The following is a 115,343-nucleotide window of genomic DNA, read 5'->3' as shown; positions in this document are numbered from 1 at the left end:
CGCATTTTAGTGACTATCAGTTTTTGGTGTATCACAGCCAACAGCCGACGGGACAAGTTGCGGAACACATTAAGTGGCATGGCTTTAATCGTGAGGGCTTTAAGCAACATCTTGCCAGCTGCGGTGGTGTTATCGGCAATGCGGGCTTTGAGCTTGCCAGCGAAGCATTAACCTTAGGTAAAAAGTTGTTAGTGAAACCACTGATTGGCCAGTTTGAGCAATTATCGAATGTGGCGGCGCTGCAACTCTTGGCGGCCGCAGACAGCATGATGAGTCTCGATGTGAGCGTCGTGAAGCGCTGGCTGAAAACCGCATCACCTAATCCGATTGCCTATCCTCAGGTTGGGGATGCGCTGGTTAAATGGATTGATGGCGGCGATTGGCACGATAGTCAGCCGCTATGTAAAGAGCTGTGGAGCCAAGTTACGCTGCCTGATACCTGGCGTTAAATCAGCTCATAAGCTGTGGTGAAAAGCTATTTAGGCACTAGCTGGGTTAATGGGGTTAGCGTATAATTTCGGCACTTTTGCTGTTAGCCCCTTTCAGCACGTCTATTTTGGCCTAGCTTGGCCGTTAATTATGTTGTTATAAATGAGCCTGAAAAAGTTTACTCAGTACAAGTTACTGTTTTTAATGTTGTTATCGCTTTGTGTCTTACTCCCTTTTATTCCTGATCAGGCTTACCACATTCCCGGCCCAGATATCGCGAAGCAAAACTTCCATGTGATTGAGTTTAACGATCAAGGTCAGCCCCATGACGAAAAGCAATGGCAAGGTTTAGAGGCGCGCATATCCCAGCCAGAGCCTGCTCAAATCCCTGAACTATTGATTTTTGTCCACGGCTGGCACCACAGTGCAGAGCCTAAAGATGAAAACTTTATCGCCTTCGAGCAGTTTTATCAGCAGATGGCGGTGTCCGATACGCAGCGCAACTTATTGGGTTTGTATATTGGCTGGCGCGGCGATAAATACGATCCCTTCTGGATCGATGGCTCAGATGATGCGAAAAGCTGGATTGAACCCTTAGATTTTCCCACCATTTTACAGCGTAAACGGGTTGCTAAACGCATAGGTCAGCTGGGTTTATCTCAACTGCTTGATAAGCTCGATGGCTTAGTGACAGAGCATAAACTGCTGCGTTATACCGTAATTGGTCATAGTCTTGGCGGAGCGGTTGTTTTGCATGCCAGCAAAGACCGCATCAAGGCTGCTATCGATCATCAGCAGGATAATCCCAATTTATTCTTACTGTTAAATCCTGCCGTGCCCGCGAAGGAGTACCAGCCACTCGATACCTTGGTGAGCTTAGATAGGCAAAAACCAAGTATGGTGGTATTGCAGTCGAAGGGCGATTTCGCGGTGAAAGAAGCTTTCAATTACATCAAGGATGGCGAGCGCGCCGTTGGTAATTCTTGGGCTATTACCCACGATATCGACAAATGCTCAGGTGGTAATTGCACTACGCCAATGAAGATGCCGTCGGCCTTGATGGCGCACGATCAAATCCCTGGCTGTATGATGACCTTGCCCCATTCTGGTTGGAAAATTCGTGCTCGTCTGCAGGCCCGTCGTACCGTGCAAACCTGTCCCGATGCCAATATGCAGGCCGTGTGGGTGCTGGCGGTGTCGGATGAAATCGTCTCAGGACACAATGGTATTCTTACACCGGATCATGCCAAAGCCTTGTCTGAAGTGATGAGTATGATTGATTTGTATCGAAATCAATTACCTAAACATGCGGTAGAAAGTCCCGCCAACCAAGATCTCGGCACCTTAGCGCCAGAGTCAGAAGCTGCAATATCCTCGGAAGGTGAAGCGCCTGTGCCACAAGAGCCGGTGATGATTGTCGAGCCCTTACCTGAAGAACAAGGTTCACCGACGCCTGAGGTCAATGCACCATTGCAGGAGCCAAACGTATCACAGGAACAAGCTAAGTCTGCCGTTACTGAGGCACCGCCCGCGCCAATCAAAGCGCCAGAACTAGAAGCAAAACCTGAGGCTAAGCCAAATGACGGCGCAGAGCCTCAACCTAAGGTTGAGACTGAAGGTATAAAGTGATTGAGTGCTAAATAGCTTGACCTTGTTTTGGAAGTGCTTTTAATGTGTGCTCCAAACAATGCGAAAGCGCCACTTTTAAAAAAGTGGTTAATGAGTAAATTTATTTTACTCATTAAAATCAAAAACAAATATTTCGACATTCATCGTCAAGTCTTGCGATGGCGTGCTAAGTTCGGTAGGTTATCTTGCAAACTGAAATCAATTTTGGCTTAATATTTATTTAGAGTTATTGGTTTGAGTAAATAAGTATTAGGTATATTAACGTTATTTACAACTTAAGTACTGTCAGGGTTAGTGGTTATTAATCAAAAAATAATTAGTGATAAAGCATTATTTTAATTCATTAAACAATGGAGTGTATATGAAGTGTTCAATTTTATCCGCCTTGGTTATTTTTGCGGTATCAAACTATGGTTTTGCAAAAAGTCTTAATGTGTATGGGGATGTGCAAGTTACAGATATACAACCACCGAGTAGTTTTATTTGGGAGCGTGAAAATAAAAAATCACCTTTATATCCAATAGAACTCGCTCGATCTGGCATTGTTGGTTGTGCTGTCATGTCTTTTGATATTTCAGAATCGGGTAAGGCCGAAAATATCGAAGTCGTTAAATCAGTTCCTCAAAAATCACTGGGCAAATACTCAAGTCAGATATTAAAAAAATGGAACTGGGTCCCCACTTCCGCTACGAACGTAATGACTTCTGAAAAAAGAACCATAAGGTTAGATTTTTGTATAGGTGATGAGTCGACGGAACAATCTCAAAATGCCTGTAAGCAACAAACGCAATTAGTATGTGGCTAACGTCAACTTAACCATTTCAAGCTGCAAGCAAAGCCAAATCGCTTACTGCGGATTTTTGGTTTGCCACCTGCGCCAAGTAAAAGTGATTAGCGCCGCGAGTATTAGGCTGACAATGGCCCATGTGGGGTATTTGTGCTGGTGGTAAAATGCCAGCATAGGAGCAATTTCATCGCGGATTAACACTGGGCCTAACCCAAAAAGTGCCACCCAAATGCTGGTGGCTAGGGCATTACCTATTACAAATTGCTTTAGCGGCATTTTAGCGAGACCGCAGCCGATAAACATAAATTGTTTTAATCCCTCAACAAAACGACTCAGCACTAAAGCGGCAATGCCATATTGGCCAATAACGCCATGGATTTTGTCTTCCAATTGCGGTTTTATCCAGCCCTTCTTAAGCAACACATCACCAAAGCGCCAGCCGATAAAATATCCCAAGCTGTTACCGCAGAGTGCAGCGCAAGCTGCGACGATCATCACCAATGGCAGTGACATTTGCCCTGCAGCAGCTAATAAGGATTGCCCAGGCGCTGGAATGCCAAAACCCTCGACAGCAATCGCGATAAATAGCAGCACATAGCCGTATTGCTGCAGCCAAGGGGTGAGTTCGGTGATGATATGTTGTAGCGCTTCTGGCATGGATGAAAGTGATCAAATCAGTGTGACGATTGGCCCATCATACTCGCCAACTTCTCTGGCTGGATAGATTTATGAGCAAAGTTTCATGCCAGTTTTAGTTAGTGGCGGTGAATAGGCGTAAGGCAGGGGTTCAGTTTTTACCTGTGTCCCGTCCTAAGATAGGTTGACAGTTTTTAGGCCAGCTCCAGTAGCTGGCCTTTTCTATTGTGCACCTGATTAGGGTTGCCATATTCAAACTCAGATGCGGTCTCATATCGTTGTATATTGCTATCGATTCTCTAACAAGTATCTTCAGCTCCGCAAATGTCCTACATCGGTGCAGTAAAAACTCCTGCTTCAGTATGCCATTCACTCTTTCTGCTAATGCATTTTGGTAGCAATCATAACCATCCGTCATTGACGGCTGGATTTGGCTCGCCTGAAGCGCATTCTGATAAACTGCTGAGCAGTATTGTAAGCCTCTGTCTGAGTGATGCACCGCGTTGCCGATATAGCGCTTATCTTTGATGGCCATTTTTAACGCTTTCACCACACTCTCGGCTTTCATGTCTTTACTCACGTGATGACCGACTATCTTACGAGAACTGGCATCGGTGACCAGTGACAGGTAGTGCACACCTTGGTCTGACTCAAGATAGGTGATATCGCTGACCAGTACATGCCCTGCATCATGCAGTCCTTCCTCTTTCAGCAGATTAGGATGCTTCTTCATCCAGTGTTTGCTGAACGTGGTTTTTGTGTAGCTTTTCTTCGGTTTAACCAGTAAACCTTCACTTCTCAAATAGGTAAAGAACCCATCTCGCCCGAGTTTAATATCGTGCTCAACCAGCTTGGATTTTATCAACGTGTAGAGCTTACGGGCCCCTAACCTTGGCATATATTTACGCCAGTACTGGACCCAGTCTTGGATGACCGATAGCTCAGCTCTACGACTTTCCATTCGAGCAACTGCCTGGTAGATACCTTGCCTCGACATACCCGCAGCACGACATGCAGCTGCGAGGTTTATTTCTCCGTTGCCTTTTGCTTGCCAGACGTACCGGATAAGTACTTTTTTCTGAGGCCAGCTCCATATTCATTGTCCATGATATCAACCATGCCATTGAGGATTTGGTTACGCAGTTTCTCTTCTGCTAACTCACGTTCAAGGCGCTTAATAGTTTCGGCAGGGGTTTCTTTTGACTTAGGCATAAGGGGATGCTGAAAAGGTTTCGACCAATCGAGTCTACCATGTTTTCTAAGCCAAACGAGTACAGTTGAACGGCCTTGAATACCAAAACGGGCTTGGGCTTGTTTGTACGTCATTTCGCCTTTTTCAACACGCTCTACAACGCCTAATTTAAAGGCTAAGGTGTAATCTCGTTGTGTGCGCTTACGGCTTGAGTTAATTGATGTTGTCATAAAGAAGTCCTCTTTATGTCAACGTATTTCAGGACGGGACACTGGAATATAAAAAGGCCGAACTCAGTTCGGCCTTAATATCGGTGCTACCGTCGCGACGAAAAAGCGACTATGCGAATGCCGCTTGTAGCTGTGGAACGACTTGTTTTTTACGGCTTAATACGCCGTCTAACCAGACTTTGCCATCGACGGTATCTTTACCGTAGGCGCGTTGGGTCAGGTCGCTATCGTCAGACACGATTAACAGCTCTGAGCCTTCTTTCATAATGTCAGTCAGCAGTAACAATACGCTGTGGCGATTGCCTTCCACTTTCAGTGCTTTGATATCGGCTTCTAACTCGGCCTTGATATCGTCAAATACTGACAGGTCGATCACTTCTAACTGGCCGATACCGACCAAGTTACCGTTCATGTTGAAGTCTTTAAAGTCGCGCATTACTAAGTCACGTGCAGGTGTGCCTTGCACGGCTGATTTCACTTTGAACATTTCCATGCCCAGTTCTTTGAAATCTTCAACGCCAGCGATCTCAGCTAATGCTTCAACGCAGCGAATGTCTGCAGTGGTGCAAGTCGGTGATTTGAAAATCACGGTATCGCTCAAAATGGCGCACATCATGATGCCAGCGATATTTTTAGGGATAGCGACTTGGTAAAAGTCGAACATCATCTTGATCACTGTGTTGCTGCAACCTACTGGGCGGATCCAGCATTCTAACGGGGTATCTGTGGTCAGATCGCCTAGCTTGTGGTGATCGACAATCCCGACGATAGTCGCTTGGGCGATATCATCCGGTGCTTGAGTCAGTTCTGAATGGTCAACGATATACACTTGCTCGCCAGCGTAGCTGGTTTTGTATTCCGGTGCTTCGAAGCCGAAACGTTCCAAAATAAAAGCAGTTTCGGGTGACAATTCACCTAAACGTGCGGCAATGGCTTCTTCACCGATTTGGTTTTTTAAATAGGCTAACGCGATAGCACCGCAGATTGAATCTGAATCGGGGATCTTGTGACCGACAACGTAAATAGGCATTTCAGGGACTCTCCTTTAAATTTGTGGCAATTTTAGCAATATTTGGCTCGGATCGGAAATAGCCAAAGCGCATATCACTGCGCGCTTAAGACGCTATAACGCTAAAAATCCCGAGCCTAGGCTAGGCGAAGATGGCTTAAGGGTTAGATCTTTACTTTTATCACGACTTTACGCACTGCTGTGGCGATATCGCCCGTGCCAGGCATATGCATGTCACCGGGAAAAAATAGCGCAAACATACCCGCTTTGAGTTGCACATAAGAGGCATTGGCTTTGTTTGTCTCGTAATCAAACTCGGCGTAATCGTGTTTGTCAAAATAGGGCTTTGAGGGTGTTTGGCCCGCTAGTGGCAAATAACCAAACTCTTCTTCACCGCTGAACACATATTGCACATCGATATATTTTTGATGCACTTCAAAGGGTTCTGTCGATTTATGCTTAGTGTGATAGTCGTTGACTATCACAAAAATGTTGTCGCCATCGAGGGGATAATTGCCCACGGGCAGCTGACTAAAGTCTGTGGTGGCAAGATGTTCTAATGCTGTGGCAAGCCGAGGGCTTAGGGATTGATAAATATGGCGGTTTGCTAAGGTATCGACGATCATCGGTTACTCTACATGGCGGATGTGAATGAGTGAATTGTAAAGATTATAATCAGATCACTGCCGTTAGGACATAAGCTTTAGACATAAAAAACAGGCCGTAGCATGGCCTGTTTTTATATCAAGTGTCACTTTGTTCGCTAAGACGCGCTTAGTAAGTGTATTTAGCTTCTAAGAAGTAATAGCCACCATTAAAACCAAACGGGGTGTTGGTTAATGGGTAGACGAAGATGCCTCCGAAGTTATTGTCATCAGGGCGTTTTTCTGGATACACATCAAACAGGTTTTGTACCCCAGCGGTGAAACTTAGCGCATCGGTTGCCGCGTATCTCACCGACAGATCCATCACCCATTGATCGCTGTAATTCACATCGCCCGTTGAATAGCCGACAGTGTAATCACCAAAGTAGCTGAGGCGAATATTGGTCTTAAAGTCGCCTAGCTCATGGGTCAAGCCCAAATTACCCGTGTTATGCGGTGTCGCCGAGGTCATGCGAGTTTGTTCAATGCTATCGAATAGTTTAGGGCCGAGTCCGTCTAAAATCTCTGGGAAATTAATATCTTGGATTTCAGTCTTATTGTAGGCATAGGCTAAGTTAGCCCGTAAATCACCCCAAGAGCCGATATCAAAATCTTGGCTCACTACAAGGTCTACGCCACGGGTGCGGGTATCGACGGCGTTGATAAAGAAGCGCGCCGATTCTGCATTGGTGCCCGCTAACGCGGCCGCTACGGCGGGTGAATCATTAGGCGTCACTGAGCTCGACAGAATAATGCGATCATCGATGGAGATTTGATAGGCATCTAATGTCAGTGCTAAGCCTGTGTCATTGGTGTACACCAATCCTAAACTGAATGACTGGGATAGTTCTGGATCTAACTCATTAATACCCAGTGCTTTGGTCACTGGCGATAGGGTGTTAAAAGTGCCTGACTCAATAGGCACCAGCTGACCAGTCACAGGATCGGGATTAAACAGCGTCGAGATATTGCTGAAGTACAGTTGTTGTACGCTCGGCGCTCTAAAGCCAGTGTTGATGGTACCGCGCAGGGCTAAGTTATCGGTGAAGTCGTAACGACCCGCTAATTTCCAACTGGTGTTGCCACCAAAGTCAGAATAGTTTTCATAACGCAGCGCCGCCGCCCAGTAAAACTCATTGGTTAACTGGTTCTCGAGTTCCATATAAACGCCAGTGTTATCACGGGTTTCATCCACTTGCGACTCAGGGGTAAAACCGGTGAAACCTTGGCTGCCTGCAGCGCGGTTGTCGTAACCCCCATTGATGTATGAACCCGTTTCGCCAGCTTCAATTTGATAGCCGTTTTGGCGCCACGACACACCCGTCGCAAACAGGATTTCAGAGTCATTGGCAAAGGCAAAGTAGCGCGAAGCATCAATATTAAGATTGGTTTCACGGGTCGTGAGTGTGCCCGCGTCAAACTCGTTTGGGCTATCTGGGCCTAAAGAGGCGTTTAAGGTATTAACAATATTGTAGTTAAATGAGTTTTCGCCATGGCCAGCCGAAGTATCGATATTCCACTCGCCTAAGCTGAATTCATACCCCAGCACTAAGGAAGCATCGATAATTTTAGGATTGATTTGCGGCAAGAAACCGTCTGGATAGATTTCGGTTAAGTTACGGGCGTCGAGTGCACGGCGGTAAAAGGCGCCTGACTTAGTTTCACGTTGGCTGATGCCACCAAACGCATAGAGCTTGCCATCTTTTGTGATGGGCTGGGCAGCGTTGATGAATAGACCTAAGTTGTCATATTCGGCATCGCCGACCTGGTGACTCTTTCGGTTGAATGTGGCTTCGCGGGGATCGGCTGAGCCATCGGGTAATTTTTCATACTGTTGACGAGGGTCCAATCCGGCGCGGTTAGTGCTGTCTTTATGATGGGCCTCTAGGGAGACATTCACAAAGCCATCGTCACTTAAACTGATGCCGTGGTTTACACCCACACGCCATTGCTCGCCATCACCTATGTAGGTTTGTCCTGCTTGAGCCGAGATGCTACCGCCTTGGTCGCTGTCCTTAAGCACCACGTTAATGACGCCGGCAATCGCATCCGAGCCGTATTGTGCCGAGGCACCATCACGCAAAATTTCGATGCGCTTAATCGCCGTCATAGGGATAGCGTTTAAGTCGACGTTAGATGAACCTTTACCCACAGTACCACTTAAATGCACGAGCGCTGAGCCGTGACGACGTTTGCCGTTCACTAGTACTAAGGTGTGGTCGGGCGACAGGCCGCGCAAACTCGCGGGGCGCACCGCATCTGAACCGTCAGTCACTGAGGAGAATGGGAAGCTGTAGCTTGGAGCGGCAAATTGCAGTGCTTTAGCGGTTTCAGTCATGCCGGTCGATTCGAGCTGCTCGGCGGTGATAATGTCTACAGGGGCAACACTGTCAGTTGCCGTGCGCAGGGCTATGCGTGAACCTATGATCTCGATTTTCTCGAAGCCAGGCTGTTGTTCTTCGGCTTGAACAGCTGGAATGGCCAGTGTGGATGACACTGCCAATGCGATAATCCCTAGACGCATAAAAACCTCTCAATGATGTTTGTAACCCGATACTCGAATTTAGGAGTGCAGATTAAAGATAACGTAACAATTCAATGTGGAGAAGGTTATCACTGTAACAATTGTTACATCTAGACATAAATGTGCTAACTCAGAGCCGAGTGTTCTAGTTAATGTTTAAAATGCAGTTGAATATATGGATGAAACCTTGTTATCGGCAGATGTGCTTTGGGTGTTTTGAAGACTTAACTCGCTCGCTATATATTTATGGCGAGCGAGTTAAGTCGATGATATGAATTGTTTATTGACGTGCGCCATCGTGGTTTAATGCGTTATTTCGCTTTGATGGCATTTGTTTGAAGGAACACAGATTTGTCAGCGTTACGATTTCTCGCGGGAGCAACGGCATTTAATACCTTGGCAGAACAAGGTCTTAAATCTGAACATTTTACCCAGCTACTTGCCGCCTCTGGTGGACCCAAATGGCTTGGTATCGCTGGGTTAGATAAGTATCTGTTTTCTGAGTTTTTCAAAGTCAGACAAACGCCGCTTTATACACTCGGCGCGTCTTCAGGGGCGTGGCGTTTAGCGTGTTTGGCGCAGCAAGATCCCCTCGCAGCCTATGGCCGCTTAGAGGATTTTTATATTGGTCAGCGTTACGACAGCATGCCAACCCCGCAGGAAGTCAGTGCACAAGTTAAAGGCGTAGTGCAGGGGATTTTAGGCGCCAGTGGTGCTAGTGAGATCGTCAATAACGCTCATATCCACAGTCATTTAGTGGTGTGCCGCGGCAAACATTTAAATCGTTTAACGGCAAAGCTGCCACTCGCTGCCGGACTGGCGATGACGGCGGCGACCAACTTATTGAGCCGCCGAAGTTTAGGCTGGCATTTTGAACGTGTGGTCTTTAGTCAACAAGTTGTAGCATCCCCCTTTTTGCAGCTCAATGATTTACCCAGTCAGCAGGCCGAATTAACCGAGGCCAATGTCGATGCTGTGATGTTAGCAACGGGATCGATTCCGTTATTGCTAGCCCCAGTGCCGCAAATTGAGGGCGTTGCCGATGGGCAATATTACGATGGTGGCATTACCGACTATCACTTCGATTTGCCTTTATCCCACGCAACTGGCTTGACGCTATATCCGCATTTTTATCCAACGATCAGCCCAGGATGGTTCGATAAATCCTTGAAGTGGCGTCAAGGTCGAGCCAATTATCACAATGCACTCGTGTTGGCGCCAACGGCCGAATTTGTGGCTTCATTACCCTTTGGTAAAATCCCTGACCGCGAAGATTTTAAACAACTGGATACGGCGCAGCGGATGCAATATTGGCGAACAGCGGTTGCCTTGAGTGAACGTCTGGCCGAGGAGTTTGCCGAGGTTGTTGCTAAGGGAAATGTGCTGGAGCGACTAGAGCGCTTTTAGTTTTAAGTGAGGTGGCCCAGAAAACGGGGTTTAAAATCTCTGGTTTGAAATGACGGGTTTGAAATGCCCTGATTTAGCCTAGTTGGGTCGCCAATTTATTTTTTGCACTCAACGGCTTCAGGAAGGAAATTATTCCACCTGCTACACTCTAAGGTAATAAGGAATACGAATGTATTGATGTTCGTTTCCTTCTATTTGAGGGGCTGGAGGTTGCTATGCAAACACGAGAAATGGCGTTACTCATGCGCGATGCCTTGTTGCTGCCACAGGGACGGGTAGAGGTTCGTGTGGTCGACCCCGGTCATCTGCGCATGGTGGCCGATGTCTTTAAAGGAAAGTATGCGCTCGCCTTTGCCACCATCAGACCCCGCGGCAGTCCGCCCTGTTATCCCACCGCCACCCAGTGCGACATTATCGATTTTAATCAGCTAGAAGACGATTCACTCAGCATAGTGCTCGAAGGGCGCCAGCGCGTCAGCATCCTCTCGGCGGCGCAGGCAAAAGATAAGCTGTGGATGGCGCGTACTTTACCCTGCCGTAACTGGCAAGAAGAGCCGATTAAAGGTGAATTTGAGCTAATAAGCGCCGCATTAGAGCAATTTTATGAGGTGAATCCCGATCTGTTTGAGCTCTATTCCCAAGTGCATTTAGAAGATGCTGCATGGGTAAGCCAGCGCTGGCTCGAGGTTTTGCCCATGTATAATAAAGACAAACTCGTGTTAGTGAATCAGCCCGATTGCCACAAAACCTTGGACTTCGTGCTGCAACTTATCAAGTCCCATGTGGACTGAAAAACCACAAAAAGGCTAGAATAGCGGCTTTCTATAGCCGCTTTTTTTGTGATATGACAGCATCTGCCCGCGCCGCCCAACCTTCTTACATAGTGCTCCCTGTGAATGTCACAGATATACCCACAGTGTTTGCCTTTCTCGTGCAGCATTTTGCCCGCATAGGTGAAGATGTGTGGCGTCAGCGGATCCTCGATGGAAAAGTGCATTGGCGCGACGGCAGTTTGATCGCCTTGGACACCGAATATCGTCCTGCAGCACGGGTGTATTACTACCGTGAAGTGCCGGTCGAAGCGAAAATTCCCTTTGAAGAACAGATCCTATTCCAAGATGACAATGTCATTTTGGCCTATAAGCCACACTTTTTACCTGTGACCCCAAGCGGTAATTATGTGAACGAATGTCTGGTACATAGACTGAGATTACGCACCGGCATAGACACTATCGCGCCTGCTCATAGGCTTGATCGTGAAACCGCAGGGGTGATCTTGATGACAGTCGCGCCAGAAACCCGCTCCCTTTATCATCAATTATTTATCGACGATGCTATTCGTAAAGACTATCAAGCGATTGCCAAGCTGACACCTGATATTATTGAACAATATCAACAGGGAAGCTTAACGTTACCCCTGCATTGGACGGTGAAAAACCGCATGCAGCCGAGCGACCCGAGTTTTACCATGAAAATCGTTGAAGGCGAGGCGAATACCCATTCTGAAATCAGCCTAGTGGCCATAAAAGGCGATCTTGGTTTGTTCCACCTGAGCCCGATTACCGGCAAAACCCACCAATTGCGGGTGCATATGCAAAGCTTAGGTATGCCATTGTTAAACGACAGATTTTATCCAAGCTTATTACCCAAAGGGCCGGATAAGTTTGCGACGCCTCTTAAGTTGATGGCGCAGCGTTTACGTTTCATTGACCCTGTGAGTGGGATCCATCACGACGTGCAATGTGAGGGTTTTTAATTAAAGCTCAATATCATTTCTTTTTTGATGTTTATATTTATCTTTTTATTAACAAAATTGCGAATGATAAATGTATAACTAACAAGTGTATAAATATGTTAAACCCGTCGTTGATAACTAACTATCTGTAAAGTATTGGTTTATAAATTATCATTTATAATGCATTAGATTTAACCACAATAAGATTTAACTTCTGTTTATAATACTTAACTGATTATTAATTTAGCCCTAAATTAGCTGTTATTTATAATTTTTGGTCTAGAGTATTAGTTTATTACATGGATGTTGTTCTTGAACTGTCTTTTAACTCTCTTAGACAAGATCGCAATCTATGTAGGATATTGATATGAAAGAAGTCATTCTTAGTAATTTGAGTGTCGATTTACCCCATGATTATTTTGTCTGGATTGGTCGCTATCAAAATGCTGATTGGCACCCTTGGTTTGAGCAATTTAACTCAGTAGAAGCTTTGATTGGTAATGGGCGAATCCCAGAGATAATTGTCTTATCAGTACAATCAGAAGAGCAAGACAAGTGGCTTATGATGCTGAGGCAACATGAACTTACTGCATTGAGCTTAATATTGGTCTCCCGCGAAAGTCCATTGTCATCTTTTCTCGGAAATGGAATCTGGCGAGAAGATTATAAAGAGCAATATCAGTCGTATAAGCTAAAAAAACAGCAAATAAAACTCAATTTTCAAGATGATATTGTACATAAATTATTATGTTATTTGTGGTGTCATCATGACGCGATTCTTGAACCTCATTCTGTGCCAGCACGACGCTATTTATATGATTATCCTTTATTAAACGCTTGGGGTGTGAGTCCTGAGGAGAGTTTCGCTTGGTTGAGTGATTTACAAAAAAATAATTGGATTGAGAAATCTACACTATCAAATCGTTTACGATTTTGCCCGAGTTGCCATTCGGGGCATTTAAATTACATTGATGTTTGCCCGCAATGCCACAGTATTGATACTGAGCAGCAAAGTTGCTTGCATTGTTTTAATTGCGGACATGTAGGTGATCAAGCATTGTTCCGAAAACTCAATACCTTGAGTTGCCCGAATTGTTTGCAGAACCTACGACACATAGGTGTTGATTATGATAGACCAATAGAAAATCATCACTGTAATTCATGCCACACTTTATTTGTCGATGCTGTGGTTGAGGCCGAGTGTTTGCATTGTAAGGTAAGTAGTAAGCTTGATTCTTTACATGTACGCAATGTGTACAGTTACAAATTGACGCCCCATGGACGCGGTTTAGTGCGCCAAGGAAGAGCGCAATCGCTTTTCAGTTTAGCGCCGGGTGAACAGATGGTCAGTGAGCAGTTCTATTGGTTACTTGATTGGCAGAACAAACTGGCAAAACGTCATCATCAGACACATTCCATTTTGTCGGTGCAAATGCTTAATGTGGCTGAGTTTTTAAGTGCAGAGGGTGAGGCTAAAGGTTTTGCTCAACTGGACGCACTACAAGAGCGTTTACGCAGTGTGATCCGGGTGACTGATGCATGCAGTAATTACACTCAAGATGGGCTGTTAATGCTATTGCCTATGACAGAAATCAAGCAGTTAAAGAGTATTTATAACAAGCTTTTTGATTTGAAAGAGCTGCAATCCTCCTCGAAAATCGAATTAAGCGTTAAGGCAATTAGCCTACCAGCCAATATTGGTGACAATGTTGGTGAGTGGCTTACCGATCAACTCCTACAAGTTAAGCCAATGTGATGATGAGTGAATTCAATACCATCACTTATATGTTGCTGGATATCTGGCATCAACTTGCACAGCACTTAACGTTCTTTGTGTGGTTGGTGCCGTTGATATTGTTATATGAAGTCCCCTTAATGCTACTCGTAGTGACAGGCATTTTACGTTTCTTTTATACCAGCTTTATGCAGGTGCCTAAGCAGTCGCTGTTTAGACCTAAAGTGTCCTGTGTGATTACCTGTTATGCCGAAGGTGAGGCGGTGAAGTCAACGATTGATTCTTTTATCGAGCAAGTTTATGACGGTGAGATAGAGATCATTGCTGTGGTTGATGGGGCTGTCCAAAATGGATTGACTTACCGTGTTGCAATGGCCGCGGCTAAGGCGTGCCAAACTTATAATCGCACTGTAATTGTGCTGCCTAAGTGGCAGCGGGGTGGACGAGTCTCGACATTAAATGCGGGATTGGCGACGGCGACGGGTGAGATAGTGATCAATGCCGATGCTGATACTTCCTTTGATAACGATATGGTGTCGCAGATAGTGCCACATTTTGAAGACCCGAATGTGCCCGCTGTGGGTGGAGCATTGCGAGTGAGGAATGTGAGTGAATCCATATTTACTCGGATGCAAGCTATTGAATACTTGATCTCAATGCAAGGTGGTAAAACAGGGTTAGGGCAGTGGAATTTGCTGAACAATATTTCTGGTGCTTTTGGCGCTTTCAGACGGACCTTTTTAATCCAAATTGGTGGCTGGGACACTCACACTGCAGAAGATCTTGATTTAACCATAAGAATAAAACAGTACTTTAAACGACATCCTGATTGGCGGATCCCTTTTGCTACACTGGCTATTGGTCATACGGACGCACCTGCGGATCTAAAAACCTTAGTCTGCCAAAGGCTACGCTGGGATGGCGATTTATTGTTTTTATATTTTCGTAAACACTGGCCAGCATTTACACCCAAGCTATTGGGTAGCGGTACTTTTGTATTTACCTTGCTCTACGGTTTTTTACAGAACGTATTAATGCCCTTTGTGATCGTTTTTTATGGGATTGGTATTGTTGTTAGTTTCCCATGGCAGTTTATTTTGTCTATTGCATTAACGATTTATGGCTTCTATTTGGTCATTTTAGCTTTCTTTTATTCAATGGTTCTACTGGCGATATCTGAGCGAATTCCTCAAGATTTACGCTTAGCTGTTTGGCTACCGCTATATCCTTTTTATGCATTGTTTATGCGAATGGTGTGTCTGTTTGCCTTGTTAAACGAAATGGTGCGACGTTCACATGAAGAAAGTTCAATGGCGCCTTGGTGGGTGTTAAAACGCGGGAGAAAGTTTTAATGAAAGTGAGTTATCAAGCCAGTGACAAGGCGCTAAATCCGACTGAAGATAAGGGTATTGGAGTGCGCTATGCTGCCGCTAAGCGTGGTGGATTCAAGGGGCGTTGGTATTTATTGTTATTGTTAGTCATTGCGCCAGTTGCCATTGTCGGTTGGATATTGTTGCGCCCACATTTATTTGTGTTGGCGAGTGGCATAGTGACGACTGAGCCATTAGAAGTGCGGGCTCCGAGTACTGGTGACGTCAGCACTATTAGGGTTAAGCCTGGTGATACGTTGAATGTCGGAACGCCAATCCTCTCAATCTCAGATCCGCAACTGAATGCCCAAATAAGTGAGTTAGAACGGCAGTTGGCACAACTTAATATTGAGGACCTAAGCTTAAACTCAGTGATTTTGAAGCAATTACAGACACGTATCGATGTTGCCAATGAGGGGGTTACTAGACAGGATATTTTGCTGAAAAGTTATGAGAATTTTCAGCGAAAGGGAGTTGTACCAACGTCTGATATGGCGACAGTACTACAAGCCCATACAGCATCCAAAATGGCATTGGAGCAAGCTAAGGTCGATTTAATGCAGGCCAAGCAAAAGCAGCTCGTGGAGTTGAGTGCTGGTGTGGTCACGCAGTCCCGTCGCAGTATTGAGTTGCAACTAGTTCGGCTTAAGGCGCAGCAATCACAATTACAAATTAAGGCACTAACGGCAACTCGGGTCGTGGATATTCTGGTGCAATCTGGAGAGCATATTGTTGAAGATCGTCCATTAGCTTTGCTTGCAGGACGAGATAATCCAGTCGTTTTAGCATTTCTCGAGCCTAAATATTTGAATTACACAACAATTGGCCAGCAAGCGACAATTACTTTAGCAAATGGTGACCGTTTTAGAGCGAGCATTTCCGAACCAACTGAGTTAGTTGGGCGTTTACCTAAACAGCTTTCTGGACCATTTGATGGAGAAAAGCCTGTGCTGCAGATTACTTTAAAACCTGAAATGGCTTTACCTGTTGCTATTGAAGGGGTACCTGTTGAAGTCAGTTTCGATTATGTTTGGTAGCGTTAGCTTAATGCGCTAAATGCCTGCTGTGTACAGGTTTTGATACTGATTGCTAATAGGGTATAAAGCTCACCGCTGGTCTAATTGGTTTTTGTGTGGTTATGATAAGTGCAATCTAAATTATCAAGACTGCGTTTTATCAGCCCGTTAGGATTGTAAAATGACCAAATCTGCGATGATCTCTATCTTACTTTGCGCTGCGGTATTAGTGGCAGCCATGTTTGTTGGCGACTGGACGAAACAACCTTATTTGAAGGATATTGCCGCTGAGATCCGTAAGGGGGCTGCGGTGATTGAACCGAAGAAACCGAGTTCGTCTGCTGCATCGGTCGTTGAGGCTGATGATGTGGACCAAGACTCGAAGGTGATTTGGGATCAAATGGTACATGAGAAACCAGCAGGTAAGCCGCAGCCAGAGGCGTTGATTTTCAATCAAGTACAGCCGAAGAAAGTCGACACCGATGAAGCATTATCTAAAAATCTTCCGCCGCTGGATTCGGGTTCTGGTGCCACTCAACCTGAAACGGTTAAACATCATAAACCTGTTTAAGCTGTTATTCCTGTTTGGGTGGTTCGAACAAAGTTTCGCTCATATCACCATGTAAAACCGCAATTTTTGTTGGCGCACCATCATCCGCAAGTTCCAAAATCCCAATACCGCTTTTATTCACTAAACGTTTGCTCGGTGCACCATTCGGTCTTCTGCCGCGCAGCGACATGCGTTTTCGTTTTGTCAGTAAGTTAAGCGGTGAAAAGTGGCCGTAAAGCCAGCCATTGAGTTTATCGAAAATCGGTAACAGCTTCTCGGGGAAGTGATTTTTAATGCCGCTGCAGGTGATCTGGTAGATGTTAGGGCTGCTGCGCCTAAAGCGAATACTGATGTCGTAACTAAAGGAGTAATGCACATCGCCGGAGAGGATCACAAATTCCTCTGGGGTTTTACGGTGCATAAAAATACTCAGTAGCGCGTTGGCTGCACCGGGGTGGGCCATCCAGTTTTCGGCGTCCACCAACAAAGAAGCGCCCATCAGCGTGGCAGTGCGCTGTATCGCCTCAATCAGTTTGACCCCAAACATAGGTGCAGGCGAGACGATAATGACCTTAGACTGGCCGAGCAATTCTTGCTGCAAATCCATTAACGCCTCCCAATCCATCAAGCCGGATGGTTTTGCGAGATTGGATTCGCTGCGCCAGCGGCGAGTGCGGGTGTCGAGCACCACAAGTTTGGGTGAGGTCGCTAAGGTGTAATGCCACTGCTCAAATTTGAGTAATTCTTCGATGAGCAGATCCTGACTTTCACTCTGTGGCTGTGCAAAAAAGGCATCGAGCAGCGGGCGGATCTCATCGGTAAATTTATCGGGTGCATTGCCAAGTCCTTGGAACAAGGTATAGCCAATTAGTGCATTACCAATAATGCGTTTTGAAAATGCATGCTCGTAGGCTGCGAGTTCCCATTTAGCGGTCAGGTTCCAGTCGTCGGTAACATCGTGATCATCAAACATCATATAAACGGGAATGTGCGCCATAAAGCGCCTCACCTGCGTCAGCCCAGCTTTAAAGCCGAGCAAGTGTTGCCACTCATTTTGCCAGCGGGCGCTATTGGCGGGTGTTAAGCCATCGACATCCTTGGGTATATTGACTAATTCCCACAGTTCGGGCGACCAAGTGAGTAAATACAAGGCGATGATTTCATTCAGACTGACGAGATGATTCTCAGCGATGGAGGAAGTGAAAATCGGGTGATTGCGATACCAACGCCATAGCGCGGTTTTGGCTGGATATTGAGTATGCGGCAGCAGATTTTTATGGCGCTGATATAAATCGGCGGGCTGATAATGCAGCGCTTCACTACTGGCTATGTTCGCCCCTTCAAATTGCTCATGCTGAAGGCCAAGCAAGTCGATGACTTGTCCTATGGCGTTTAACATGGGGCCTGCCACATCATCGATATAAACTTGATCGCCACTCATCACGATAAGAGCGGGGCGATCGTCCGCTACACCCGTGTCGATTCTCTTGGCTAAATAGGTATCTGCGGCGACGAGCGCATCGTCACTGTGGTGATGCGGATTGCGGCAAGAACCATGAAATACTTGGGTTAATTCTGGGATAAAACGCACACTTGGCGATGAGGCATCGCCATAGTTCAGCTGACTGATGTTGGCAAAAATATCCCCATGTTGGGCGGCGGATACTTGGTAATTTGTGACTCGATTCGGCGTGAGTAACTCTGGTCGCGACAGCATGATCAGATATTGATGGGCGTGCTGCCCGAGTGGCACATAGTGCACATCGGCATCCTGCAACGGAACCTCATGTTCACCTAGGCGCAACGTAAGATCAGTTAATGGCTCACGACTCACAAACCACAAGGTAAAATGTGTGGCATCGCAGTGGCGCAGCATAGGGCCTGCCAATATCAGAGGAAGTGTCGGACTCAAATTCAGCCTATTGGTGCTCAGGTTAATCTCAAGTGAGTTAACCCTAAGTAAGTTTGGTTTAAAAGAGTAAACAAGTGCGTTGAATATGAAAAGCTTTTAGAATTGTCAGTCATACACATGAGTTGAAACTGAATGGGGCAATATGGCTAAGATCATGGTAACTGGCGCGACTGGGCTACTCGGCCGAGCTGTTGTAAAACAGCTTGAATTAACGGGACATGAGGTTGTGGCCACAGGTTTTAGCCGCGCAAGTGAGCGAGTGCATAAACTCGATCTGACAGCCCCTTTGGCTGTCGAGGCATTTATCGCCCGCGAGCAACCGCAAGTCATAGTGCACTGCGCCGCCGAGCGTCGCCCCGATGTGTCGGAGCAAAATCCGCAGGCGGCATTGGCACTTAACTTAACCGCCAGCCAAGCCCTCGCTATGGCAGCTAAGGCCAATAATGCTTGGCTTATCTATATCTCCACCGACTATGTGTTCGATGGCACTCAGCCTAAGTACGCCGAAGATGCTGCCACTCATCCTGTTAATTTTTATGGTGAATCTAAGCTAAAGGGCGAAGAAATAGTGCTTAACACGAGTGCTGATTTTGCCGTGCTACGCTTGCCAATCCTTTACGGCCAAGTAGAGAAGCTGAGTGAATCTGCTGTGCTAGTGCTGGTTAACCAATTGATTGATCGTCGGGCTCAGGGTGTCGATCATTGGGCCGTGCGAAGTCCAACCTCGACCGCCGATATTGCCCAAGCCATAGACAAGATGATTGCACAGCATATTGAAGCGCCTATCGTGCAGGGGATTTATCACTTTAGCGCCGCAGAGACTATGACTAAGTATCAGATGCTACTGACTCTTGGGGATATTCTCCAACTCAGTACGGCGCACTTAACGCCTGAGTCGACACCGACGGATAATGCCAAACGGCCAAGGGACTGTAGCTTGAGTTGTGCACGTTTAGCGACGCTCGGTATTCGCTCCGACATTGATTTCGCCACGGGTGCTCGCCAAGCATTAACGCAATCGAGTGGCGCACTGGCCGCACTCGGACTCACACTGTAGGAATGGCTATGGCTAAGATCTTAGGGACCAGTCTACAGGCCGCCGACCAAGTCGCATTACTGCGAACCTTAGGTTTGCTGCTGCAAATTGGCTTAACCATGTTTGCCGCCGACACCTTTGGTCTTAGCCTGCAAATGGAGCCGTTAGTGCATGTGTTAGTGCTGGAGGTGTTATACCTGTCACTCACATTGGCGCTACGTAAACCCTTGTTTGCCAAGGAGCGTGGCCTCTTTATCGCGCTCAGTTTAGACACACTGTTTTGGATCTCTTGGCTGCACTTTTCCGGCGGCGCGACTAATGCGTTTATCTCGTTATTACTGCTGCCGATTGCACTTGCGGCTGTGACTTTGCCAATCTGGGCGCCTTGGGCACTGACGGCTATTTCAACCTTAGCCTACAGCCTGATGATTTTTACTGTGCCCGAATCCCCCATGCAGCACCACGGTATGGACATGAGTTCCCACTATTTAGGCATGTGGTTTAATTTTGTGATTTCAGCTTTGGTGATGACAACCAGCGTGGCGTTAATCACTAAACGTATGCGCCGCCAAGACGCACAGTTAGCTTATATGCGCGAGGGGCAATTACGTCAGGAACAACTCTTGGCCCTAGGCACGGCATCGGCGCAGATGGCGCATCAATTAGCCACACCGCTTTCGAGCCTGAGGTTGTTACTCGATGAAGTCAAAGAAGATATGAGCGGCACTTCGATAACGGTTGTCGAGATGGAGACTGCGTTAGGCCGCTGTGAACATACACTCACCGAGCTGCGATTAGCGACGGAGTCGATCCGCGATCGCCGCCAGCGGCCACAAAAGATCGCTGAGCTGGTGGACGGTTTAAAGCAGAAAACCTTGCTGCTCATGCCGCAGACCGAACTGAACTGGCTGTTTACCTGTGCGCCTGAGCAACTGGCAGAGCAAAGCATTCTGACCGATATGAGTCTAACGCCTGCGATCATGGCTTTGATTGAAAATGCCGCCCGCGCTAGTGTCGAAACCCTAGGTGCGCCGCAGGTGGATATCAGCTTAGATATAGCGCCAAGTGAAGCTCAGATCTACTTGCAGATCCGTGATTATGGCGCTGGTATCGCGCCCTCTTTATTGCCGCAATTGGGTACCTTATTAATTGAGAGTCCCAAGGGCTTAGGTGTTGCGCTGCTACTCAGTCACGCGAGCCTAGAGCGTTTGGGCGCAGAATTGATTCTGGCCAATCATCCCCAAGGCGGAACTGTGGCACAAATTCGCTTTACGATTCTCAAGGACAAAGCGGCATCGTTATCGCCCAACACTAAGGCTGCTGACGGAGTCAGATCATGAAACGTTTGTTAATCGTCGAGGATGACTTTTCTCTGGCGAGTATTTTAGGCCGACGGCTCACGCGCCACGGCTTTGAGTGCCGCCTAACCCATGATGCCAGCGATGCGCTGCTGGTGGCGCGGGAGTTTCGCCCTAGCCACATTTTGTTGGACATGAAACTTGCCGAAGCTAATGGCTTAGGGTTAATTGTGCCACTGCGTAATCTGCTGCCTAAAGTGACCATGGTGTTGCTCACCGGCTACGCCAGTATTGCCACTGCGGTGGAAGCGATTCGCCTTGGCGCCGATAATTATTTAGCTAAACCTGTGGATACTCAAACCTTACTCGCCGCGCTGGAAATGGCAGGGCATTCCCATACCCTTCAAGAGGATGAAATCGATGACTCGCCCCTCAATCCTAAGCGTTTGGAGTGGGAACACATTCAGCAAGTACTTAATGCCAACCAAGGCAATGTGTCCGCCACCGCCCGCCAATTGGGGATGCATCGTCGCACCTTACAACGTAAGTTACTCAAAAAACCTGTGGGTGAAAGTGGACATTTGAAGTAACGCATTATTCTCGCATGCTGGCCAGTGAAGCTGACTCAAGCACATGAAATAAGGATGCTAACGGGATTGAGGCCGGCTTAGTGCACCGCATTTACGCATAAAAAATGCCACTCAAAAAAGGCTGAGTGGCATTAACAAGAAACGAGAAGTTTATCGATAAATTGGCGCTAGGATTTTACGCTAGCACCACGATACGATTATCTTATGCGATTAAAAGTTAACGGTTTCTTCGTTTGAGCAAGGGCCGTTAGTTTCACACACTTTATAGCTGAAGCTAGTGCCAGCTAGGTCAGTGAAACGGTCAATAAACGACGAATTGCTTGAAGTACCTACCGCAACGCCGTTACGGAAGATAGTGTACTCATCAGCGTTATGACCTTCCCATGCGAGTGCAACACGAATGCTGCCGCGACGAGATTTGTTAGCGTTTTTCACTGTCATTTCTAACGCCACTTCTGGCACTTCAACTGCAAATTCTTCAGAAGTGCTTGCTGTTGCGCCATCGTTGTCAGTCACAGTCAATGTCACTGTGTAGTTGCCTGACTGAGCATACTGATGATTTACACTTGCGCCTGAAGCAGTCGTGCCATCACCGAAACTCCAGCTCCATGCAACGACATCACCATCGCTGTCAGTACTGGTGCTAGTGAAGCTACCGTTACCGTTGGCAAAGCTTGCCGTAAAGCCCGCTGTTGGATCTTGGTTTGGTATCTCATCGCCACCGTCATAAGCACCCACTAGGCTCACACCTGTGTAGCTGCTATAGCCACTGACCATGACCCAATAAGTTCCTGTTTGGGCTGGATCGATAGGGCAGCTTTCGGCATTACCGGCTTTGTATGGACGGCAATCATAGCTACTAGAGGTAGGAGCTTGGCCGAATTTAACATACATGTCCGCATCACCCGTGCCGCCTGACATATTAAAGCTCAGGTTGGTTGCACCGCTCGCTACGTCGAGTTTGTAGTATTGTTTGCTACCAGATGCACCCGCTAAACCTGTCACAGCGACACCGTTCGCGAGCTCAGTGGCTTCTGGTGGTGGCGGTGGTGGTGGCGTTTCACAAGGTGTGATACCTACTGCAGCAAACGCAGTAACCACATCGTCAGCACTTAAGCCTAAGTCAGTCGCCGCAGATTTAACGCCACAAGCGCCTTGCCAGAACAAGCTGTCAGCCGTCCAATATAATTGGTTAGCAACCACAAATGTTTGGAATGCAGTGCGTGTATCCCAGCCCGGTAAGTTTGCGAGTGTGTAGAAGGCTTTGTTGAAGACACCTGAACTGTGGTGTACGTCGATGCCATCATAGTAATCGTCGATATTGCCGATTGAGATTCCGTCTAAGGTTGGATCTGCCATGTAACGCAGTGCGCCATTGCCTTTAAAGATATCAGCGCCGACTAACCAGTCGTTCGTGCCGTGCATGTAAAATTCAGCAGCTTCACCCGCCATATCTGAGAAGGCTTCGTTCATGCCACCAGATTGAGCATCGTAAATCAGACCTGAGTTTTGCTCAGTGAAACCATGGCTCACTTCGTGTGCCGAGACATCTAAGCTCACTAATGGGTAGAAGGTCGTTGCGCCATCACCGAAGGTCATAGCACTGCCGTCCCAGAAGGCGTTTTCGTAGTTGCTGCTGTAGTGAACCCGCATGGTTAACTGGAAAGTTAACGGTGCAGTGTTGTACCACTCGCTATACATGTTGTAGATCACGTTACCAAAATAGTGCGCATCGTTTAATGGCGAGTAAGCACCGTTGATCTCTTTAACTGTATTGCGTGGGCAATTATAAGAGAAGGCTGTTGCGCCTGATGTGGCACCGTTTAAGTTAACGGTTTTCACGTTAGGTGAGTTCATGGTGCAGGTGTCACCACTCACTTCAACGTCTAAGTAAGAAAAATCCGTACCGTATTCGTATTGGCCAGTCTTGATGTTACCGCCAGGACCTGTACCGCTCGCGGCGTGGTTAATCCCTTCCCAACGCTTGAGCACTTCACCTGAGTGCGCGTCAATCATAGTGAATGGACGGCTTGGCTCATCGCCATATACCACAAAAGACGTCACATAAACGAGGCGAGTTTTAGTCGCATCATCCAGGTAAAGCCATAATTTAGCTTGTTTGTTTTCAGCTTTTAGGCCTGCAACAGCTTTCTCAGACTTGCCACGAATGGCAATGTCTAATGCTTTGTTAGCCGTTAAAGTGGGTTTGACAAAATCAGCCGACTTTTCAATATTTTTTAATACGCGGCCAGACATGTCGCTGTAGAAGCCCATGCTCGATTGTGACGTTGCAACAGAGAAACCATAAACAGGCACGTCATGGAAATATTGTTGTAAACGTTGTTTCTGCTTGCCTTGACCTAGGTCGAGTTTTTTCTCGACTTTGAGTTGGCTACCTGCGTCTAAGTTGAACTGAGACACTAAGTTATTGCTTGAAGACGCGCTTCTGAGTGTGCCGACATCGACAACATCAGCAGCAAATGCTGATGTGCCTAACGTGGCCGACACAGCAATGAAGAGTAGCGACAGTTTTTTGTTTAGCATCATGCTTAAAATCCTTTTTCCGTTTGTCATTAACGTTGGAATGCCATACTGCTTAACTGGCTCGGGCGAGCGTTTTTTTATTGTAATTTCTACAGGGTCGTCGGCATCCCTCTGCCATGGCCGAATAGAATGAGCTGCTGCTCAGGCGGGAATTCTCAGATTTGTATTCTGTGCAAAGCGTGAATAACCGCATGACTCTAGATGTTATTTAAATGTAAAAGTGTTAACAATCGTACAAAGGAACTATCTTCAGCATTCATTTAGGTGCTTTTAAATTTGAATTAGGACTTTTGGGTAATAGCGATTTAGCCTAGTCAAATGGCGGGCTTTGTGAGTTGTAAAAAGTGCTTTATTGATGAATTTTCATTGGTTTAGGCTGGAACTGTTGGCGAGGTTAAGCGGGTAATTTCTAGGTGGGTGATTTTTAAGTGGGTAGATTTAAGGATTAGCGGTACTCTTGGGCATAACCCTTTTTTAAGGGCAAAGATCCATCGCTTTGCCGGATTCATTTTGAAAAATGCACTTTGCAAGAGCCATTTGAAAGATGCCCTTTGAAATATGTTCGTTGCAAGAGCCCGCCCGCGTCGCGCGACTTGGCTCACTGTTCAGCTTATTTCACCAAGGTAACTCAGTGCCATCGTAGGCAAAAAAACGGCCTGTTTGTGCCGGAGTGGCATTGGCAATGATCGGCAGCAAGCAGTTGGCGACATACTCAGGTGTAAACAGTTTGCCTTGAGGCACACTCTGTTGAAAGGGTTGAGACAATGGCGTATCTGTGGTGCCCGGATGCAGGGATAACACCACGCAGTGTTTCATGTTCCGCTGCCACTCAATCGACAGTGTTTTGAGAAACATATTCAGCGCGGCCTTTGAGGCGCGATAGCTGTACCAGCCACCTAATCTGTTATCGGTAATGCTGCCGACTTTCGCCGATATCACGGCAAATCTTGCTGAGTCACTTTGTTTTAAGGCATGGCAGAAGTGCTTAGCCAGCATGACGCTGGGTAGGGTATTGAGCGTTAAATTGTGCTGGAAAAAGTCGATATCCAGAGATTGTAGGCTTTTTTCTGGCCCTTTATCTTGGGTGTGTAAAATCCCGACACAGTTAATAAGCCAATCTAATTCAGTAAGTTGTTCACTCAGCTGTTTAATCTCGGCCTCATTGGTCACATCTAGCGCATGCCATTGGATATTATTCTGCCTGTCTTGGGGAAGATGATGCCTGTAGGTGGCGTGCACTGTGGCGTCGGGATATGTCTCTTGGACTTGCTTAACCATAGCTTGACCAATACCCCCACTTCCACCGACGATAAGTACTTTCATAGCAAACTCTCCCTATCCAAATCTCTATATCAAACTTTCCATATCAAACTCTCTATATCCAAGAGTCACGCTTAGGCTTAGTACAAATGCTAAGCACTAACACTCAGTGCTAATGGTTCAGCTATAAACGGTTTAGATTAACGAGGTTGTGTTCGGCTGTGGCTAATATGGCGTGCCTTACGGACTCGTCCATTTTGTCCCAAGTCTGGTACAGCATGCCGATCCTGGGGTTCTGCGACAATCTTGCGCGGTGTTTGTCCATAAAGCGCCAATAAAAGCTATTGAACGGGCAGGCAAGTGCGCCGCTGCGCTCTTTTATCTTGTAATGACAGCCGCTGCAATAATCACTCATTTTATTGATGTAAGAACCGCTGGCGGCGTAGGGTTTAGTACCGACAATACCCCCGTCGGCAAACAAGGCCATGCCGCGAGTGTTGGGCATTTCAACCCATTCTATGGCGTCAACATATACGCCTAAATACCACTCATCGACTTGATTTGGCTCGATTTCGGTTAATAAACAAAAATTGCCGATCACCATTAAGCGCTGAATATGATGGGCGTAGGCAAAATCTAATGATTGGGATAACGCTTGTCGCATGCAGTTCATTTTAGTGTCGCCATGCCAAAAATAATCGGGCAGCGTCCCATGGGCATTGAGCGCGTTAGTGCTGGCGTACTGCGGCATATTGGCCCAGTAAATGCCGCGAACGTATTCTCGCCAACCTAATATCTGCCGCACAAATCCTTCGATTTGGGCGATATCAATTTCAGCATTGGTTTGATAGCTGTCGATGGCCGCATTGATGACTTCTAACGGGCTGATTAATTTGCTGTTAAGGCTGAATGATAGTCGACTATGGTACAAGCTCCACTTGGCGGGATGTTGCGCTGTCATGGCATCTTGAAAGCGGCCAAAGGATGGCAAGCAAACCTGACAAAAATACGTCAATAGTGTGAGGCTTTGCGCACGGTTTATCGGCCACAGCAATGGCGCATCAATGCGACCCATGGTCGGGATTTGGTGACGCTCAAGACGTGCGAGAATTTCAGTTACATCGAGGCTAAACATTAATGGCTCAGGCAAGACTTTTATATCCTGAGTTTTAAGCTTTTGACGGGTTGCTGGCATCAAAGTTCCATTGCCCACCGAGTGGCTTTCCTTCTTGCATCAAGATGTTGAAGCGTTTACGCATACGGCGATAAAAGTGCTCCATCATAATGTGTTTGCCGACGGGGAACTGCGCATCGATTTCGTCAAACGGCAAGATAAAATGCTCTGTATCGACACAGTTCACCACGGCGGTGTTGAGCTTAAGCTGACTCAATTGCTCAAGCAGGCGGTATTCATCTGGCCTTTGGTATTCAAACTTGATCGCGCCTACCTGCGTCACTTGATGTTGAATGAGCCCCAGTAGATCGCTATAGCCCTGAGTGTTATTGAAGGTGTCATCAAGGGTGAGATAGAGCACTTGATGCCCTTGCGCCCGCAGCTCTTGGGCAAATTGCGCCATTGCCGCAAAGAAGGCGCATATCTTTTGCACATGATGGGTCACATAAGTGTTTTCTTGGTGTAATTCTGCAATCACATACAGCACTTGCTCATCAACACGGTTAAACCAAGAATGCTGGGCATTGAGTTGATCGCCTAAAATTAACCTGACTGTATGGAATTGCTGTAATTGCATTAAGTGGACTCGTTGAATGACAATTTTCAATTGAGGGTTACGGTTAAATGGGGGATTGGGATCAATCTGAAGGTAGCTCTACAGGGGGAAGTTTTTATAGTTGTGATTTGGGATTGCTTAACTTCTTTGAATACCTAATCAGGTTAAATTATTTTAAAGCAAAGTCGTGGGGCTTCACCCCACACCCGACCAAGGAGGACTGCTCGTCCTATCCTCCTTGCCTATTGTTTTCACATCAGCCAAGACGTCCCTAACGGAGTTACATGCATTAGTTACTGGTTTCGTGCTTATTCGAAAATCGCTAACGCTTCCGATGGGGCGTCCCTTCCCCCCGAAAGCTACGCAGACGTCCTGTCTGCGTCACGCGCTATCCTTTTAATAAAGAGTCTTCAACGCCCTTCAGCAACTTCGCAGGGGAAGGTGAACTTCTTAAGGTTTAGTGTTGTTTGTTCGTATTTAAAAAGAGCACCAACACTCAATTTTTCTAAAATTTAACAATGGGCGCCTAAGTAAAACAATTTTTCATTATTGGTTTCTACGGACAGGGAGTTGCTTTGATTGCCACGTAAAGATTAAAGTTGGTTTGAAGCTATGATTGGAGTTTTAACTGTATGAGCAAAAAGCCAAAATCGAATCTTATTGACCAATCATTGACGCAAGTTAATAGGGACATTTTATCCGACATAGCTGAAATATCGCTTGATACTACAATGAAAAAATTTGCAGCAGACCAAGAGCTTCTTAGAGAGCTTCCTGTAATAAAATGGCTGGTTGCTGCCAATAGTGTGTGGAACTCGGTTCATAATGCACATTTTCTTAAGAAGTATGCGAGCTTTATTGGTCAAGTTTCAGCCGAACATATAACTAAAGAAGATGTACTTTTGCTAAATGAAGATGTGCTATCTGCTGATGTTATTGAAAAAATAACTGAAAATACGTTGATTTATATTGACCGCTATCATGATGTGCTTAAAGCAAAACTACTTGGGCAGTTATTTGTTGAAACCTTTGTAAATTATAAGTTTTCAGTTGATGAATATAATTCTTTGATGTTCAGTATTGACTCCATACACCCGTTCGAAGGTATACCAAGGCTTAAAGCATTTTATCAATACCAAGTTCAAGTTGATGAAGCTTTGAATGATGAGGGTAAAGAGGAGATTTTGGGGAAACAGGCACAGTTGGGTTACCAACCATTAGTTATGTCTGGATTGCTAAATTTGCCAATGGGAGGCTCTTATTTCGGAGATTTCGGGGGCGCGTCAATCAATAAACTGGGATTAAAATTCTACGAACTGGTGATTCTAAAGGCCATTGGTTAATGGTTAGTTTTATTTCTCGGATAAAAGTAGGGCATGCATAACTCTCTTGGAATTACGGCCAACACCGAAGTTACAGAATACACATCCCCTCGGAGTTGCCGCAGGGCATTAGCGTTCGTTGCGTGAGTCCGGTCATGGATAATGGAATGGACCCATCCACTTTTAATCGGCCTCACAGTGGGCCACGATGTAGTCGCTAAAACTCATCAGAAAGAGGACGGGTCCACTTATGAAGATTACTACAATTGGTTTAGATATCGCAAAGTCTGTTTTTCATGCTGTTGGTGTCGATAAAGCAGGCAAGTTAATCAAAAAGAAAATGCTTAGACGCAAGGACTTACTTCCCTTTCTTGCTCAAATTGAGCCGTGTCTGATTGTGATGGAAGCCTGTGGTGGAGCAAATTACTGGGCCAGAGAATTTGAGCTGTTGGGCCATAACGTCAAGCTAATCGCACCTCAATTTGTGGTGCCTTTTCGGCAAGGTAATAAAAATGACTACAACGATGCGCTAGCCATCGCTGAAGCTGCGCAGCGACCCAACATGCGGTTTGTAAACCCCAAAAGCGTCGAGCAGCAAGATGTGCAACTGCTCCACCGCATGCGCGAAAGATTAACTAAGCAATCAACTGCCTTAATCAACCAAGTGCGAGGCATGTTAGCAGAATACGGCATTGTGATAGCCAAGAGTAAATCGGCTTTTAAAGTACAGTTTCCAGATATTTTAGCGGATGAAACCAATGCGCTGACCACCAAAGGTCGGGCAATTTTTTATCAGTTATATGAAGAGTTTCGTGATATAGAGAAACGGCTTAAGGGTTGTGATGCACAAGTGCTCACTGAAACTAAAAACAATGTGATTTGCCAGCGTTTAGAAACTATCCCAGGTATTGGTCCAGTCACCGCTACCGCCTTTTATGCCGCCGCAGGTGATGGTAAAGATTTCAGTAATGGTAGACACTTTTCAGCTTGGTGTGGCTTGGTTCCCAAGCAACACAGCAGTGGAGGTAAAGATAACCTCCTTGGAATAAGCAAGCGGGGAAATGCTTACTTACGTACCCTGTTCATCCACGGCGCCAGAGCTGTGTTACAGCACAGTTGTCATAAACAGGATAAATTTAGTTGCTGGGCAATCCAGTTAGCAGAGCGCCGAGGTTTTAACCGAGCCTGTGTGGCCGTCGCCAATAAGCTCGCGAGAATGGCATGGGTTATCGCGGCGCGTAACGAAGAGTATCGGCTTCCAGTATAGAACTGCATTTATTTTTAATGATTAACCAACCAGCAAGTTGCTATGACACTTGATTTGATGATGAGACAGTCAGACTGATCTACTGAAAACCTTACGGAGGCATAGGCTCATTACGAAGCCGCAAGGATGATAAGGACAGTAGAAGCAGATATCCATCAGGGCCAGAGGCATACCTCAATAACAGGCCGAATATATGGGTGCAATGAACTCTTCTCAAAATCGCTATCGAATGTCTTGCAAACCGGATGGGTCCATATATGCCGAGATAGCGTCAGTCGAATCAGGGACGAGCGTCTGACGCGATAGCATAAGAACGCTAAATGCCCAAGGGGCTTTCAACTCCGTTGGGGGCGTCTTGGAGCATCCAAGGAGGATAGGACGAGCAGTCCTCCTTGGTCGGGTGTGGGGTGAAGCCCCACGACTTTAATTCGATTAGTTGTACTTTATATTCATTGCGATCAGCGGTTCGCGGGAGGCTTTTTCGGCGCGTAGGCGGGCGAGGTATTTTTCCCATAGATCCACTTGGTGGGTGGCGAGATCGTAGAGTACTTTCCACGAGAATAGGCCTGTGTCGTGGCCGTCATCGAAGACGATTTTTACTGCGTAGTTACCGACGGGTTCTATGGCACTGATGTTGACGTTTTTCTTGTGGGTGACCAGCTTTGGATTGCCGTGACCATGCACTTCTGCCGAGGGCGAGTAGACTCTGAGCATCTCGCAGCTGAGCTGATATTGCTCACCATTGTCGAAACTGACTTCTAGAATGCGTGATTTACGTTTCAGTTTAAGATCGGTGACATTGGGCGTTGCTGTGGTCATAGGTTGGCTACCAAGAAAATGCTAAGGATAGGATAACGACTCATTAAAATAACACCTGACTAATGTAACCGCTGGCGGCCAAGGATACAAAGGGTAAGCTAGGGTCGCCTAGCGTTTGAAGCCGACTTTTCGGTTGAGTCACACTTTTGCATTTGAGTCGCCGTTCACCGCCAAGTCGTTTGGGCTTGGCGGTGAACGGGTTTTGCACTAGAGGATAAAGCGGCTGAGATCTTCGTCTTGGACTAAGTTGTCTAAGTGGGCGCTGACATAGTCGGCGTCGATAACAAAGGCGGAGCCCGATTTTTCCGATGCCTCGTAGGAGATATCTTCCATCAGCTTTTCCATCACAGTATGTAAACGACGGGCGCCGATATTTTCGGTGCGCTCGTTCACTTGCCATGCGGCTTTTGCAATGCTGTCGATGCCCGATTCGCTGAATTCAACTTTCACGCCTTCTGTGTTCATCAGCGCGATATATTGCTCGGTGAGTGAGGCGTGTGGCTCGGTCAGAATGCGTTTAAAATCATTGGCTGATAGTGCATCTAACTCAACACGGATCGGCAAACGACCTTGTAATTCAGGAATTAAATCCGACGGTTTAGACATCTGGAATGCGCCAGAGGCGATAAACAGTATGTGGTCGGTTTTTACCATGCCGTGTTTTGTGGTAACAGTGCAGCCTTCGATGAGCGGCAGTAAGTCACGTTGCACGCCTTCACGGGAAACGTCTGGGCCTGAGGTTTCGCCGCGCTTACAGATTTTGTCTATCTCGTCGAGGAACACTATGCCGTGTTGCTCAACCAATTCAATGGCTTGCTCTTTTAAATCTTCCTGATTGACCAGTTTTGCCGCTTCTTCTTCGATCAACAGCTTGAACGCTTCTTTGATTTTCATTTTGCGACGTTTTGCCGGTGCTTGGCCCATGTTTTTAAACAGGCTTTGCAGCTGGTTAGTCATTTCTTCCATGCCGGGTGGCGACATGATTTCGACGCCGATTTGTGGCTGTGCCACATCTATATCGATTTCTTTATCGTCTAATTGACCTTCGCGCAGTTTTTTGCGGAACACTTGACGGGTGTTTGAGCTGGAATCGGTTTCTGTGCTTTCCCAGTCATTTTTAGGTTTAGGCAGCAAGGCATCAAGAATGCGCTCTTCGGCGTGTTCTTCAGCGCGTTGACGGCATTTACCCATTTGCTGTTCACGGGTCAGCTTGATGGCGATGTCGGTTAAGTCACGGATGATTTGCTCGACTTCTTTACCGACATAACCCACTTCGGTGAACTTAGTCGCTTCAACTTTGATAAAAGGCGCGTTGGCGAGCTTTGCTAAACGGCGGGCAATTTCAGTTTTACCTACGCCAGTTGGGCCAATCATCAGGATGTTTTTTGGGGTGACTTCTTGACGAAAATCCGCATCAAGTTGCATACGGCGCCAGCGATTACGTAGAGCGACAGCGACAGAACGTTTGGCCTTTTGTTGACCAATAATATGTGCATCCAGCTCGTGGACAATCTCACGGGGGGTCATTTCAGACATAATATTCCTCACGGGCTGTTTAGTAATTGAGTTCTTCAATCGTTTTGAATTGATTGGTAAATACGCAAATGTCGCCCGCAATTGTTAAGGACTTTTCAGCAATTTCTAGCGCAGACAATTCGGTATTTTGCAGTAGGGCGAGCGCCGCAGCTTGGGCATAATTACCGCCTGAACCTATGGCAACTAAGTCATATTCTGGCTGTACGACATCACCGTTACCTGTGATGATCAGCGAGGCTTCGGCATCCGCAACAACGAGCATGGCTTCGAGTTTTCGTAGCATACGATCGGTACGCCAATCTTTGGCGAGCTCAACGGCTGAGCGCAATAAATGGCCTTGGTGCATTTCGAGTTTGGCCTCAAAACGCTCGAATAGGGTGAAAGCATCGGCGGTGCCGCCTGCAAAACCAGCCAGTACCTTGTTGTGATATAAGCGACGCACTTTTTTGGCGTTACCTTTCATCACGGTATTGCCTAGGGAGACTTGGCCATCGCCGGCGATGACAACTTGATTATTACGGCGTACTGATACGATAGTGGTCACAATGAATCCTCTTCTCTGGCCCGCAATGACAAATCATGCGGTGGATGATGCAGTAGATATGGGGATAGATGACAATAATTCAAGTTATAGCGAGAAAAGCCAAAGGAGTTTGCGAACTTTCGCGCTCCTTTAGCAATAAAAATAAGCGCTTATTGGGAAAGTGTGGATCGACCTACAATAGTGCGGCCATCGAAGGGATAGTATTTTAAATCCCAGTTTTCACTGCCTAAACGACGATCATCTGAGACATAATTGAAATAGCAAAAGGTATTTGGATTAGTTATTGGGCCGCCACTGTACCAATAAACAATGTCAGTGTTGGGTACTTGCTGCCAGTCGAAGTGATTAGCTAGGACAAATTCATTGTTTCCAATTAGGTTGTGCCATAGCTCACCGCAAAACTCGCCCTGTAATTGGGTTCCTGCATTACTGCTACTTGCTGTATCGATACCGAGTGGAAATCCAGTGGAGGTTGAATCTATTTTTCCATCACCATAACAGGCGAGATCTTGGATATAACCAGAGTGACCGCCCGCAAGCCAACAACTGTGGTAAAGCTTAACACCAGAGGTAAAGGCCGCAAATGCGGTTTTGGCTCTGGCATCGTGAGCATCTTGGCCTAGGTTTAAAAACCGTGGTGCTGCGACCACGGCCAAGATCCCAAGGATGATAATGACCACAACCAGTTCTATTAATGTAAAACCCTTCGATGACTGCAAACGACTCATATTGCTCACCTATCTGTTAGAGGAGGGTATTCTAACGGAACTTCGATTCGCAATCAGTAAGTCATTGATAGTATTTATTTGTTTAACATTCTGTTTAACGTTTTGGTTACATGAACTCAAATAGAAGCGGGCAAGCCGCAAAATGGCAAGCCATCACTTCATCTTTCAATGCCATCTGCCGAATGTAAACGACTTATAAAGCGGTTTCGTCTATGACGCGGTAGCGGGTTTGTACATAGCCATTGTCGTATTGCTGTGTGTGGATGGGCATTAATTGAAGCGCTTGAGCTAAGTCGCCAAAGAGGGGAATACCTTTACCCAGTAAAGTGGGGATGCGAGTGAGAGTGAGTTCCTGAATTAGCCCTGCCGCTAAAAAGCCTTGGATTGTTTGGCCGCCATCGATATAGAGATGTTTAAAGCCACGGGTTTTGAGTTGTTCGCTAATGCTTGCCGCATCGCCATTTAGCACTTGTACGTGCTCACTTAACGCCGACGGCACAGTTACACCGCTGCGGCTTAATACAAATACTGGGATATTTGCATAAGGCCAATCACAATCGAAGGAGAGGACTTTCTCAAAGCTTTTACGTCCCATTACAATCGCATCGACAGTGTCGATAAAGGCATGATAACCAAAGTCTTCATCGGGATTTGTACTGGGATGCTGGTTTAAAAAGTCGATATCCCCATCGGGAGTGGCGATATAGCCGTCGAGGGTCGCGGCAATAAAAACGGAGGCTTTCATTTATCTTCCTTAATGCTATTTTCGAGCGTGTTTCTCTAGTGATTCTTTTAGTGCCTGTTGCTGAGCGAGGCAGTCTTGTTTTGCTTTGCCCGACATATCGTTACACGTTTGACCTTTATCTGGGCCTTCTAATATGGCGGCTGCAACATAAACAGCGGCATCGGCTGCATTGCATTCTTGTTTGCTGTAGGGGGAATTTGTATCACATTTTGAATTAAGCGGCCCAACGCAGCCACTCATACAGGTCAAGGCTAAGGCGCTAAAACTGAGTAATATTAAAGGTTTGAACATTCGCTCTTCCATGATTCTTATTATTTGAGACGGTTGGAAAGTATATAACTGCTTTGCAGACGGAGCTAGAACTGGAATGTTCCATTTCCACTTTGGTTGTTATCTCGGAGTAAGGCATTCGCGGATGGGAGAAAAAATCCCCGAGGGCATAGTTACCCTCGGGTGGAGGTTCAAAAAGCAGTGGATTTCTTGAGCGCCTGCGGGGCACAAAGGAAGGAACCTATGGCGTGATTGTGCGGGCTGATACGATATTTAACAAAGCCAAATGCACAAACTGCGACAGCTTGTCGCAGGCTGGATGAAAACTGTGTAGTTACGGTATCTTGAATGGTCGGGGTAAAAAGGGTTTAACGGTTAAATCCTTATGCGTGGCGAGAAGGCGTCGCGATTGTTTAGCGACTATGGGTCACTGACTTATAAGACTGAATGTAGATTGCCTAAGTGTTGCACTAGCTCTGCCATATTATTCACTTCGAGTTTCTTCATGATTTTTGCGCGGTGCACTTCAATCGTGCGCAAGGATAAAAACATCGCCTCCGAGATTTGCTTGTTAGTCATTCCTTGGATCACATGGGCTAACACTTGCTGTTCGCGCTCGGTCAGTTGGTCAAACTTATGCTGCAGACTTTGCTGCTCGAAGGCCGCTTGGCTTTCACGCTGCGCCTTTTCAATCGCTTGTACTAATGCCTTACCCGATACGGGTTTTTGAAAAAAATCGCAGGCCCCCTTTCGAAAGGCGCTTAACGCCATAGGTAAATCGCCGTGGCCAGTGAGAAATATCACGCCTAGCGGGCTGTGGGTTTCCAATAATTTTTGCTGCACTTCTTGGCCGGTGATTTCCGGCATTCGACTATCTAAAATCACGCAGCCCGCCTGTGATAATGCACAGTGCTCAAGGAAGTCGCGGCCGCTGTTGAAGGTTTGCACTTGATAGCCAAATTGTCCGAGCATAAAGCCCAGTGAATCCAGAATCGCTTCATCGTCATCAACTAAATACAGTGGCAATTTTGTAGACATGGATTTCCTTATGGAGGCGGGAGAGCTATATCAGCTTAAGCCGCGTCTGTGCTTGGCTCAATTTTAAGCCTAGGTCTTGGGAGGTGCATCACTAAATTAGCCGATTATCTTAGGGCAGAAACCAGAGTTTGGCGGCATTTCACAGCTTGATTTTTATCTGCGAGTTAAAGTCGTTTAATAGCATATAAGGCAAGGTAATAGCGGCGATGGCGACGGGCTCTTGGTGTAAAGCGGTAGTGATGGGATTATGCCTAAGTGTCATTGGGCTCAGTCAGTCCTATGCCGATGACGTGCCGCAGGTGAACCACTTTAGAGTCGGAGTGTTGGCAAATCACGGTGTGTTACAAGCCAAGCAGCGTTGGCAACCTATGATGGATTATCTGACTGAACAAGTGCCCAATAGCCATTTTGAAGTGGTGCCCGTCGACTTTAATGGCATGCGTAGCCAGTTACTCGGCCATGATTTGCAGTTTATCGTCACCAACCCCGGGCAATATCTGCATTTAAGCAATAACTTCCCGCTGTCTTGGCTTGCGACGATGAAGAGCCGCAAGCATCAAGGCAGCACTTTTACCATAGGCGCAACCATTATCGTCCGCGCCGATAGCCCAATCCGCACCCTGCAGGATTTGCGCGGGCGCAATGTGGTAGCTAGTGATCCGCAGGCATTAGGCGGGTATCAGGCGGCCATGGGGCTACTTCATAAAATGGGCTTTTTACCCGAACAGTTTTTTGGGCAAGTGCGCTTTCTCGGTTTTCCATTGGAGCCGCTTGTCTATCAAGTCCGTGACGGCAGCGCCGATGCCGCCATTGCGCCTTTTTGCACCTTAGAGGAAATGATCGCAACGGGTCTCGTTAATCAGGCCGATTATCGGGTGATCCATCCGACTAACCCTTCAGGATATGATTGCGAGGTCAGCACTCAGTTATACCCAAACTGGTCATTCGCTGCGGCGGATACGGTTTCTCCTAAGCTGACGATGGCGATTACCCGCGCCTTATTCGATTTACCCGCCGATCATATTGCAGCAATTACCGCCGATACTTTGGGCTGGACTGCGCCCGTAAGCCAGTTAAAAGTGATTGAGTTATTTAAAGAATTACAACTACAGGGAGCATCACCACCACTTTATCAAACCGTATACAAATGGATGGCAAAAAATAAAGAATGGGGTGGCGCACTGTTGTTAATTTTCATTATTTCCACCATTTATCACCTGTGGCTTGAATATAAGTTTCGCCAGAAAAGTGAGTTTTTAGTTAGCACTGAGCGCCAATTAAAGGACAAGGCACTGCAGCTTGAGCGACTGCAAAGTGCGGCGATTCTTGGGGAAATAGGTGCAGGACTTGCCCATGAACTCAATCAACCCATAGCCGCCATTACCCAATACAGCGAAGGTGCCATGCTGCAACTGGAAAGGCTTGGGCAAGATAATCCGGAACTCTATGATGTACTCGGTAAAATTAATGCGCAGTCGATTCGCGCCGGAGCGGTTGTGCATCGTATTCGCGGTTTACTCAAGCGGCGTCAGGCAAAGACCGAACCTTTAGATATAGTGCCAGTGGTGAAAGAAGCTTTAGCTCTGTTGCGGCGCGAGCTAGACCGAGCGAATGTACAAGTGAATGTGCGAGTGCAGGGTGAGCCCTTTGAACTGATGGGCGATAGCGTTGGTTTAAGTCAAATGTGGGTCAATTTAGTAAAAAATAGCTTAGATGCGTTAGAAACCTGCGGCGATAATCGTGTGCGTCAATTATGGATCGATATCTATTATCATCCGAATGAAATCAAAGTTTTAGTTATTGATAATGGCGAAGGGCTACAGGGGCAGGCGAGTGAGTTGATGGCATCTTTTGCCTCAACCAAAGATGCGGGATTAGGCCTAGGTTTAGCCATCTGTAAGGATGTGGTCACCCGCCATCACGGCAGCATTCAAATCGAAAACTGTCAGCAATCCACGCAAGCTTTACTGCCTTGGCAACAGGGCTGTGTGGTGACAGTCGTACTTCCCAAGGGATAGGGTTATACACTTATGAGCAACCCTTAATGTGCGCATTAGCGGAGCATCCGACAGCCTTTATTGGTTAGCGGTTAATATTAATAAAAGCATCATTTTCATAATAATATTTTGCTGCACTAATTAATTCATTTAGCCCAGCTTCAGAATTTTGTTGCAGCAAATTACTCTTAATACTTTGCAAATCTGACACACTTAAGAAGCTTTTATAACCAATAGATGTTGGGTAAATTGGTTCATCATCACTACCACGATCTTCTTCTGTGTCATCGTCAAGTACAAGACATAATATCGAGTCATTAATTTCTTTATTAAAAGGTATATATACATCCCACTTCCAATCTAAAGATTCAATTTTATCCAACATGTTCTTGAGAGTTAATTCTAAACGCATTACGCACCTTTTGTGATACAGCTAGTCATTCCCGCGCCTTATTTGCGGTTAGTTTTTGGGGGGAAAGCCATCGCTTGATCTCTGATCCACTTCATTCATAACTGTAGATATTTACCAAAATATTCATCGACAGTTTTATGGCAGTATTTATCTTCACCTCGCCAATACTCAGCGAACACCCAGTCATTTTTGCCTTTAGAAGGGCGATTGTAGCTCCTTGGTCGTAACACTCCAATACTGGCTAAAATCTCTATTAATACCTGCCTTTCTGCTTTACTGGACTTTACGACCTTAGCCAATCTTTTTTCAAGGGCACTGGGATAATCAGTAGGTTCCGAACTTTCGATAGTGCTTAATATTTCTTTGAAACAATTTAAGTCTTCATCAGTTGGGTCAGGGATATCCGTATTTATAAATTGGTTTAAGTCAAAATATGTATATAAAATATCGCCATGACGGACACCACCCCATTTGATACGCTCGAAATTCAATACGTTTATATCTGTGTTGTTATAGTTGTGACTGCCCCTTATCCCGTATTTGCTGTCTCGGCATACACCGCAGGTGTAGGAGTGTGAAGTTGGTTTTCCGTCGGAATATGAAGTGCCGGATATAACGGGTGTATATTTATGCTCTGGGATATTTTTGGCAATTGAATAGGATGATAAAGAAGATCTTAAGTCTAAGCGGCGAGTTGTCAGGCTACTTAAAAAACCTTTAGCAATTTGTGCTCTGGATATTGTTTTTACTATTTTTGCAATGGTATCTATGCAGTCATCATGAGAAATCGAAATCGGATCAAACATCAATCCTTGTGACTTTGCGTACTCAAAATCTCCATCAGATAAGAGTCTATCTTTTGAGTCTATCCATCCATTTTTCCAGTAGGTGGAGAATAATATTTTCTTCGCTTTCTTATCCATATTCGAATTAATGCTTTCACTTAACGTCTGAGTATTAATGTGTAGCGTTGTTTGCGAGACATAAATCACTTGTTCGACTTGGCTACTACGACGATGTTAATTGGTGTGAATGATGCTATAGGAATTTGTTTTGACAGGGTAGTGGTTTTTATACAACTTGGGTGGTAATTGCTTGATATTGTTTTAGCTTTATCATTACGTTTGCATTATTAGTGACGTTGATTTCGAGTATTCTGGCCTTACATTTTGGTTGACACAGGTACTACATCATCTCAACGACATTAAACCTATAAAGCATATTTACTTTTAGTTTTCTATCATCTAGCAACGACTTGATGGTGGTTATTTTCTTCACATGACCACTTGTTTATCGTGGTTTTCTATTAGGATACTTTGGACGTTTGCAATTTAGGGCAGTGGATAGTTTTGGGCGAACTGACCAAGCTTTTCTACTAAAAACTCTATGGTGCGACGGACCTTATGGCTGGGATAATCGGTTTGTAGGTATACCAATTGCAGTGGGATCGGTGGGGCTATTTTATCGGCTAGCACTAAGTGAAGTCTGCCTTCGGTCACATCTTGCGCCACATCGAGCCAACTCTTATAGGCAATTCCACGACCTGAGAGTGCCCAGTCGCGGATCACTGCGCCATCGTTACAGAAACGTTTACCCTTGACTTCGATTTCAACGGGGGCGCCGTTATGACTTAACTTCCATTTTTGCCACGGCTCACCGCCGCGATTTAAAATCAGCACAGCATGTTGACTGAGTTCATTTAGTGTACTTGGTGTGCCGTGTTGTGCCAGATAAGCGGGTGAGGCGACCAGTACCCTTGGGGTCATGGCTAGCTGACGCCTTTTAAGGTTTGAGTCGTCAAGTTGACCATAGCGCAAAGCCAAATGGATATTTTGGTCGATTAAGTCTGTCATATGATCGCCAAAATACAGCTGCACTGTCAGTTCTGGGGCGCTGTCCATTAATTCATCGAGCCAAGCACGGATCTGACTGCGACCGATATCCGAAGGCAAGGCGAGACGCACTTCGCCCTTAAGCTCACCCCTGTGTTCGGCTAAATTGGCGCTGGCGGTTTCGAGAATCGCCAGTGCGGGTTTCGCCGAATCGAGAAAGATCCGCCCTTCTTCTGTGAGCTGTAAGCGCCGCGTTGAGCGAGCAAATAGCTGACATCCTAGCTTTTTCTCTAATCTCTGCAGCGCGGCACTTGCCGCTGCCGGCGTCATGCCGATTTCTTTACTGGCTGCCGAGAGACTCTCTAAGGCTGCGATACGCAGCGCTAATTGCAGATCGTTTAAATGATACATATCAAATTATTTTTGAAAATGATTTTAATAATAGCCTAATTATCAACATAGATTAACTAATGCACAATTGCACCACTGATATTTCATCTTAATTTCTGGTTCGGAGTGTGTATGAGTTTATTCATGTCTTACAAATTAGCGTCACTGGCGCTAAACAATCGCATTGTGATGGCCCCGATGACTCGGGCGCGTACCATGCAGCCAGGCAATATTCCTAATGACTTGATGGCGCAATATTATGCCCAGCGCGCCTCGGCGGGGTTAATCATTACAGAAGCGACACAAATCTCCGATGACAGTCAAGGCTATTCATTTACGCCGGGCGTGTATACCGCTGAGCAAATTGAGGGCTGGAAAAAAGTCACTGCGGCAGTGCATCAGGCTGGCGGTAAAATCTTCAATCAAATCTGGCATGTTGGCCGGGTATCGCACCCGATTTTTCAGCAGGGTAATGCCCCTATTGCGCCATCGGCCATTGCGCCCGTTGGCACTAAAGTATGGATTGTGGATGAAGCGCATCCTGAAGGGCAAATGGTGGATTGCCCAGAACCTAGGGCTATGGTGCAAGCCGATATCGACCGCGTTGTGGCCGATTTTGCACAGGCGGGAGTGAATGCGGTTGCGGCGGGTTTTGATGGCATCGAAATTCACGGCGGCAATGGTTATCTGATTGACCAGTTTTTACGCACCAATTCAAACCACAGAACTGATGCCTACGGCGGTTCTCAGGAAAATCGCATTCGTTTTTTACTCGAAATTGTCCAAGCCGTGAGTGCGAAAATTGGTGCCAATAAAGTCGGGGTTCGCCTCGCCCCTTACGTGACGTTTAAAGATATGGCGTGTCCTGAAATTGTAGACACTATTCTGTTAGCGGCTAAGCATTTATCGGCATTGGGCGTGGCATATTTACATCTTTCAGAGGCGGATTGGGATGATGCGCCCAAGGTGCCAGAATCCTTTAGAGTCGAGCTGCGTAAAGTCTTTAGGGGCAGCATTATTGTTGCGGGTCGCTACGATGTAGCGCGTGCCAATGAGGTGATTGATAGCGGTTATGCGGACTTAGTTGCCTTCGGTCGTCCTTTTATTGCCAATCCTGATTTGCCTTACCGTTTAATGCATCAATTGCCTTTATCTGCTTTCGACAAAGGGCCCTTGTTTGGCGGCAGTGCGGCGGGTTATACCGATTATCCTACACACAACGAAGCATTGAGAGCCGTCATCCGATCCGCTGACGATGAGGTGGCATAATGGATCGGGTTAACCGTTTATCTGTGCAGCGATATCCCGCATGGCTCAGTCTAAGCTTATGGTTTTCAGGCGTTATTGGTATTGTAATTGTGGGTTTTAGCTTAGCAAGTCTGAGCATGGATGCGTTAGCTGCTCAAGGGGCAACAACACAGGATAGTGCTAAAGTGCGAGCGACATTAGTGCCAAAAGTGGCGGCAATGGAAACGATTTCTGATGAATCACCGCAGGCACTAGCTATCGCCCGCGCCGCTTTGTTATATGCCAGTTTTTGGCATACGGGCGATGCAAGTTTTGCCCACGGCGCATTGGCGACTGGTTTTATCGACCGTACTCTGCCCGCTGGCCGCGCACAGGGAATCACGGGTCCACTCGAAGCCTCAAAGGCATTTAGGGCAGCGGTCCCCGATCTCTCTGTTTCAGTTGAGCATTTGCTAGTCGTTGGCGATCGTGCAGTGGTACGTCTGCGTTTTAATGGCCGCTTCACTGGTGTTTTTGGTGAGCAAAAAGGCCAAGGGCAGAAAATCGATTTTCGTGCTGTTGACATGTATCGAGTACGGGATGGTTTCATTACAGATAACTGGCACCTCGAAGATTATCAAACGCTATTTTCTCAATTAGCTGCAGGGGCTCAATCATGAATCAACGTCGACGATTTTTAATGGCAGGTGGCGCCATCGCTGCGGGGTTCGGCCTAAGCCAAACAGCACTGGCTATTGGTTTACCCACATTAGATACCTTAGAAAATGACTCCAAAAGTTCAGGTGACAGTGGTATGAACAAAATATTTTGGCCAAGTGGTGAGCAGTTAGTGATTTCAATCTCAATGCAGTTTGAAGCAGGTGCTCAAGATAAAAATGCCGAAGGGCCATTTCCGCCGATGGAAAAGGGCTATCCAGATACCATCACCCCGACTTGGTACGATTACGGTATGAACGAAGGCATTCCAAGGCTGCTGCGTCTGTGGCGTAAGCACAATATCAAGGTGACTTCTCACATGGTTGGGCGCGCCGCTGAGCTACATCCTCAACTTGCCAAACAAGTTGCAGATGAGGGGCATGAGATTTCTGGCCACGGACAAACGTGGACGCCACAATACAGCATGTCGCCAGCAGAGGAGCGCGCCTCCTATGTGGCGAGTATTGATACGCTGCAAAGGATCACTGGTCAGCGCCCCTTAGGTTTTAATGCCTTTTGGATGCGCCATAGTACTCAGACCCTAAATATTTTGCAGGACTTAGGTTTTATTTATCACATTGATGACCTATCGCGGGACGAGCCTTCAATTATCCCAGTAGGAAATAAGCCTTTTGCGGTTGTGCCTTACACTTTACGTAACAATGATATCGGACGTTTTGGTGGCAACACGGCCATGACGGCCGCGGCCTTTTTGCAGGAACTAAAGGATGAGTTCGATATGCTTTATCAAGAAGGTTCGACGCAGCGACGTATGATGTCGATCAGTGTGCACGACCGTATTGGTGGCGCTCCTGGATTGGTGACCGCTTTAGATAAGTTTATTCAGTACGCTAAAGGTCACACTAACGTAGGCTTTATGCGTAAAGATGCCATTGCTAAATGGGCGCTGGCGCAAAAGGACACGCCGACCAATCCTGCAAGAACCTTTTAGCCTGCTATCACTCTCGCTCTCGCTCTCGTTGATGGCAGTTGGAAGAGGTTTGAATGATTAACAAAAAGCGCGTTGTATAACGCGCTGTTTGATTTTGGGAACCTTATTACTGCGGGTTCAAAGCGATTAACGCATGGCTAACATGGCCCAAGTGCGGCGACCTTGCTCCAGAATTATCCCCACGGCAAGTCCCGCTGCGGCATTGATGGCAAGGCAAGTGACGGCTGTGGATAAAATCACAAAGATACAGAAGGGCTTGCCATCGATTAAGCGTTTCGACCACGCCAGTTGCAGCCCAGCAGTGGTCAGTAAACTGCCGAGGATAGCCATAGGAATAAGGCTTAATAGCCAAGCGATATTGCTACCCCAGCACAGGGCGATCATTAAACAGGTGCTGCCAAAAATTAACGGCGCCAGATAAGTGCGGGCGCCAAAATGGTATTGCACCGCAAGTCCCCCTGCACCGTGGCACATGGCCGAGGCACCAAAGGGCGCGAGCAATAAGTTGGCAAGACCTGAGCTAATGGCGAAGTTTTTGGGTGTGAGCTTGGCGGCATCTTCAGGGAATTTTTCCTGTGCCATTACAGACGTGGCAATGACCGCATTGGTTAAGGTTAATGCCAGTTGTGGCAAAACCAACAAAATGGCGGCAGAGGTCCATTCAACAGACGTCGGCCACGCCAATTGAAATGGCGCTGTCACTGCTTGAATATCAAAGTTAGTGGCAAAATTAGTTTGTGTACTTGCCTGCCAAATCATCCCTGCTGCTATGACTAAGGGCATGGCAAGGTAGCGCAGCGGCAAAAATTTACTGATAAATAACAGTACAAATGCCCCCACGCCAATCAGCCAAAACTCACTCATCATCTTAGTGCCCATCCACATCAGTTGCAGACCTATGGCGAGTTGAATGCCCACACTCACAGCTTGGGATAACTGTTTTGCTAACCAAGTAATGGCGCCGCTAAAGGCCAGAATTAACAGGATAATACCCATTAACATGGCGCTTGCCTGCAACATGCCTGGGGTTAAGCCCTGAGCAATCACCAGTGCAGCGATGACTTTCATCGGTTGCACCGGAATCGGGCGGCGGTAAAACAGCGCGCTTAAGATAGCGAATAGCCCAAAGCCTAGGAAAATTCCTTTGGGTGAAAATTGATTGAGGGCAATCAGCCCCAACACCAAAGGCAAAAAAGTGCCTAAGTCGGCAAAGGCACCACTGGTTTCACCGAGTAAACGGTTGAATGAAAGATGGAATACTGTTTGGGATATTTTGCCCGAGGTCATACTGATTGCCGTAATTGAACACGCTATGACTACGCAAAATAAATGCCATAAAAATCAGATGATTTGGCGGATAGACAGAGTCAAACTACCGTGAAGCGTCACCCAGTGAGACAAACTGGGGCAAGGTAGAAGACTGGCTGAGTCTAAATGTCTGCGTTTGTGCCAGAGTGGCAACATCATAAAAAAGAGATCTTAGTGAAACACTAAGATCTCAAAGGGTATTGCAGGGAACGGGCTAGTTAAGGTTGTTTATGTTTCGGTCCTTGTTTATTCTTCATTGGGTCACCTTGATAACCTAGGGCTTGCCAATCGAGTCTTGAGCCTTTGTTATGGCAGTCGTTGCAATTTAAGGCCTGTGCTTTAGGTGACACCATATGGTTGATACGCCACCACATTTCTGTTTCAGCAAAGCCATATTCGCCACTGTATTTCAGGCCTTTTTCTACCATAGTCGGGTTGGCTTCCATTCCGAGTTTGGCAGCTAAGCCCCAATCGAAATCGCTCCAGTAACCGCCTTTGCCATAGACTTTAGCGGTCACAAAGACATTGAGTTTTTTGTCGTAAATTTGCTTACCAGTGTGAACTTTGAAGGGATAAATTTTAGCCTTAGCATCATTAATATCGCCTATGGGGTAGGTGAGTTTAGTGATGGCATTCGGGTCCATTTTATCGCCTGTCATGTACGCATTGGCTGTACCGTTGTACCAAGCATATTGAGGTTTCACCATTTTCTCCCAGACAAAGTTGCCTTTTTTCTTCTGGTAGGTGTGTTTGCCGTATTGGTCTACGGCTTCTGGTTTATCCTCACCTGCGGTTGACCAATCCCAACGCATTTTTGTGGGTTCACTCTTAGCAAAGTAGGGGATATGACAGGTTTGACAGGCAACCGTTGCCGTATGAGTGTTGAGCTTCTTATTGCTGTGCGGTGCGCTGTCGTGGCAGTTTTCACAACCAATATGATCTACACCACCGGGAGATACGCCCATCGCATTGCCCGATATCTGATGTTTTTCAGTGGTGTGGCAGTTCTGACATTGAAAGTCATTACCGTCGCTATCCATGTGCACATCAGTTGCTTTGTCTGGGTAAGACATGGAAGAGTCAAGATCGCCATGTTTCACCGCATCGCCACCACCGCCATAGAAGTGGCAACTGCCGCAGTTGTCGCGAACTGGCTTACCTACATTTTGGGCGATTTTAGCTAAGTCGAGTTTTGCCATTGGCTCGCCCGCGCCTGCAGGATCTTTTACATAAGTTCCAGTCGTATCGTGGCAGACAAGGCAATCAACTTTAGTTTTATCTTTAAAATCAAAATCGTTATCTTTCCAGCCGTAGCCCGCATGGCAGCTGGTACAGCGAGGTTCGTTGCCTGAAATTGAGGTGCAGAAGTTATTGATACTGTTCTTTTTGCCCCTAAGTACGGTTCTGTCGGGCAGCTTTTGTTCTAACTCCCAAGTCCAGTGGGAGGTTTTCATAACGTCTGTGGCTTGGTCTTCATGGCACACTAAACATTGTGCCGTGACTTGCGTACCCGTCGCAAAGGGGCCCTCGAGCACCTCTTTATGGGGATTAGCGGCATAGGTATTTAATGTCATACCCGCCAAGGCAATAAGTAAGAGTCTTCTCATTTTTTACTCCCACCCTCGGCTTGACCGAGGGCTGATAGCTGTTATTTATGACGGATTAGAAGTTAATTGTGAGTGAGGCGTTCATGTCGAAGGCGGTATCGACCACAGGCAACATGGAGTAAGCCGAACCTGCTAACACATCATCAATTTTTTGCGGAGCACCCACAGGTGTGCCGCTACCTGTGTATTCATAGTCGTAGTAAAGCCCGGCCAATTTGATAAACATTTTTGGATTGATATCAAAGATATAATAGGCTTCGGCCACATGACCACGGGTGGCAAGTTTGCTACCGATAGGGTCGTCTTGGGCTTGGGTGAAGGGTGTCCAATATTTAGAACCATAGTTATATTCCAGACCAAACTTGCCGTAGGGTGCAGGAATTTGTACGCCGACATAAATGCCGTAACCGTCTTTGGTATCACTATCGTCACTGGTTTTAGGCACCATGATGATCTCAGTACCAGTGCTATTTAACTCAGCCTCGAAGATAGCATCGGATAACATGCCACCAAACATACCTGCGTTGCCATTGGGCTCGGCGCGAGTCCAGCCGAGTGAGGCAAACCATTTAATATCGTTTGCTTCTTCCCGTGCAAAGCCAATCCCGCCTAGGTACATGTCACCCATCACACCGCTGGGTTGTACTCGGGTAACAAAGTTAAAATTGTCGAACTTTTGCATATCTTGGTACATGGTCGGAGCGAAAATGCCCGCCAGCTGAGTCGGGAAGGCCATAGTGCCTTTAAAGCCGTCATTCACATCTTTAGCGCCAAACAGGGTGAACTGGAGGAAGTTGGTGCCATCGTTGATGGCATCGATATTAAAACCACCGAGGTGGGTATCTTTAGTGACTATGTCACCAAACATTTCGCCATTGCCCCATTGGGATTCAAAGCCTTGGCCGTAACAAAAACGGACAACTTGCCCTTCAACCCCGGTGATTTCCCCTAGGTTATAACCTAGGGTGGCGCCATCGAAGTTGAAGTTAACTAAATGGCCTGAAGGCGTGCCGCCACGTAGCTCGTTTTCACGGTAGTGGCTTGGTGGGCCATAGGTTGAAGGGCGACGGCCAATGGAGAGATAAAACTCGGAGCCGTTGATTTTTTTCCAGTCAAAATAGGCGCGTTCGACCCGCAACCAGTCGCCACTGGTATTGCCGCTGCTGGTGCCATCCATAGTGAAAGATCGCCAAGAGTCAAACACTTGCACTCCTGTGGAGTCGCCCCAGTTTTTGAACATACTGAGACGGCCAGCAAAGCTGACGTTATCCCATACTTTTGCCTTAAGGTTGAGGCGCAGTCGAGTGGTGTAGTAGATGTCGTTATCTATGTCCTGCACGCTTTGGGGGGCGAGCACATAGGGCATCACGCCCTGCAACATGCCATTTTGGAAGGCGGCGGCAAGGTCTGGATTGGCTTGCATCATTTTGCCAAGAGGCGAATTTAGATCGTTGGGCATGCCAAAGGCGCCCGACATAGCTTTGGCGCCAAAGTCGTTGAAGTTAACCTTCATCGCAGGGCTCCAAACCACATCTTGGAAATGCAATGAATGGGCTTTAGTGCGGAAATCACCTGTAATTTCAAGTCGATCTAATGATGTGTGTCGCTCGGTTTTATCTACGCGATCATTAAGGTCATCCAATTGCTCGGTAATATCGGCAAGTTGCTGCTTGAGTTCGGTAATTTTTTGCGTTTCACTTTGCACATCGTTCGGTGCAGCAAGGGCTTGGCCCGACATAAACAAGGCATTAGCAACGAGTATTGAGATAAGGGTACGCATAAGGTTTCTCCCTGAGTTTTTCTGTTGGCGCTATCTCGCTAAGAAGCATTTCGCCAAATTTACCCAATAGGAGTCCCTGAGGTGTTTCCCCATTTTTCTCGCATTGGGTTTTTAAATTCTTTAAGTCAATGAGTTAGGTCGCAGTTGCAGGGCTGCTTTCTACCATTGCCTTAGGCCGTTAAATTGGCAGAGATCAGCCGCAGGTTTGTGGTTGGTCTGAGTCGGCGGCGTGGTCATACAAAAATTGCTGTATGTCCTTGAGGTCTTGTTCTGTGAAGCCGTTGAATACCTCTGGTTTGAGTTTGTGCTTATCTTTATCAAAGAAGCGATCCCATTGGCTCATTGTCTTGGTCATAGGGGTAAGTTCACCGCCTTCGCCACCTTGGCTATGGCAGGCTTTACATTCTTTTTTGTATAAATGTTTACCTTTCTTTGGGTTACCACCGTCTGCTGCGTAGGCATTGATACCTAAGCTGCCTATTACGGCCATTGCTATTGCTATCTTGGTTAATGTTTTCATCATCTCATTCCTTACTTTTGTGGCCATTTGTATAACTTTGTTGGCGAAGTGTTTTTATTGATTCCGCCTTGTGAACAAATTTATCAAAAACCACAGTGAGTAAATTTGAGGTGCATCACTTCCATTAAAAAAATCTAATTGATAAAAAATTCATTGATAAAAATCTAATTGACTGTATTTTGTCGCGGTTTACGCCATTTTTATTTCAGTAAAACCAATAGGTTGATTTTTTAGCTAAATTAGCCATGTCGATTTTACCTGTCGTGTTTGGTACTTAACACGCCAAAAGCGACTGTGATTTAGCTAACACTTTGTAAAATATGCATTAACTAAAGTAGCTATTTTAAAATTAGCGAGATGGTTGCGGGATGTGGCACTAAGCTATAAATGCTAGAGCATGATCTGACATTTTTTGTTTTTTGGCTTGGGTTGATGAGTGTTTCTGAGCCGTATTCGCCTAAACAGTCTAGGCGAATACGGACTCGGGACGGATTAAGGTTGTTGGCGTGTTGGCGCTAAAACGATTTCGCGTACGCACACATTTTGCGGTTGTTGCCATGCAAACAGTGCGGCAGCGGCGACGTTTTCAGGCGCGATAACGCCGCCCATTTCTTCTTTCCAGTCATGGTAACCGGCTTTAATGTCATCGCTGGTGGTATGACTTAGCAACTCAGTTTCTACTGCGCCGGGGGCGATAGTGATAAGGCGTACGTCATCCATGGCGACTTCTTCACGAATGTTTTCTGTTAAGGCGTGCACGGCAAATTTAGTGGCGCAGTAAGCTGCGTGGTTTGGAAAGGTTTTACGCCCCGCCACTGAGCTGATATTAATGATAGTGCCAGTTTTGCGAGCTTTCATGTCGGCTAATACCGCATGAATGCCATTAAGCACGCCCATCACATTGATATTGAGCATGCGGCTCCATTCGTTAGGATCTTGCACATCGATCTGACCCAGCAACATCACACCCGCGTTATTGATAAGACAGCCGACAGGGCCAAATTGTGCTTCTGCTTGAGTTATGGCGGTTTTAATGGCTGCAGTGTCGGTGACATCGACGCTGATAGAGAGGCTGTTAGGTAATTCAAGTGCTTGCATTGCTTCAACCCGGCGTGCCAGTAATAACAGTGGGTGGCCTGCGGCGCTAAAACTTTTGGCCATAGCGGCGCCAATACCCGATGAAGCGCCCGTGATGACAACCAGTGATTTAGTAACTTGATTCATTAGTATTTCCTATTAATTGAAGCCAATCTGAGCCGTAAACAAACTGTTGTTCGGCGTCTTTAAGTTGGCAATCAGTATAGGCTGGGGATTTTTAGCCGAAAAATACTTATTCCAGCTGGATATGATAGTCTCAGCCTATGACACTATTATCGAACTTTGTACTAATTCGCCGTTGTCGGAGAAGATAAAATGGTTGATTTACGTTTACTGCGTTTCTTTATCGCAATTTTTGAAGAGAACAATATCACCGCAGCGGCTAACCGTTGCTTTGTGAGCCAGCCTTCATTGTCAGCTGGCTTAAAGCAATTGGAAGAAGAGTTAGGCGGCCAGCTATTTGAGCGTAGTAAGAAAGGCGTTAAACCCTTAGATAGCGCCCATTATTTGTATCCTTTGGCGGTTAAATTAGTCGAGGAGGCGAGTAAATTGCCGGGTCTGTTTATGGCGAAGGCGAGCCGGCAAAAGCTACGTTTGGCTGTGATGCCAGATCTCAGTCAGCGGCGTTTGGCGGGATTTTTACAGCAGGTGAATCAAGCCATTGAGAAGCTAGATCTGGAGCTGGTGGATTACCAAAGCCCCGCAGATTGTCGTTTAACTATCGACAGTTTACGCCATGAAGATGAAGTGTTTTTCCCGCTATGGGAAGAAGATTATGTGCTGTGCGTCCCCAAGGAGCATGCCCTCGCCCAAGTCGATAGCCTACGCCCCGAGCAGCTAAATGGTTTTGACTTTATCGAGTGTCCACCCTGTGAAGCTCATCAGCAGACGATAGGTTTACTGGCGTGCAGCAATATGTCGCTCAATTTAGTCGCTAAGGCCGAATCTAAGTCTCTCGTGATGTCGCTGGTGTTGGCTGGATTTGGGGTGAGTTTTTTACCCGATGGTTTAATTGAGGATGAGCCTAGACTCAAGCAAGTAAAATTTGATGGTCCGAGAATGTTTCGTCGTATTGGTCTGTGTTACCCGTCCCATCAGACGATTGCGCCAACGCTGGCAGCCTTGTTACGGCATTTAGCCGCACGCGCGAATTAATTCCAAGTTAGTTTTGGGTTATCAGTATTCAGATCAGTGAGTCGCTAAGGGCGATTCAGTGAGATTAAGCGGAGGCTCGACGCCATAGGACTCAAATAGCCGAGTGATTTCACCTGAGGTGCGCATATCGTTGACTATCTGGTGAACTTGCTTGGCATATTGATGCAGCGGCGACATGAGCGGAATGCTGAAATAGCGACCGTTCTTGCTGATGTCGACGTATTCCATTTGCTTAAGCTGGGGATCGTTAGCAAAGAATTGCATTTCATGTTGTTCAGAGGTGATGGCTAAATCGATACGTCCAGCCTTCAACATATTGATTAACTGACCGTTATCATTAACAAAAGACACTTTTAGTTGGTTTTGATTGTCATTGAACTGCGGACAGTAAAAAGCGCCTCTGAGTGCGCCAATGATATAAGGCTTTAATTCATCGAAATTTTTGGCCTCAAGCTGTCGATTCGCAAGGGCAAAGTAATAGACGTAGCGCTTGTCGTAGCCCAGTAGCATAGGGTCCAGAAAATCGTTGCGCTCGGGTGTCATCGAATGGACGGGAATGAGGTCGACTTGTCCCGTTTCGGCGACTTTTATCGTGCGTGCCCAAGGCACATTACTCCAATTTACCTTGTGACCTAGACGGGCGATGACTTGATTGATGACAGCTGCACCAGGGCCTTTACACTCACCCTTTTCGATATAAATAACTGGATGCCTATCGCGGCAGTGTGCTTGCCAGACAATAGCAGAGGTTTCTGCTCTCGCTTGGGGCAGAAATAAGCATGAAATGACGATTATCAGTATCAGCCTCATTCATCTTGCCTATTAAAATGGTCAGTTTTAATTATCGGGCTGGACAGTTAATCCGACTAGGTTTTATGTTTAGTCATTTAGCCGTACAGGTTTAGTGAATACAATGATTGTAGTGCTTATAAATCCACTGTGCTTTTTAAGTAATTATAAATGCACTCTATTTTATCAGTAAAAGGTTTGGCTTATTTAATTTGGCCAAACCTTTTCTGGGACTCATTCGCTGCTGGGAAACTTACCTTTCTAACTCAAGATAGGGCATAAATTGGGTTTCAATGGCCTCAATTTGAGTTTCGGCGTAGGCAAGTTCGGATTCTGTTAAGCATGATTTTGCGCTGGTTTGATGGAGTCGTTGAGCGCTATTCATCCCGTATTTACCAAAATGACGTAGCAATAAACTAGACCAAATAAACACTTGTACTGGCTTGTTTAATCGCTCCGCGCTGTAAATATTGACCAGTTCCCGCATAGCAATTTCATTACCTAGCTCTGCCGATTTGATGTACCAAGTTTCTGCTGCCTGTAGAGCCTCTTGAGTGGGTTTTTCACCACTTAAAAATGATTCAGCCTTATAGGAATAAAAATATTGTTGTTGCTCAGCGGGGATTGGATACTGATGCAAGAAACTGTCACGCAGCCGCTCGGCCTCTCTTATCTCTAAGGTGCCTAGTTGCTGACTCAATCTGGCTAATTCTTTTAGATGATCGGCTCTATTGCTCATGGCCGCGAGCTGGTAATACATTAACGCTTTAATCGGTTGGCGACTCACGCCTAAACCTTGCTCATAAATCTTGCCTAGGCCTAGCAGTGCGTCTTCATTCCACTTAAGTGCGAATTCTTCAAAGTCAATTTTAGCCTGTTGGTAATCACTTTCATTTTGTGGCGCTTTCAGTAAAAGATGAGCAAATTCAATCTTAGCGAAGTCATTACCTCTAGCGACAGATTGGCTTAACCAATGGCGCGCCTTGTCATAGTCGACAGCAAAATCTTCACCGTAGAGGAAACGTTTACCAAGATAATACTGGCGGAAATCATCGTCTGCGGCGCGCTCGCTAAGTAATGCCTCTGCACGCGCTAAATCTTTAGGTCCACCTTGGCCTGCGGCAAGCATATGCCCTAGATCATCTTTTGCTAATTCATCACCAGCGGCGGCGGATTTTTCAAAGTATTCCCGTGCTTTGGAATAGTCCGAAGTAACGCGTCCATCATGCCAATAAAGCGCCCCTAGGTGGTAATCGGCATCTGGATGTTGTTGGGCTGCGGCTTTTTCAAACCAATTAATGGCTTGAGTCGCATCTGGATCGAGTAGAGGCTGCCTTTCATATAAAAGCCCAAGTTCATACTGAAACGTGGCATCGCCTGCTTCAGCATTGGGTTTGAGCTGAGCCTCCAGCATTTCTAGATCTTCCCGAGTTTGCGCCTCAGGCGAAAGCAAATTCGATAGCGTTAACAGTGATAAGTATTGGGCATCGAGTTCGGCCGCTTTTTTATACCAATCGTTAGATGCCTTGGGATCGGCAGGGATTTGTGGGAATCGGCCCGAATATAATTCGGCAAGGGTGATAGCCGCAACTGCCAGCCCTTTATCCACGGCTTGATGAATAAAATCTAAGCCAGCTTCCACTTGATCTTTATTAATCAGTGCGATGCCATGATGGAGTAGCGCATTGGGCTCTCCTGCGGCAAGCGCTTCGGCTTGCGCTTGTTTTTTTTGATATTTAGCGAAAAAAATAAACAGTACAACAAAAGCAATAATTATGAGTATCAACAACATAGTAATCCATCACTATCGATATTTGGGAGCATAGTAAACGTAAATTCGTACAAGAATGCAAGTTTACAATGTGAGCTAGGCTGACTGACTACGCCGGTCAACCCCAGGATCATTAGCGTTATTTATCTTGCAGATGGATCTCTCTGATGGGGCAGGCAATCTCTATTCCCGCCTGCTTAAGGGCGTTGTAGAGTGCTAAGTTCACCTTATATTTATGCTGAAAATAGCTTTGCGTGGGCACCCAATAGCGCACTCCCATTTCAATCCCGATAGCATTAAAACCATTGATGCCGACATTGGGTGCAGTCTCTTGATAAACATAGGGATTGTTACTCAATAATTCAGTGATCACACTAATGGCCCGTTCAGGATCTGTGTTGTAACTGAGATTGAACTGGGTTTCGACCAGTTTATTGCTAAAGGAATTATGCAGGATCTCACCGACGATATGCTTATTAGGAATGCTGATTTGCTCGCCTTCCTCATTGGTGAGTATGGTCATGCCTAAGTGGATACGTTTAACGACACCGCTTTCCCCTTTGATTTCGATAGTGTTTCCCACCACGAAAGGACGGGTGACGATAATGGTCACGCCGGCGGCATAGTTGGCTAACATGCCTTGCAAGGCTAAGCCAGCACCTAAGGAGGCGGCGCCAATGGCTGCCACCATAGGGGTGACGCTGATGCCAATTTTGCCGAGGGCGATAATCCCGACCATGATGATGATCAGAATGCGGATAAGGTTACTGACAAAATTGCTTAAGGTAATGTCAATATTGTGTTTTTCGAACTGCTTCGCGACTAAACGTGATGCCTTACTGGCGACCCACAACCCCAGTAAAAAGATCAGCAAAGCGCCGACCAATTGGAAGCTATAGGTGACTAGAAACTCTGTGATCAGCTGATAAACGCCTTGTAGTTGCTGCAATTCCTGATCGAGTCCAGGTGTTATCATTATGATATCCTTGTAATAAACTTAACTGTGCGATTATAGCGCAGAAATCCCATCAAATACTTATTCGCCATGCATGTGTGAAGCGTATCATGTAATCGCGGTTGGTTTAATGAGTCGATAGGGGGAGTCAGGTATGCTGTCCGCCTATCCAATAATGGAGTCGAGTGTTTATGAAAACGCTGTTGTTATGTCTGTCTTGTCTATTAACCCCCATGTGGGCGTATGCTGCGAGTTATGTTGCGGGCGATGCGATTAATCCTATTTCACTTCTCGATCAAAATGATCAAACGATAAGTGTGACAGATGAAACTCAAGTTTTACTCTTTAGCCGCAGCATGAAAGGCGGCGATGTGATTAAAGAAGCACTCACGCCTCTGAGTACGACTCAAATGCCTGCTAGGTTAGTTTATGTCGCGGATATCAGTGGCATGCCTTCTTTGATTGCTAAGTTTGTTGCTGTGCCACAAATGCAAGATTTACCCTTTGCGATTGGATTAGATAGGGAAGGTGAGATCAGTCGCTTATTACCCGATACCAAAGATATGGCCACTATGATATTGCTCAATCAGCGTAATATTTTAGATATCGCCTATTTTGATTCCAGTGAAGCCTTGGGCCAAGCACTCGCAAAACTGAATCAGCCGCAGTAACGATTCAATTTAACTGACCTATTTTAAAGCATCACATTAGCCTTCTTTCGTGGTGCGCTCGCCCGTCAAGCTTATCGCTTTGGGATGGAAATGTTGGCTTGAGCCAGTCTATCCATCTCCTTTGCGATAACGTCGTAAAAAATTCACTTTTTATTCTGCTAATGCACACAAATTTACCTTAGGGTTTGTGTGCATAATTATTTGTTTTATAGAGGCTTTTTTTGATGGTTTAGCCCCTTAAAACATTGTGGAATAAAAAGTTATAAATTCAGCATAAAAATTCGTTGCGTAAAGCGATAAAATATCGTTTACTGCGCACGTTTTTTAAGACATTACACTCACTTTTATCTACCTGACCCAAAGGAGACTCTGGCCCAATGAGCCAATTTCAATCTATTGATGTTGCTGACTATTATGACATGGACACATTCAAGCGTATTGAAGCGTTTGCCAAAGACAAAGCAACCCCGTTCGTAGTGATTGATACCAGTATCATAGCGAAACAATACGATGACATGGTTAATAGTTTTCCTTACGCCAACGTTTATTATGCAGTTAAGGCAAACCCCGCGGCCGAGATCTTATCTTTACTTAAAGATAAAGGGTCAAACTTTGATATTGCCTCGATTTATGAGCTAGATATGGTCATGAATGTCGGCGTGACAACCGACCGAGTCAGCTACGGCAATACCATTAAAAAGCGTCAAGATGTACGTGCATTTTATGAGCGCGGCGTGCGTATGTATGCATCCGACTCAGAAGCCGATCTGCGAATGATCGCTGAAGAAGCACCGGGATCGCGTATTTACGTGCGCATTTTGACCGAAGGTACAGACACGGCTGATTGGCCATTATCGCGTAAATTCGGCTGCCAAAACGAAATGGCCTATGAGCTATTAGTATTGGCGCAGGAATTGGGCTTAGAACCTTTTGGTATTTCTTTCCATGTGGGTTCTCAGCAACGTGATATCGGTGCTTGGGATTCTGCCATAGGTAAAGTGAAAAGCATTTTTGACCGTCTGCGTGATGAGCACAATATCACCCTGAAGATGATCAACATGGGCGGCGGTTTCCCTGCTAACTATATTGATAAAACCAATCAATTGGGTGTGTATGCCGAGCAGATCACTCACTTCCTGAAGGAAGATTTCGGTGACGATTTACCGCAAATTATTCTGGAGCCGGGCCGATCGTTGATTTCTAACGCGGGGATTTTAGTGTCTGAAGTGGTACTGATCAGCAAAAAATCCTACACAGCGTTAGAGCGTTGGGTGTTCACCGATGTGGGTAAATTCTCAGGCTTGATTGAAACGATGGACGAGGCGATTAAGTTCCCGATTTATACTGATCGTCAAGGCGAGCTGGATAAATGCGTGATTGCCGGCCCAACCTGCGACAGTGCCGATATCATGTATGAGCACTACAGCTATGGTTTACCGAATGACTTAGCCATTGGTGATCGCATGTATTGGTTAACCGCTGGCGCTTATACGACGACGTATTCGGCAGTGTGCTTTAACGGTTTCCCACCGCTGAAAGATTACTATCTGTAAGCGATTAAGTTGACATGAATAAGGGCGCTTAAGCGCCCTTGTTGTTCGCTAAAGAAGTTTGGAATTACTCGTGGGATTTGAGGATCTGATAAATCTCTTCTTTTAGGTGTAACTTTCTGCTTTTGAGTTCTTTCACTGTCGGGTTGAAATCACTGGCGACACGTTTTTCCAGTTGTTTGATTTCCTCGTCTAACTGATTATGCTCGTTAAACTTACGTTGAAAATGAGCATCTTGGGTTTTCAAGGTGGAAATTAATTCTCTGTACTCTGGAAACATCGGCATTCTCCTTGTCGTCATTTATTACACTTCTGGTTTCGTCTTAACCCTAACCTTTCACTCTGTAGTGAAACGTGATTTAGATCACCTTTCATCCCGCTTCAGATTAATACTAAATGATGATTTATTTTAATTTCTTATAAATCAGTTTATTAAACGATCTTTGCCGCTATCTATGGCATGTGATTAGGATCTGGTTCACACTTTGTTAGGCATAAATCAGACTGACATTCGCAGTGCGGGCAAATTTGCTATCTTGTGATCAGATGTGAGGGTGATTGGTAATTTGATTACGACTAAACAATTACTTCTTGCCGATAATTCTGTGATCAAGTTAACCTTCACCGCTTCGATACTAGGTTAAAGTCGATTTTATAAGAATTTAATTATCAAAAATGAAAGGGGTTTTCACAATGGCTGATGTATTTCATTTAGGTTTGACCAAAGCAATGCTCGATGGTGCAACTTTGGCAATCGTTCCAGGTGATCCAGAGCGCGTAAAACGTATTGCCGAACTAATGGACAATGCGACGTTTCTTGCTAGCCACCGCGAGTATACAAGCTATTTAGCGTATGCCGATGGTAAGCCAGTAGTCGTGTGTTCAACCGGTATCGGTGGCCCATCGACTTCTATCGCAGTAGAAGAACTTGCACAGTTAGGTGTGAATACCTTCCTGCGCGTTGGTACTACAGGTGCAATTCAACCCCATGTGAATGTGGGCGATGTGATTGTGACTCAAGCTTCAGTGCGTTTAGATGGCGCAAGCTTACACTTTGCACCTATGGAGTTCCCTGCGGTTGCAAACTTTGAATGTACCACTGCTATGGTTGCAGCGTGTCGCGATGCAGGCGTAGAGCCACACATTGGCGTAACGGCTTCTTCCGATACTTTCTACCCAGGCCAAGAGCGTTATGACACTGTCACTGGCCGTGTAACGCGTCGTTTCGCGGGTTCAATGAAAGAATGGCAAGATATGGGCGTACTGAACTATGAGATGGAATCTTCCACCTTATTCACTATGTGTGCCACTCAAGGCTGGCGTGCTGCCTGTGTTGCTGGTGTGATTGTAAACCGCACCCAACAAGAAATTCCTGATGAAGCAACAATGAAGAAAACCGAAGTCAGTGCGGTTTCTATCGTGGTTGCTGCAGCGAAAAAACTGTTAGCCTGATTTTTATTACGCTAAGCGACACTCCCCTGCAAAGTGAGTGAACAAACTAAAAAAGGTGCCAATGGCACCTTTTTTGTTACTTCAAAATAGTGTCGATACCGATTAGAAATGGTATTGGGCAATCACAGAGTAAGTGTCTTGATCGACGCCTTTCACACCGTATTTGTTGGTCCACAAATCGTATTCGATACCCACCAATAATTTATTGGCTTGATGATCCCCGAACAGACTCTTACCAAGATCGTATTTCAGCTGTGGGTTGAAGTGGAAGTTCTCCTCGTAGCCGTTATCGTCGGTGGCAAATACCCAGTCGATAAAGCCATCGAGCACTATGTTGGCTGAACCAACGGGAATGTCGATGCGAAATACTGGGGTGAACTGCCAGCCGTCACTGTTGTTACCTGTGCTCATGCCATTGCGGCGATAGGTATTAAAGTTCAGGTAAGTGAAATAAGGCACGGCGACATCAACGCCTAAACCGTAAAGCAGGCTGTGAACTGGGCCTTCACCTTCTTCATAGGTTAGCGCCAGAGACAAATCTGTTACTGGACCAAAGGCGATTTTCTCGCCGAGGATTTTACTGGCACTGAAGCGTGGCGAAATTTCACCATAGGTGGTGCTTTCCATGCCAGTGTCGTTACCTTTGAAATAGATAAAGTCTTGGAAGGCAAACCAATCACCGTATTTCCAGCCGCCCGCCGTTTCTAAGGTAATAGTGGCTTGTTTGTCTGATGGCGCTAAATCGTAGTCTTCGCCATAGAGGGCTGTTGCACTGAAATCCCACCATTGTACTAAGTCACCCGCAAATGCTTGAGGAGAAAGCATAAGTGCTAGGCATAGGCATGTTTTTTTCATTGTTATTTCCTGTTGTATAGGTGGAAGTTAATTCGCGTCTTACTCAATCCGCTCTCTGACCTATGGCATGGTTTGATAGGTAAGTTCAAACCTAGCGTGAGTGTACGTCAAAGGACTGGCACAAAAGTGGGGGCAATATATGCAAAAATTTACATTTATTCAAAGTTTTTATCGAATGTTGTTGTCAAAATCACATAATCATTATGGTGATAATCTGTTTTTAGCTAATTGATTTTAAATGGATTTTGCTATGGCTGAATGAGTTATTCCTTTGGTGTTGGCTATCTTTTTGAATTGATTATGCTTAATTTTAAAACAACCTAAGGGCTTTGCCGTGTGGATATGGGAGAATGAGGCCTAACACAGAAGTGATTGATTGCGCATTTTGCTTCGTAAATTTTGACATATTATGTCGCTTATCCGAAAAGCTGCTGTTATAGTTGCTGCAAGGACACTCTCATTTCAGGGGGAAATATGGAGTTTTCAAATCCGATTTTAGTGTGGGCAGTGGTGGGGCTAGTATTTATGCTCGCCGAAATAGTGGTTCCCGGTGGCATCATAGTGTTGCTGGGCGCGGCTTGTTTAGTCGTGGCTGGCGCGTTAGGCATAGGACTCGTCGAAGGCGTAGTGCAGAGCATGACCCTGTGGTTTATCTCGGCCATTGTGTTGTTATTGACCTTCAGACAAGTGACTCAAAGGCTCGTTGGTGGTGATTCCCATGTGGATAACACGGATGAAGCAATCGATCTATACAATCAAATTGTTCGCGTAAAGCAGACCATAGGTCCTGGACAAACACCTGGGCGGGTGGAATTTCAGGGGAGTGAATGGCCAGCGCTGGGCGATGGCACCACTATCGCTGCGGGGACCGAAGTCAGAATTATTTGTCGTGAAAATATCGCTCTAGTCGTTGAGCCTATTTCAATAGAAGCTTCCAAAAACTAAAGGATGGAATCTATGTTTGTATTTACCTTAGTCATTTTATTTATCTTTTTTATTCTCTATAAGTTGATGCTTATCGTGCCGATGCGTGAAGTGCATGTTATTGAGCGTCTGGGGAAATTCCGTGCAGTATTAAACCCAGGATTTCATTTTTTGATCCCTTTCTTCGACCGCGTCTCCTACCGTCACGATACCCGTGAGCAAGTATTAGATGTGCCGCCACAGAGTTGTATCTCTAAAGATAACACTCAACTGGAAGTGGACGGTTTAGTCTACTTAAAAGTGATGGATGGCAAATTAGCGAGTTATGGCATTGAAAACTATCGTAAAGCGGCGGTGAATTTAGCCCAAACCACAATGCGTTCTGAGATAGGTAAGCTGAGTTTAAGTGAGACCTTCTCCGAGCGTGATAGCTTGAATGAATCCATAGTGCGGGAAATCGATAAGGCGTCAGAACCTTGGGGGATCAAAGTATTGCGCTATGAAATTCGCAATATTACGCCTTCGCGCCATGTGATCCACACCCTTGAGAAGCAGATGGAAGCCGAGCGTCGCAAACGCGCCGAAATCACGTTGGCCAATGCGGAAAAAGCGGCGATGATCAATATGTCTGAAGGTGAGCGCCAAGAGGCGATTAACCTGTCAGAAGGTCAAAAACAGAAACGGATTAATGAAGCCAAAGGTACAGGTCAAGAGATTGCTATCATAGCCAAAGCGAAATCCGAAGGTATGGCAATGATCTCGCAGGCGTTAGCGGTCAATGGCGGCACAGATGCGATGAATATGTTATTGAAAGAACAGTTTATCGCTCAAGTTGGCAAGATCCTCAATGATGCACAGGTCTCTGTTGTCCCCGCTGAAATGGCGAAACTCGAAGGTTTCTTCGAAGGCATGGAGCAAGTCACTCAGACTGTGAGTGGCCAAAATAATAGTGGCAAAGGAGCGCGATAATGAATCTTCCATTAGATACAGATTTGATAGTGATGGCAATTTGGGGACTTATCTTTGCCATTTTCGTGATTAAGCTTTTCCAATCGATTCGACTCGTTCCCACTAAGTCGGCTTATATTGTGGAGCGTTTAGGTAAGTACCACAGCACCTTAGATGCGGGTTTCCATACCTTGATCCCCTTCGTGGATAAAGTCGCTTTCATTCATGATTTGAAAGAAGAGACCATCGACGTACCGCCGCAGGAATGTTTTTCGAGCGACGAAGTTAACGTTGAAGTGGATGGGGTGATTTATATCTCTGTGACCGACCCAGTCAAAGCCAGTTACGGTATTACCGATTATCGCTACGCGGCTATTCAGTTGGCGCAAACCACCACGCGCTCTGTCATAGGAACGTTGGACCTAGACCGTACCTTTGAAGAGCGTGATGTGATTTCTGCCAAGGTAGTGCAGGTATTAGATCAAGCGGGTGCCATGTGGGGCATACGTGTGCATCGTTATGAGATTAAAAATATCACGCCGCCTGAAACGGTTAAAAATGCCATGGAAATGCAAGTGAATGCTGAGCGTGAGCGCCGCGCATTATTGGCTAAGAGTGAAGGCGACAAACAGAGCAAGATTAATCGTTCAGAAGGCGTTAAAGCTGAGACGGTAAACCGCTCTGAAGGTGAGATGCAGCGCCGGATTAACGAAGCCGAAGGTAAGGCTGAAGAAATTTTAACCATTTCCCGCGCGACGGCGGAATCGATTGAGCGTCTCGCCTCTGTGATTGTCGCGCCGGGTGGTCACAATGCCCTGCGGATGCAACTCGGTGAACAGTACTTTAAACAGCTCGATGGCTTAAGCCAGAAGAATAGCCGAGTGGTATTGCCGGGTAATATGGTGGATTTCGATTACTGGATGAATAGCATAGGCTTAACGGAAGAAAAACCGAGCTAAGTCCCTGGTTAACATCTGAAAATAGCTAGTTTATTAAGGTCAAATACTCAGGTATTTGGCCTTATTTTTTGGCGGTAATTGGATGATGTGTGTCGTGGCGGTTTATATAACGGTATGTGTTGTGAGTTATGGGGAGATCATGCAGCTTCTGTTGAGTGAACCGCGAGAAGCTGCAGTTGGGCATAGATAAATTTTTCATTGAATGGAAGGCTAATAAGCTAGGCGTTCATGAATTTGGGAATGGGCGTGGGTTTCAATGAGCTTGGCAATTTGGTTTTGCTCTAATTGCTGAAGCGCAGAAATTTCGTCATAAATCTTGTCTTGAACATCCAGCGGCATGCGAACATGCTCCATAAACATTCTAATTCCTAGCATGTCACCACTTTTGAAAAGTTGGCTGAATTCGGTGGCTTCTATCTCGATTAATGCATTCATAATACTTCACCCTAAGGTTGGATTTGACACAGATACAACAGTCTTGCTGTTACTTAAGAGATACGCCTAAGTTTGATCTAGGTCAATTAAACTGCATATTAATCTTTATTAATAAAGGGTTTTGTTGTTTATAAATAATCAGTTATAGATTTAGCAAAACAGTACTTTAAAAAATAGGGTTGTTTAAAACTGGGCGTGTCTAGATGAGCTTGGAGCGAATGCAGGGTTATGCGGCAAGCTAAAGCGTAGCGGATAAAAAAATAGCGACGAGCGATAAACGCTGGCCGCTATTTTTGTGATTAGGTATTTAAAAAACGCCTAGAAAGGGTGAAACCTTATTTAGGGATAGCCAGAATCTGACAACCATTAATCCCTGCATTTTGCAGCGTGTGACGCTTACGTTCGGCATCACGCTTACGTTCATAAGGACCTAAAGCGACTTTGTACCACACGCCAGTCGTACCTTCGACTTGTCTTACTTGCGCTTCTAAACCTTGGAAAGCGATGACAGCTTTCATCTCATTCGCCTGTGATTCTTGGCGGAAAGAAGCACATTGCAATTGATATTGCATTGGCGCTCGTGTTGCAACCACATCGGGAATATCGACCTCAACATGCTTGTTTTCAAGCTCATTGAGATAGGTCCATTCTTCCTTTGGTTGAGGCGGCAGAGCGTTAGGGTCCTTCTTCGGCGGCGCAACAGGCTCTGCTGCTTCCTCTTTCTCCACAGGAATAACGACGGCTTTACGCTCGGGTTCTTTCACTTTAGGAGTGAGCACCACATTTTCTTGCGGCTTCACTCGAGTTTCAGTTTTCTTGGCCGGAGTTGGCTGCGGCTTTTCTTCTTGTGGCGCATTATCTTTAATGCTCCATAGAAAATAGACGAAACAACCCACAGCGAGTATGACAAAGCCTATCAGCGTCAGCGGCAGCTTCTTACGCGGCGCTGATTTAGATTGTGAAGGCTTTGCTCGGGTTGGACGAGTCGCGCGGACTGGGCGCGGTTTAGCGCCCGACTGCGGCCTTCTATTGGCATAATCGCGATTACTCATGGCTTACATCCGCTCTAAGGTTTCGATACCGAGTAGATTTAGGCCTTTTTGTAACGTACGAGCCGTCAATTGTGCGAGTAATAAACGGCTATTCTTTTGCGCGTCGTTATCGGCGGCAAGTACGGGGCAGGCTTCGTAGAAGCTTGAGAAAGCACCCGCTAATTCATACAGGTAAGCGCACAATACGTGCGGTTGACCTTTATCGACTACGCGACTGAGGATCTCACCGAACTGTGCTAATTTGTTACCGAGATCTTTCTCTTTTTCATGCTCAAGCACGATTTTCGCTTGGCTCAAATCCAGATCAGTTACACGCTTGAAGATGCCCGCAACACGGGTGTAAGCGTACAGCAGGTAAGGCGCGGTATTGCCTTCGAAGCTGAGCATTTGTTCAAAGCTGAAAATGTAATCGCTGGTACGGTTTTTCGACAAATCAGCATATTTAACGGCACTGATCCCAACGACACGGGCGATTTCAGCCAGCGTGTTCTCATCCATATCTGGATTTTTGCTGCGAACGAGTTCTAGTGCGCGCACGTTTGCTTCTTCTAACAGGTCGACTAACTTAACGACGCCGCCGCTACGGGTTTTGAATGGACGGCCATCTTCGCCGTTCATAGTGCCAAAACCTAAGTGCTCCAATGACATATCTTCACGGACAAACTTAGCCAGCTTGGCTAGGCTAAAGACTTGTTGGAAATGCAGTGCCTGACGTAGGTCAACAAAATACAGGACGCGATCGGCTTTTAACACGTTCGAGCGGTAGCGCATTGCCGCCAGATCTGAGGTGGCATACAAGTAGCCGCCATCGGCTTTTTGGATGATAACAGGCAGTGGCTCACCTTCTTTATTGCGGAAGGCTTCTTGAAACACTACTTTGGCACCGTTGCTTTCGGTTAATAAGCCTTGGGCATCTAAATCTTTAACCACTTGCTCGAGATCGGCGTTATAGGCACTTTCACCGTGCACGTCGGCGCGGGTCAGGCTCACACCTAAACGGGCGTAGACTTCATGGCAGTGACTCAACGAAATGTCGTTAAATTCGCGCCACAGTTTGTTGCAGTATTCGTCGCCAGATTGCAGTTCAACCACTAATTGGCGAGCGCGGGTCGCGAATTCTGCTGATTCGTCGAAACGCAGTTTAGCAGCGCGGTAAAAGTTTTCTAAATCAGACAGTTCAAGTTGAGCTTCTTCGCCATTTTTGGCGCGTAGCTCTTCCATATAGGCCAGCAACATACCAAATTGTGTGCCCCAGTCGCCCACATGGTTTTGACGGATAACCTTATGGCCCAAAAACTCCAGCGCACGTACCACACTGTCGCCAATGATGGTTGAACGTAGGTGACCTACGTGCATTTCTTTGGCGAGGTTGGGCGAAGAGTAATCGACAACAACGGTTTGCGGTGTCGGTAATTTAATACCTAAATGCTCATCGTTGACGGCATTTTGTAGTTGATCCGCTAAGGCGCTGTCGTTGATGAAAAAGTTGATAAAGCCTGGGCCTGCAATTTCAACCTTAGCCACAAAAGCCGAAGCCGGTAAGGTATCGATGATCAGTTGGGCTAATTCGCGTGGATTCTTGCCCGCGACCTTGGTTAGCATCATGGCTAAGTTGGTTGCCAAGTCGCCATGGCTCTTATCCTTGGTTCGATCTACCTGAATGCGCGCTTCAAAGTCAGCAGGCACAATACCTTGTTGTTTAAAGGATTCTAGAGTTTGTTCAAGTAATGATTGGATATGTGATTTCATGGGTTCTAATCGGCACTAACTTTAAGAGTGAATACAGGGAATAACCGCATATTTTAGCCGCTTGTGGTTAACAATTGCTATCTTCCCGATGATTTTTTATCAAATGGCGCTTAAATACTTATCAAATACTCGACTCAGAGGAGATCCTGCGGATCTCTGTCTAAGCTCCATCGGCAGCGTTTAGCTTCGAGCAGTTGTTCTACAAGCGGATGAATACGTTCAAACTCTTGCTGCAGACGGTTGCGGTTTTTAGCTTGGAATAGCAGTTGGCGACGGAACTTGCCGGCTTTTTTATCTAAGGGCGCTGGCATAGGACCAATTACCTCAAATTCTTTATCTTGCGGCAAGAGCGCGGCGAAGGCGTTGAGAAAGTTATCGGCATCACTGGCTAAATGCGCTTCGGCGCGTACCAACACCATGTGCCATGCTGGCGGCAGCAGTGCCTGTTGGCGCTCTTTTAACTGGCTACGGGCAAACTCGCCATAACCGCGGTGCAGCAAATCCCGCAAAATAGGATTGTCACTCTGGTGAGTTTGCAATAATACCGTGCCGGGTTTACTGGCACGGCCCGCACGCCCTGCGACTTGGGTATAGAGCTGCCCAAAACGCTCGGGCGCGCGAAAGTCGGCGCTAAATAAGGCGCCATCGACATCGAGTAGCCCAACCAGCGTCACATCAGGAAAGTGATGACCTTTAGCCAGCATTTGCGTGCCGACGAGGATTTTATATTCGCCCTTATGAATTGCGTTTAAGTGGGTTTCTAATGAGCCTTTTAGGCGAGTGGTATCGCGGTCGATGCGCACCACTGGATGTTTCGGAAACTCCTGTTGCAGCGCTTCGGCGAGTTGTTCTGTGCCTATACCTTGGCCCATCAGCATAGTGCTGCCGCATTTGTGGCATTGCTTAGGGATGGCATATTGATTGCCACAATGGTGGCAGCAAATTTCACCAAGGGATTGATGTACAGTAAAAAACGCGTCGCAGCGGTCGCACTCGTGTAAGTGCCCACACTCGTGGCAAAGCAGGGCGGGTGCAAAGCCGCGGCGATTGAGAAACAGCAACACTTGGTTGCCTGCATCTAAATGCAGGCGGATTTCGTTCAGTAACGGCACTGACATACCGGCTTTCAGCGGCATATTTTTAATGTCGATAATGCCTTGGCGCACTTTTTTAGCCGCACCTGCGCGTTCACCCAATTGTAAATGATGGTAACGGCCGCTTAAGGCATTTTGTAGACTTTCGAGTGAGGGCGTCGCTGTGCCCAAAATCACCGGAATCGCTTCTAAATGGCCACGCATGACTGCCAAGTCGCGGGCATGATAACCAACGCCTTCCTGTTGTTTGAAACTACTGTCGTGTTCTTCATCGAGTATGATGATGCCGGGATACGCCATAGGTGTGAACAAGGCTGAGCGGGTGCCGATAATGATGGCGGCCTGACCGCAGCGGGCTTGGCGCCAAGCTTCGAGTCTCTGATTGTCGGTTAACCCTGAATGCAAAATGGCGACATTGACTTTGAAACGGCGCTTAAAGCGATTGATAGTTTGGGGCGTTAAACCGATTTCAGGCACTAAAATTAATGCTTGCTTGCCTTGCTTAAGGACTTCTTCGAGCACCGCCAAATAGACTTCCGTCTTACCCGAACCGGTAATGCCTTCTAATAAAGTACAGTGATATCCTTGTTGCAGATTTAAAGTGGCAACGGCGACGGCTTGTTCTTTATTGAGTTTATGTGGCGTTTCGTCCATTTCGAGTGTGGTGCGCCAGTCGAGGTTAAGCTCGGCGACTTTCTCATGACGTGCTACCCAGCCTTTATCTTCTAGGGCTTTAAGCGCCGCCTTACTGATGTCTAAGCTGATAACCTCTTCTTGGGTTAAGCTGGCGGTTTTGAGTAACTCGAGTAGTTTTTTCTGTGCGGGTGCGCGTTTAACTGCTTCGGGCGCAATATTTTGGCCTATTTCAGTTAATTGCCAGAATTGAATCTTTTGTGGCGCGGCATTGAGCCCTTTGCGAAGGGCGACTGGTAAGGCTTGGGTTAGCATCTGCCCTTGGCTGCAAAAATAGTATCTCGCGGCCCAAAGCGTTAATTTATAAAGTGATTCAGGCAGCAAAGGTTTATCGTCGATAAACTCAAGCACAGACTTAATCTGTTTAGGCGCTAAGCTGCAAGACTCAGTGATACCTGTGACTAATCCGATTAATTGTTGACGACCGAAGGGGACTTTAACGCGCACGCCTATCTGCGGTGTACTAGGATAAGTTTCGGGTACGCGGTAGCTAAAGGTTTGCCGCATAGGCACAGGTAACGCAACTTCGACAAACAATGACATATGCAGGCAAGTCTTAGGCAAGAATGTGGTTTAGTGTACTCAGCGCGGCTGGCTAGGGCTAGCCCTAATGATGGTTTACCAAGGATAGTTGAGAGTAAATAAATGGCTAATATAGTGAAATCATTAGGTCTACTCGCGTTAGTGTGTAGCGCACCGAGCATGGCACAAGTCTCCCATGTGAGCGTTAACAGCCGCATGTTTGAGTTAGGTGGTTATCCAAAACTCAGGGTGAATGTGATTGCGGACAATCAAGACATGTCGCGCTTAGAGTTTGTGGTGCAGCAAGCTGGCGGCGAAGAAAAGTTAATGGTTGAGGAGCTTAATCGCTTTTTAGTTTTGCTCACAGGTGTTGAAGATGTAAAGGATGACAAAGCTAAACTCTTAGTGAGGGAGTATCGACTCGACCGATGGTACGAGGTCAAAAGTATCAATCTATTTGGCGAGGCTAAGCCAACATCGGCTGCGCTATCTATGAGCGCGGCATCGGGCAGTAAAAATACGACGACAGCGCTGGTGCAAAAGCGTGCGGATAAAGTGAATGTTCAGCCTGTAAAAGTGGCCGCAGAATCCACATCAGCGGTGGGTGCTAAGACCGCGACGGTTATTACGGCTGCAAATATTCATATAGATACTCATGTAAATACTCATGTAAATACTAAGCCCACAGTGCCAGCGGCTGAAGTTGTGACTGGCTTTAAATTTCCTGAAGCAGCGGATGAGCAAAATACCCAGGTTGCCGAGGTAAAGGCTGCCGCCAAAAACTCTGAACCTGTTGCCGTTAAAGCAACGTCTGCTGAAACTATGATGCCTGAGCCTGTTATGTCTGAAGTCGTAGTCACTGAAGCAGTTAAGACAACAAATAGCGAACTCAAAGTGAATGCCGCTGAAACGTCCCCAACCGCTTCGCAGACACCTGAACATTGTCAGTTAACTTATCTTGCAGGTGAGACCTTGTGGCGAATCGCCAATCGCTATGCCAACGATTGGGACGTGAGTGTCTATGGCGCTATGCTGGCGATCTATGAGGCGAATCCTGCGGCGTTCTCAAAAAATAAAATCAACGCACTCAAGAGTAATGCGGCTCTGTCCTGTCCTTCGAAAATGATTTTGGCACAGCATGCTAACGCCAAAGAGGCTCAGGCGATGTTTGAAGCTAAAGAGGCGGGAGAATGAAGCGGCGAACTAAAGTCAAAATAGACGCAGATTAACCGCCAAACGCTCAGATAATCTACTTGTATCCCTTGTGGGTATGCTGTACCATTCTGCGCCCTAAACATATTGTTATTAACATGCATGTGGTGTCCGACTACGGGTTGGAAGAGCGACATGGCCTTACACTTTTGAGGTAACCCCAATGAAACCAGGTATCCACCCAACATACGCTATCATCACTGCAAACTGTACTTGTGGTAACGTTATCAAAGTAAACTCTACTGCTGGTAAAGATCTGCATTTAGACGTATGTGGTGCTTGTCACCCATTCTACACTGGTACACAAAAAGTTGTTGATACTGGCGGTCGTATCGACAAATTCAACAAGCGCTTCGCAGTGCTTGCAAAGAAATAATTGCGATTGCAATGTTTCTAGAAAAGGCGCCTATGGCGCCTTTTTGCTTTCTGTCATTTGCTGAACTGCTTTATTTACGCCTATCTTAATACTTATGTTAAATCCCCCATCTGGTACGACTTCACTCAATTAATCGTCAACTTACTGAGTATTGCGAGTTCAAGTATGTAATTCGACTTATTTATAGCAATTATCTATAAGATAAATATGCTAGCCGTTATATATTGTAATTTAACCAACATTTTTGAGATTAACTCGCTACAACTAGCGCTATAACTACAAAATATATGTTTGTTTCCTACAAAATATATTAAGAAATGCAGCTTTATTATAGGAGATAAGTTTATAAAACTAAGCTTAGAGGTGATATTTGCAGGCTAAAGTGAAATTTCTGAATCTCTTATTTAAAAATCCCCCTTATTGGCGTATCTTACCCCGACCAGCCAGACTATTAACATCACCCTTTGGTGAGACTAGATGTGTGTTGGTAGGCCTTACTCTCATAAATTATAAATGTCGCATTTCAGGATTTTAAAATGTCAGATATTCGTCAACAAGCACTCGATTATCATGAATTTCCAATACCAGGCAAAACCGCAGTTTGCCTTACCAAACCTGCCGAAACGAGTCACGATCTCGCTCTAGCTTATAGCCCTGGAGTGGCTGAGCCTGTGCGTGAAATCGCGGCTAATCCTGACAATGCGTATCGTTATACCAATAAAGGTAATACGGTTGCCGTGATTACCAATGGTACGGCGATCTTAGGTTTAGGCAATTTAGGCCCCTTGGCTTCTAAACCTGTGATGGAAGGCAAAGCATTATTATTCAAGCATTTTGCAAATATCGATTCGACAGATATTGAGATCACCCACAATACGCCTGAAGAATTTATCAATACAGTTGCTGCGATTGCTGACACTTTTGGTGGTATCAATCTTGAAGATATTAAAGCGCCAGAATGCTTTGTTATCGAACGTGAATTGATTGCCCGTTGTAAAGTGCCAGTATTCCATGACGATCAACACGGCACCGCAATTGTGACCGCGGCGGGTATGATTAACGCGCTGGAAATTCAAGGCAAGTTGATCAGCGACGCAACGTTTGTGTGTATGGGCGCAGGTGCGGCAGCCATTGCTTGTATGACTATGCTGGTCAAGTGTGGTGCGAATCGCGCTAACATTTATATGTTAGACACTAAAGGTGTGATTCATTCTGGCCGTACGGATCTTAATGAATATAAAGCGCTATTTGCGAATGATACAGACAAACGCACGCTTCTTGATGTTATTAAAGGCGCAGACGTGTTTTTAGGTCTATCTGGTCCTGACGTGATAGGTGCAGAAGAAGTTGCGTTGATGGCCGATAAGCCAGTAATTTTTGCCTGTTCTAACCCAGATCCTGAAATCAAACCGGCACTGGCTCACGCAACGCGCAGCGATTTGATCATGGGTACCGGTCGCAGCGATTATCCAAACCAAGTGAATAACGTATTGTGTTTCCCGTTTATTTTCCGTGGCGCCTTGGATGTACGTGCGTCATGCATTAACGATGAGATGAAAATCGCCGCGGTTCATGCCATTGCTGCACTGGCAAAAGAGCCTGTGCCTGCGAGTGTGTTGAAGGCTTATCCTAATGTGAGTTCACTGAGTTTTGGCCCTGAATACGTGCTGCCAAAACCGATGGACCCACGTTTATTGTCTAATGTTGCCCGTGCGGTTGCTCAGGCGGCTATCGACTCTGGTGTTGCTGCGATTCCTACTTTACCTCAATACGCCGACTAGGCTAAAAGTGGTAAAAACATCGAAAAGAGGCTAATTAGCCTCTTTTTTGTTTTTAAGTGGACATTAAAGTCACAGCGTCTTGGTTGCCTTTTAGGTTATGCTACTGAATAATCAACGGACAACTTTGTTGTACTCCTGTTAAAATCGCACAAATAATTATAATAATCCTGCAGGATAGCGGATAGATGAAATTCACCCGAATGTTAACTACAAAATTAACCAGCTTTTGGTTAATGTCATTAGCCGCTATCGCCTTCGTATTTTTGCTGAGCGCTATGATGAGTTTCGTGCAGCTGACCTATAAATTTCAGCAGCAGAAAGTCGCCGAACTCGAAACTATGTTAGTGGACCAATATCAACACCAACCCGATTGGGATTTGGAAGCTTGGCTGCCGCCCATGCTGCTCGCCTACAATGCTGTTGATTTTCGGCTGACCTTGAAAGATGAAGTGATCTTTGCCTATGAAGGCAATCTCACTACGCAAAATGCCATGGTGTATGACCATGTGTTAGATCCAAAATCTGGTCTGCGTATGCAGCTGACCTTGACCCAACCCTTCGAGCATTACACTTTTAGTTGGTATGAAATCCTCATCCTGTTGGTCGGTGTGTTAGCTGTGGCAGCCTTAGTGCGTTTTGGCTATTTATGGTTTTCCCAGCAATTGGATGGCATTGAAGAATTAGCCTTACGCAGTCGATTGATTCTGCAAGGTAAGCACGAGCAAGCACTCGCGACTCCCGGAAATGGCAAGCCAAGGCTGATTAACCGCGCTTTGACCAAGTTGTTAGAAGAATTACAAGACGCACAAAAAGAGCGCGGTCGTTTTGACAAGTTCATTCGTTCTAATACCTTTCTCGATGCGGAAACGCGCATTGGTAATCGACTTTTCTTAAATAACCGTCTCGACGCCCTTAGTCATAATCAGGCTATGCTCGCCCATGGGGTGATTTATTTATTAGAGATGGATGATCTGGATTTACTGCAGCAATCCCAAGGTGAAGCGGTAACCAAAGAGTTATTAAACTCGACTGTTAACGCGATAAGCCAATTACTGCAAACCCAAGCCAACAGTATTTTTGCCCGTCGTTCCCACAATCAATTTGCCATAGTTGTGCCGCAAATCTCGTTAATCGAAGCCGACCAATTCGCCAGTAAGTTACTTAAGATATGTTTGAGCCAGCCGTTACCCGAAGTCGACAATAGCGATAACTTTTTCCACCTCGGATGCGCTTATTTTACCGCAGGCGACAATGCGGCGCAGTTAATTGAAGAAGCCGATATGGCTTTGAGGGCGGCACAATTACAGGGCAATAGTAATTGGTTTATGTACGACAAAGGCGCGATTGATGAAGAGTTTGCTAAAGGCTCGGTGCGTTGGCGTAGCTTTTTAGAAAATGCGTTAGTGCAAAGGCGATTCTTCCCCTTTAGCCAGCCGATAATCGACTCTGATGGTAATGAGCACCATAAAGAGATATTTACTCGGGCGCGGGATAATCAAGGCGCGCTAATTCGTGCCACACTGTTTATTCCAATGGCGAATAAATGTGGTTTAATGCCGCAAGTCGAACGGCAAATTATTGAGCGGGTATTATTGTTACTGTCGAATGAATTAGCGGGCGGCGTGTCGAATACTCAAACAAATAAGCAATCAGCGCCACAGATATACAGTATTAATCTGAGTTTGGATTCGCTAATGAGTCGAGCTTTTACCCAATGGCTAAAAACGACGCTGTTAGAATATCGTCATTTGACCACGCGATTGATTTTCGAAGTGTCGGAAGATATCGTTATTCAACATCAAGAAAAGTTGCAGCCTAAATTAGATATGATCCGTAAAATGGGCGCGAGATTATGCGTCGATCATGTGGGCCAGCAGGTCGTTGGCACTTACTATATTCGTGAATGTCATTTTGATTTAATTAAGCTACATAGATCGATTGTGCGGCATATTCATTTACGCCCAGAAAACCAATTATTCATCCGTAGCTTGATTGGCGGTTTGTATCGAACGGAAGTGCAAGTCTGTGCCGAAGGGGTTGAAGTCTTCGAAGAATGGCAGACACTGCAAATCCTCGGTGTTGGCGCAGCGCAGGGAATGTATTTCAGTGAACCCATAGAGGCTAAGTAAGGCAAGTGTGGTATTTGGGTGACTAATGTCGTCTTAGAGACAAATAGATCCTATTATTCACGTATTTATCTATAAAATACGAGTATTTGCAGCTAAACTATCCTGTGCCAAAATAATGACGTTTGCCGTTTAAATTAGGTATACAGCAGCTCATAGGGCAAGGAACACTGGAGAGTGGAGTAACAGGAAGTTTAAGCATAAGAGACTACTCACGCTTTTAAATTCAGTTGGTTACAGGCATCTTTATGGAAAAAAGTCTTATAGGTCGACTCGCCTTTTGGCAGAAAAGAACGGATCCGACTAGCCTTGGCGTTTATGTTTGTGCCGATAAATTATGGGTTTACGCACCTGCTCAAGGGGATAGTGCTGAGCAGTGGTTACCGTTTGAGCTTAAAGATGAACACTGGTCATCGGCGTTTGCTGCCGTCGCTAAATCCTTCCCTAATGCCCAGTTACAACTGATTTTGGCTTCAGGGCTTTATCAATTACTGCTGACCGATAAACCCAATGTCGATACTGTCGAATTATCCCAAGCCTTGCTGTGGTCAATTAAAGACATGGTGACGCTACCTGTGCCGCAAATCCATTTAGACTATTTCGAGTCACCCATTCCCAGTAATAAAATCAATGTGGTGGTGGTCGATAAAGCTAAACTCGTGAGTATGGTACAGGCCATTCATGAACAAAATTTACAACTTATCGGTATCAGTATCGAAGAGTTAGCCATGACCAACTTATTTGGTGATGACAACCAAGCACGTCTGGTGGTCAGCCATATTCCAGGGCAAGAGTTGTTATTGACTGTGGTTAAGCAAGGTCAGCTGTACATGCAGCGGCGTGTGCGAGGATTTACCCAGCTGGATAAGACCCAAGCCGATGAGTTAACTTATGGCATGGCAGACAATTTAAGCTTAGAAATTCAGCGCTCTATGGATTACTTTGAAAGCCAGTTAAGACAAGCTCCAGTATCTTCTATTGAGCTCCTTGCCGATGGCGCCGTGGATACTTTAGCTAAGCTAGTGTCGGCAAACTTTAATCAAGCTGTGAATGTTATCGATAAAAGCAGTGTTGGCGCGCGAATGGCGGGATTAGCCTTTGCCGAATTTTCCAGAGGTGCTGAGTGATTAAATACCGAGTCAATCTCTACACTCCTTCCTTACTTCCGCCTAAGCAAAGATTAACCTTTGCACGTTTGGGGACTTATGCTGCGGGATTTTTGGTCCTATTTGCGGCTTTAGGCGGTTATAGCTACTGGCAAGTCAGTGAGCTGCAACAGGCTCAGCAATTGGCTGCTCAGCAAAAGCTGCAATTCGATACCCAAAAACAGGCATTAGAAGCACAGATTGCCGCGCGTAAACCCGATGCCGATCTCGTTGCGCGAGTCGATTTAGCGGCACAACAGTTAGAGCTGAAGCAGTTACTCATGGGTGAATTGAGCCTTAGGGCCTCTCTAACCAGCCGAGGTTTTGCGCCTGTACTTAAAGATTTAGCGGTCGTGTCGGATGCGAGCGTGTGGCTCAGTCATATCGTCATTAATGAGCAAGATTTTATGTTCGAAGGTTTTGCCGATCATCCCCAAAGCATTCCGCAGTGGATTGGCAAACTTAAGACTACGCAGACTTTAAAGGGGCAAGCTTTCTCGTCGATGAGCATGGATCGCGGTGAAGATAAACCTTTGGCCTTTACCTTGAAGAGCGATAACAAGGAGGAGGCCGCGCAATGAAGCAAAAGTTAGCCCAACTAGGGCAACAGTTTGATGCGTTAAGTCGCCGTGAGCGAGTGCTGATCTCAGTCGCCATTCTGGCCGTGGTCGGTATGCTGAGTTATTTACCTTTAGAGTCCCTATGGAAAACCCATCTGGCGTTGTCACAACAGCTAAAAGCTTTAGAGCAAGAAAACGCGATTTCGGCCCAGCAGGTTGACTTGTATCAGCAACGTTTAGCCTTGGATCCCAATCAAGATTACCAACAGCGTTTAGTGTTGTTAGAGCAACAGAATCAAGCCTTAGATGCCCAGCTCAATGAGCAGATGGTGGATATGGTGCCGGCAGACTATATGCCAGAGCTACTGGGAAATTTACTGGGACAAGTCCAAGGGATTAAATTAATTAAGTTTATGTCGATTGCACCCATTCCTCTGTTGGCTGTGGGTGAAGAGAAGAAACTCAATCTGTATAGCCATGGTATTCGTATGAGCTTAGAGGGCGATTATTTCTCTGTGCTGCGCTTTGTGGAAGCCGTTGAGGCCATGCCTGATAAACTTTATTGGAAGCGTCTCGACTATAAAGTCGCAGAATATCCCCAAGCGACAGTAGAGATTGAACTTTATACCTTGAGCATTAATAAGGACTTTATCAGTGTCTCTAAATAAGTCTTATATTATCAGTGTGTTGTTATTGGTCAGCAGCCCTATAGCGTCTGCTGAATCACTGCGCGACCCTACCTTGCCTGGTAAAGGTTTTGCCGTGGTCGGTCATGCGAGCCAAGCGCAGGCTCAGGCAATGGTACTTAACAGCATAGTGAGTTCAGGCAACACGGCTTATGCTGTGATAAATAACAAAATATTGTCTGTTGGCGACAGCATTGAGGGGCAGAGTATCGTCAAGATCACCCCCACTTATGTGTCGCTGTCCGATGGACGGAAATTGACATTGTTTCAAGCAATAACAGAGAGATAGGGAATACACCTCAGATGAAAGCGATTAAATACTTTACACCTCTGCTCTCACTTTGCCTTGTGGCGTGTCAGACCACAAATAGGCCACAGCCGGAGGCGAGTAAGGCGGCACTAGCGGCCTCAATGGCGACGGCGACGGCATCAACGACGCCACCGCCTGCGACTATGCCGGATGCGGTTCAGCGGGAATTGAATTCGGGCGCTTTACTGTCAGGCTTAACCCCTGCGCTGGAAACTGAGCGTCGTTTCGATGTCTCTGCCCATGATGTGGATGCCAAAGTATTTTTTCCAAGCTTAGTCCAAGGTACGCCGCTGAGTGTTGCTGTGCATCCTGATGTGCAAGGTACGATTTCGTTATCCCTTAAAGGTGTAACCTTAAGCGAAGCGATTCAAGTGGTTGAAGATATCTACGGTTACGAAGTGAGCCGTGAAGGGCGTATTCTAAGAGTGTTCCCCGCTGGAATGCGTACTGAGACTTTCCCGCTGAATTATCTTTATATGGAGCGCGACGGCTTATCTGTGACCTCAGTGAGTTCTGGACGCATTTCCGATAGCAATAATTCCAATAGTAATTCGAACAATAACAACTCAAATAACAGTGGTTCGAGTAATAATAATTCCAACAGCAGTAACGGCAACAACTCCAGTAGTAATGGCAGCAGCGATAGCAGTAACGGAACATTTATTCGCTCGCGCACTAAGACTGATTTTTGGGGCGAGCTGAAAGAAACGCTGACGGCGATTATTGGTGACACTGGTAATGGGCGGCAAGTGGTGGTCACGCCGCAGGCGGGGTTAGTCACTATTCGTGCTTTCCCAAGTGAATTACGCCAAGTGCGTACTTTCTTGAATTCCGCCGAGAGTCACCTACAGCGCCAAGTGATCTTGGAGGCTAAGATCCTCGAAGTCACATTATCCGATGGCTATCAGCAGGGTATCCAATGGGACAATGTGCTGGGTCATGTCGGCAATACGAATGTGAATTTTGGGACTTCGAAAGGCCCTGGGTTAAGCGATAAAATCACCTCGGCGATTGGTGGCGTGACCTCGCTGAGTATTAAAGGCTCCGACTTTACGACCATGATCAATCTATTAGATACCCAAGGCGATGTGGATGTATTGTCTAGCCCAAGGGTGACTGCATCGAATAACCAAAAAGCGGTGATTAAAGTGGGTACCGATGAGTATTTTGTCACTGACGTTTCATCGACCACAGTAGCGGGCGCAACGCCTGTGACCACTCCACAAGTCGAGCTCACGCCGTTTTTCTCAGGCATTGCCTTAGATGTCACGCCGCAAATTGATAGTGACGGTAATGTGTTATTGCACGTGCATCCATCCGTTATCGATGTGAAAGAGCAGACTAAAGATATCAAAGTGAGTGATGCTTCGTTGGAGCTACCTTTAGCGCAGAGTGAAATTCGCGAGTCTGATACCGTTATCCGCGCCGCTTCCGGTGACGTGGTCATCATAGGTGGCTTGATGAAGAGCGAAAATACCGAAGTCGTCTCGCAAGTGCCTTTGTTGGGTGATATTCCTTTCCTCGGTGAATTGTTTAAAAACCGCAGCAAGCAAAAGAAGAAAACTGAGCTGATTATTCTGTTAAAACCTACGGTAGTTGGCGTCGATACCTGGAAAACTGAGCTACAACGTTCTAAGACCTTATTAGATCGTTGGTATCCGGAGACAAAGTAAGCTTCTATGTATCAGAAGCATTTTGGCCTAAGCCAAGCCCCATTTTCATTGACACCCAATACCGGATTTTTTTTCGGCCTATCGCCACACGTAGAAGCCTTGCAAGTGTTGCAAACTGCGCTACAAACGGGTGAAGGTTTTATCAAGGTGACAGGGGAGGTGGGGACAGGTAAAACTCTGATTTGCCGCAAGCTTATCAATGAATTACCCACTAAGTTCCATTGCGCCTATCTACCCAATCCTTACCTTACGCCTGCAGAGTTACGCTGGGCGGTGGCGAGTGAGTTAGGCCTTAAATACGCCAGCAATATCGACCAGCAGCAGCTCACTGGGCTTATCCAGCAGCAGCTTTTAGCGTTGAGCGCCCATGGTCACGCCATCGTATTAGTGCTCGATGAAGCGCAGGCATTGCCGGACGACAGTCTAGAAGCGTTGCGGTTATTCACTAATCTCGAAACCGAGACGCGTAAATTATTGCAGGTGGTGTTATTTGGGCAACCTGAGCTTGATGAAAGGCTTAAACGCCAAGAATTCAGGCAATTAAGACAACGTATTACTTTTAGCTACAACCTTCGCCCACTGACATGGGATGAAACCGATGCTTATATTCGCCACCGGCTAGCCATTGCAGGTCGTGCGGGCGAACCACTCTTTACATCACGGGAAACACGCCAGATAGCCTATGCGTCCCGAGGGATCCCCAGATTGATCAATATTCTTGCCCATAAAGCCTTGTTACTGAGTTTCGGCGAGGGCGCTACGCGTGTGCAAACCTCCCACGTTAAAGCGGCGATTCAAGACACTGAAGATGCGAGCGTGCGCCGATTATTGTCGTGGAAATGGCTGCCTTTTTTCACTCTGATAACTGTGGCTTTCGGTTTGGGATTACAACACGTTTTGAGGAGTGTTGTATGAGTGTGATCAACAAGATGTTGCAGGACCTCGACAAACGTCAGCAGGGGCACGAACTCAGCAATGTGGCTCAACCGCAGGTGCAATATTTAGCTCGCAGGCGTTCATCATCTCACTGGCTGCTGCTCTGTGGTTTGTCACTGCTACTCGGTGGCGGCACGGTTTATGGCTGGCAATTTTTCATGGCAGAGCCTGCAGAAGCGACAGCTTCATCTCAAGCGCAGGAACAAGATACTTTAACCGCCCAAACTGAGTCTGTGCGGATCGACAGTGTTGCCTCAGAAGAAGCTTCACCTAACGTCGATGCCGCTGCAGAACCCTTGAAGCTTGCGACGACACAGAAGATTGCGGCGGCGATGACAGCGAATAGTGAAGAGTTTGAACCAAGTGCCACCGAAGTGGCATCGAGTCAGGCACCAGAATTAGGAACCGCAAAAGAAGCTGAGCATGAGCAACAAGCTCAGTCTCAGTCGCAACCGCAACAAAAAACACAAGCAGACGTGAGCCTTGCACTCGCAGATGATCAGGTCGATACGGTAAGCGAGCCAAACCATTCGCAGCCAAGCCATTCACAGCCAGATAGTGCGACATCGAGTGTGCGTAGCGCCGAGGTCACTGTAGCCGTGCCCTCTGCATTAATGATGTCGGAGCGGGCCAGTGTTGCCGCCGATAATGAAGGTCACGCGAGCAATGAGCTTAACGTACAAGAAGTTAAAGCGGATGCAGGCACTAATCGACTCGCGCCCAAAGAACAAGGGCAAATGGCGATTACTGAGGTGAAGTTAACCCCAAAGCAGCTAGCAAAGAAGCGGTTTACACTTGCGAGTGAGGCTGAAAGGGATGGCAAGCTCAAAGATGCCATTAGTTATTATGAGCAAACCTTGGCGCTTGAACCCAGCATGCACGAAGCGCGCAAGCAATTAGCTGCGCTGCATTATGGTCAAGGTCAATTAGCCAAAGCCAGCGAAGTGTTGCAGCAAGGTATGCTGTTATTCCCGCAGCAATTAGACTTTGCCTTATTGCTCGCTCGGGTTCAGCAAGCCGCTGGTCAGGCTGATCTCGCATTAGCGACGTTAGCCAACATACCTGATACGCATCCGCTGGCGAGACAAAAGTGGATGGCACAATCGGATTTGGCGCAAAAGCTAGGGCAGTTTTCCGTGTCGGAACAAGCCTATAGGCAGTTATTACAACAAGAACCCCAACAGGCTAAATGGTGGATGGGACTGGCTTATGCGCTTGATTCGCAGCAGCAATTTCTCCAAGCACGCCAAGCCTATCGGACTGCATTAGGCCACAGAGGCTTATCGGCGCAGGCGAGTGCCTTTATCGAACAACGTTTGACTCAGCTAGGAGATAGCCAATGAAACCCAGATTAAAAATGCGTTTGGGCGATCTGTTAGTTCAAGAAGCCATTATTACCGAAGCGCAGTTGCAACAGGCGTTAGGCGAGCAGCGCAATACGGGTAAAAAACTGGGCCGTACCCTCATTGATTTGCAATCGATTACAGAGCATCAGTTGCTGCAGTTCTTGTCGCAACAATTGAATGTGCCTTTGCTTGATATCAGTAAAATGCCAATCCCTGCGGAAGTCGTGCATCTTATTCCTGAGGTGCAAGCCCGACGTTTCCGCGCTTTAGCGGTTGAAGACAGGGGTGATAGCGTACTGGTAGCAATGAGCGACCCCGCCGATTTGCAGGCGCTCGATCATCTCGAAATGCTTATCGCACCTAAGCGTTTGAAGTTAGCGGTAGCGCCCGAACAGCAACTGCTGCAAGCGTTTGATAACTTATATCGCCGTACAGACCAAATTGCTCAGATCGCCGGTAAGCTCGAAGAAGAATACGCCGCCGATGAGATGTTCGATTTAGCCAGCCTCACGTCGGGTGACAGTGACAATGAAACCACAGTGGTTAAGTTGCTGCAGTCGATTTTTGAAGATGCGGTGCAAATGCGCGCCTCGGATATTCATATCGAACCCGGTGATAAAGCCTTACGTATTCGCCAGCGTATCGATGGTCAGCTACATGAAACGATTCTGAATGAAGTTAATATTGCTGCCGCTTTAGTATTACGACTTAAGTTGATGGCGGGTCTCGATATTTCCGAAAAACGTTTGCCGCAGGATGGTCGTTTCCATATGGAGATCAAAGGTCATCATATCGATGTGCGTATGTCGACTATGCCGATTTACCACGGCGAATCTGTGGTGATGCGTTTACTCGATCAATCAGCGGGTTTATTGACCTTAAACGAAACCGGTATGCCGCCTGCTATTTTGGCGCGTATTCGTAAACAGATTAAACGTCCCCACGGCATGTTGTTGGTCACTGGTCCCACGGGTAGCGGTAAAACCACCACTTTGTACGGTATTTTGAGCGAGCTCAATACCGCCGACCGTAAGATCATCACGGTGGAAGATCCGGTCGAGTATCAATTGCCACGGATCAACCAAGTACAAGTTAACCATAAGATTGGCTTAAACTTTTCCAACGTATTGCGCACCACCTTACGTCAAGACCCCGATATCATCATGGTAGGGGAAATGCGTGACCAAGAAACCGTGGAGATTGGTCTGAGGGGCGCATTAACGGGTCACTTTGTGCTATCAACCTTGCATACTAACGATGCGGTCACCAGTGCGCTGCGTTTACTCGATATGGGCGCCGCCAGTTATTTGGTCGCCAGTGCCTTAAGGGTGATTATTGCCCAGCGTTTAGTGCGCCGCGTTTGCCATAACTGTGGCGTTGAGTATCAGCCAACACCGCAGGAAAAAGCTTGGCTGAGTAGTGTGAGTCGTAAAGATTTTACCCATGCAAACTTTAGAATCGGTACCGGTTGCCAGAGTTGTAACGGCAGTGGTTATCGTGGCCGTATTGGTATTTTTGAGATCCTCGAGCTCGACGAAAAGATGATCGATGCGATGCGTACCGGTAATCCGCAGGATTTCGCCAGAGCCGCGTTGCAGAGCCCTAACTTTACCCCGCTCGCCGAGTCAGCGTTGCAATATTTGAGCGAAGGCATGACGACCATTGAAGAGGTGGCTAAGCTGGTAGAGGACGTGAGTGAATCTCAGATACCTTTGTCGAAGGATATTATTAGCCAACAAGGCGTTGAGGCGTAATTATGCCGATTTATCAATACCGTGGACGCAGTGGTCAAGGTCAATCCGTTACGGGGCAATTGGATGCGGCATCGGAAAGTGCCGCTGCTGACATGCTATTGGCGCGGGGGATTATCCCCCTTGAGGTCAAAGTCGCCAAAGTGGTTAAGTCATTCTCACTGGCTAAGTTATTTGGTGGAAAAGTCGCGTTAGAAGAATTACAGATTTTTACTCGGCAAATGTACTCCTTGACCCGTTCTGGCATCCCGATTTTGCGGGCGATTGCGGGCTTGTCTGAAACGGCGCATTCCCAGCGCATGAAAGATGCGCTTAACGATATTTCTGAGCAGCTCACCGCAGGGCGCCCCTTGTCATCATCCATGAATCAACATCCCGATGTATTTGATTCCTTGTTTGTTTCTATGGTGCACGTGGGCGAAAACACAGGTAAGTTAGAAGATGCCTTTATTCAGCTTTCTGGCTATATCGAGCGTGAGCAGGAAACACGGCGGCGAATTAAATCGGCCATGCGTTATCCCATGTTTGTCTTGATTGCGATTGCGCTCGCTATGGTGATCCTCAATATCATGGTGATCCCTAAGTTCGCTGAGATGTTTTCCCGCTTTGGCGCCGACTTACCTTGGGCGACAAAAGTGCTGATAGGTACATCGAATCTGTTTGTGAATTATTGGGCGCTGATGTTGGTGGCGCTGATCGGCACTATTATCGGCATTCGTTACTGGCACCATACGGAAAAAGGCGAGAAGCAGTGGGATAAGTGGAAGTTACACATCCCTGCCGTGGGATCGATTATCGAGCGCTCGACGTTAGCTCGTTATTGTCGCAGTTTCTCTATGATGCTCAGCGCTGGCGTGCCGATGACGCAGGCCCTAAGTTTAGTGGCTGATGCGGTAGATAATGCCTACATGCACGACAAAATAGTCGGTATGCGCCGTGGGATTGAGTCTGGTGACTCTATGTTAAGGGTATCGAATCAGAGCAAGTTATTTACGCCACTAGTGCTGCAAATGGTGGCCGTGGGTGAAGAAACAGGGCAAATCGATCAATTACTCAATGATGCGGCAGACTTCTATGAGGGCGAAGTAGACTATGATTTAAAGAACCTCACCGCTAAATTGGAGCCTATTTTGATTGGTTTTGTGGCCGTGATTGTATTAGTGCTGGCCTTGGGGATATACCTGCCTATGTGGGATATGCTTAATGTGGTCAAGGGCGGTAAATAATCGATATGGATAATGTTTATCTTCTATCTTATGTGTGGGGCTGAGGTTAAATGCAGACTCAGCAAAAGGCAGAAAGCGATCTATTACGCATCTATGGGCGTATGATAACCATAGGGTTAGTGTTGGTTATCATGGCGGTGATTGGAGCTAAGTACTTTTTTACCCTACCGCAAATTGCGGCCCGTGGATTAGAAGTAGATCATGCGCGTTTTTTAAATGTACTGGTGATGGCGCGCTCCCAATGGTTATCTTTGGGTAAGCCGCCGCAGATGCAGTTGAATTGGGAGGCGTTTGACAATTCCGCCAAGGAAACTGAGCCAAGTGTCGTTGATGTGAATGGTTTAGGTTGGCCGCAACCTAAACAGTTAAACGGCCAAGGTTGCCAAGATTTATGGCAGCAACTTATGGGCGCAGAAGTGGATAACGCAGGGCTAGTTGCTGATTACTTAGTTAAGGATAACAGCTGCCACTATCGGTCGCACAATGGCGATAGTTTAGGCTATCAACTGAACTCTGGCAGGGTCATTTTTTTGACTGCACCGTAAAATATTGTTAACTCAATGGCTTTTTAAAATTGATTTAGCTGTTAGAATAAAATTTCTTTGGTATGGGGCATATATATGAAAACTAAGCAAACAGGTTTCTCATTAATAGAGCTTGTGATTGTGATTGTGATTTTAGGGCTACTCGCCGCAACCGCGATCCCACGATTCTTAAATGTCACCGATGATGCTGAAGACGCCAGTGTTGACGGCGTGGCCGGTGGTTTATCGACTGCCGTTAGCTTTGTGCGTTCGCAGTGGGAAGTCGATGGGCGCCAAAATAGCAGTGTGATCTTAGATGGTACGTCAGTTTCGCTCGATCCTCGTTTTGGTTATCCAACGGGAACTTCAGTGACGGATGTGACTGCAATGACTGATGCGAGTTGCCAACAAGTATTTAATACCGTGCTGCAGAGCGCTCCTCGTAATGTGCTCTACACTCAAGATGCGCGTAATCAACGTTATACCGTGCGCGTGATTGATGGCGCAGGTGGTAGCGCTAATTCGATTGCAGGCACTGTCGTTGCTGGTTTAGATTTATGTGTTTATCACCAAGTGGCTTCACTGGTGCTTGATCAAACCACTGGCGTACCCACTCCTACACCGGATTTATCAACAGCTGGTGCGAAAGGAATCGTGTATAACCCAGGCACAGGTAAAGTGCTAAGCTTTACCCAAACGCCATTTGTGCCATAAGCTGTAATTAACAGTTTTATTTTGTTCATGTTTTAAGTAACTTAGTTCAGAAGTGACTTAACTTAATTAGTGCTCACACGAGTACTCACTGATAAAGAAAGGTAGTTTGATATGAAAAGACAACAAGGTTTTACCTTAATTGAATTAGTCGTAGTGATCATTATCTTAGGTATTCTTGCTGTCACAGCGGCACCTAAGTTTATTAACCTGCAAGGTGATGCGCGTGCTTCTACAATTCAAGGAATGAAAGGGGCAATTCAAGGGGCGAATAGCTTAATTTATTCAAAAGCGGCATTACTTGGAATTGAAGGTGCTGCAACAGGTAGTGTTGATGTGCTCGGTAATACAGTTGCAGGGACTCCTGCGACAGGTACTGCTGACGATGTTCCAGTTGTCTTTGGTTATATGGCTGCAACTAAGGCTGCTTTAGAAAAGGGTATGGATGTTAAGTTTAACACTGGAACTTCCCCATCATCAGCAGTACCTTCTGGTGAAGATGCCGCTGATTGGATCATTGATGATACTACTACTGGTTCTGCGACTATTTGGCAACGTGGCGCTCCTGCTGATGTAACTACAACTGGTTCTGAAGCAAGCTGTAAGATTGTTTATGTACAAGCAGCAAGTGCAGGTGCCTTGCCAACGATTACTGTTACAGATAATGGTTGTTAATTTTAATTACGGAAAAGGCCTGCCTAGCAGGCCTTTTTTTTAGGTAAAATGCGGTTCTTACATGATTTTAAATAAATGAGTCCGCCAAATTTGCCGACATTTATTTGCGTTAATCAGATAGTTGGCAGAAACTGAAGCTAGATTCTCACCATCAGCAACCAAAGCGAGTGATGCTTAACTTTTCTATGTCAAAACAGGCCGGATTTACCTTAGTAGAATTAGTGACGACCATCATCTTGATTTCAATTCTTGCTGTGGTTGTACTGCCTCGCCTGTTTACTCAGTCTTCCTACAGTGCCTATAGCCTACGTAACGAGTTCATTAGCGAGCTGCGTCAAGTACAGCAAAAAGCGCTCAATAATACTGACAGGTGTTTTCGTGTAACTGTTTTTGGCACTGGTTACCAAGTGAGTCAATTCTCTGCCCGAAATGGGGCGGTTTGTTCTGGTACTGCATTATCGCCAAACCCGCTTTATAGCCAAGCTTTTCAAGGTGGTGCTCAATTAGTGCTAGTAGGCCCTAACAGTACTAACAGCAGCAACTTCAGCCTCGATTTCGATATCGATGGTAGCACTTCGTTGGCTTGCAATGGGCCATGCATTAATGTGATTGCTAATGACACTGTGATGATTAACGTCTCCAGCGAGGGTTATATTTATGCGAATTAATCCTCGGTTGCTATTGGGCAAAGCATCAGTAAAAACATCCAAAAAAGCCAAACCACAGCAGGGTTTTACCCTTATCGAATTAGTCATTGGTATGTTGGTGATTGGCATTGCGATAGTGATGCTAACCAGCATGTTATTTCCCCAAGCTGATCGTGCGGCCAGCACCTTACATAGAGTACGCAGTGCTGAGCTTGCCCATTCGGTGATGAATGAAATCTGGGGCAAGCGTTACGATCAAAACACTAATGCCAATGGTGGAACGCCGGCCTGTGGTAGTCCGCTAGGAAGCAATTGTTCCACTTCCTTGGGTCCAGAGGTGGGTGAGAGTCGTAACGACTTTAACGATGTGGACGATTACAACGGCTTAAATGAAACAGCGACTATGCTCAACTCAACCCAAACCTATGCCGCTGCTTATCCTAACTATCAATTAAGTGTCACTGTCGCCTATGGGCCTGCGCCCAATACTAAGCTAGTGACCATTAATGTGACGACGCCGGACAATGAAGTGATCACTTACAATCTGGTAAGGAGCAATTACTAATGGGCTCTTTTTCAGCAAAGCGTATGCAAACATCCAAACGGGGTTTTACCTTAGTCGAGATGGTCACAGTTATCTTGATTCTGGGGATTCTTGTGGTCGGGGTGAGTAGTTTTATTATTTTTGGTACGCGGATTTTTGTTGAGTCGAGTTCAGTCGATCAAGTACTAAGCCAGAGCCGTTTTGCCGTTGAGCGAATGACCCGTGAGCTGCGTAGTGCTTTGCCTAATAGTGTGCGAGTTAATACCGATTCGCTGACCTATCAATGTATCGAGTTTGTGCCTATCGAAGCCAGCACGACTTATCTCACTATGCCAATCATCCCCGATGCTGCCGCGAGTACTGGGATAGTTATTCTAGATAATACCGCGAGTGCGATTCGCGTGAATCAATTCGCTTGGATCTATCCCTTGGTTGATGCCGATGTGTATAGTAGCGCGAGACAAAAACTGGCACAGGTTAAAACGATTGCTATCTCGGGTAATCAAGTGACACTGACTTTTACTGCGCCAACACGTTTTTCCGAAGCATCACCACGACAAAGGATCTATTTTGGTTCGAGTCCTGTGAGCTATTGCTTTGAAAAGGGTGCAAGCGGTAATGATTTACAAATAGTGCGTTATGCTGGTTATAACTTTAATACCGTTCAACCAAATCCAGCCACTATGGGTACGGGCGTGCTAATGGCGCAAAGTGTGGCGAATCGTCTCGATAATAGTAATGACTTGCCGTTGATCTTAACGCCATCGAGTTTAGTCAATAATGCCATGGTGCACTTGCAGCCAAGATTTAATGTCAATGGTGAGACGTTCCAATATCGACATCAAGTGCAGGTGATCAATGTTCCTTAATTCATATAGTCGCTCGATAGGGCGTAATTCAGCATCCAGATCATCACTATCAAGATCAAAATCTTACGCTTTGCCTGTGCGGCAGCGGGGTAGTGCGTTAATCATTGGCGTGTTTGTGATCACTGTGATGTTTCTGCTGGCATCGGCACTGATCAATATTGTGGAAGACGGTGATACTGGGCTCACCCAAGAAGTGTGGGGAACGCGTGCTTTTGCCGCTGCAAACAGTGGTGCCGATGCGGCGCTGGCTAAGTTGTTTCCATTGAATGGTAACGCCGGAACGTGTTTAGCATCAGATGTTTGGACACCGCCCGATGTAACTGGTTTTCACGCCTGTAGTGTGACGTTGAATTGTACAGCTTATGCGGTAGGCGCAGTCACTCAATATCGAATCAACAGTAAAGCGGTATGTGAAAGCGGCGAAACGCGCGTCAGTCGACAAGTTGAGGTAGAAGCCCGTGGGAATTAATCTTTTTCATCGTGCCATATTGGCAGTACTTATCTTGAGTTTCCCTTCTGCTGTGATGGCATTCGACCCTATTGACCAGAGTGTTATTTTTGCCAAGGTTGCTCAAGGGCATCATGGCGATAACTCTAACGTATGCCATCAGATATCATCGCCACAGCTGATGATAAACGGTAATGGCATTATTAATGGTACTGGTGGTGCTGCATTAGATTATTGTTCGAGTAACGATGGCAGCGGGCTTGCTAATAACAGTTGTGATAACGGTTCTGGTGGAGTGCGTAAATGTACTATCGATGGCAGTGATATTCGAGGGTTAAAATTAACTGGGAGCAATGCTTTTTTATCGAGTAGCGGCGCTGGTGGCGGTTATGGTTCTTGTAATAGTGGCGAGCAATTAACACTTGGTGCTAATGGGCAAAATCAGTTTAGCAATGTTTCGCTTTATTCTGCTTGTACTCTGACTCTATCGGCAACTCAAAATGAGTATCGATTTAACACTATCGCTATTGGGGGCGGGGCGACGCTCGTTTTATCCGAGGGGGACTATTGGGTAGATAGTTTTACCTTGAACCAAAATGCTAAGGTGATTTTGCAAGGTAATGTCCGCATTTTTACCAAACAAAAATTTGAGTTAAATGGCGGTAAATTTAATGAAAATAATACGGCTTCTGCACTTATTATCGGTTATAGCGATATTCAGCTAAATAGTGATGCTTTACTCAATGGGCGAGTTTATAGCGATGCAACATTAAGTTTAAATAATAACTCGATTATTAATGGTCGTGTCACGAGTCGTTATTTAGTCATGAGTGGTGGCAGTATTAATGAAGATTTGCCTGTTGCACCGCTACAATTACAGTTTGGTAAAGCGACCACTACTTCAGTGACGTTTGCCAATGCTTTCCCTGTTGGCGTGAAACCACTTATTTTCCTTATGCCGACAATATCAACGGCGAATACTAGCAACGATGGACCTGCATCAACCTTTGTATCATCTGTGACTAATACCGGATTTACTTGGGTGCAAAGTGAACCAACGAGTCCCTCAAACCGCTATATCGCTTCGAATAGTATGCCGGAAGTGCATTGGATTGCTGTGACGGCAGGTTCACATGTTTTATCCGATGGCAGTCAACTTGAAGCAGGTAGAATCTCTACCGTTAACGCATTGAACATGAGTAACTCTGCCTGGACGAATGTGCCGCTGAATACGTCTCTGAATGTCGTATTGAATCAGTTGCAGACGCGCAATAATTCTTCCTGCTGGCTGACAAGCGTGGCACAGTTAAATTCGAGTGGTATTCAACTCAATTTAGATACCTCTGAGGTCCGTTCTGGAACTCAATGTAAACCTGGTAATCTGCGAAGTTTACAATCAGAAACGATTGGTTATTTAGCGGTAAAATCCAGTGTTGGCACAGTCATACTGAATGGTGAGGATGTTCACTATCAATTCGGTACTGCACTTACCCACACAGGCGGGGGAAATACTAAAACGCTGGCTGAGCAATGTGCTTACAACACGAGTTTGACTGGATTTGTTAATCCTCCGACTTTAGTCGCGGGGAAAGATTCTCGTCGAGGTGGCGATGGTGGCTGGCTAAGACGCTGTAATTTGAGTGCAACTCAAGTCAGTATGGTGAACGACGAAGATACCTATGGCGATAGTGAGCGTAGTCATCTTGCTGAAGACTATGGCTTTGTTGCACTGGAGAAAACCGCACCTGTTTTACAATGTTTTAATGATAATTTTTCCCAAAGCACTTTGAGTAATGACTGGGTCGTTTCTAGAAGTAGCGGAGGATTCACCCCTTCGATCCAAGGCGGCCGTTTACGCTTAACTGAAGCCCAATCAAATCAATCTACGGCATCGACCTACCAAAGACTCTTTCCTGCAGCGGCAAACTTAGTTGAGATCCAGTTTGACCACTATGCATATGGTGGAAATGGCGCCGACGGTATTGCGGTGGTGTTATCGGATGCTTCTATAACGCCGCAGCCCGGCGCCTTTGGCGGTCCATTAGGTTACGGTTATAAACCTGGTATTAATGGGTTTGCGGGGGGGTGGCTTGGATTTGGTATTGATGAATTTGGTAACTTCTCCGGTGAAGGCGGTAATTCTAATGTCGGTCAGCGGCGCCAGTCAGTTGCGGTTCGCGGTTCCGGTGTTGGCACGTCAGGGTACAATTATTTACGTGGCGCTTGTAGTAACGGCACCACTAATACCAGCGGTAGTTGCTTATCGCCCGCAGTAGACGGCAATAACGTGTCGCCCGCACACAGATATAAAATCACTATTGATTCGCAAGTATCTGGCCAGTCAGTGGTCAAGGTAGAGCGTAATACAGGTTCAGGGTTTGTGACTTTAGTTCCCGCATTTAACGCTGCAGCACAAAATGGTCAAGCGGCCATTCCGAGTGATTTTTTATTGTCTTTAACGGGCTCAACGGGGGGCTCAAATAACAATCACGAAATCGATAATGTGCAAATTTGTGCGCTAAAATCGAATCCTATTGGTGCTCAGATCGATCATTTTGAGTTTGATCATACGGGTCTGGGGCTGACTTGTAATGCTGAGACGGTAACGATTAGAGCTTGTGCTAATGTGAGTTGTAGCCAGCTTTTTACTGCGCCTCTTAGCGCAACCTTATTACCTGATTCTGCGACAGATGGCGTATGGGTTGGCGGTAATCAAGTGAGTTTCAGCGGTGGCACGGCGCAACTGCAACTGAGGCGAAATACACCCGGTGTAGTGACTTTGGGCGTAAAGGGCTCTAATCCCACCACCAAACCATTAAGCAAAACCCTTTGTAGAGTAGGCTCAGGATCCTTGAGCGAGAATGCTTGCTCACTGACTTTCGCCGACAGTGGGTTTATCTTCGACGTGCCCGATAAATTGGCCAATAAACCTATTAATGTGTTGGTCAAAGCGGTGAAAAAATCTGATGTGACGCAGCAGTGTGTCCCAAGCTTCCAAAGCCAGACCAAAACGCTGAATTTCTGGAGTAGTTACCAAACCCCAAGCGCGCCTATCTCGCCTAAAGCCGTCACCATCAACAATATGGCAATTGGCACCTCGAGTGCCTCGCCTACGGCGGTTAATCTGGTGTTTGATATCAACGGACAAGCAAGCATTGCAGTGAATTACCCCGATGCGGGCAAATTGCAACTCGATGCTAACTATGTCGGCAGTGGTAACGAGCAAGATCTCGTGATGATAGGCTCTGATCAGTTTGTCAGTGTTCCGGCTGGATTGTGTGTGAAGCCTGTGGACGCCAGTGCCAGTTGCTCAAGCGCGAATATGACGTGTAATGTTTATCGTAAAGCCGGACAAAGTTTCAGCATGACAGTACAAGCGATGGCATGGGAAAAAGATGGCGATCCGGATTTTTGCATGGCCAATTTGCCCACGCCTAACTTTAGCGATGCGCAGATGAAGTTTACCAGTAAAGTGGTGGCGCCCAGCATCGCCAGTGGCGGCCATGATGGGGTATTAGGCGTGGCATCCTACAGTCACTCGGCGCAGGCCAATAATCTCAATACCATCAGTAATCAGACCATCAGCGAAGTCGGCGTGTTCCAAATTGCGGCGCTGGCGACTCCCAATTATTTAGGGACGGCAAGCAGCTTAAATATTCCAATTGGCTATTCAGCTAATATTGGCCGTTTTGTGCCTGACAGATTTTTAGTCAGTGACATATCTGTCATACCTGCCTGTGGCGGTTTTAACTATATGGATCAGCTGTTTCCTATGTCGATGAAGCTTAGTGCTTTAAATATCGCGGGGGATATAACGAAAAACTATTTCCCGCCATTCTCCCTCGCCACTGCCAAATTAGTGGGAGAAAACAACAATAATGGTGTCGATTTACAGAGTCGCTTAAGCGCCTTACTTATAAAGGCTGATAGTTGGGATCAAGGCGTGGCGATGGTCGATGCTTCTTACCTAGCTAACTTTAGTCGGGTGACCCCAAATGTGGCGACGAATTTGTATCAAGATGGTCCTTTCGAATCACTCGATATTGGCGTGCAATTGATGGATAACGATCCTCGGCCGAATGGGATATATAGCTATGTCGCCTCACCCGATATGGATGCGGCAACGACGGGTAATTGCACTAACTGTAATGCTAAGAAAATCAGCACTCAAATCTTGCGTCACGGCCGAGTGGTGATGGATAACACCTATGGTCCTGAAACTGAAATACTGCGTATGCCGACTCGGGCCGAATATTGGAATGGTAGCAGTTGGGTATTGAATACCAACGATAGCTGCACCACCGCAGTGTATGGTTTGGGCTCGCAGGTTGACAATGCCGGCCTTGGCTACAACTTTGATCCCGACTTAGTGGCGGGGCAAAGTGTTACTCGTTCTGGCGGTACATTAACGTTCCAAGTTGGCCAATTTGAGTTGCTCTGGCAGGCAGTCACCTCAAGTGGCGCGCCATACCGCGGTCAAGTGACGGCGCCCTTGGATGTGCCGACATGGCTAGAATGGTACTGGAATTGGAATGGCGTATCACCAAGCGTTCTCACAGAACCGCGGGCGAGCGCATATTTTGGCCGTTATCGTGGCCATGACAAAATCATCTATTGGCGTGAGGTAAACTAATCTAAGTGATTTCTGTCATTAAATGGAACTGAGCCTTTCGTATGAAACGGGCGTCAGTTTCAGTTATGGAAGGTCGATGAAAAAGAGGTGGCAAATTAAGAATGCAGTCTCTTAGTTTGATATTTGTTGTTGGCTTGTATGTTTCTTCGTTTTTAGTTGTCGATATTTTCGTCAATAAACAGTATTTTCCGCTTAAATACTGTTTTTTAGAGGACGATTTGAAAAAAAATCACCTCATTAGCGATTGTTAACCTCATCGGTCTTGTGGAATCAGGGTGGCATTGATAAAGTTAGCTGATTTTTCTTTTCTTCTGACTCCACAGAATACAGGCTAGTTACATGTTTAAGAAGCTACGCGGCATTTTTTCTAATGATCTATCGATCGATTTGGGTACAGCTAACACATTAATTTATGTTCGTGGCGAAGGCATAGTGCTCAATGAGCCTTCTGTTGTTGCTATACGTGGTGAGCGTGGTGGCTCCGGTCAGAAATCTGTTGCCGCGGTCGGCACAGAAGCTAAACAAATGCTCGGCAGAACGCCTGGCAACATCCAAGCTATCCGCCCAATGAAGGACGGTGTAATCGCTGACTTTTATGTGACTGAGAAAATGCTGCAGCACTTTATCAAACAAGTGCACAACAATAGCTTTTTTCGTCCAAGTCCACGGGTTCTAGTGTGTGTGCCAGTTGGCGCCACTCAAGTTGAACGCCGTGCGATCCGTGAATCAGCCATGGGCGCTGGTGCTCGCGAAGTATATTTGATTGAAGAACCTATGGCTGCTGCGATTGGTGCGGGTTTACCTGTATCTGAAGCGACGGGTTCTATGGTGGTGGACATCGGTGGTGGTACCACTGAAGTCGCGATTATTTCGCTCAATGGCGTAGTGTATTCGTCTTCCGTCCGTATCGGTGGTGATAAGTTTGATGATGCAATCATCAACTATGTTCGCCGTAACTACGGTAGCTTAATTGGTGAAGCCACGGCTGAGCGTATCAAGCATACTATCGGTACAGCTTATCCTGGAGATGAAGTGTTAGAGATCGAAGTCCGCGGCCGTAACTTGGCTGAAGGTGTACCTCGTAGCTTTACACTGAACAGCAACGAAATTTTAGAAGCCTTACAAGAGCCATTATCTGGCATCGTAAGTGCTGTGATGGTGGCGTTAGAGCAATCTCCACCAGAATTAGCTTCAGATATTTCTGAGCGCGGTATGGTGTTAACTGGCGGTGGTGCGTTATTGCGTGATTTAGACCGTTTATTAATGCAAGAAACCGGAATTCCAGTAATGGTGGCGGACGATCCATTGACCTGCGTAGCACGTGGCGGTGGTAAAGCCCTCGAAATGATTGATATGCACGGCGGCGATCTGTTCTCCGAAGAAACCTAATTTAACTTCGGTATGGGGCGGTTAATCACCGCCTTAGCTTTCATATGAAGCCAATTTTTGTTCGTGGTATTTCAAACCAATTCCGTCTGACACTGGCAATTATTTTGTCGGTGATTATGCTCGTGGCTAATCATCGCCTCGATCCTGCGAGGCAATCCCTGTCCTCCGTCTTTAGTCCATTACAGTATTTAGCCAGCGTGCCCGGTGCGGCGCTTGACTGGTCATCTGAAAGTTTTGCCACCCGCAATATGCTGGCGTTGCAAAATAAAGAGCTGCTCAGGCAACAACTGCTGATGAGTGAACGCTTACAGCGTTTCGAACACTTACGCCAAGAAAATGAGCGTTTGCGTGCACTGTTAGGCTCACCCGCCTATCTGGATTCGCGCAAGATGGTGGCCGAAGTGCTAGAGGTCGCCAGCGATCCTTTCCATCATTACGTGGTGCTGAATCATGGTTCCCGTAGCGGTGTATTTGTCGGTCAGCCAGTGGTGGATGCACAAGGTGTTGTCGGCCAAGTGGTGCAGGTCAGTGAAATGACCAGCCGGGTATTATTGCTCTCCGACGTATCACACGGTTTGCCTGTGCGTATTACCCGTAATGATGTGCGCCTTGTCGCCAATGGTACGGGTGAGCTTGATGAGATAGAACTGCGCCATGTGGCCAAGAGTACTGACATTCGTGTCGGCGATTTATTGGTGACTTCAGGCTTAGGCAATCGTTTCCCCGAAGGTTATCCCGTTGCGCGAGTTATGGAGGTTTTGACTGAAGATGGCCAAAGTTACGCTCGAGTCACGGCCCAACCGCTAGCTGCTTTAGATCGTATTCGTTATGTGTTGTTGATTTGGCCGTCTCCCGATTCGGGTGTGACCTTGCCTAATCAGCCCACAGTCCCTGCTGCGGATCATTCGCTTATCGAAAACTCATCAAAAATCGGCAGTGCGAGTCCAGCCGAAGGCACATCTGCAGACACGACTAAGCCTGTGACTACACCCGCAGCCACTGTGGCCAAACCGGCAACGGAAACCACTCCTCCAGCGACTGAGGTGCACCAATGAGTTTTCAAGCCGCCAATGGGCGCTTCATTGTTTGGGTGACATTATTTATCGGCGTAATCAGCCAGATCATGCCTTTGCCGAGTGTGGTCGATGCTTGGCGTCCCGACTGGTTGTTGATGATTGTGCTCTACTGGTCTATCGCATTACCCCATAGATACAACATCTTAACCGCTTGGATCTTAGGCTTAGTGTTAGATATTTTATTGGGTGCCACCTTAGGTGTGCGCTCTTTAGCGATGTCTTTGGTAATTTATGTCGCCATCTTGCATTGCCAGCGATTGCGAAATTTCCCTAAGTGGCAACAGTCGTTGGTGATCATGCTGCTTATTTGTATGTATCACTTAGTGATTTACTGGGTAGAATTTGTCATGCAAGAGGCGGTGTTCGATACGGATCTATTCTTACCTGCGATTTCAGGATTGGTGATCTGGCCTTGGATATTTTGGATTCTACGTCGGGTTCGACGTCATTATAAGGTTCGTTAACTGTGGATTTAGTTTTAGCTTCAACTTCGCCACGTCGCAAAGAATTATTGGCGCACATTGGACTCGGTCGTCCTGAGTTTTGTTTCACGCAAGTGGCGCCGGATATCGATGAAACCGTGCAGCAAGGTGAAGCGCCAAGGGATTATGTACGCCGTTTAGCCGCCGAAAAAGCCCATGCTGGACTGGCATTATGCGCAGATATGTCACAGCCTGCTGTATTAGGTTCTGATACTATCGTTGTGCTTGAAAACCAAATATTAGGCAAACCGCTGGATGTGGCCGATGCTAAGCGAACGCTCAGTGAATTATCTGGCAGAACACATACCGTAATGACCGCTGTGGCGCTGACTTACCAAGCGGATGCAGATTTAAGCTTCAAAACCTCAGTGCGCTTAGTCGAAACACAAGTGCGTTTTTGCGCTTTATCGGCCGCCGATATTGACGCTTATGTCGCTTCACAAGAGCCAATGGATAAAGCCGGCAGTTACGGTATCCAAGGACTTGGCGGTTGCTTTGTGGCAGCGATTGAAGGCAGTTATTCTGGCGTCGTGGGTTTACCTTTGGTTGAAACACGTGAGTTGTTAGCCGAGGTTGGGCTGATTTAACGCCTTGTTACTGGTATTGCGGCTTGAGGTTAGAATGAACCTTGTGGAGGTTTTAGGCTCTTAATCGAGTATCTCCATGAAGTTACCCTTAGCCTTGATCCTTTATTCGGTTTTCATGCTTAGATAGTGGGTAACTTCTAGTTTATAAATTCTAGTTTGTAAATTCTAGTTTGTAGCTTCGATTAATTAATCTAGTTTCCCGAATGGGGTGAGTCGTGAATACCAGTCGCTTAAATCCAAATAAAATACAGCGCAAGATGGGTTCAGAATTACTGATCAACGTAACCCCCTCTGAGGCGCGCGTTGCCTTAGTTGAGCATGGCGTGCTGCAAGAAGTACACATTGAACGCCGGATGAAACGGGGCTTAGTTGGCAATATTTACAAAGGTAAAATCAGCCGTGTGTTGCCCGGTATGCAAGCCGCCTTTGTCGATATTGGCTTAGATAAAGCCGCGTTTCTACATGCTTCCGACATAGTGCCGCACACTGAATGCGTTGCCGATGTTGAGAAAGGGCATTTCGTTGTCCGTGATATCGCCGAGTTAGTCCGTCAAGGACAAGATATTATGGTGCAAGTGGTTAAAGATCCGCTGGGCACTAAGGGCGCGCGCCTGACAACCGACATCACGCTGCCTTCCCGCTATTTAGTTTTTATGCCTGGCTCAAGCCACATTGGCGTTTCCCAGCGTATCGAGCTTGAAGAAGAGCGCAGTCGCCTTAAACAAATCACTTTGCCCTATGTCGATGATGACGGTGGTTTTATTATCCGCACCGCCGCCGAAGGCGTGGGTGAAGACGAATTATCCCAAGATGCGGCGTTTTTAAGGCGAGTTTGGTCAAAGGTGAGCGAGCGACGTAAGCGCAGCGGTGTGTCGCTCTTATATCAAGATTTAGCCTTACCAGTGCGGATTGTGCGTGACTTTGTCGGTACTGAACTTGACCGTATTCAAGTCGATTCTCGCCGCACCTTTGCCGAGTTGCAGTCCTTTGCCCAAGAGTTTATGCCTGAAATTGCCGAGAAGATTGAGCATTATTCAGGGCCTGCGCCTATTTTCGATCTCTACGATGTGGAGAACGAAATCCAACGTGCGCTTGGCCGTAAGGTTGAACTCAAGTCTGGCGGTTATTTGATTATCGATCAGACCGAAGCCATGACGACTGTGGATATCAATACTGGCGCCTTTGTTGGGCACAGAAATCTTGAAGAAACCATCTTTAATACCAATCTCGAAGCGACCCAAGCGATAGCCAGACAATTACGCCTGCGTAATCTCGGCGGCATCATAATTATCGATTTTATCGACATGATGACGGCGGATCATAAGGCTCGGGTGCTCAGCAGCCTAACCAGTGCCTTGTCTAAGGACAGAGTGAAAACCAATGTAAGTGGTTTTTCTGGCTTAGGTTTAGTTGAAATGACCCGCAAACGAACTCGTGAGAGCTTAGAGCACGTGGTTTGCGGCGAATGTCCCGCTTGCCATGGCACGGGCAGCATGAAGACGGTGGAGACGGTTTCTTATGAGGTATTTCGCGAAATCATCCGCTTAAACCGCGCCTATGATGCCGATGAATTCCTGTTGTACTGTTCGCCTGCCGTGTATCAAAGCTTACATACTGATGAAAATCATCTGATTGCTGAGCTTGAGGTTTACATAGGTAAGCGTATCCGTTTGCAAAATGAGCCTATGTACTCACAGAACAAATACGATGTGGTGATGATGTAGTGGCGGCACCTTTTACTGCAAAAAAACTAAGTCGTTTTTGTTGGCAATTTATCGCGCTAATCTTAGTGCTATTTGCGCTTGCAGTGAGTTTGATCCGTGGCTTATTGCCACAGGTTGATGGGGTGCGCCAGCAACTGGTTGATTACGTAAAAAGCGAATATAAGGTTGATGTGCAAGTGGGGGAATTATCCGCCCACTGGCAAGCGTTTGGTCCGGCAATTAACATAGATAATCTAGTTATCCCGCCGCAGGAGCAGCTGCCTGTTACCCTGATTATCAAGAATGTACAAGTGAAGTTAGATTTTTGGCAATCGCTGCTGACCTTCACGCCGCGTATCGAAGATGTCAATTTTGATGGTGTCCATATCGCGTTAAATATGGACAAGCTGACCGAAAATAATCCCGCCGCAACCAATAAAGCGCCGCAAGTTGATTGGCTCTATGCATTATTGCTCAAGCAACTCGACAGATTTTCGTTAACCCATGCCACAGTGCAGTTGCTGAGTTTGCGCCAAGAGTTTCGCCCGATCCATATTCGCCAGCTAAATTGGCGCAATAACGGCGAGCGTCACCGCGGTGCAGGAGAACTGTACCTTGATGATAATGCCTCTGAGCATGAGTCTCTGGGATTGCAGTTAGATCTCAATGGCGATGGCGCGAATCCCGACAGCTTAACGGGGCAGATTTATCTGGCGGCTAACTCATTAGACTTAGGTGAGTGGGCATCGCGTCAGCCTAATCCCTATGATGCGAGCAAAAAACTACCCTTAGAAGGGGTCGTTAATCTTAAGGCTTGGCTTACGTTTGCCGATCGCAGCATCAGTTCTGCCATGGTGCATTTTGAGCCGAGCTGGTTGCAATGGACCTTAAAGGAAGTGCCACAACGATTTGAAATCCAAGCGGGTGATATCGTTTGGCAGCCAAAGGACTCAGGCTGGGAAGTACAGAGCTCAGGGCTCGACTTTGTCACTAACGGTGAGCATTGGCCGCAGTTAACGCTGGCGGCTAAGCGTCAACATGACGAATTCTTTGCCTATGTGAATCAAGTTAACACTCAAAACCTGTTACCCTTGTTACCGCTATTTCCCGGAGTCGATAAAGCCGTATTGCATCAATGGCATGCTTTATCGCCTGAAGCCAGTATTGGGCCCATTCGACTGTATCAAAAGGCCGATCAGCCTTTGCTCGCTACTTCTGAGGTGAAACAGTTACATTGGCAGAAGGTCGACGGTATCCCCAATACCCATCCTTTGGATCTGAACTTACATTGGCAAGACAAGACGCTGTATTTCTCTTTGCCTGCACAAGTTTATACCGTGGATTTTGGAGATGAATTTTCGGCGCCACTCGTCTTTAACGGTGCGGCAATTGATGGTCAGTTCAATACTGCAGAGTTGAGTTTAAATCTGCCGCAGTTGCAGCTTGAGAACGATGACATAGGCTTAGATGCCGCGCTGAATTTGGATTTCAGTGCTGCGGCGCATATGGCGCTGGCCGCTAATGTTCATATCAATAATGTCGCCAATGCCGACAAGTATTTCCCCAATAAGGCGATGGGCGAATCGCTGGCTGAATATTTGGATACAGGGCTTAAAGCGGGTCAGACTCAAGATGCACAGGTCGTTTGGCGTGGTCCGTTAAGCGGTTTCCCTTTCGATGACAATAGCGGCGTGTTTCAAGCGGCATTTACTTTAACGGATGCCCAATTCCAGTTTCAACCCGATTGGCCTGCAGTCACAGACTTATCCCTTAATGCTTTGTTTGAAAATGCTCGTATGGATCTTTGGCTCAACCAAGGCAAGCTGATGAACGTGGATGCCACGGGTGCCCATGTATTTATTCCCGCGATTGGCGAGCACACTCTGCTAAGGATTGAAGCTGAACTTGCCACCCAAGGCAGCGCGGCGACTAAGGTGTTGCAAGCCTCGCCTTTGGCGGGGTCAGTGGGTAAAACCTTAGATGTCGTGCAAGTACAAGGCGCTGTGACTGGCAATTTGGATATCAGTATTCCGCTGTATGACGGAGGCGCAGAAGATATTCGTGGTCAAATTAGTTTTGATAACACGCCGGTGTATATTGCCCAGCCCGGACTGCAGCTCAATGGCGTAACGGGTATCGTCGACTTTGCAAATGAGGTGGTGACAGGTAAAGGGATTAAAGCGCGTTTGTTCGAACAGCCGCTCAACTTAACCTTTGATACTCAGCCTAAAGGCAAAGATTTTAGCCTTAATCTTTCACTCAAAAGTCGTTGGGATCTGAATCGTCTCCCCGAAGCATTGCATAATCCTTTGAGTGATTTCTATCAGGGTAAAATCAGTTGGGACGGCGCTATGACTATGCTGTTTACTGAAAAAGGTTATCAAATTCAAGCCAAAGTAACTTCGGATATGGTTGGCACTCAACTGTCATTCCCGGGATATTTTGCCAAACCCGAAGATGAGCCGCGGCCTTTAGTCGCTGAGTTTATTGGCGATCAAAATGATGCGACCTTAGATGTCAAACTGGCGAGTCATGCCGAGTTTATCGGTGGGTTTGATGCTGAAAAAGGTGCTAATTTCAGTTATTTTGATTTGTTATTGGGGCGTTTATTCGATGAGGATGAAGCCCGAAATACTGAGAAAGGTCATATTCAAATTGACCTTGGTAAGGCGAAACTAGCCGACTGGTTACCTGTGATTAATGCCTTTGTTGGCCAAGAGAAATTACCTAAAACCGGCATCCTCGTCGACGATATCGCCCATGACAGTTTATTCCCTGCGGTGGCGAGTATCGATTCCCATATTGGCCGCCTCGACCTTTTAGGACAACAGCTGACCGAGCTTAGGCTCAATGCGAAACCCAATGAAACGGGCTGGCGTTTTAATACCGTTGCCAACGAATTTGACGGCTGGGTCGATTTCTATCCCAACTGGCGAACCCAAGGCCTCAAAGTTGTGGCGAGCAAATTCTATTTTTCACCCGAGGTTAAGTCGGATACCGATGCTGATTTTGCCAGCGATCAAGTGCTCACTAACCTGCCGCCCGTGGCCGTGAATGTGGAAGATTTTCGTTTCTTCGATAAGCCTTTTGGCAAGCTAGTCTTGCAGGCGGGCCCACAAGCGGCAGGCTATAAAATCCAAACCCTGTCGCTAACTACGCCTAATGTGACCTTGCAGGGCAGTGGTATTTGGCAGCAACAGGCAGGGCAGAATGAAACTGATTTGAGTGTCGAATTGAACGCCACTCAGTTTAATTACCTCTCGGCCCAATTGGGCATAGATCCCGGCGTCAATGAAGCGCCATTAAAGGTTAACGCGGATTTGTCTTGGCAAGGTGCGCCTTATGCTTTCTCCCTCGAAACCTTAAATGGCAAGGTGAAGTTCGACTTAGGCAAAGGGCATTTATCTCAGGTGAGTGATAAGGGCGCGCGCATTTTCTCCCTGTTCAGCTTAGATTCTCTAGTACGCAAACTGTCGCTGGATTTCACCGATGTCTTCGGTCAGGGCATGTATTTCAACTCCTTCAATGGCAATCTGCAAATTGATAACGGCGTGGTGAAAACCACTGATACCGAAATGGATGCGATTGCGGGCAATATGAAGGTCCGTGGCTATACGGATCTCACCACTGAAAGTTTGAATTACGATATCCGCTTTGTGCCGCAATTGGCCTCGAGTGTGCCGACTGTGGTATTGCTCAGTACCAGTGCGTGGACACTCGGTCTGGGCGCATTTGCGCTGACAAAAGTGCTTGAGCCTGTGATTGAAGTAATTTCAGAAATTCGTTTTCGGGTGACCGGCACTATGGCTGAACCTGTGGTTGAAGAGCTGGAGCGTAAGAGTAAAGAAATTGAAATTCCTGAGGCCATTTTACCTGTTGTTGGAGTTGAGCGCCCAGCGGCGCCGACCGAAGCCGCGAGTCATAATACCGATATCACTCAGCCGGTAGAGACGAAATCTGAGCCACAGCTTCAAGAAGCACAATCAGAAGCGCTCAAGCTACAAGACCTTAAGCCTGAAGAGGCCAGAACTGAAGAATCAAAGTCAGAAGAGCCCAAGCCAGCCACAGATCAAATTAAAGCGCCCGATTTAAAGTTAGTGCAACCTCAAGCGACGCCTTCGCCTGAAGCGCCGAACACGCCTGCCACACCAGAGAATCAGCCAGCAGTAGAACCGATTAAGCAAATTCAGGGAGATCAGAATGCACATCAGCCTGTTGCAATGTCAGAGCAGTCGCGACGTCAGCGCCAATCTGCTGTTTATCGAATCGCAGCTTAACGAACTCAAACGGGATGCCGATGCGCCCCATTTAGTCGTGTTGCCCGAATGCAGTTTACTGTTTGGTGGCCACGAAAGTCAGCAACTCGCCTATGCGGGTGATGCTCATCAGAGCCCGCTCAAGTCGGCCTTAAGTGCACTGGCAGCCAAATTTCAGGTCTTTATGGTGGCAGGCACTATTCCGGCGCTGGCTGAGGATGGCCGCGTGTATAGCCGCAGTTATCTGTTTGATGATAAAGGTGATACTTTAGGGCACTACGATAAGCTGCATCTTTTTGATGTGGATGTTGCCGATGGTACAAAACAATATCGTGAGAGCGAAACCTTCTGCCCCGGTGATCACATTAGCGTTATCGATACACCTTTTGGCAAAATTGGCCTAGCCATCTGTTATGATTTACGCTTTCCCGACTTATTTAGGGCGATGCGTCTTGCGGGTGCCGAGATCATTACCTTGCCGTCGGCCTTCACTAAAGTTACCGGTGAAGCCCATTGGCAAGTATTGCTACAGGCCAGAGCGATTGAAACCCAATGCGTTATTCTCGCTGCCGCTCAGTGGGGACAGCATAACGAAGGCAGTCGTGAAACTTGGGGGCAGAGCATGATAGTCGGTCCTTGGGGCAATATTTTGGCTGAACGTAAAACGGGTACGGGTTGGGTGCAGGCTGAGGTCGATTTAACCGAACTGCACAGTATTCGCCGTAAAATGCCCGTGATGCAGCATAATCGTTTCCTTGAGCCAAGCTTGAAATAACCGCCCGCACTGGCGAGCGGCAATACCGAATTAGACAGCGATTTACGTACAGAATTAGTACAGCGAATTTACACTCAGAATATCAAGATCCCTTGGGGTCAAAGAGAGCATAGATGCCATTTTTAGCACAAGTAGAGCAAAGTTTATTGAAGAATGGGTTAGCGTTAGAGGGGCTGCAAACCTATCTAAACACCATACATCAGCACAAAATCGATTATTCCGATCTCTATTTTCAAGGTAGTCGCCACGAGTCTTGGGTGCTGGAAGACGGCATCATTAAAGACGGTAGTTTCCATATCGAACGCGGTGTGGGCGTGCGTGCGATCAGCGGTGAAAAAACCGGTTTCGCCTATGCCGATGATATTACGCCTGCAGCCCTAAGCGCTGCCGCTCAGGCCGCCCGCGGCATTGCCAGTGCCGGTGAGCAAACTCAGGTTCAAGCCTTTAAACGTCAAAAAGCCTTGGCATTATACGACAGTTTAGATCCGATTGCGGCGATGGAAGAAGTCAAAAAAATCAATTTGCTGAAAGAAGCCGATGCTTTTATTCGCAGTTTAGATAGCCGCATTATTCAAGTGGTTGTTAGCCTTGCGGGCGTGCACGAAGAAATCCTTATCGCTGCCAGCGATGGCACTTTAGCGGCCGATATTCGTCCTTTAGTGCGCTTTAACTGCAGCGTTATCTTAGAAGAAAATGGTAAACGTGAACGTGGCGGCGCCGGTGGCGGTGGTCGTCATGACTACGGCGTATTGATGGCAAGCGATGACACTGGTTTACCTATGTGCTTTGCCTTTGCCCGTGAAGCCGTGCGTCAAGCGCAGGTCAATCTAAATGCCATCGATGCACCAGCGGGTGAAATGCCAGTGGTGTTAGGTAATGGCTGGCCCGGTGTATTGCTCCACGAAGCGGTTGGACATGGTTTGGAAGGCGACTTTAACCGTAAGGGCAGCAGTGCCTTTAGCGGCAAGGTTGGTCAGCAAGTTGCGTCTAAGTTAGTGACTGTGGTCGACGATGGCACCTTGCCTAATCGTCGTGGTTCACTGAGTATCGACGATGAAGGTGTACAAACCCAAAGAACCGTATTGATTGAAGACGGTATTTTAAAGGGTTACATCCAAGACAAACTCAATGCTCGTTTGATGGGTGTTGCGCCAACGGGTAACGGTCGCCGCGAATCTTACGCGCATTTACCTATGCCACGTATGACTAACACCTATATGACGGCGGGTGAGTCGGATCCAAGTGAGATCATCAAGTCAGTGAAGAAGGGCATTTACGCCCCGAACTTTGGCGGTGGCCAAGTGGATATCACTTCGGGTAAGTTTGTGTTTTCCGCATCCGAAGCCTATTTGATTGAAAATGGTGAAGTTACACAAGCCATTAAAGGCGCCACTTTAATCGGTAACGGCCCTGAGGCAATGAGCCAGATTTCTATGGTCGGTAACGATATGGCTTTAGATCAAGGTGTTGGCGTTTGCGGTAAAGACGGTCAAAGTGTCCCCGTAGGCGTAGGCCAACCCACCTTGAAGTTAGATCGTTTAACTGTGGGTGGTACAGCGTAAGATCTAGAATCTAGAGCCTAAGCTTTACGCCACACTTAAGGAGGCGAGTTCTAGCCGCTGTCTGCTATGAATGTTATCATTCGCAAAGGAAATTAGAGTAACTACTCTAGAGGTGTTAATGAAACTATCACGTGTGGCTTGGCTGTGTTTACTGCCCTTGCCTTGTTTATTGCCTTTGGCTGGTTATGCCCAGCCCACGAGCTTCACCGACGCTTGGCAACAAGTGCTGAAGGTGAGCGATAAGTTGCAAGCGCAATCCCAGGAAGTGAATCGCGCTAAAGGTGAAGAGGAGGCGGGCGAGAGCTTAAATCTGCCCTCCTTGAGCCTTAATGGCAGTTATACCCACCTCGAAAAACCGATTGAACTCGATCTTCGGGATCTCAATCCCTTAGCCTCCCTTGATCCCGCCACTTTGCCACCCGCCCTTGGCGGAGCACTGGCGAGCATTCCGGGATCAATGTTTGTCACACCTTTTACCGAGCAAGATATCTTCCGCGCGAGCTTGCAAGCCATGTGGCCGATTTACACGGGCGGGCAGATCACCGCAGCCCAAGGTATACACGCGGCTATGGTGGCCGAGAAGCAACAAGAATTACAGCTGGCCACCCGGGATTTATTTACCCAATTGGTCGACAGATACTATGCCGTCGATGTCACGCTGGCGCTGGTGAACACCCAAACCGATCTCGTTGGATCTTTAACTAAGCATGTTGATCATGCGCTCGCGTTAGAGCGAGAAGGCCAAATCGCTAAGGTTGAACGCCTCAATGCGCAGGTCGCGTTAGACAATGCCAAAGTCAATTTAGGTAGCGCTCGCCGTCAACATGAAATGGCGGTTATTGCCCTGTCGCGCATGTTGCAGCAAAGCGATGTCGGCACTGAGTCGCCTCTATTTGTCTTGCCGCATGCGCCGTCTTTAGGTCAGCTAACCCAAGTGACGCTGAGCCAACATCCAGCGCTCAAATTGCTCGAAGCCAAGGAAGCGCAGGCCAATGGCTTGGTGTCATTAGAACAGGGTAAGTATCACCCCACGGTTTTCCTCTTTGGTAATTACACTCTTTACGAAGATGACAGCCTGTTTTCTCAGGTAGAGCCCGATTGGATGGTCGGCGTCGGCGTTAAAGTGCCTATTCTCAGCCGCGATGGCCGCAGTGGTAAGGTCGAAGCGGCGAAAAGTGCACTCTTACAAGCTCGTTATACCAAGGCACAAACTAAACAAGACTTGAGCCTGCTGGTGGATCAAAGCTATCGCCAATTATTACAGGCCGAGGAAGAAGTGACGGCGCTCGATACTTCGCTCGAACTCGCCAGCGAAAACCTGCGCCTGCGGGAAATCGCTTTTAATCAAGGGCTTTCAACTTCTATCGACAGAGTCGATGCCGAGCTGAAACTCAGCGCAGTCAAGACTCAGCAACTGGCCGCCCGTTATCGTTATGTGCAAGCCTATGCCAGATTAATGGCCATCAGTGGTCAATTAGATGAATTTATCGGTCGTACCATAGCTCGAAACTCAGCCCGAACCTCTGCTCAAACCACAGCCCCTACCCAAGTGCAGGAGACAAACAATGCGCGCTAACAGAATACTTGCCCTTGTGGCGTTGGTCGCATTAGGTCTTATCTTAGCCTATGGCCTCAAGCTGGCTTACAGTCCGCAGCCGAGTCTGTTGCAGGGCCAGATTGAAGCCCGCGAATACAATGTCTCCTCTAAGGTGCCAGGTCGCGTTGAGCAAGTGCTGGTACGCCGTGGTGACAGTGTGGCCGAAGGGGATTTACTGTTCGCTATCCACAGCCCTGAGCTGGATGCTAAGTTGATGCAGGCCGAAGGTGGCCGTGATGCCGCTAAAGCGATGCAGCTTGAAGCCAACAACGGCGCCCGCAGCCAAGAAGTGATGGCGGCCAAAGAGCAATGGCTCAAGGCACAGGCAGCGGCAACGCTGGCGAAAACCACTTATACCCGCGTTGAAAACCTCTTCAATGAAGGTGTGGCCGCGAGACAAAAACGCGATGAAGCCTTTACCCAATGGCAAGCGGCGAAATACACAGAGCAAGCGGCGTTAGCCATGTATCAAATGGCACAGGAAGGCGCGCGGGTCGAAACCAAAGCCGCTGCCGCCGGGAACGCCCGTATGGCCGAAGGTGCGGTAAAAGAAGTTAACGCCATTATGCAAGATAGCCAAATGCGTGCGCCTAAGTCGGGTGAAATCAGCGACGTGCTATTGCAGGCCGGTGAATTAGCGCCGAGCGGTTTTCCGATTGTGAGCCTGATTGACATGCAGGATTCATGGGCCGTGTTCCAAGTGCGCGAAGATCAACTTAAGCGCTTCAAGCAAGGCCAAAAAGTTCAGCTGAATATTCCAGCACTCGGGCAGGATGTGGACTTTACTGTGTCCCATATCAGCGTGATGGGCGATTTTGCTACTTGGCGTTCGACCGAAAGCGGCCACGATTTTGATATGCGCACTTTCGAGATGGAATTGCGTCCAAGCCAGCCGATTGCCGATCTGCGTGTCGGTATGTCTGTGTTGCTGCGCAGTGAGTAAAAGCCGTGACTGAACGCACGCCCAACGCCAATACGGTCGACAAAACTAAGGATGAATCACAGCCATCGAGCAGAAGCTTTATGGCCTTGCTCATCGCGTTAGTTCGCCGTGAGCTCAATGCGCTGTGGCGCGACCCTTGGCAGCTGGCGCTGATCAGTTATATTCCGCTTATCGGGATGTTATGCCTCTGGTGGCTATTCAGTGCGGGGTTGCCAAGGCAATTACCGGTGGCGATTGTTGATCAAGACCACAGTCAATTAAGCCGCATGCTGACACGTCAATTGAAGGCTAATCCTGTGACAGAGCCACAAAACTTCACCGATTTAGCCGCGGCTGTGTCGGCGATGCAGCAGGCGAAAGTCTACGCTATCGTGGTCTTTCCCTATGATATGAAAAAAGATTTGCTCACTGGCCACAAGCCCACCATAGATGTGCGCTACAACAGCCAATTTTTGCTGGTGGGCAAGTTACTCTCAAGCCAAATTCAGCTGAGTCTGGGTGACGGTTTATTGCACGTCGCAGGTTTAAAACAGCTCGCCAACGGCACGCCTAAATCCCAAGTGGCAGTCAATTTAAGCCCAGTCAAAAGCCAAACAACGGCGCTGTTTAACCGAAATAACAACTACATAGGCTTCTTAGTGCCACCAGTGCTGATTGCGCTGTGGCAGTTGTTATCTATGTTAGTGATGGCCAACAGCTTAAATCGAGAGCTGCATCTCGCGCCCACGAACCAGAACAATGGCATAGCAAATACCTTAACCGAACATTTTTGGCCTAAGGTGCTGGCGAAATTGGTGTTGTTTACGCCGATATTGATGCTGCAGGGCAGCTTTATTTTAGCTTGGCTGTATTTGTATCTCGCGTTGCCTATGGCGGGCAGTTTAGCCCTATTGCTGGTGGCACAATTGGTGATGTTACTGGCGGTCTGGAGTCTGGTGTTATTCATCTTTGTCGTGATGCGTGACAGTGCGCGGGTCATCAGTTTCTGCACTGCCTTATTTGCGCCCGCGTTTGCCTTTATGGGCATCACTTTCCCCACCCATGAGATGCCGCAATTGGCGCAGTGGTGGCGACAGATCATGCCGTCGAGCCACTATATTGAGTCCCATGTGAGCGTCGTCAGTTATGGTGCTACTTGGCCGAGCGTGGCGGGTCAACTCAGCAGTTATTGGGGCTTTATTTGTTTGCTGCCTTTGATCTATTTGCTATCGCGTCAATTATTGCCGAGCACGGTTAGCGCGAATAATGTGGTGGCAGTAGTTGACTCGGACGTAGCTCTGCCTGCGAAGGGGCAATAGGATGAATATGTGGCGACTGATATTAACTGAACTTAAGGCCATTATTAGCGATAAAGCGATCGCAGTGACCTTGTTTGGTGGCGTGCTGTTTTATTCGATTTTGTATCCTTTACCCTATTTAAACCAAGTGCCTACTGAGCAACAGCTGATCGTGGTGGACTTAGATCATTCGTCCTTAAGCCGCCAGTTGATCCGCCACGCCGACGCCAGTGCAAAAATCCAAGTCATAGGCCAAGTAGGTTCGATTACCGAGGCGAAGCGTTTTATTGAGACACGCAAGGCCTACGGCTTACTGGTGATCCCAGAAGGTTTCCGCCGCGACTTAATGCTGGGTAAGGGAGTGACGTTAAGTTATGGCGGTGATGCCAGTTATTTCCTGATTTATTCCGCGGTTGTCGAAGGCTTAGTGAGCGCCGGTATGGACGCGGGCAAGCAAGTGCAATTGATTGGCATGTTGGCCCAAGGCACAAATCCTAAACAGGCCGAGCAGAACCTGAACTCGATGCACTTAAATAGCGTGCCGGCCTTTAACCCAAGCCTAGGTTATACGCCCTATGTAGTGCCTGGACTGTTTTTGCTGATCTTGCATCAAACCTTGCTCATAGGCACAGGTATTTTAGGGGCAGGGCAATGGCGCCAGAAAGGTTATTGGCAGCAGGTCTCGCCCGTACAACTTTTATGTGGGCGAATACTCGCCTTCATGTTGATTTATCTCTTCTTTACCAGCTTTTACGTCGGCTATTGTTATCACTGGTATCACGTCAGCATTCAGGCGAGTCTGGGTGTTGTCGCGTTATGGTTGTTACCTTTTTTATTGGCTACCGCTGCTGCTGGGGTCGCCATGAGCACCTTGTTTACCCGTCGCGATTTACCGACCCAAGTATTGTTGTTGATTTCAATGCCAATCCTATTCGTGTCGGGTTTTGTCTGGCCGATAGCGCTCATCCCCGAACCGTTAGTATTAGGTTCGCAGTTTATCCCCGCCGTACCCGCGATTATGGGGATGTTAGAACTCAATCAAATGGGCGTAAGTTGGGCGAGTGTGATGCCCAAGTGGCTACAACTCTGGGGCTTATTTGCGGTTTTTTTCGGCTTAGCTATCTTAGGTATTAAGCGCAGAGTGAGATTGTTGGCTGAAGCTAATCAGCTTTGATGGACTCGCGGGACAGAGCATCTCGCGAGTATTTACTGGGCTTGAACTTTACAGGGGCTGTTTAGGTACTTCTGGAATTAATCTTTAGAAGTAAAGACTTTCTACAATTTTACCATCGACGAGCATATCGCACTTATCGCCTGAGCTCGACTTAGTCGCTTGAATGACGCCAGCAATCGCGCCAAATGCGCCACCTTGGCTGCTGAGCACTGAGCCGAAATAGCATTGGCTAGAAATCTTGAAATCCTTGTATTTGCCGCTCAAATTTTGGGTCGGAGTATAAGGAGGGAAAGTGCCTTTCATAACAGAGTCGCCATTTACTGAGAGTGAAATGTTTTTGCGTTCTGTATCAAAACTGCCACCAAAAACTAGGTTAATACCATCGATTTCAACGGTTTTTTCTTGAGCGATAATAGGTGGTTTTGCGGCGCAGGCGGCGAGAAAACAGCTGCCAATGGCCAGAGAGATTAAAGTAATTTTACGCATGTCATCTTCCTTTTGATGCGATAAAACAAATGAAGCAGTCGCTTCGCAAATTAAACGGCCCCTGTTTAGTTTTGCCGAACGATTATATCTATATCTGCTTCATTTCCAATAACAAATTTAATACAAATGAAAAATTATCCTGTCTTGAGCTTATCCCTGCTTATTCCGTTAAGTTAACTCTCATCGCGCAGATAGCCAGCAAAGTGCCCTTGTTGGGTTGTCTTCTTATTGGTTTTGGGGGAGAATGCGCGCCGAAAAAATGGCCGAGGTACTCAGTATCTCGGTTAATTTATTTAGAGAGTATGCGTTTTAAAACAATTGAGGCCGGTAAACATCCGGAAATGATATGAGGTTCGGCTGAACCTATTTTAATGAGGACAAATCAATGGGGCTGTTGTGCGCCGAATTTTCGGTCATTGCCGTAAATCAAGTTGTTGAGTTAGCCATTAAGCCTAAAGTGCTGATGGTGAGTCACATGCCAAAACCAATTGCAGATGCATGGTTAGCTGTTCAACCCTGTGCAATGGGGGCGTGATCATGAGTCAACACAAACCGGGTTTGAAGCAGACCCTCAATTTATGGCAAGTGGTAGTGATGGGGCTCGCCTATCTCACGCCTATGGCTGTTTTTGACACCTTTGGTATTGTTTCCGAGATTACCTCTGGCCATGTGGCTACGTCTTATCTATTCGCGCTGGCGGGAATTTTGTTTACCGCGTTCAGTTATGGCCACTTAGTGCGTAAATATCCCTACGCGGGATCAGCCTACACCTACGCCCAGAAAACCTTTAGTCCGAATGTCGGCTTTATGGTGGGCTGGTCGTCACTGCTTGATTATATGTTTATGCCAATGATCAACATGTTGTTGGCAAAAATCTATTTAACCGCCATGTTCCCCACTGTCGAACCTTGGATCTTCATTTTCGCACTCGTGACCATAATGACCCTGCTCAATCTTAAAGGGATTGATTTGGTGGCTAACTTTAATGGGGTGATAGTGTTTGTGCAGATCGCCATTATTCTCGTGTTTATAGCATTAATGGCCTATAGCATTTCCCTTGGTGAAGGCGAAGGTGCGATTGCGAGCGTACGACCTTTTTATACCGATAATATGGCGATTGTGCCGTTATTTACTGGCGCCACTATTTTGTGTTTTTCCTTCCTCGGCTTCGACGGTTTGAGCTCGCTGACCGAAGAAACGAAGGATGCGCAGCGTGTTATTCCTCGCGCTATCGTGTTGACTGCCTTGATTGGTGGGGTGATTTTTGTCGGCGTGTCTTATTTCCTTCAGCTTTATTTCCCCGATATTTCCCGCTTCCAGCAGCTTGATGCGGTATTGCCCGAAATCGCACTCTACGTTGGAGGAAACCTATTTCAGTCCATCGTATTAGTGGCGACTACAGTGGCGGTGTTGGCATCCGGCATGGCTGCACACGCTGGCGTTGCACGGATTTTGTATGTGATGGGGCGAGATAACATGCTGCCACGTAAAGGGTTTGCTTATATCCACCCTAAGTGGCGTACCCCTGCATTTAATGTCTTATTGGTGGGAGCGCTGGCGCTGTCTGCGGTATCATTTGATTTGGAAATGGCCTTAGCCTTAGTGAATTTTGGCGCTTTAGTGGCGTTCACCTTCGTGAACTTAGCCGTCATAGTGCAGTTTTATGTGAGGGAGCGACGTAATCAATCCTTTAAAGATCACCTGCAATACTTAGTCTTGCCCCTGTGTGGCGCTGGCACTATTGGCGTGCTTTGGGCGAACTTAGAGCCACAGTCATTAGAATTGGGATTAATTTGGGCTGCCGCGGGAGCTTTATATTTGGCCCTGCGTAGCATACGTTTACGCCGAGCAGTAGAGTTACAAAATTAGTTGCTGCATAGGATCATAGCGTTGCAGCTATTGTTAATAACTGACAAGGGTTTGATTGAGGCAGCATAGCCTTCTAATCAAACGTCCAATTGAAAAGACCCGCATTCGCGGGTCTTTTCAGTTTGCTTAATCGAGTTTTAAAGCGATGGCACTGTGAAACCTAAGTTGTCAGTGACCACATTTTTAGGGGTTGTGACTTTCAGCGATACACTAGCATTGGCCGATGCCGTAAATTTCAGCGGCGAACCTAGACTGCCTTTAGCATAAACAGTATTGGGCACTTCGAAGGTTTTAGGCGCTCCAGCACAATCGACGCAAAGCTCGATACTTGTCTGAGCAGGCATGATTTGATTCGCGCTGTCGTGGACAAATACTACAAACTCAGAACTCGCACCAACGGCGACAGGTTTGATGTCATTCACACTCGGCAATAACACACCGTCTTGCATCACACTGAGATAAGCCTGTGAGCCTGACATGCTCATTACTAAGGCTTTGCGGATATAGGTTTTATTGGCTTGGCCTTTGCCGCAGAGTGCGCTTTCGCATTGTGGACCGTTAAATTTACCATCGGCAAAACTATATTCTTTTGCTTGGGTATTCCAAAATGGTTCGGCTGAATTCCGAATGCCATCTTCATTGTCATCCCTAAACGCATCACCTAGATCACTGAAACCACTAGGCAAATAGGCTTCGATGTCCATGCCATTACCTGTGCATTTTTTCGGGACGCCTGAATTCGTTAAACAAGCCAAGTCGGTCACAGGCATGCCATTGATGTCTTTACTGATATCGGCATCATCGAAGATGTTATTGCCATTGGTATCGAAGAAGGTTTCGTGACCTAAGGCATAAGCGAGAATCGTGATGCGGTGATCGGGTACGCGTGCTGATTGTGATGTCCAAACGACGCTACAAGTGCCATTTTTAGTTAAACATGGAGAGGTTATGCCACCACCTTCTGTGGTGAAGTTGACCGCGGTATCATCGGGCGCTGGATTACCGAAACTATCTGAGGCTCGAATAGTGATAGTGGCAGTTTCACCATTAAAGTCACCTGCTTCTGGATTGAATACTGTCGTTGATAGGCTAAACCCAAGCTGTTGCGGTAGACCAGTATTTACAGTTAATTGTTCAGATTGGCTAGTGATGACTTCTTTAGTATCAGTATCAACGGCGGTAGCGACCACACGCACAGGTGTGGGGACAGTGCCGGATAATACGCGCACACTGGCGATACCTTGGGAGTTAGTCAGGCTTTGCGCATTCGCAGTGCCATTAGCAAAACTTAAACCACCAACCACAGTGTCTAAGGTAAAGCTGACTTCTTGCTGCGCTGCGGGTTGGCCATTAGCGCTGGTGACTTTGAAGCTGACTAAAGAGGATTCGCTTGCACCTGTGCCGCCCGCACCTTTGATGCGAATTTGTGCTGGCTCTGCTGACTCAAAACTTAAGCTGGCAAGGGTTTGGCGTTGTAGAGTAAATGGGAAATTTGCCGTTAGCGTCTGATTACCTGCTACTGTCGTGGCGATGATTTGGTCGCTACGTTCACTGTTGCCACTGCAACTGGTGTCTTGGAAGGTTGAGCTCGCATTACCCGATAAGGTCGTCACTGGGGTATCGAGTGTCGCACTATTGCTGTTGGTGCAATCTGAGCTAAAGCTGATGGAAGAGGGGGTTTGCACTCGGGTAATAGTACCGTCATTGGCCTCTAAGACTAAACTTGCGGTCACCCCAAAGCTGCCACCTGCGCTGATCTTATATGCGCCATTGGCATCGGCCGTTAAGGTACTCGCCAGTTTACCTTCAGTAAAGACAGCGCCATTGAATGAGCCGAGTTTCAGCGTACCTTCTTGATTGACCGCATCTTTACTCAAGACTTCATACAGACTGCTGGTTTGCAGCGATTGACCTTGGTAGTCCACTGTGACCGTGAGGGAGTTTGCCCCTAATTCAGTTGCACTTGGCGTATAAGGCACCTGGGCAATACCTTGATTGTCGGTTAATGCACTTGCAGGATTCAGCGCTGCAGAGCCGGCGCTGAACGTCACTTTCGCGCCTTCGATGCCGTTGCTTTCGCTATCGAGCAATATGGCTTGCAGTTGTACCGACTCATCGACTTTGAAGCGAGTCACTAAGGCTGAGCTATTTAAAATACTGGCGCTGAGTTTAGGTGCTGCAGGAGAAGTACCATCGCTAACACCTAAAAACTCAAACTTGCGCGTAGCTGTTAGCGCCGTTGTGGAATCTTTTGGAGTTGTCGTTGCAGTAATTGTCCCTGCATTGACAAGTAAATCAGGATTACTAACGATAATAATGGCTTCACCGTTATTGTCTGTTAGTTTGCTATTAGGTGTTAATACACCAAGGTCTGTCGTAAAGTCGACTTTCTGCTTGCTCACTGTAGCTGAGCCTTTCTTTAACTTCGCGACTGCGCAAAAACCTGTGTCTTTAGGGAAACTTTGGAGTGAAGTAACACTGCCGCATTCAGAACCCGATAAGGTCTTAAAGTCGATAGACAGTTTATAAATACCGTCAGTGGCATCTGTGCCACCGTTATCTTCGTCCGCAGGGCCGTTACAGGCCCCGAGTCCAAATAGTCCAATAAAAAGCAAAGCTAGGCTACATAACGTTTTGCTAAGTCGCATAAGCAACATCCTTGTGGGGCTGAAGTTAATTAGTCTTGGATTTCGCTGCGTAGATATTTAAACAGCTCTTTAGATGATTTTGATTCTGGACCTTTGGCCAGTTCTTTGGTCGCTTGACGCACCAAAGTACGCAGTTTTTGTCTGTCTAATTGCGGATAATGCTCAACTAAGGTTTGAATTTCAGCATCACCTTGGGTGAGTAAGCGTTCACGCATTTTTTCGAACATCTGCAACTTCGCAGTTTCGTTGTTGTTTTTATTCAACACGATAGCGAGTGAAGCCTTAATAGGCTCGATATCAAAATTACGCATCAATTTGCCGATATACTGCATGTGGCGACGATACGCCTCAGTATTAACCTTGATTTTGCGTGTTTGCAGGATAGCGTCGTACAAAAACTCATCCAGCTCGATTTTATCTAGCTGAGTTTTGCTCAGTGAAACAAGCTCCATACCGACTTTTTGCACGGCTTCGCTATCACGCTTGTCCGTTGTTTTACTGCTGACATAATCTTCATCTATGTCGTAGGGCTGTTTAAAATGTTCTGAATCACCAACAATCTTCATATCGATAAAACCTCAAGTAAATAACTGGCTAATAATAACATCTCCAGCCAAAAATCGCCTAGGTGAATGTGTTGAAACAAAGACCAGAGCCCCTTTTGCGCCTTAGCCTAGTGTTGGACCGCGACTCAGTGTCACGCTAATAATTAATGTGAATGGGATTTGTGTTTGTTATGCTAGCGCCATTGCCGATAACGAAAGAGTAGCTTTGTGTCTTTGAACAGAATCGATAGTGAATTGGGTGCGCTGAAAGATGCGGTTGCCGTGGCACTCGAATATGCCAATAAATTAGGAACGAACGCGGCCGAAGTGGCGATCAGTAAGCAACAGGGCCTGTCGGTTTCAACCCGCTTAAAAGAGGTTGAAACCGTTGAATTTAATAAAGATGGTGCCCTAGGGATTACGGTTTATCGCGATGGTTGTAAGGGCAGTTCATCGACGTCGGATTTAAGTCCAGAAGCCATCGCCCTCGCGGTAAAAGCGGCCGACGATATCGCCCGTTATACTTCGCCCGATCCTTTTAGTGGCCTTGCCGATAAAGCCTTAATGGCGACGCAAATTCGCGATCTTCAGCTGTATTATCCACAAGATATTTCCCCCGATGAGCTCGCTCAGCTTGCGATCCGCGCCGAAACCGCGGCGCTCGATGCCGATCCGCGGATCAATAACTCCGATGGCGCGAGTGCTAATGCCCACACGTCGGTCAAAGTGTATGGCAATAGCCATGGCTTCTTGAACGGGTATTGCAGCTCACGTTATAGCTTAAGTTGCAGCGTGATCGGCGAAGACAGTGATGGCAATATGCAACGGGATTACGATTACACTATCGCCCGTAAATTCAGCGAGATGCTTGCACCTGAAACGGTCGGTTTAAAAACCGCAGAGAAGACAGTAAGCCGCCTCGGTGCGCGCAAGATCGCGACGACGCGTTTACCCATTTTATTAGCGCCAGATATCGCCACAGGGTTAATCGGCCACTTTATCGGTGCGATCAGCGGTGGCAGTTTATACCGTAAATCCAGTTTCTTATTGGATTCGATTAACACCCAAATCTTCCCCGATTGGTTCAATATTGAAGAACAGCCGCATTTACTGGGCGCACTGGCGAGCGCGAACTACGACAGCGAAGGCGTGTCGACCCAAGATAGACGCATTATCGACCGCGGCATGTTAGAAACCTATTTGCTGACCAGCTACTCGGCGCGCAAGTTAGGCTTAACCAACACGGGTCACGCGGGTGGTATTTATAACTGGACGCTCGGCCACACAGGCCAAACCTTCGACGAATTGGTAAAAGACATGGGCACAGGTTTGATTGTGACCGAAGTTATGGGCCAAGGCGTGAACATGGTAACGGGCGATTATTCCCGAGGTGCGGCGGGTTTCTACGTTGAAAACGGTGAGATCCAATATCCAGTGGAAGAGATCACTATCGCGGGTAACTTAAAAGAGATGTTCCGTGGCGTGCAGGCCGTGAGTAAGGATTTTGATATGCGCTCATCGATTCGTACCGGCGGTATCTTGTTATCTGAAATGAAGATTGCGGGTAACTAGGGTCTGTTGATCTTTGCTGTACAAATGTTGTTCAGCAATACATCGGCAGCCACATTAACATAAACGCCAGTGACACCATACTGGCGTAATTTCTTGCTAGCTTGTCATATCTTGTTGATATTGCTCGATAGTGTTTAATTCTTCCAAAAGCATTCTCCACTAAATGTCGATACCGATATAAGCACCAATCGACTCTTTCTTGAGGTGTATTCTTATAGCGGCGCCTTGGAATAACAGATTTCCCGCCTTTATTTGCGATAAGTTCACGAAAAGCATC

At 46.8% G+C, this 115,343-nt stretch carries 97 protein-coding genes and 2 pseudogenes (1 of these 99 running past the window's edge); 62 read left to right on the top strand and 37 right to left on the bottom strand.

What is annotated here, in order from left to right:
• The 3 genes from Q4Q46_RS14525 to Q4Q46_RS14515 all read left to right on the top strand — a co-directional run.
• Positions 1–449, top strand: the 3' portion of a protein-coding gene (locus tag Q4Q46_RS14525; protein WP_311906317.1) for an MJ1255/VC2487 family glycosyltransferase. It extends 592 nt beyond the left edge of the window; only the last 449 of its 1,041 coding nucleotides appear in the window; its start codon lies beyond the left edge, outside the window; its stop codon occupies positions 447–449.
• Between the two features lie 142 nt (positions 450–591).
• Positions 592–2,058 (top strand): thioesterase, encoded by a 1,467-nt coding sequence (locus Q4Q46_RS14520; RefSeq protein ID WP_311906316.1) that lies wholly within the window; start codon positions 592–594, stop codon positions 2,056–2,058.
• A 361-nt stretch (positions 2,059–2,419) separates the two neighbouring features.
• Entirely contained in the window at positions 2,420–2,863 is a 444-nt protein-coding gene (locus Q4Q46_RS14515) for an energy transducer TonB (protein WP_311906315.1), read from the top strand.
• Positions 2,864–2,905: 42 nt separating this feature from the next.
• Here the strand turns inward: Q4Q46_RS14515 and Q4Q46_RS14510 are convergent, their stop codons facing one another.
• From Q4Q46_RS14510 to Q4Q46_RS14490, 5 genes and pseudogenes are all read right to left on the bottom strand, one after another.
• On the bottom strand, positions 2,906–3,502 hold the full coding sequence (locus tag Q4Q46_RS14510; RefSeq protein ID WP_311906314.1) for a DedA family protein: 597 nt from the start codon (positions 3,500–3,502) through the stop codon (positions 2,906–2,908).
• Positions 3,503–3,675: 173 nt separating this feature from the next.
• Positions 3,676–4,903: pseudogene (locus tag Q4Q46_RS14505) on the bottom strand (IS3-like element ISShes2 family transposase).
• A 109-nt stretch (positions 4,904–5,012) separates the two neighbouring features.
• On the bottom strand, positions 5,013–5,933 hold the full coding sequence (locus Q4Q46_RS14500; protein WP_006083317.1) for a manganese-dependent inorganic pyrophosphatase: 921 nt from the start codon (positions 5,931–5,933) through the stop codon (positions 5,013–5,015).
• A gap of 143 nt (positions 5,934–6,076) precedes the next feature.
• On the bottom strand, positions 6,077–6,538 hold the full coding sequence (locus tag Q4Q46_RS14495; protein WP_006087102.1) for a NanQ anomerase/TabA/YiaL family protein: 462 nt from the start codon (positions 6,536–6,538) through the stop codon (positions 6,077–6,079).
• A gap of 148 nt (positions 6,539–6,686) precedes the next feature.
• Positions 6,687–9,080: a TonB-dependent receptor plug domain-containing protein gene (locus Q4Q46_RS14490; RefSeq protein WP_311906313.1), complete on the bottom strand. Its 2,394-nt coding sequence runs from the start codon at positions 9,078–9,080 to the stop codon at positions 6,687–6,689.
• A 351-nt stretch (positions 9,081–9,431) separates the two neighbouring features.
• Between Q4Q46_RS14490 and Q4Q46_RS14485 the strand changes: the two genes are divergently transcribed.
• The 7 genes from Q4Q46_RS14485 to Q4Q46_RS14455 all read left to right on the top strand — a co-directional run bounded on the left by Q4Q46_RS14485 (position 9,432) and on the right by Q4Q46_RS14455 (position 16,914).
• On the top strand, positions 9,432–10,487 hold the full coding sequence (locus Q4Q46_RS14485) for a hypothetical protein (RefSeq protein WP_063883300.1): 1,056 nt from the start codon (positions 9,432–9,434) through the stop codon (positions 10,485–10,487).
• 215 nt (positions 10,488–10,702) lie between these two features.
• Positions 10,703–11,278: an LON peptidase substrate-binding domain-containing protein gene (locus Q4Q46_RS14480; protein ID WP_006083313.1), complete on the top strand. Its 576-nt coding sequence runs from the start codon at positions 10,703–10,705 to the stop codon at positions 11,276–11,278.
• A 53-nt stretch (positions 11,279–11,331) separates the two neighbouring features.
• Positions 11,332–12,243 carry a pseudouridine synthase gene (locus tag Q4Q46_RS14475; RefSeq protein WP_311906312.1) on the top strand — a complete coding sequence of 304 codons (912 nt, stop codon included), beginning with the start codon at positions 11,332–11,334 and terminating at the stop codon, positions 12,241–12,243.
• Between the two features lie 346 nt (positions 12,244–12,589).
• On the top strand, positions 12,590–13,978 hold the full coding sequence (locus tag Q4Q46_RS14470) for a TackOD1 domain-containing metal-binding protein (protein WP_311906311.1): 1,389 nt from the start codon (positions 12,590–12,592) through the stop codon (positions 13,976–13,978).
• A 2-nt stretch (positions 13,979–13,980) separates the two neighbouring features.
• Positions 13,981–15,309: a glycosyltransferase family 2 protein gene (locus Q4Q46_RS14465; protein WP_311906326.1), complete on the top strand. Its 1,329-nt coding sequence runs from the start codon at positions 13,981–13,983 to the stop codon at positions 15,307–15,309.
• Entirely contained in the window at positions 15,309–16,364 is a 1,056-nt protein-coding gene (locus Q4Q46_RS14460; RefSeq protein WP_311906310.1) for an HlyD family secretion protein, read from the top strand. Before Q4Q46_RS14465 ends, Q4Q46_RS14460 begins: the two co-directional genes overlap by 1 nt.
• Positions 16,365–16,524: 160 nt before the next feature.
• Positions 16,525–16,914, top strand: coding sequence for a hypothetical protein (locus Q4Q46_RS14455; RefSeq protein WP_311906309.1), 390 nt, complete (start codon positions 16,525–16,527; stop codon positions 16,912–16,914).
• Between the two features lie 4 nt (positions 16,915–16,918).
• Here Q4Q46_RS14455 and Q4Q46_RS14450 read toward each other — a convergent pair whose 3' ends face one another.
• Positions 16,919–18,769, bottom strand: coding sequence for an alkaline phosphatase D family protein (locus Q4Q46_RS14450; protein ID WP_311906325.1), 1,851 nt, complete (start codon positions 18,767–18,769; stop codon positions 16,919–16,921).
• 178 nt (positions 18,770–18,947) lie between these two features.
• Between Q4Q46_RS14450 and Q4Q46_RS14445 the strand changes: the two genes are divergently transcribed.
• The 3 genes from Q4Q46_RS14445 to Q4Q46_RS14435 are packed head-to-tail and all read left to right on the top strand — an operon-like array spanning position 18,948 to position 21,729.
• Entirely contained in the window at positions 18,948–19,862 is a 915-nt protein-coding gene (locus Q4Q46_RS14445; protein WP_311906308.1) for a dTDP-4-dehydrorhamnose reductase family protein, read from the top strand.
• Between the two features lie 8 nt (positions 19,863–19,870).
• Complete coding sequence (locus Q4Q46_RS14440; RefSeq protein WP_311906307.1) at positions 19,871–21,181, top strand: sensor histidine kinase; 1,311 nt, start codon at positions 19,871–19,873, stop codon at positions 21,179–21,181.
• A complete protein-coding gene (locus Q4Q46_RS14435) occupies positions 21,178–21,729 on the top strand; it encodes a response regulator transcription factor (RefSeq protein WP_311906306.1) in 552 nt (183 codons plus the stop codon). The genes Q4Q46_RS14440 and Q4Q46_RS14435 overlap by 4 nt, the downstream gene beginning before the upstream one ends.
• 210 nt (positions 21,730–21,939) lie before the next feature.
• Here Q4Q46_RS14435 and Q4Q46_RS14430 read toward each other — a convergent pair whose 3' ends face one another.
• The 3 genes and pseudogenes from Q4Q46_RS14430 to Q4Q46_RS14420 all read right to left on the bottom strand — a co-directional run bounded on the left by Q4Q46_RS14430 (position 21,940) and on the right by Q4Q46_RS14420 (position 27,284).
• Positions 21,940–24,276: a M4 family metallopeptidase gene (locus Q4Q46_RS14430; protein ID WP_311906305.1), complete on the bottom strand. Its 2,337-nt coding sequence runs from the start codon at positions 24,274–24,276 to the stop codon at positions 21,940–21,942.
• Between the two features lie 612 nt (positions 24,277–24,888).
• A complete protein-coding gene (locus Q4Q46_RS14425) occupies positions 24,889–25,596 on the bottom strand; it encodes an SDR family oxidoreductase (protein ID WP_311906304.1) in 708 nt (235 codons plus the stop codon).
• A 121-nt stretch (positions 25,597–25,717) separates the two neighbouring features.
• Positions 25,718–27,284: pseudogene (locus Q4Q46_RS14420) on the bottom strand (cryptochrome/photolyase family protein).
• 611 nt (positions 27,285–27,895) lie between these two features.
• Here Q4Q46_RS14420 and Q4Q46_RS14415 point away from each other — a divergent pair.
• Together Q4Q46_RS14415 and Q4Q46_RS14410 are read left to right on the top strand one after the other, a co-directional pair.
• The gene (locus Q4Q46_RS14415) at positions 27,896–28,606 is read left to right on the top strand and encodes a hypothetical protein (protein ID WP_311906303.1); all 711 of its coding nucleotides are present in this window, start codon (positions 27,896–27,898) and stop codon (positions 28,604–28,606) included.
• A gap of 229 nt (positions 28,607–28,835) precedes the next feature.
• Positions 28,836–29,852, top strand: a complete 1,017-nt coding sequence (locus Q4Q46_RS14410; protein WP_311906302.1) for an IS110 family RNA-guided transposase — start codon at positions 28,836–28,838, stop codon at positions 29,850–29,852.
• A 432-nt stretch (positions 29,853–30,284) separates the two neighbouring features.
• Here Q4Q46_RS14410 and Q4Q46_RS14405 read toward each other — a convergent pair whose 3' ends face one another.
• The 7 genes from Q4Q46_RS14405 to Q4Q46_RS14375 form a co-directional block, all read right to left on the bottom strand.
• A complete protein-coding gene (locus Q4Q46_RS14405; protein ID WP_006083302.1) occupies positions 30,285–30,671 on the bottom strand; it encodes a gamma-butyrobetaine hydroxylase family protein in 387 nt (128 codons plus the stop codon).
• Positions 30,672–30,878: 207 nt separating this feature from the next.
• Entirely contained in the window at positions 30,879–32,207 is a 1,329-nt protein-coding gene (hslU, locus tag Q4Q46_RS14400; RefSeq protein WP_311906301.1) for an ATP-dependent protease ATPase subunit HslU, read from the bottom strand.
• A 19-nt stretch (positions 32,208–32,226) separates the two neighbouring features.
• Complete coding sequence (gene hslV / locus Q4Q46_RS14395; protein WP_011918556.1) at positions 32,227–32,751, bottom strand: ATP-dependent protease subunit HslV; 525 nt, start codon at positions 32,749–32,751, stop codon at positions 32,227–32,229.
• Positions 32,752–32,900: 149 nt separating this feature from the next.
• Complete coding sequence (locus tag Q4Q46_RS14390; RefSeq protein WP_261274000.1) at positions 32,901–33,479, bottom strand: type II secretion system protein; 579 nt, start codon at positions 33,477–33,479, stop codon at positions 32,901–32,903.
• A 193-nt stretch (positions 33,480–33,672) separates the two neighbouring features.
• A complete protein-coding gene (locus tag Q4Q46_RS14385; RefSeq protein WP_311906300.1) occupies positions 33,673–34,224 on the bottom strand; it encodes a dihydrofolate reductase family protein in 552 nt (183 codons plus the stop codon).
• Between the two features lie 15 nt (positions 34,225–34,239).
• Positions 34,240–34,515, bottom strand: a complete 276-nt coding sequence (locus Q4Q46_RS14380; RefSeq protein ID WP_006087082.1) for a hypothetical protein — start codon at positions 34,513–34,515, stop codon at positions 34,240–34,242.
• 414 nt (positions 34,516–34,929) lie between these two features.
• Complete coding sequence (locus Q4Q46_RS14375; RefSeq protein ID WP_311906299.1) at positions 34,930–35,532, bottom strand: response regulator transcription factor; 603 nt, start codon at positions 35,530–35,532, stop codon at positions 34,930–34,932.
• 206 nt (positions 35,533–35,738) lie between these two features.
• Between Q4Q46_RS14375 and Q4Q46_RS14370 the strand changes: the two genes are divergently transcribed.
• Positions 35,739–37,550 carry a sensor histidine kinase gene (locus Q4Q46_RS14370; RefSeq protein WP_311906298.1) on the top strand — a complete coding sequence of 604 codons (1,812 nt, stop codon included), beginning with the start codon at positions 35,739–35,741 and terminating at the stop codon, positions 37,548–37,550.
• A 64-nt stretch (positions 37,551–37,614) separates the two neighbouring features.
• On the opposite strand, the gene Q4Q46_RS14365 is transcribed toward Q4Q46_RS14370, so the two are convergent.
• From Q4Q46_RS14365 to Q4Q46_RS14355, 3 genes are all read right to left on the bottom strand, one after another.
• The gene (locus tag Q4Q46_RS14365; RefSeq protein WP_006087079.1) at positions 37,615–37,941 is read right to left on the bottom strand and encodes a DUF7716 domain-containing protein; all 327 of its coding nucleotides are present in this window, start codon (positions 37,939–37,941) and stop codon (positions 37,615–37,617) included.
• Between the two features lie 95 nt (positions 37,942–38,036).
• Positions 38,037–38,864, bottom strand: a complete 828-nt coding sequence (locus Q4Q46_RS14360) for a hypothetical protein (protein ID WP_173496435.1) — start codon at positions 38,862–38,864, stop codon at positions 38,037–38,039.
• A 408-nt stretch (positions 38,865–39,272) separates the two neighbouring features.
• Positions 39,273–40,184 (bottom strand): LysR family transcriptional regulator, encoded by a 912-nt coding sequence (locus tag Q4Q46_RS14355; protein ID WP_311906297.1) that lies wholly within the window; start codon positions 40,182–40,184, stop codon positions 39,273–39,275.
• A gap of 111 nt (positions 40,185–40,295) precedes the next feature.
• Between Q4Q46_RS14355 and Q4Q46_RS14350 the strand changes: the two genes are divergently transcribed.
• From Q4Q46_RS14350 to Q4Q46_RS14340, 3 genes are read left to right on the top strand one after another with little or no spacing between them, the layout of a single operon-like run.
• A complete protein-coding gene (locus Q4Q46_RS14350; protein WP_311906296.1) occupies positions 40,296–41,432 on the top strand; it encodes an alkene reductase in 1,137 nt (378 codons plus the stop codon).
• Positions 41,432–42,070: an ester cyclase gene (locus Q4Q46_RS14345; RefSeq protein WP_311906295.1), complete on the top strand. Its 639-nt coding sequence runs from the start codon at positions 41,432–41,434 to the stop codon at positions 42,068–42,070. Before Q4Q46_RS14350 ends, Q4Q46_RS14345 begins: the two co-directional genes overlap by 1 nt.
• Positions 42,067–43,059, top strand: a complete 993-nt coding sequence (locus Q4Q46_RS14340) for a polysaccharide deacetylase family protein (RefSeq protein WP_311906294.1) — start codon at positions 42,067–42,069, stop codon at positions 43,057–43,059. Before Q4Q46_RS14345 ends, Q4Q46_RS14340 begins: the two co-directional genes overlap by 4 nt.
• Positions 43,060–43,185: 126 nt before the next feature.
• On the opposite strand, the gene Q4Q46_RS14335 is transcribed toward Q4Q46_RS14340, so the two are convergent.
• The 5 genes from Q4Q46_RS14335 to Q4Q46_RS14315 all read right to left on the bottom strand — a co-directional run bounded on the left by Q4Q46_RS14335 (position 43,186) and on the right by Q4Q46_RS14315 (position 49,498).
• Positions 43,186–44,346, bottom strand: coding sequence for a putative sulfate/molybdate transporter (locus Q4Q46_RS14335; RefSeq protein WP_311906293.1), 1,161 nt, complete (start codon positions 44,344–44,346; stop codon positions 43,186–43,188).
• Positions 44,347–44,585: 239 nt separating this feature from the next.
• Entirely contained in the window at positions 44,586–45,974 is a 1,389-nt protein-coding gene (locus Q4Q46_RS14330) for a tetrathionate reductase family octaheme c-type cytochrome (protein ID WP_311906292.1), read from the bottom strand.
• Positions 45,975–46,029: 55 nt separating this feature from the next.
• Entirely contained in the window at positions 46,030–47,754 is a 1,725-nt protein-coding gene (locus Q4Q46_RS14325) for a DUF3373 domain-containing protein (protein WP_311906291.1), read from the bottom strand.
• Positions 47,755–47,947: 193 nt separating this feature from the next.
• Positions 47,948–48,277, bottom strand: a complete 330-nt coding sequence (locus Q4Q46_RS14320; RefSeq protein ID WP_006087070.1) for a cytochrome c — start codon at positions 48,275–48,277, stop codon at positions 47,948–47,950.
• 489 nt (positions 48,278–48,766) lie between these two features.
• Positions 48,767–49,498 carry an SDR family oxidoreductase gene (locus Q4Q46_RS14315; protein WP_311906290.1) on the bottom strand — a complete coding sequence of 244 codons (732 nt, stop codon included), beginning with the start codon at positions 49,496–49,498 and terminating at the stop codon, positions 48,767–48,769.
• A 189-nt stretch (positions 49,499–49,687) separates the two neighbouring features.
• Between Q4Q46_RS14315 and Q4Q46_RS14310 the strand changes: the two genes are divergently transcribed.
• Complete coding sequence (locus Q4Q46_RS14310; protein WP_311900987.1) at positions 49,688–50,527, top strand: LysR family transcriptional regulator; 840 nt, start codon at positions 49,688–49,690, stop codon at positions 50,525–50,527.
• 33 nt (positions 50,528–50,560) lie between these two features.
• Here the strand turns inward: Q4Q46_RS14310 and Q4Q46_RS14305 are convergent, their stop codons facing one another.
• The 3 genes from Q4Q46_RS14305 to Q4Q46_RS14295 form a co-directional block, all read right to left on the bottom strand.
• Complete coding sequence (locus tag Q4Q46_RS14305) at positions 50,561–51,337, bottom strand: substrate-binding periplasmic protein (protein WP_311906289.1); 777 nt, start codon at positions 51,335–51,337, stop codon at positions 50,561–50,563.
• A 232-nt stretch (positions 51,338–51,569) separates the two neighbouring features.
• Complete coding sequence (locus tag Q4Q46_RS14300; RefSeq protein ID WP_311906288.1) at positions 51,570–53,108, bottom strand: SEL1-like repeat protein; 1,539 nt, start codon at positions 53,106–53,108, stop codon at positions 51,570–51,572.
• Positions 53,109–53,226: 118 nt separating this feature from the next.
• Entirely contained in the window at positions 53,227–54,063 is an 837-nt protein-coding gene (locus Q4Q46_RS14295; RefSeq protein ID WP_311906287.1) for a mechanosensitive ion channel family protein, read from the bottom strand.
• A 170-nt stretch (positions 54,064–54,233) separates the two neighbouring features.
• Between Q4Q46_RS14295 and Q4Q46_RS14290 the strand changes: the two genes are divergently transcribed.
• Entirely contained in the window at positions 54,234–54,713 is a 480-nt protein-coding gene (locus Q4Q46_RS14290; RefSeq protein ID WP_311900979.1) for a hypothetical protein, read from the top strand.
• A 377-nt stretch (positions 54,714–55,090) separates the two neighbouring features.
• The gene (locus tag Q4Q46_RS14285; RefSeq protein WP_006083289.1) at positions 55,091–56,266 is read left to right on the top strand and encodes a type III PLP-dependent enzyme; all 1,176 of its coding nucleotides are present in this window, start codon (positions 55,091–55,093) and stop codon (positions 56,264–56,266) included.
• 64 nt (positions 56,267–56,330) lie between these two features.
• Here Q4Q46_RS14285 and Q4Q46_RS14280 read toward each other — a convergent pair whose 3' ends face one another.
• Complete coding sequence (locus tag Q4Q46_RS14280) at positions 56,331–56,543, bottom strand: HP1242/YdcH family protein (protein WP_006083288.1); 213 nt, start codon at positions 56,541–56,543, stop codon at positions 56,331–56,333.
• A gap of 413 nt (positions 56,544–56,956) precedes the next feature.
• Here Q4Q46_RS14280 and udp point away from each other — a divergent pair, with 413 nt between their 5' ends.
• Complete coding sequence (gene udp, locus Q4Q46_RS14275) at positions 56,957–57,715, top strand: uridine phosphorylase (protein ID WP_006083287.1); 759 nt, start codon at positions 56,957–56,959, stop codon at positions 57,713–57,715.
• Positions 57,716–57,817: 102 nt separating this feature from the next.
• On the opposite strand, the gene Q4Q46_RS14270 is transcribed toward udp, so the two are convergent.
• A complete protein-coding gene (locus tag Q4Q46_RS14270) occupies positions 57,818–58,570 on the bottom strand; it encodes an outer membrane protein OmpK (protein ID WP_063883325.1) in 753 nt (250 codons plus the stop codon).
• A gap of 474 nt (positions 58,571–59,044) precedes the next feature.
• Here Q4Q46_RS14270 and Q4Q46_RS14265 point away from each other — a divergent pair, with 474 nt between their 5' ends.
• Genes Q4Q46_RS14265 through Q4Q46_RS14255 form a run of 3 tightly spaced genes read left to right on the top strand, consistent with a single transcriptional unit; the run spans position 59,045 to position 61,401 of the window.
• Positions 59,045–59,515 (top strand): NfeD family protein, encoded by a 471-nt coding sequence (locus Q4Q46_RS14265; RefSeq protein ID WP_107946433.1) that lies wholly within the window; start codon positions 59,045–59,047, stop codon positions 59,513–59,515.
• Between the two features lie 12 nt (positions 59,516–59,527).
• Complete coding sequence (locus Q4Q46_RS14260) at positions 59,528–60,463, top strand: SPFH domain-containing protein (RefSeq protein ID WP_012586651.1); 936 nt, start codon at positions 59,528–59,530, stop codon at positions 60,461–60,463.
• The gene (locus Q4Q46_RS14255) at positions 60,463–61,401 is read left to right on the top strand and encodes an SPFH domain-containing protein (protein WP_311906286.1); all 939 of its coding nucleotides are present in this window, start codon (positions 60,463–60,465) and stop codon (positions 61,399–61,401) included. Before Q4Q46_RS14260 ends, Q4Q46_RS14255 begins: the two co-directional genes overlap by 1 nt.
• 210 nt (positions 61,402–61,611) lie before the next feature.
• Here the strand turns inward: Q4Q46_RS14255 and Q4Q46_RS14250 are convergent, their stop codons facing one another.
• The 4 genes from Q4Q46_RS14250 to priA form a co-directional block, all read right to left on the bottom strand.
• Positions 61,612–61,836, bottom strand: a complete 225-nt coding sequence (locus Q4Q46_RS14250) for a hypothetical protein (protein WP_006083282.1) — start codon at positions 61,834–61,836, stop codon at positions 61,612–61,614.
• A 335-nt stretch (positions 61,837–62,171) separates the two neighbouring features.
• Positions 62,172–62,888, bottom strand: a complete 717-nt coding sequence (locus tag Q4Q46_RS14245) for an SPOR domain-containing protein (protein ID WP_311901067.1) — start codon at positions 62,886–62,888, stop codon at positions 62,172–62,174.
• Between the two features lie 3 nt (positions 62,889–62,891).
• Positions 62,892–64,637, bottom strand: a complete 1,746-nt coding sequence (argS, locus tag Q4Q46_RS14240) for an arginine--tRNA ligase (protein WP_311906285.1) — start codon at positions 64,635–64,637, stop codon at positions 62,892–62,894.
• A gap of 134 nt (positions 64,638–64,771) precedes the next feature.
• Positions 64,772–66,967 (bottom strand): primosomal protein N', encoded by a 2,196-nt coding sequence (gene priA / locus Q4Q46_RS14235; protein WP_311906284.1) that lies wholly within the window; start codon positions 66,965–66,967, stop codon positions 64,772–64,774.
• A gap of 102 nt (positions 66,968–67,069) precedes the next feature.
• On the opposite strand from priA, the gene Q4Q46_RS14230 reads away from it, so the two are divergent.
• From Q4Q46_RS14230 to Q4Q46_RS14070, 33 genes are all read left to right on the top strand, one after another.
• Positions 67,070–68,140, top strand: coding sequence for a FimV/HubP family polar landmark protein (locus Q4Q46_RS14230; RefSeq protein ID WP_311906283.1), 1,071 nt, complete (start codon positions 67,070–67,072; stop codon positions 68,138–68,140).
• Between the two features lie 181 nt (positions 68,141–68,321).
• The gene (gene rpmE / locus Q4Q46_RS14225; protein WP_063883331.1) at positions 68,322–68,534 is read left to right on the top strand and encodes a 50S ribosomal protein L31; all 213 of its coding nucleotides are present in this window, start codon (positions 68,322–68,324) and stop codon (positions 68,532–68,534) included.
• 536 nt (positions 68,535–69,070) lie between these two features.
• The gene (locus Q4Q46_RS14220; protein ID WP_311906282.1) at positions 69,071–70,315 is read left to right on the top strand and encodes a malic enzyme-like NAD(P)-binding protein; all 1,245 of its coding nucleotides are present in this window, start codon (positions 69,071–69,073) and stop codon (positions 70,313–70,315) included.
• Between the two features lie 185 nt (positions 70,316–70,500).
• Positions 70,501–72,444: an RNase E specificity factor CsrD gene (csrD, locus tag Q4Q46_RS14215; protein WP_311906281.1), complete on the top strand. Its 1,944-nt coding sequence runs from the start codon at positions 70,501–70,503 to the stop codon at positions 72,442–72,444.
• A 245-nt stretch (positions 72,445–72,689) separates the two neighbouring features.
• On the top strand, positions 72,690–73,568 hold the full coding sequence (locus tag Q4Q46_RS14210; protein WP_311906280.1) for an MSHA biogenesis protein MshI: 879 nt from the start codon (positions 72,690–72,692) through the stop codon (positions 73,566–73,568).
• Entirely contained in the window at positions 73,565–74,167 is a 603-nt protein-coding gene (locus Q4Q46_RS14205) for a PilN family protein (RefSeq protein ID WP_311906279.1), read from the top strand. Before Q4Q46_RS14210 ends, Q4Q46_RS14205 begins: the two co-directional genes overlap by 4 nt.
• The gene (locus Q4Q46_RS14200) at positions 74,164–74,814 is read left to right on the top strand and encodes an MSHA biogenesis protein MshJ (RefSeq protein WP_311906278.1); all 651 of its coding nucleotides are present in this window, start codon (positions 74,164–74,166) and stop codon (positions 74,812–74,814) included. The genes Q4Q46_RS14205 and Q4Q46_RS14200 overlap by 4 nt, the downstream gene beginning before the upstream one ends.
• Positions 74,801–75,121: an MSHA biogenesis protein MshK gene (locus tag Q4Q46_RS14195; RefSeq protein ID WP_311906277.1), complete on the top strand. Its 321-nt coding sequence runs from the start codon at positions 74,801–74,803 to the stop codon at positions 75,119–75,121. The genes Q4Q46_RS14200 and Q4Q46_RS14195 overlap by 14 nt, the downstream gene beginning before the upstream one ends.
• Before the next feature lie 14 nt (positions 75,122–75,135).
• Positions 75,136–76,815 (top strand): pilus (MSHA type) biogenesis protein MshL, encoded by a 1,680-nt coding sequence (mshL, locus tag Q4Q46_RS14190; protein WP_311906276.1) that lies wholly within the window; start codon positions 75,136–75,138, stop codon positions 76,813–76,815.
• A 6-nt stretch (positions 76,816–76,821) separates the two neighbouring features.
• The gene (locus Q4Q46_RS14185; protein WP_311906275.1) at positions 76,822–77,730 is read left to right on the top strand and encodes an ExeA family protein; all 909 of its coding nucleotides are present in this window, start codon (positions 76,822–76,824) and stop codon (positions 77,728–77,730) included.
• Entirely contained in the window at positions 77,727–79,094 is a 1,368-nt protein-coding gene (locus tag Q4Q46_RS14180; RefSeq protein ID WP_311906274.1) for a tetratricopeptide repeat protein, read from the top strand. The genes Q4Q46_RS14185 and Q4Q46_RS14180 overlap by 4 nt, the downstream gene beginning before the upstream one ends.
• Complete coding sequence (locus Q4Q46_RS14175) at positions 79,091–80,851, top strand: GspE/PulE family protein (protein WP_115335629.1); 1,761 nt, start codon at positions 79,091–79,093, stop codon at positions 80,849–80,851. The genes Q4Q46_RS14180 and Q4Q46_RS14175 overlap by 4 nt, the downstream gene beginning before the upstream one ends.
• 2 nt (positions 80,852–80,853) lie before the next feature.
• Positions 80,854–82,074: a type II secretion system F family protein gene (locus Q4Q46_RS14170; protein WP_106649292.1), complete on the top strand. Its 1,221-nt coding sequence runs from the start codon at positions 80,854–80,856 to the stop codon at positions 82,072–82,074.
• 50 nt (positions 82,075–82,124) lie between these two features.
• The gene (locus Q4Q46_RS14165; protein ID WP_311906273.1) at positions 82,125–82,619 is read left to right on the top strand and encodes an MSHA biogenesis protein MshF; all 495 of its coding nucleotides are present in this window, start codon (positions 82,125–82,127) and stop codon (positions 82,617–82,619) included.
• Positions 82,620–82,694: 75 nt separating this feature from the next.
• Positions 82,695–83,312, top strand: coding sequence for a prepilin-type N-terminal cleavage/methylation domain-containing protein (locus tag Q4Q46_RS14160; RefSeq protein WP_006087047.1), 618 nt, complete (start codon positions 82,695–82,697; stop codon positions 83,310–83,312).
• 111 nt (positions 83,313–83,423) lie between these two features.
• On the top strand, positions 83,424–83,984 hold the full coding sequence (locus Q4Q46_RS14155; protein WP_012088118.1) for a prepilin-type N-terminal cleavage/methylation domain-containing protein: 561 nt from the start codon (positions 83,424–83,426) through the stop codon (positions 83,982–83,984).
• 170 nt (positions 83,985–84,154) lie between these two features.
• Positions 84,155–84,652 (top strand): type II secretion system protein, encoded by a 498-nt coding sequence (locus tag Q4Q46_RS14150; protein ID WP_311906272.1) that lies wholly within the window; start codon positions 84,155–84,157, stop codon positions 84,650–84,652.
• On the top strand, positions 84,642–85,196 hold the full coding sequence (locus Q4Q46_RS14145; protein WP_012088120.1) for a type II secretion system protein: 555 nt from the start codon (positions 84,642–84,644) through the stop codon (positions 85,194–85,196). Before Q4Q46_RS14150 ends, Q4Q46_RS14145 begins: the two co-directional genes overlap by 11 nt.
• Positions 85,196–86,044, top strand: a complete 849-nt coding sequence (locus tag Q4Q46_RS14140; RefSeq protein ID WP_311906271.1) for a PilW family protein — start codon at positions 85,196–85,198, stop codon at positions 86,042–86,044. The genes Q4Q46_RS14145 and Q4Q46_RS14140 overlap by 1 nt, the downstream gene beginning before the upstream one ends.
• Positions 86,034–86,513 (top strand): MSHA biogenesis protein MshP, encoded by a 480-nt coding sequence (locus Q4Q46_RS14135; protein ID WP_311906270.1) that lies wholly within the window; start codon positions 86,034–86,036, stop codon positions 86,511–86,513. Before Q4Q46_RS14140 ends, Q4Q46_RS14135 begins: the two co-directional genes overlap by 11 nt.
• On the top strand, positions 86,503–91,125 hold the full coding sequence (locus Q4Q46_RS14130) for a DUF6701 domain-containing protein (RefSeq protein WP_311906269.1): 4,623 nt from the start codon (positions 86,503–86,505) through the stop codon (positions 91,123–91,125). Before Q4Q46_RS14135 ends, Q4Q46_RS14130 begins: the two co-directional genes overlap by 11 nt.
• A 339-nt stretch (positions 91,126–91,464) precedes the next feature.
• Entirely contained in the window at positions 91,465–92,514 is a 1,050-nt protein-coding gene (locus Q4Q46_RS14125; RefSeq protein ID WP_006083256.1) for a rod shape-determining protein, read from the top strand.
• 44 nt (positions 92,515–92,558) lie between these two features.
• Positions 92,559–93,569, top strand: coding sequence for a rod shape-determining protein MreC (gene mreC / locus Q4Q46_RS14120; protein ID WP_259523769.1), 1,011 nt, complete (start codon positions 92,559–92,561; stop codon positions 93,567–93,569).
• The gene (gene mreD / locus Q4Q46_RS14115; protein ID WP_259214039.1) at positions 93,566–94,054 is read left to right on the top strand and encodes a rod shape-determining protein MreD; all 489 of its coding nucleotides are present in this window, start codon (positions 93,566–93,568) and stop codon (positions 94,052–94,054) included. The genes mreC and mreD overlap by 4 nt, the downstream gene beginning before the upstream one ends.
• A 2-nt stretch (positions 94,055–94,056) precedes the next feature.
• Entirely contained in the window at positions 94,057–94,659 is a 603-nt protein-coding gene (locus Q4Q46_RS14110; protein WP_115335620.1) for a Maf family protein, read from the top strand.
• A 257-nt stretch (positions 94,660–94,916) separates the two neighbouring features.
• Positions 94,917–96,383: a ribonuclease G gene (gene rng, locus Q4Q46_RS14105; protein ID WP_311906324.1), complete on the top strand. Its 1,467-nt coding sequence runs from the start codon at positions 94,917–94,919 to the stop codon at positions 96,381–96,383.
• Positions 96,383–100,639 (top strand): YhdP family protein, encoded by a 4,257-nt coding sequence (locus Q4Q46_RS14100; protein ID WP_311906268.1) that lies wholly within the window; start codon positions 96,383–96,385, stop codon positions 100,637–100,639. The genes rng and Q4Q46_RS14100 overlap by 1 nt, the downstream gene beginning before the upstream one ends.
• Positions 100,563–101,393, top strand: coding sequence for a carbon-nitrogen hydrolase family protein (locus Q4Q46_RS14095; RefSeq protein WP_268650170.1), 831 nt, complete (start codon positions 100,563–100,565; stop codon positions 101,391–101,393). The genes Q4Q46_RS14100 and Q4Q46_RS14095 overlap by 77 nt, the downstream gene beginning before the upstream one ends.
• A 113-nt stretch (positions 101,394–101,506) precedes the next feature.
• The gene (gene tldD, locus Q4Q46_RS14090) at positions 101,507–102,955 is read left to right on the top strand and encodes a metalloprotease TldD (RefSeq protein WP_311906267.1); all 1,449 of its coding nucleotides are present in this window, start codon (positions 101,507–101,509) and stop codon (positions 102,953–102,955) included.
• Positions 102,956–103,073: 118 nt separating this feature from the next.
• Positions 103,074–104,531, top strand: a complete 1,458-nt coding sequence (locus Q4Q46_RS14085) for a TolC family protein (protein WP_311906266.1) — start codon at positions 103,074–103,076, stop codon at positions 104,529–104,531.
• Positions 104,521–105,495, top strand: a complete 975-nt coding sequence (locus Q4Q46_RS14080) for an HlyD family secretion protein (RefSeq protein ID WP_311906265.1) — start codon at positions 104,521–104,523, stop codon at positions 105,493–105,495. Before Q4Q46_RS14085 ends, Q4Q46_RS14080 begins: the two co-directional genes overlap by 11 nt.
• A gap of 80 nt (positions 105,496–105,575) precedes the next feature.
• Positions 105,576–106,793: an ABC transporter permease gene (locus tag Q4Q46_RS14075; RefSeq protein ID WP_311906323.1), complete on the top strand. Its 1,218-nt coding sequence runs from the start codon at positions 105,576–105,578 to the stop codon at positions 106,791–106,793.
• Position 106,794: 1 nt separating this feature from the next.
• Complete coding sequence (locus tag Q4Q46_RS14070; RefSeq protein ID WP_311906264.1) at positions 106,795–107,946, top strand: ABC transporter permease; 1,152 nt, start codon at positions 106,795–106,797, stop codon at positions 107,944–107,946.
• Between the two features lie 84 nt (positions 107,947–108,030).
• Here the strand turns inward: Q4Q46_RS14070 and Q4Q46_RS14065 are convergent, their stop codons facing one another.
• Complete coding sequence (locus tag Q4Q46_RS14065; RefSeq protein ID WP_220776333.1) at positions 108,031–108,432, bottom strand: hypothetical protein; 402 nt, start codon at positions 108,430–108,432, stop codon at positions 108,031–108,033.
• A 385-nt stretch (positions 108,433–108,817) separates the two neighbouring features.
• Between Q4Q46_RS14065 and Q4Q46_RS14060 the strand changes: the two genes are divergently transcribed.
• Both Q4Q46_RS14060 and Q4Q46_RS14055 read left to right on the top strand, forming a co-directional pair.
• The gene (locus Q4Q46_RS14060; RefSeq protein ID WP_259560319.1) at positions 108,818–108,967 is read left to right on the top strand and encodes a hypothetical protein; all 150 of its coding nucleotides are present in this window, start codon (positions 108,818–108,820) and stop codon (positions 108,965–108,967) included.
• A gap of 2 nt (positions 108,968–108,969) precedes the next feature.
• Positions 108,970–110,301 (top strand): APC family permease, encoded by a 1,332-nt coding sequence (locus tag Q4Q46_RS14055; RefSeq protein WP_311890618.1) that lies wholly within the window; start codon positions 108,970–108,972, stop codon positions 110,299–110,301.
• Positions 110,302–110,438: 137 nt separating this feature from the next.
• On the opposite strand, the gene Q4Q46_RS14050 is transcribed toward Q4Q46_RS14055, so the two are convergent.
• On the bottom strand, positions 110,439–112,949 hold the full coding sequence (locus Q4Q46_RS14050) for an Ig-like domain-containing protein (RefSeq protein WP_261272914.1): 2,511 nt from the start codon (positions 112,947–112,949) through the stop codon (positions 110,439–110,441).
• Between the two features lie 29 nt (positions 112,950–112,978).
• A complete protein-coding gene (yjgA, locus tag Q4Q46_RS14045; RefSeq protein WP_006087030.1) occupies positions 112,979–113,515 on the bottom strand; it encodes a ribosome biogenesis factor YjgA in 537 nt (178 codons plus the stop codon).
• Positions 113,516–113,722: 207 nt separating this feature from the next.
• Between yjgA and pmbA the strand changes: the two genes are divergently transcribed.
• A complete protein-coding gene (gene pmbA / locus Q4Q46_RS14040) occupies positions 113,723–115,066 on the top strand; it encodes a metalloprotease PmbA (protein WP_311906263.1) in 1,344 nt (447 codons plus the stop codon).
• Positions 115,067–115,097: 31 nt separating this feature from the next.
• On the opposite strand, the gene Q4Q46_RS14035 is transcribed toward pmbA, so the two are convergent.
• On the bottom strand, positions 115,098–115,343 hold a 246-nt coding region (locus Q4Q46_RS14035), incomplete at its 5' end, for a transposase (RefSeq protein WP_311906262.1).

It is taken from the genome of Shewanella vaxholmensis (assembly GCF_031932135.1).
In the GTDB taxonomy this organism is placed as follows: Bacteria; Pseudomonadota; Gammaproteobacteria; order Enterobacterales; family Shewanellaceae; genus Shewanella; species Shewanella hafniensis.
Note: the sequence above shows the minus strand (reverse complement) of the source record. Positions and strands in the feature narration are given on the sequence as shown.

Bases quoted from the DNA above. Each gene is read 5' to 3' on its own strand.
- Q4Q46_RS14520 (WP_311906316.1), top strand. From the start codon at position 592: ATGAGCCTGAAAAAGTTTACTCAGTACAAGTTACTGTTTTTAATGTTG.
- Q4Q46_RS14515 (WP_311906315.1), top strand. From the start codon at position 2,420: ATGAAGTGTTCAATTTTATCCGCCTTGGTTATTTTTGCGGTATCAAAC.
- Q4Q46_RS14510 (WP_311906314.1), bottom strand. From the start codon at position 3,502: ATGCCAGAAGCGCTACAACATATCATCACCGAACTCACCCCTTGGCTG.
- Q4Q46_RS14500 (WP_006083317.1), bottom strand. From the start codon at position 5,933: ATGCCTATTTACGTTGTCGGTCACAAGATCCCCGATTCAGATTCAATC.
- Q4Q46_RS14495 (WP_006087102.1), bottom strand. From the start codon at position 6,538: ATGATCGTCGATACCTTAGCAAACCGCCATATTTATCAATCCCTAAGC.
- Q4Q46_RS14490 (WP_311906313.1), bottom strand. From the start codon at position 9,080: ATGCGTCTAGGGATTATCGCATTGGCAGTGTCATCCACACTGGCCATT.
- Q4Q46_RS14480 (WP_006083313.1), top strand. From the start codon at position 10,703: ATGCAAACACGAGAAATGGCGTTACTCATGCGCGATGCCTTGTTGCTG.
- Q4Q46_RS14475 (WP_311906312.1), top strand. From the start codon at position 11,332: ATGACAGCATCTGCCCGCGCCGCCCAACCTTCTTACATAGTGCTCCCT.
- Q4Q46_RS14470 (WP_311906311.1), top strand. From the start codon at position 12,590: ATGAAAGAAGTCATTCTTAGTAATTTGAGTGTCGATTTACCCCATGAT.
- Q4Q46_RS14465 (WP_311906326.1), top strand. From the start codon at position 13,981: ATGAGTGAATTCAATACCATCACTTATATGTTGCTGGATATCTGGCAT.
- Q4Q46_RS14460 (WP_311906310.1), top strand. From the start codon at position 15,309: ATGAAAGTGAGTTATCAAGCCAGTGACAAGGCGCTAAATCCGACTGAA.
- Q4Q46_RS14455 (WP_311906309.1), top strand. From the start codon at position 16,525: ATGACCAAATCTGCGATGATCTCTATCTTACTTTGCGCTGCGGTATTA.
- Q4Q46_RS14450 (WP_311906325.1), bottom strand. From the start codon at position 18,769: ATGCTGCGCCACTGCGATGCCACACATTTTACCTTGTGGTTTGTGAGT.
- Q4Q46_RS14445 (WP_311906308.1), top strand. From the start codon at position 18,948: ATGGCTAAGATCATGGTAACTGGCGCGACTGGGCTACTCGGCCGAGCT.
- Q4Q46_RS14440 (WP_311906307.1), top strand. From the start codon at position 19,871: ATGGCTAAGATCTTAGGGACCAGTCTACAGGCCGCCGACCAAGTCGCA.
- Q4Q46_RS14435 (WP_311906306.1), top strand. From the start codon at position 21,178: ATGAAACGTTTGTTAATCGTCGAGGATGACTTTTCTCTGGCGAGTATT.
- Q4Q46_RS14430 (WP_311906305.1), bottom strand. From the start codon at position 24,276: ATGATGCTAAACAAAAAACTGTCGCTACTCTTCATTGCTGTGTCGGCC.
- Q4Q46_RS14425 (WP_311906304.1), bottom strand. From the start codon at position 25,596: ATGAAAGTACTTATCGTCGGTGGAAGTGGGGGTATTGGTCAAGCTATG.
- Q4Q46_RS14415 (WP_311906303.1), top strand. From the start codon at position 27,896: ATGAGCAAAAAGCCAAAATCGAATCTTATTGACCAATCATTGACGCAA.
- Q4Q46_RS14410 (WP_311906302.1), top strand. From the start codon at position 28,836: ATGAAGATTACTACAATTGGTTTAGATATCGCAAAGTCTGTTTTTCAT.
- Q4Q46_RS14405 (WP_006083302.1), bottom strand. From the start codon at position 30,671: ATGACCACAGCAACGCCCAATGTCACCGATCTTAAACTGAAACGTAAA.
- hslU (WP_311906301.1), bottom strand. From the start codon at position 32,207: ATGTCTGAAATGACCCCCCGTGAGATTGTCCACGAGCTGGATGCACAT.
- Q4Q46_RS14390 (WP_261274000.1), bottom strand. From the start codon at position 33,479: ATGAGTCGTTTGCAGTCATCGAAGGGTTTTACATTAATAGAACTGGTT.
- Q4Q46_RS14385 (WP_311906300.1), bottom strand. From the start codon at position 34,224: ATGAAAGCCTCCGTTTTTATTGCCGCGACCCTCGACGGCTATATCGCC.
- Q4Q46_RS14380 (WP_006087082.1), bottom strand. From the start codon at position 34,515: ATGTTCAAACCTTTAATATTACTCAGTTTTAGCGCCTTAGCCTTGACC.
- Q4Q46_RS14375 (WP_311906299.1), bottom strand. From the start codon at position 35,532: ATGTCTACAAAATTGCCACTGTATTTAGTTGATGACGATGAAGCGATT.
- Q4Q46_RS14370 (WP_311906298.1), top strand. From the start codon at position 35,739: ATGGCGACGGGCTCTTGGTGTAAAGCGGTAGTGATGGGATTATGCCTA.
- Q4Q46_RS14365 (WP_006087079.1), bottom strand. From the start codon at position 37,941: ATGCGTTTAGAATTAACTCTCAAGAACATGTTGGATAAAATTGAATCT.
- Q4Q46_RS14360 (WP_173496435.1), bottom strand. From the start codon at position 38,864: ATGGATAAGAAAGCGAAGAAAATATTATTCTCCACCTACTGGAAAAAT.
- Q4Q46_RS14355 (WP_311906297.1), bottom strand. From the start codon at position 40,184: ATGTATCATTTAAACGATCTGCAATTAGCGCTGCGTATCGCAGCCTTA.
- Q4Q46_RS14350 (WP_311906296.1), top strand. From the start codon at position 40,296: ATGAGTTTATTCATGTCTTACAAATTAGCGTCACTGGCGCTAAACAAT.
- Q4Q46_RS14345 (WP_311906295.1), top strand. From the start codon at position 41,432: ATGGATCGGGTTAACCGTTTATCTGTGCAGCGATATCCCGCATGGCTC.
- Q4Q46_RS14340 (WP_311906294.1), top strand. From the start codon at position 42,067: ATGAATCAACGTCGACGATTTTTAATGGCAGGTGGCGCCATCGCTGCG.
- Q4Q46_RS14335 (WP_311906293.1), bottom strand. From the start codon at position 44,346: ATGACCTCGGGCAAAATATCCCAAACAGTATTCCATCTTTCATTCAAC.
- Q4Q46_RS14330 (WP_311906292.1), bottom strand. From the start codon at position 45,974: ATGAGAAGACTCTTACTTATTGCCTTGGCGGGTATGACATTAAATACC.
- Q4Q46_RS14325 (WP_311906291.1), bottom strand. From the start codon at position 47,754: ATGCGTACCCTTATCTCAATACTCGTTGCTAATGCCTTGTTTATGTCG.
- Q4Q46_RS14320 (WP_006087070.1), bottom strand. From the start codon at position 48,277: ATGATGAAAACATTAACCAAGATAGCAATAGCAATGGCCGTAATAGGC.
- Q4Q46_RS14315 (WP_311906290.1), bottom strand. From the start codon at position 49,498: ATGAATCAAGTTACTAAATCACTGGTTGTCATCACGGGCGCTTCATCG.
- Q4Q46_RS14310 (WP_311900987.1), top strand. From the start codon at position 49,688: ATGGTTGATTTACGTTTACTGCGTTTCTTTATCGCAATTTTTGAAGAG.
- Q4Q46_RS14305 (WP_311906289.1), bottom strand. From the start codon at position 51,337: ATGAGGCTGATACTGATAATCGTCATTTCATGCTTATTTCTGCCCCAA.
- Q4Q46_RS14300 (WP_311906288.1), bottom strand. From the start codon at position 53,108: ATGTTGTTGATACTCATAATTATTGCTTTTGTTGTACTGTTTATTTTT.
- Q4Q46_RS14295 (WP_311906287.1), bottom strand. From the start codon at position 54,063: ATGATAACACCTGGACTCGATCAGGAATTGCAGCAACTACAAGGCGTT.
- Q4Q46_RS14290 (WP_311900979.1), top strand. From the start codon at position 54,234: ATGAAAACGCTGTTGTTATGTCTGTCTTGTCTATTAACCCCCATGTGG.
- Q4Q46_RS14285 (WP_006083289.1), top strand. From the start codon at position 55,091: ATGAGCCAATTTCAATCTATTGATGTTGCTGACTATTATGACATGGAC.
- Q4Q46_RS14280 (WP_006083288.1), bottom strand. From the start codon at position 56,543: ATGTTTCCAGAGTACAGAGAATTAATTTCCACCTTGAAAACCCAAGAT.
- udp (WP_006083287.1), top strand. From the start codon at position 56,957: ATGGCTGATGTATTTCATTTAGGTTTGACCAAAGCAATGCTCGATGGT.
- Q4Q46_RS14270 (WP_063883325.1), bottom strand. From the start codon at position 58,570: ATGAAAAAAACATGCCTATGCCTAGCACTTATGCTTTCTCCTCAAGCA.
- Q4Q46_RS14265 (WP_107946433.1), top strand. From the start codon at position 59,045: ATGGAGTTTTCAAATCCGATTTTAGTGTGGGCAGTGGTGGGGCTAGTA.
- Q4Q46_RS14260 (WP_012586651.1), top strand. From the start codon at position 59,528: ATGTTTGTATTTACCTTAGTCATTTTATTTATCTTTTTTATTCTCTAT.
- Q4Q46_RS14255 (WP_311906286.1), top strand. From the start codon at position 60,463: ATGAATCTTCCATTAGATACAGATTTGATAGTGATGGCAATTTGGGGA.
- Q4Q46_RS14250 (WP_006083282.1), bottom strand. From the start codon at position 61,836: ATGAATGCATTAATCGAGATAGAAGCCACCGAATTCAGCCAACTTTTC.
- Q4Q46_RS14245 (WP_311901067.1), bottom strand. From the start codon at position 62,888: ATGAGTAATCGCGATTATGCCAATAGAAGGCCGCAGTCGGGCGCTAAA.
- argS (WP_311906285.1), bottom strand. From the start codon at position 64,637: ATGAAATCACATATCCAATCATTACTTGAACAAACTCTAGAATCCTTT.
- priA (WP_311906284.1), bottom strand. From the start codon at position 66,967: ATGTCATTGTTTGTCGAAGTTGCGTTACCTGTGCCTATGCGGCAAACC.
- Q4Q46_RS14230 (WP_311906283.1), top strand. From the start codon at position 67,070: ATGGCTAATATAGTGAAATCATTAGGTCTACTCGCGTTAGTGTGTAGC.
- rpmE (WP_063883331.1), top strand. From the start codon at position 68,322: ATGAAACCAGGTATCCACCCAACATACGCTATCATCACTGCAAACTGT.
- Q4Q46_RS14220 (WP_311906282.1), top strand. From the start codon at position 69,071: ATGTCAGATATTCGTCAACAAGCACTCGATTATCATGAATTTCCAATA.
- csrD (WP_311906281.1), top strand. From the start codon at position 70,501: ATGAAATTCACCCGAATGTTAACTACAAAATTAACCAGCTTTTGGTTA.
- Q4Q46_RS14210 (WP_311906280.1), top strand. From the start codon at position 72,690: ATGGAAAAAAGTCTTATAGGTCGACTCGCCTTTTGGCAGAAAAGAACG.
- Q4Q46_RS14200 (WP_311906278.1), top strand. From the start codon at position 74,164: ATGAAGCAAAAGTTAGCCCAACTAGGGCAACAGTTTGATGCGTTAAGT.
- mshL (WP_311906276.1), top strand. From the start codon at position 75,136: ATGAAAGCGATTAAATACTTTACACCTCTGCTCTCACTTTGCCTTGTG.
- Q4Q46_RS14185 (WP_311906275.1), top strand. From the start codon at position 76,822: ATGTATCAGAAGCATTTTGGCCTAAGCCAAGCCCCATTTTCATTGACA.
- Q4Q46_RS14180 (WP_311906274.1), top strand. From the start codon at position 77,727: ATGAGTGTGATCAACAAGATGTTGCAGGACCTCGACAAACGTCAGCAG.
- Q4Q46_RS14175 (WP_115335629.1), top strand. From the start codon at position 79,091: ATGAAACCCAGATTAAAAATGCGTTTGGGCGATCTGTTAGTTCAAGAA.
- Q4Q46_RS14170 (WP_106649292.1), top strand. From the start codon at position 80,854: ATGCCGATTTATCAATACCGTGGACGCAGTGGTCAAGGTCAATCCGTT.
- Q4Q46_RS14165 (WP_311906273.1), top strand. From the start codon at position 82,125: ATGCAGACTCAGCAAAAGGCAGAAAGCGATCTATTACGCATCTATGGG.
- Q4Q46_RS14160 (WP_006087047.1), top strand. From the start codon at position 82,695: ATGAAAACTAAGCAAACAGGTTTCTCATTAATAGAGCTTGTGATTGTG.
- Q4Q46_RS14155 (WP_012088118.1), top strand. From the start codon at position 83,424: ATGAAAAGACAACAAGGTTTTACCTTAATTGAATTAGTCGTAGTGATC.
- Q4Q46_RS14150 (WP_311906272.1), top strand. From the start codon at position 84,155: ATGCTTAACTTTTCTATGTCAAAACAGGCCGGATTTACCTTAGTAGAA.
- Q4Q46_RS14145 (WP_012088120.1), top strand. From the start codon at position 84,642: ATGCGAATTAATCCTCGGTTGCTATTGGGCAAAGCATCAGTAAAAACA.
- Q4Q46_RS14140 (WP_311906271.1), top strand. From the start codon at position 85,196: ATGGGCTCTTTTTCAGCAAAGCGTATGCAAACATCCAAACGGGGTTTT.
- Q4Q46_RS14135 (WP_311906270.1), top strand. From the start codon at position 86,034: ATGTTCCTTAATTCATATAGTCGCTCGATAGGGCGTAATTCAGCATCC.
- Q4Q46_RS14125 (WP_006083256.1), top strand. From the start codon at position 91,465: ATGTTTAAGAAGCTACGCGGCATTTTTTCTAATGATCTATCGATCGAT.
- mreC (WP_259523769.1), top strand. From the start codon at position 92,559: ATGAAGCCAATTTTTGTTCGTGGTATTTCAAACCAATTCCGTCTGACA.
- mreD (WP_259214039.1), top strand. From the start codon at position 93,566: ATGAGTTTTCAAGCCGCCAATGGGCGCTTCATTGTTTGGGTGACATTA.
- rng (WP_311906324.1), top strand. From the start codon at position 94,917: ATGGGTTCAGAATTACTGATCAACGTAACCCCCTCTGAGGCGCGCGTT.
- Q4Q46_RS14095 (WP_268650170.1), top strand. From the start codon at position 100,563: ATGCACATCAGCCTGTTGCAATGTCAGAGCAGTCGCGACGTCAGCGCC.
- tldD (WP_311906267.1), top strand. From the start codon at position 101,507: ATGCCATTTTTAGCACAAGTAGAGCAAAGTTTATTGAAGAATGGGTTA.
- Q4Q46_RS14085 (WP_311906266.1), top strand. From the start codon at position 103,074: ATGAAACTATCACGTGTGGCTTGGCTGTGTTTACTGCCCTTGCCTTGT.
- Q4Q46_RS14080 (WP_311906265.1), top strand. From the start codon at position 104,521: ATGCGCGCTAACAGAATACTTGCCCTTGTGGCGTTGGTCGCATTAGGT.
- Q4Q46_RS14075 (WP_311906323.1), top strand. From the start codon at position 105,576: ATGGCCTTGCTCATCGCGTTAGTTCGCCGTGAGCTCAATGCGCTGTGG.
- Q4Q46_RS14070 (WP_311906264.1), top strand. From the start codon at position 106,795: ATGAATATGTGGCGACTGATATTAACTGAACTTAAGGCCATTATTAGC.
- Q4Q46_RS14065 (WP_220776333.1), bottom strand. From the start codon at position 108,432: ATGCGTAAAATTACTTTAATCTCTCTGGCCATTGGCAGCTGTTTTCTC.
- Q4Q46_RS14060 (WP_259560319.1), top strand. From the start codon at position 108,818: ATGGGGCTGTTGTGCGCCGAATTTTCGGTCATTGCCGTAAATCAAGTT.
- Q4Q46_RS14055 (WP_311890618.1), top strand. From the start codon at position 108,970: ATGAGTCAACACAAACCGGGTTTGAAGCAGACCCTCAATTTATGGCAA.
- Q4Q46_RS14050 (WP_261272914.1), bottom strand. From the start codon at position 112,949: ATGCGACTTAGCAAAACGTTATGTAGCCTAGCTTTGCTTTTTATTGGA.
- yjgA (WP_006087030.1), bottom strand. From the start codon at position 113,515: ATGAAGATTGTTGGTGATTCAGAACATTTTAAACAGCCCTACGACATA.